Origin of the sequence: Rhodoblastus acidophilus (assembly GCF_009720655.1) — a bacterium.
GTDB classification, from domain to species: Bacteria; Pseudomonadota; Alphaproteobacteria; order Rhizobiales; family Beijerinckiaceae; genus Rhodoblastus; species Rhodoblastus acidophilus_A.
This window is the reverse complement of the sequence record NZ_WNKS01000002.1, coordinates 282727-394236: the sequence shown is the minus strand read 5'-3', so window position 1 is coordinate 394236 and position 111510 is coordinate 282727. Positions and strand designations below refer to the sequence as shown.

General features: G+C 64.3%; 109 protein-coding genes, 2 tRNA genes and 1 other RNA gene (2 of these 112 cut by a window edge). 66 read left to right on the top strand and 46 right to left on the bottom strand.

Annotated features, from left to right (window positions below; all coding sequences use genetic code 11):
• The 3 genes from leuS to holA form a co-directional block, all read left to right on the top strand.
• Positions 1-1503, top strand: the 3' portion of a protein-coding gene (leuS, locus tag GJ654_RS04200; protein WP_155444837.1) for a leucine--tRNA ligase. It extends 1110 nt beyond the left edge of the window; 1503 of the gene's 2613 nt are visible here — the last part of the coding sequence; the start codon falls outside the window, past its left edge; it ends in the stop codon at positions 1501-1503.
• Positions 1504-1591: 88 nt separating this feature from the next.
• On the top strand, positions 1592-2026 hold the full coding sequence (lptE, locus tag GJ654_RS04195) for an LPS assembly lipoprotein LptE (RefSeq protein ID WP_246664578.1): 435 nt from the start codon (positions 1592-1594) through the stop codon (positions 2024-2026).
• A gap of 6 nt (positions 2027-2032) precedes the next feature.
• Positions 2033-3070 (top strand): DNA polymerase III subunit delta, encoded by a 1038-nt coding sequence (gene holA, locus GJ654_RS04190; RefSeq protein WP_155444836.1) that lies wholly within the window; start codon positions 2033-2035, stop codon positions 3068-3070.
• A gap of 6 nt (positions 3071-3076) precedes the next feature.
• On the opposite strand, the gene GJ654_RS04185 is transcribed toward holA, so the two are convergent.
• From GJ654_RS04185 to GJ654_RS04160, 6 genes are all read right to left on the bottom strand, one after another.
• On the bottom strand, positions 3077-3682 hold the full coding sequence (locus tag GJ654_RS04185; protein WP_155444835.1) for an ActR/PrrA/RegA family redox response regulator transcription factor: 606 nt from the start codon (positions 3680-3682) through the stop codon (positions 3077-3079).
• Positions 3683-3760: 78 nt separating this feature from the next.
• On the bottom strand, positions 3761-5107 hold the full coding sequence (locus GJ654_RS04180; protein ID WP_246664577.1) for an ActS/PrrB/RegB family redox-sensitive histidine kinase: 1347 nt from the start codon (positions 5105-5107) through the stop codon (positions 3761-3763).
• A 7-nt stretch (positions 5108-5114) separates the two neighbouring features.
• Complete coding sequence (gene typA / locus GJ654_RS04175) at positions 5115-6926, bottom strand: translational GTPase TypA (protein WP_155444834.1); 1812 nt, start codon at positions 6924-6926, stop codon at positions 5115-5117.
• A 191-nt stretch (positions 6927-7117) separates the two neighbouring features.
• Complete coding sequence (locus tag GJ654_RS04170; protein ID WP_155444833.1) at positions 7118-8416, bottom strand: TAXI family TRAP transporter solute-binding subunit; 1299 nt, start codon at positions 8414-8416, stop codon at positions 7118-7120.
• A gap of 61 nt (positions 8417-8477) precedes the next feature.
• The gene (locus tag GJ654_RS04165) at positions 8478-9710 is read right to left on the bottom strand and encodes an argininosuccinate synthase (protein WP_155444832.1); all 1233 of its coding nucleotides are present in this window, start codon (positions 9708-9710) and stop codon (positions 8478-8480) included.
• A 75-nt stretch (positions 9711-9785) separates the two neighbouring features.
• Positions 9786-12071, bottom strand: a complete 2286-nt coding sequence (locus GJ654_RS04160) for an NADP-dependent malic enzyme (protein WP_155444831.1) — start codon at positions 12069-12071, stop codon at positions 9786-9788.
• 179 nt (positions 12072-12250) lie between these two features.
• Here GJ654_RS04160 and mutS point away from each other — a divergent pair, with 179 nt between their 5' ends.
• Together mutS and GJ654_RS04150 are read left to right on the top strand one after the other, a co-directional pair.
• Positions 12251-15004: a DNA mismatch repair protein MutS gene (gene mutS / locus GJ654_RS04155; protein WP_246664576.1), complete on the top strand. Its 2754-nt coding sequence runs from the start codon at positions 12251-12253 to the stop codon at positions 15002-15004.
• A gap of 68 nt (positions 15005-15072) precedes the next feature.
• Entirely contained in the window at positions 15073-16611 is a 1539-nt protein-coding gene (locus GJ654_RS04150) for a YifB family Mg chelatase-like AAA ATPase (RefSeq protein WP_155444830.1), read from the top strand.
• Between the two features lie 41 nt (positions 16612-16652).
• On the opposite strand, the gene GJ654_RS04145 is transcribed toward GJ654_RS04150, so the two are convergent.
• The 3 genes from GJ654_RS04145 to GJ654_RS04135 form a co-directional block, all read right to left on the bottom strand.
• The gene (locus GJ654_RS04145) at positions 16653-17735 is read right to left on the bottom strand and encodes an alkene reductase (protein WP_155444829.1); all 1083 of its coding nucleotides are present in this window, start codon (positions 17733-17735) and stop codon (positions 16653-16655) included.
• A gap of 97 nt (positions 17736-17832) precedes the next feature.
• Positions 17833-18075 (bottom strand): DUF2312 domain-containing protein, encoded by a 243-nt coding sequence (locus GJ654_RS04140; RefSeq protein WP_155444828.1) that lies wholly within the window; start codon positions 18073-18075, stop codon positions 17833-17835.
• Between the two features lie 231 nt (positions 18076-18306).
• Positions 18307-19110 carry an N-formylglutamate amidohydrolase gene (locus GJ654_RS04135; RefSeq protein ID WP_264586109.1) on the bottom strand — a complete coding sequence of 268 codons (804 nt, stop codon included), beginning with the start codon at positions 19108-19110 and terminating at the stop codon, positions 18307-18309.
• A gap of 122 nt (positions 19111-19232) precedes the next feature.
• On the opposite strand from GJ654_RS04135, the gene GJ654_RS04130 reads away from it, so the two are divergent.
• The 5 genes from GJ654_RS04130 (at position 19233) to GJ654_RS04110 (ending at position 23228) form a co-directional block, all read left to right on the top strand.
• Complete coding sequence (locus GJ654_RS04130; RefSeq protein ID WP_196305429.1) at positions 19233-19664, top strand: DUF1036 domain-containing protein; 432 nt, start codon at positions 19233-19235, stop codon at positions 19662-19664.
• Positions 19665-19674: 10 nt separating this feature from the next.
• The gene (gene pyk, locus GJ654_RS04125) at positions 19675-21111 is read left to right on the top strand and encodes a pyruvate kinase (protein ID WP_155444826.1); all 1437 of its coding nucleotides are present in this window, start codon (positions 19675-19677) and stop codon (positions 21109-21111) included.
• 174 nt (positions 21112-21285) lie between these two features.
• The gene (locus tag GJ654_RS21095) at positions 21286-21501 is read left to right on the top strand and encodes a hypothetical protein (RefSeq protein ID WP_246664575.1); all 216 of its coding nucleotides are present in this window, start codon (positions 21286-21288) and stop codon (positions 21499-21501) included.
• A 108-nt stretch (positions 21502-21609) separates the two neighbouring features.
• Entirely contained in the window at positions 21610-22536 is a 927-nt protein-coding gene (locus GJ654_RS04115) for a polyprenyl synthetase family protein (protein WP_155444825.1), read from the top strand.
• Entirely contained in the window at positions 22533-23228 is a 696-nt protein-coding gene (locus tag GJ654_RS04110; RefSeq protein WP_264586108.1) for a DUF1345 domain-containing protein, read from the top strand. Before GJ654_RS04115 ends, GJ654_RS04110 begins: the two co-directional genes overlap by 4 nt.
• Before the next feature lie 7 nt (positions 23229-23235).
• Here GJ654_RS04110 and GJ654_RS04105 read toward each other — a convergent pair whose 3' ends face one another.
• Entirely contained in the window at positions 23236-24768 is a 1533-nt protein-coding gene (locus GJ654_RS04105) for a hypothetical protein (RefSeq protein ID WP_155444823.1), read from the bottom strand.
• Positions 24769-24830: 62 nt separating this feature from the next.
• On the bottom strand, positions 24831-26063 hold the full coding sequence (locus GJ654_RS04100; RefSeq protein ID WP_210350799.1) for an MFS transporter: 1233 nt from the start codon (positions 26061-26063) through the stop codon (positions 24831-24833).
• 316 nt (positions 26064-26379) lie between these two features.
• Between GJ654_RS04100 and GJ654_RS04095 the strand changes: the two genes are divergently transcribed.
• The 3 genes from GJ654_RS04095 (at position 26380) to GJ654_RS04085 (ending at position 28350) form a co-directional block, all read left to right on the top strand.
• Positions 26380-27135, top strand: a complete 756-nt coding sequence (locus GJ654_RS04095; RefSeq protein WP_155444822.1) for a LuxR family transcriptional regulator — start codon at positions 26380-26382, stop codon at positions 27133-27135.
• 286 nt (positions 27136-27421) lie between these two features.
• On the top strand, positions 27422-28057 hold the full coding sequence (locus GJ654_RS04090) for an acyl-homoserine-lactone synthase (RefSeq protein WP_155444821.1): 636 nt from the start codon (positions 27422-27424) through the stop codon (positions 28055-28057).
• 77 nt (positions 28058-28134) lie between these two features.
• On the top strand, positions 28135-28350 hold the full coding sequence (locus GJ654_RS04085; RefSeq protein ID WP_155444820.1) for a hypothetical protein: 216 nt from the start codon (positions 28135-28137) through the stop codon (positions 28348-28350).
• Between the two features lie 69 nt (positions 28351-28419).
• Here the strand turns inward: GJ654_RS04085 and ispG are convergent, their stop codons facing one another.
• Complete coding sequence (ispG, locus tag GJ654_RS04080) at positions 28420-29718, bottom strand: flavodoxin-dependent (E)-4-hydroxy-3-methylbut-2-enyl-diphosphate synthase (protein ID WP_155444819.1); 1299 nt, start codon at positions 29716-29718, stop codon at positions 28420-28422.
• A gap of 203 nt (positions 29719-29921) precedes the next feature.
• Here ispG and GJ654_RS04075 point away from each other — a divergent pair, with 203 nt between their 5' ends.
• Both GJ654_RS04075 and GJ654_RS04070 read left to right on the top strand, forming a co-directional pair.
• On the top strand, positions 29922-30707 hold the full coding sequence (locus tag GJ654_RS04075; protein WP_155444818.1) for a 3-hydroxybutyrate dehydrogenase: 786 nt from the start codon (positions 29922-29924) through the stop codon (positions 30705-30707).
• Positions 30692-31714: a patatin-like phospholipase family protein gene (locus GJ654_RS04070; protein ID WP_264586107.1), complete on the top strand. Its 1023-nt coding sequence runs from the start codon at positions 30692-30694 to the stop codon at positions 31712-31714. The genes GJ654_RS04075 and GJ654_RS04070 overlap by 16 nt, the downstream gene beginning before the upstream one ends.
• A gap of 9 nt (positions 31715-31723) precedes the next feature.
• Here GJ654_RS04070 and GJ654_RS04065 read toward each other — a convergent pair whose 3' ends face one another.
• Positions 31724-32245: a c-type cytochrome gene (locus tag GJ654_RS04065; protein WP_155444817.1), complete on the bottom strand. Its 522-nt coding sequence runs from the start codon at positions 32243-32245 to the stop codon at positions 31724-31726.
• 168 nt (positions 32246-32413) lie between these two features.
• Between GJ654_RS04065 and GJ654_RS04060 the strand changes: the two genes are divergently transcribed.
• Together GJ654_RS04060 and GJ654_RS04055 are read left to right on the top strand one after the other, a co-directional pair.
• Positions 32414-33157, top strand: coding sequence for a 3-deoxy-manno-octulosonate cytidylyltransferase (locus GJ654_RS04060; protein ID WP_155444816.1), 744 nt, complete (start codon positions 32414-32416; stop codon positions 33155-33157).
• Positions 33154-34008 (top strand): prephenate dehydratase, encoded by an 855-nt coding sequence (locus GJ654_RS04055; protein ID WP_264586106.1) that lies wholly within the window; start codon positions 33154-33156, stop codon positions 34006-34008. The genes GJ654_RS04060 and GJ654_RS04055 overlap by 4 nt, the downstream gene beginning before the upstream one ends.
• Here the strand turns inward: GJ654_RS04055 and GJ654_RS04050 are convergent.
• Together GJ654_RS04050 and queC are read right to left on the bottom strand one after the other, a co-directional pair.
• Positions 34005-34169 carry a hypothetical protein gene (locus tag GJ654_RS04050; RefSeq protein ID WP_155444815.1) on the bottom strand — a complete coding sequence of 55 codons (165 nt, stop codon included), beginning with the start codon at positions 34167-34169 and terminating at the stop codon, positions 34005-34007. The two genes, GJ654_RS04055 and GJ654_RS04050, sit on opposite strands and share 4 nt — an antisense overlap.
• Positions 34170-34212: 43 nt before the next feature.
• Positions 34213-34929: a 7-cyano-7-deazaguanine synthase QueC gene (gene queC, locus GJ654_RS04045; RefSeq protein WP_155444814.1), complete on the bottom strand. Its 717-nt coding sequence runs from the start codon at positions 34927-34929 to the stop codon at positions 34213-34215.
• Positions 34930-35017: 88 nt separating this feature from the next.
• Between queC and GJ654_RS04040 the strand changes: the two genes are divergently transcribed.
• Positions 35018-36148, top strand: coding sequence for an aminodeoxychorismate synthase component I (locus GJ654_RS04040; protein ID WP_155444813.1), 1131 nt, complete (start codon positions 35018-35020; stop codon positions 36146-36148).
• Entirely contained in the window at positions 36103-36759 is a 657-nt protein-coding gene (locus tag GJ654_RS04035) for an aminotransferase class IV (protein WP_155444812.1), read from the top strand. Before GJ654_RS04040 ends, GJ654_RS04035 begins: the two co-directional genes overlap by 46 nt.
• Before the next feature lie 73 nt (positions 36760-36832).
• On the opposite strand, the gene nudC is transcribed toward GJ654_RS04035, so the two are convergent.
• Together nudC and GJ654_RS04025 are read right to left on the bottom strand one after the other, a co-directional pair.
• Positions 36833-37801: an NAD(+) diphosphatase gene (gene nudC / locus GJ654_RS04030; RefSeq protein WP_246664574.1), complete on the bottom strand. Its 969-nt coding sequence runs from the start codon at positions 37799-37801 to the stop codon at positions 36833-36835.
• Positions 37798-38208, bottom strand: a complete 411-nt coding sequence (locus GJ654_RS04025; protein ID WP_155444811.1) for an HIT domain-containing protein — start codon at positions 38206-38208, stop codon at positions 37798-37800. Before GJ654_RS04025 ends, nudC begins: the two co-directional genes overlap by 4 nt.
• 92 nt (positions 38209-38300) lie before the next feature.
• Here GJ654_RS04025 and ffs point away from each other — a divergent pair.
• The 4 genes from ffs to recR all read left to right on the top strand — a co-directional run bounded on the left by ffs (position 38301) and on the right by recR (position 41214).
• An RNA gene (ffs, locus tag GJ654_RS04020) (signal recognition particle sRNA small type) lies at positions 38301-38397 on the top strand.
• Between the two features lie 51 nt (positions 38398-38448).
• Positions 38449-40290, top strand: a complete 1842-nt coding sequence (locus GJ654_RS04015) for a DNA polymerase III subunit gamma/tau (RefSeq protein WP_155444810.1) — start codon at positions 38449-38451, stop codon at positions 40288-40290.
• Positions 40290-40610 (top strand): YbaB/EbfC family nucleoid-associated protein, encoded by a 321-nt coding sequence (locus GJ654_RS04010; protein WP_155444809.1) that lies wholly within the window; start codon positions 40290-40292, stop codon positions 40608-40610. Before GJ654_RS04015 ends, GJ654_RS04010 begins: the two co-directional genes overlap by 1 nt.
• 1 nt (position 40611) lies before the next feature.
• A complete protein-coding gene (recR, locus tag GJ654_RS04005) occupies positions 40612-41214 on the top strand; it encodes a recombination mediator RecR (protein ID WP_155444808.1) in 603 nt (200 codons plus the stop codon).
• A 9-nt stretch (positions 41215-41223) separates the two neighbouring features.
• Here the strand turns inward: recR and GJ654_RS04000 are convergent, their stop codons facing one another.
• A complete protein-coding gene (locus GJ654_RS04000; RefSeq protein WP_155444807.1) occupies positions 41224-43065 on the bottom strand; it encodes a glycosyltransferase family 2 protein in 1842 nt (613 codons plus the stop codon).
• 45 nt (positions 43066-43110) lie between these two features.
• Between GJ654_RS04000 and GJ654_RS03995 the strand changes: the two genes are divergently transcribed.
• Positions 43111-43989, top strand: coding sequence for a transporter substrate-binding domain-containing protein (locus GJ654_RS03995; protein ID WP_155444806.1), 879 nt, complete (start codon positions 43111-43113; stop codon positions 43987-43989).
• 100 nt (positions 43990-44089) lie between these two features.
• On the opposite strand, the gene GJ654_RS03990 is transcribed toward GJ654_RS03995, so the two are convergent.
• Both GJ654_RS03990 and GJ654_RS03985 read right to left on the bottom strand, forming a co-directional pair.
• A complete protein-coding gene (locus GJ654_RS03990; protein WP_155444805.1) occupies positions 44090-44671 on the bottom strand; it encodes an alpha/beta hydrolase in 582 nt (193 codons plus the stop codon).
• Between the two features lie 2 nt (positions 44672-44673).
• Positions 44674-45633: a glutathione S-transferase family protein gene (locus GJ654_RS03985; protein ID WP_155444804.1), complete on the bottom strand. Its 960-nt coding sequence runs from the start codon at positions 45631-45633 to the stop codon at positions 44674-44676.
• 91 nt (positions 45634-45724) lie between these two features.
• Here GJ654_RS03985 and GJ654_RS03980 point away from each other — a divergent pair, with 91 nt between their 5' ends.
• Positions 45725-46717: a MaoC/PaaZ C-terminal domain-containing protein gene (locus tag GJ654_RS03980; protein ID WP_196305428.1), complete on the top strand. Its 993-nt coding sequence runs from the start codon at positions 45725-45727 to the stop codon at positions 46715-46717.
• On the opposite strand, the gene GJ654_RS03975 is transcribed toward GJ654_RS03980, so the two are convergent.
• From GJ654_RS03975 to GJ654_RS20965, 3 genes are all read right to left on the bottom strand, one after another.
• On the bottom strand, positions 46718-47956 hold the full coding sequence (locus tag GJ654_RS03975) for an SGNH/GDSL hydrolase family protein (RefSeq protein WP_155444802.1): 1239 nt from the start codon (positions 47954-47956) through the stop codon (positions 46718-46720).
• A gap of 41 nt (positions 47957-47997) precedes the next feature.
• Positions 47998-48189, bottom strand: a complete 192-nt coding sequence (locus GJ654_RS03970; RefSeq protein WP_155444801.1) for a hypothetical protein — start codon at positions 48187-48189, stop codon at positions 47998-48000.
• An 81-nt stretch (positions 48190-48270) separates the two neighbouring features.
• A complete protein-coding gene (locus GJ654_RS20965; protein ID WP_246664573.1) occupies positions 48271-49941 on the bottom strand; it encodes a DUF882 domain-containing protein in 1671 nt (556 codons plus the stop codon).
• 258 nt (positions 49942-50199) lie between these two features.
• Between GJ654_RS20965 and GJ654_RS03960 the strand changes: the two genes are divergently transcribed.
• On the top strand, positions 50200-51807 hold the full coding sequence (locus GJ654_RS03960; RefSeq protein WP_155444800.1) for a hypothetical protein: 1608 nt from the start codon (positions 50200-50202) through the stop codon (positions 51805-51807).
• 214 nt (positions 51808-52021) lie between these two features.
• Here GJ654_RS03960 and GJ654_RS03955 read toward each other — a convergent pair whose 3' ends face one another.
• Both GJ654_RS03955 and GJ654_RS03950 read right to left on the bottom strand, forming a co-directional pair.
• Complete coding sequence (locus GJ654_RS03955; RefSeq protein ID WP_155444799.1) at positions 52022-53527, bottom strand: L,D-transpeptidase family protein; 1506 nt, start codon at positions 53525-53527, stop codon at positions 52022-52024.
• Between the two features lie 109 nt (positions 53528-53636).
• Positions 53637-55121, bottom strand: coding sequence for a sigma-54-dependent transcriptional regulator (locus GJ654_RS03950; RefSeq protein WP_155444798.1), 1485 nt, complete (start codon positions 55119-55121; stop codon positions 53637-53639).
• A gap of 159 nt (positions 55122-55280) precedes the next feature.
• Here GJ654_RS03950 and GJ654_RS03945 point away from each other — a divergent pair, with 159 nt between their 5' ends.
• From GJ654_RS03945 to GJ654_RS03865, 17 genes are all read left to right on the top strand, one after another.
• Positions 55281-57101 carry a M3 family oligoendopeptidase gene (locus GJ654_RS03945; RefSeq protein ID WP_155444797.1) on the top strand — a complete coding sequence of 607 codons (1821 nt, stop codon included), beginning with the start codon at positions 55281-55283 and terminating at the stop codon, positions 57099-57101.
• Entirely contained in the window at positions 57101-58045 is a 945-nt protein-coding gene (locus GJ654_RS03940; protein ID WP_155444796.1) for an alpha/beta fold hydrolase, read from the top strand. The genes GJ654_RS03945 and GJ654_RS03940 overlap by 1 nt, the downstream gene beginning before the upstream one ends.
• A gap of 12 nt (positions 58046-58057) precedes the next feature.
• Positions 58058-58594 (top strand): YbhB/YbcL family Raf kinase inhibitor-like protein, encoded by a 537-nt coding sequence (locus GJ654_RS03935; RefSeq protein WP_155444795.1) that lies wholly within the window; start codon positions 58058-58060, stop codon positions 58592-58594.
• A gap of 114 nt (positions 58595-58708) precedes the next feature.
• Positions 58709-60061, top strand: a complete 1353-nt coding sequence (locus tag GJ654_RS03930; RefSeq protein WP_155444794.1) for an ABC1 kinase family protein — start codon at positions 58709-58711, stop codon at positions 60059-60061.
• 324 nt (positions 60062-60385) lie between these two features.
• Positions 60386-61519 (top strand): Re/Si-specific NAD(P)(+) transhydrogenase subunit alpha, encoded by a 1134-nt coding sequence (locus GJ654_RS03925; protein WP_155444793.1) that lies wholly within the window; start codon positions 60386-60388, stop codon positions 61517-61519.
• 27 nt (positions 61520-61546) lie between these two features.
• On the top strand, positions 61547-61981 hold the full coding sequence (locus GJ654_RS03920; protein WP_155444792.1) for a proton-translocating transhydrogenase family protein: 435 nt from the start codon (positions 61547-61549) through the stop codon (positions 61979-61981).
• 6 nt (positions 61982-61987) lie between these two features.
• The gene (locus GJ654_RS03915; protein WP_155444791.1) at positions 61988-63388 is read left to right on the top strand and encodes an NAD(P)(+) transhydrogenase (Re/Si-specific) subunit beta; all 1401 of its coding nucleotides are present in this window, start codon (positions 61988-61990) and stop codon (positions 63386-63388) included.
• A gap of 188 nt (positions 63389-63576) precedes the next feature.
• Positions 63577-66561 (top strand): isoleucine--tRNA ligase, encoded by a 2985-nt coding sequence (gene ileS, locus GJ654_RS03910; RefSeq protein ID WP_155444790.1) that lies wholly within the window; start codon positions 63577-63579, stop codon positions 66559-66561.
• Positions 66558-67049 (top strand): signal peptidase II, encoded by a 492-nt coding sequence (gene lspA, locus GJ654_RS03905; protein WP_264586105.1) that lies wholly within the window; start codon positions 66558-66560, stop codon positions 67047-67049. The genes ileS and lspA overlap by 4 nt, the downstream gene beginning before the upstream one ends.
• A gap of 64 nt (positions 67050-67113) precedes the next feature.
• On the top strand, positions 67114-68118 hold the full coding sequence (locus GJ654_RS03900) for a hypothetical protein (protein ID WP_155444789.1): 1005 nt from the start codon (positions 67114-67116) through the stop codon (positions 68116-68118).
• 133 nt (positions 68119-68251) lie between these two features.
• Positions 68252-69583: a M16 family metallopeptidase gene (locus GJ654_RS03895; protein ID WP_155444880.1), complete on the top strand. Its 1332-nt coding sequence runs from the start codon at positions 68252-68254 to the stop codon at positions 69581-69583.
• 11 nt (positions 69584-69594) lie between these two features.
• On the top strand, positions 69595-70875 hold the full coding sequence (locus tag GJ654_RS03890) for a M16 family metallopeptidase (protein ID WP_155444788.1): 1281 nt from the start codon (positions 69595-69597) through the stop codon (positions 70873-70875).
• Between the two features lie 198 nt (positions 70876-71073).
• Positions 71074-72855, top strand: coding sequence for a DNA mismatch repair endonuclease MutL (mutL, locus tag GJ654_RS03885; protein ID WP_155444787.1), 1782 nt, complete (start codon positions 71074-71076; stop codon positions 72853-72855).
• Positions 72856-72865: 10 nt separating this feature from the next.
• On the top strand, positions 72866-73066 hold the full coding sequence (locus GJ654_RS03880; RefSeq protein ID WP_155444786.1) for a SlyX family protein: 201 nt from the start codon (positions 72866-72868) through the stop codon (positions 73064-73066).
• A 68-nt stretch (positions 73067-73134) separates the two neighbouring features.
• A complete protein-coding gene (locus GJ654_RS03875; RefSeq protein ID WP_155444785.1) occupies positions 73135-73833 on the top strand; it encodes a phosphatidylserine decarboxylase in 699 nt (232 codons plus the stop codon).
• A gap of 1 nt (position 73834) precedes the next feature.
• The gene (locus tag GJ654_RS03870; protein WP_155444784.1) at positions 73835-74650 is read left to right on the top strand and encodes a CDP-alcohol phosphatidyltransferase family protein; all 816 of its coding nucleotides are present in this window, start codon (positions 73835-73837) and stop codon (positions 74648-74650) included.
• Positions 74625-75530 (top strand): PhzF family phenazine biosynthesis protein, encoded by a 906-nt coding sequence (locus tag GJ654_RS03865; protein WP_264586103.1) that lies wholly within the window; start codon positions 74625-74627, stop codon positions 75528-75530. Before GJ654_RS03870 ends, GJ654_RS03865 begins: the two co-directional genes overlap by 26 nt.
• Before the next feature lie 136 nt (positions 75531-75666).
• Here GJ654_RS03865 and GJ654_RS03860 read toward each other — a convergent pair whose 3' ends face one another.
• The 4 genes from GJ654_RS03860 to GJ654_RS03845 all read right to left on the bottom strand — a co-directional run bounded on the left by GJ654_RS03860 (position 75667) and on the right by GJ654_RS03845 (position 78828).
• Entirely contained in the window at positions 75667-76125 is a 459-nt protein-coding gene (locus tag GJ654_RS03860; protein ID WP_155444782.1) for a phasin family protein, read from the bottom strand.
• A 97-nt stretch (positions 76126-76222) separates the two neighbouring features.
• Positions 76223-76885 (bottom strand): SOS response-associated peptidase, encoded by a 663-nt coding sequence (locus GJ654_RS03855; protein ID WP_155444781.1) that lies wholly within the window; start codon positions 76883-76885, stop codon positions 76223-76225.
• A 57-nt stretch (positions 76886-76942) separates the two neighbouring features.
• The gene (locus GJ654_RS03850) at positions 76943-77728 is read right to left on the bottom strand and encodes a DUF2189 domain-containing protein (RefSeq protein WP_155444780.1); all 786 of its coding nucleotides are present in this window, start codon (positions 77726-77728) and stop codon (positions 76943-76945) included.
• 98 nt (positions 77729-77826) lie between these two features.
• Entirely contained in the window at positions 77827-78828 is a 1002-nt protein-coding gene (locus GJ654_RS03845) for a hypothetical protein (protein WP_155444779.1), read from the bottom strand.
• A 242-nt stretch (positions 78829-79070) separates the two neighbouring features.
• Between GJ654_RS03845 and GJ654_RS03840 the strand changes: the two genes are divergently transcribed.
• Together GJ654_RS03840 and GJ654_RS03835 are read left to right on the top strand one after the other, a co-directional pair.
• Positions 79071-79400 carry a hypothetical protein gene (locus tag GJ654_RS03840; protein WP_155444778.1) on the top strand — a complete coding sequence of 110 codons (330 nt, stop codon included), beginning with the start codon at positions 79071-79073 and terminating at the stop codon, positions 79398-79400.
• A 76-nt stretch (positions 79401-79476) separates the two neighbouring features.
• A complete protein-coding gene (locus GJ654_RS03835) occupies positions 79477-79785 on the top strand; it encodes a hypothetical protein (protein WP_155444777.1) in 309 nt (102 codons plus the stop codon).
• On the opposite strand, the gene GJ654_RS03830 is transcribed toward GJ654_RS03835, so the two are convergent.
• Positions 79782-80477, bottom strand: a complete 696-nt coding sequence (locus GJ654_RS03830) for a cyclic nucleotide-binding domain-containing protein (protein WP_196305427.1) — start codon at positions 80475-80477, stop codon at positions 79782-79784. The two genes, GJ654_RS03835 and GJ654_RS03830, sit on opposite strands and share 4 nt — an antisense overlap.
• A 159-nt stretch (positions 80478-80636) precedes the next feature.
• Here GJ654_RS03830 and nth point away from each other — a divergent pair, with 159 nt between their 5' ends.
• The 6 genes from nth (at position 80637) to trxA (ending at position 86611) form a co-directional block, all read left to right on the top strand.
• Positions 80637-81317, top strand: a complete 681-nt coding sequence (gene nth, locus GJ654_RS03825) for an endonuclease III (RefSeq protein WP_246664572.1) — start codon at positions 80637-80639, stop codon at positions 81315-81317.
• A gap of 129 nt (positions 81318-81446) precedes the next feature.
• Positions 81447-82139, top strand: a complete 693-nt coding sequence (locus tag GJ654_RS03820; protein WP_155444879.1) for a glutathione S-transferase family protein — start codon at positions 81447-81449, stop codon at positions 82137-82139.
• Positions 82037-83236: a tRNA epoxyqueuosine(34) reductase QueG gene (queG, locus tag GJ654_RS03815; RefSeq protein WP_155444774.1), complete on the top strand. Its 1200-nt coding sequence runs from the start codon at positions 82037-82039 to the stop codon at positions 83234-83236. Before GJ654_RS03820 ends, queG begins: the two co-directional genes overlap by 103 nt.
• A complete protein-coding gene (locus GJ654_RS03810) occupies positions 83233-84084 on the top strand; it encodes an SDR family oxidoreductase (RefSeq protein ID WP_264586102.1) in 852 nt (283 codons plus the stop codon). Before queG ends, GJ654_RS03810 begins: the two co-directional genes overlap by 4 nt.
• A gap of 52 nt (positions 84085-84136) precedes the next feature.
• The gene (locus GJ654_RS03805; protein WP_155444772.1) at positions 84137-86161 is read left to right on the top strand and encodes a YgiQ family radical SAM protein; all 2025 of its coding nucleotides are present in this window, start codon (positions 84137-84139) and stop codon (positions 86159-86161) included.
• Between the two features lie 129 nt (positions 86162-86290).
• Positions 86291-86611 carry a thioredoxin gene (gene trxA / locus GJ654_RS03800; RefSeq protein ID WP_155444771.1) on the top strand — a complete coding sequence of 107 codons (321 nt, stop codon included), beginning with the start codon at positions 86291-86293 and terminating at the stop codon, positions 86609-86611.
• 48 nt (positions 86612-86659) lie between these two features.
• Here trxA and GJ654_RS03795 read toward each other — a convergent pair whose 3' ends face one another.
• The 3 genes from GJ654_RS03795 to GJ654_RS03785 are packed head-to-tail and all read right to left on the bottom strand — an operon-like array spanning position 86660 to position 88306.
• Positions 86660-87409, bottom strand: a complete 750-nt coding sequence (locus GJ654_RS03795; RefSeq protein WP_155444770.1) for an SDR family NAD(P)-dependent oxidoreductase — start codon at positions 87407-87409, stop codon at positions 86660-86662.
• A 31-nt stretch (positions 87410-87440) separates the two neighbouring features.
• A complete protein-coding gene (locus GJ654_RS03790) occupies positions 87441-88085 on the bottom strand; it encodes a methyltransferase family protein (protein ID WP_155444769.1) in 645 nt (214 codons plus the stop codon).
• A 2-nt stretch (positions 88086-88087) separates the two neighbouring features.
• On the bottom strand, positions 88088-88306 hold the full coding sequence (locus tag GJ654_RS03785; protein WP_155444768.1) for an FmdB family zinc ribbon protein: 219 nt from the start codon (positions 88304-88306) through the stop codon (positions 88088-88090).
• Positions 88307-88418: 112 nt separating this feature from the next.
• Between GJ654_RS03785 and GJ654_RS03780 the strand changes: the two genes are divergently transcribed.
• Positions 88419-89114 carry a lysozyme inhibitor LprI family protein gene (locus GJ654_RS03780; RefSeq protein WP_155444767.1) on the top strand — a complete coding sequence of 232 codons (696 nt, stop codon included), beginning with the start codon at positions 88419-88421 and terminating at the stop codon, positions 89112-89114.
• Positions 89115-89117: 3 nt separating this feature from the next.
• Here the strand turns inward: GJ654_RS03780 and GJ654_RS03775 are convergent, their stop codons facing one another.
• Positions 89118-90395 carry an MFS transporter gene (locus GJ654_RS03775; RefSeq protein WP_155444766.1) on the bottom strand — a complete coding sequence of 426 codons (1278 nt, stop codon included), beginning with the start codon at positions 90393-90395 and terminating at the stop codon, positions 89118-89120.
• Positions 90396-90560: 165 nt separating this feature from the next.
• On the opposite strand from GJ654_RS03775, the gene GJ654_RS03770 reads away from it, so the two are divergent.
• On the top strand, positions 90561-91115 hold the full coding sequence (locus tag GJ654_RS03770; RefSeq protein ID WP_155444765.1) for a manganese efflux pump MntP family protein: 555 nt from the start codon (positions 90561-90563) through the stop codon (positions 91113-91115).
• Between the two features lie 20 nt (positions 91116-91135).
• Here GJ654_RS03770 and GJ654_RS03765 read toward each other — a convergent pair.
• A tRNA-Gly gene (locus tag GJ654_RS03765) sits at positions 91136-91210 on the bottom strand.
• 197 nt (positions 91211-91407) lie between these two features.
• Between GJ654_RS03765 and GJ654_RS21660 the strand changes: the two genes are divergently transcribed.
• Together GJ654_RS21660 and GJ654_RS03755 are read left to right on the top strand one after the other, a co-directional pair.
• Positions 91408-91602, top strand: a complete 195-nt coding sequence (locus tag GJ654_RS21660; RefSeq protein WP_155444764.1) for a DUF2158 domain-containing protein — start codon at positions 91408-91410, stop codon at positions 91600-91602.
• Positions 91603-91628: 26 nt separating this feature from the next.
• Positions 91629-91868, top strand: coding sequence for a DUF6953 family protein (locus GJ654_RS03755; RefSeq protein ID WP_155444763.1), 240 nt, complete (start codon positions 91629-91631; stop codon positions 91866-91868).
• A gap of 727 nt (positions 91869-92595) precedes the next feature.
• Here GJ654_RS03755 and GJ654_RS03750 read toward each other — a convergent pair.
• Complete coding sequence (locus GJ654_RS03750; protein WP_264586101.1) at positions 92596-93699, bottom strand: 2'-deoxycytidine 5'-triphosphate deaminase; 1104 nt, start codon at positions 93697-93699, stop codon at positions 92596-92598.
• A gap of 205 nt (positions 93700-93904) precedes the next feature.
• On the opposite strand from GJ654_RS03750, the gene groES reads away from it, so the two are divergent.
• The 3 genes from groES (at position 93905) to GJ654_RS03735 (ending at position 96547) form a co-directional block, all read left to right on the top strand.
• On the top strand, positions 93905-94192 hold the full coding sequence (gene groES / locus GJ654_RS03745; protein ID WP_155444761.1) for a co-chaperone GroES: 288 nt from the start codon (positions 93905-93907) through the stop codon (positions 94190-94192).
• A gap of 88 nt (positions 94193-94280) precedes the next feature.
• Entirely contained in the window at positions 94281-95918 is a 1638-nt protein-coding gene (gene groL / locus GJ654_RS03740) for a chaperonin GroEL (protein ID WP_155444760.1), read from the top strand.
• 251 nt (positions 95919-96169) lie between these two features.
• The gene (locus tag GJ654_RS03735; protein ID WP_155444759.1) at positions 96170-96547 is read left to right on the top strand and encodes an integration host factor subunit alpha; all 378 of its coding nucleotides are present in this window, start codon (positions 96170-96172) and stop codon (positions 96545-96547) included.
• Between the two features lie 9 nt (positions 96548-96556).
• Here GJ654_RS03735 and GJ654_RS03730 read toward each other — a convergent pair whose 3' ends face one another.
• The 7 genes from GJ654_RS03730 to GJ654_RS03700 form a co-directional block, all read right to left on the bottom strand.
• The gene (locus tag GJ654_RS03730; protein WP_155444758.1) at positions 96557-97702 is read right to left on the bottom strand and encodes a glycosyltransferase family 4 protein; all 1146 of its coding nucleotides are present in this window, start codon (positions 97700-97702) and stop codon (positions 96557-96559) included.
• Complete coding sequence (locus GJ654_RS03725) at positions 97650-98888, bottom strand: L,D-transpeptidase family protein (protein WP_155444757.1); 1239 nt, start codon at positions 98886-98888, stop codon at positions 97650-97652. Before GJ654_RS03725 ends, GJ654_RS03730 begins: the two co-directional genes overlap by 53 nt.
• Positions 98889-99043: 155 nt before the next feature.
• Positions 99044-100000, bottom strand: a complete 957-nt coding sequence (locus tag GJ654_RS03720; protein ID WP_155444756.1) for an acetyl-CoA carboxylase carboxyltransferase subunit alpha — start codon at positions 99998-100000, stop codon at positions 99044-99046.
• An 84-nt stretch (positions 100001-100084) separates the two neighbouring features.
• Entirely contained in the window at positions 100085-100447 is a 363-nt protein-coding gene (locus GJ654_RS03715) for a type II toxin-antitoxin system PemK/MazF family toxin (RefSeq protein WP_155444755.1), read from the bottom strand.
• The gene (locus GJ654_RS03710) at positions 100434-100649 is read right to left on the bottom strand and encodes an AbrB/MazE/SpoVT family DNA-binding domain-containing protein (RefSeq protein WP_155444754.1); all 216 of its coding nucleotides are present in this window, start codon (positions 100647-100649) and stop codon (positions 100434-100436) included. The genes GJ654_RS03715 and GJ654_RS03710 overlap by 14 nt, the downstream gene beginning before the upstream one ends.
• 52 nt (positions 100650-100701) lie before the next feature.
• Positions 100702-102288, bottom strand: coding sequence for a phosphoglycerate dehydrogenase (gene serA / locus GJ654_RS03705; RefSeq protein ID WP_155444753.1), 1587 nt, complete (start codon positions 102286-102288; stop codon positions 100702-100704).
• 88 nt (positions 102289-102376) lie between these two features.
• On the bottom strand, positions 102377-103534 hold the full coding sequence (locus GJ654_RS03700) for a phosphoserine transaminase (RefSeq protein ID WP_155444752.1): 1158 nt from the start codon (positions 103532-103534) through the stop codon (positions 102377-102379).
• 206 nt (positions 103535-103740) lie between these two features.
• Here GJ654_RS03700 and GJ654_RS03695 point away from each other — a divergent pair, with 206 nt between their 5' ends.
• Entirely contained in the window at positions 103741-104415 is a 675-nt protein-coding gene (locus tag GJ654_RS03695) for a hypothetical protein (protein WP_155444751.1), read from the top strand.
• Positions 104416-104600: 185 nt separating this feature from the next.
• On the opposite strand, the gene GJ654_RS03690 is transcribed toward GJ654_RS03695, so the two are convergent.
• From GJ654_RS03690 to GJ654_RS03680, 3 genes are all read right to left on the bottom strand, one after another.
• Positions 104601-104687: transfer RNA gene (locus tag GJ654_RS03690), tRNA-Leu, on the bottom strand.
• A 69-nt stretch (positions 104688-104756) separates the two neighbouring features.
• Positions 104757-105176, bottom strand: a complete 420-nt coding sequence (locus GJ654_RS03685) for a hypothetical protein (protein WP_155444750.1) — start codon at positions 105174-105176, stop codon at positions 104757-104759.
• Positions 105177-105272: 96 nt separating this feature from the next.
• On the bottom strand, positions 105273-106040 hold the full coding sequence (locus tag GJ654_RS03680) for an alpha/beta hydrolase (RefSeq protein WP_155444749.1): 768 nt from the start codon (positions 106038-106040) through the stop codon (positions 105273-105275).
• A gap of 62 nt (positions 106041-106102) precedes the next feature.
• Here GJ654_RS03680 and GJ654_RS03675 point away from each other — a divergent pair, with 62 nt between their 5' ends.
• The 7 genes from GJ654_RS03675 to pheS all read left to right on the top strand — a co-directional run.
• Positions 106103-107263, top strand: a complete 1161-nt coding sequence (locus GJ654_RS03675; protein ID WP_155444748.1) for a glycosyl transferase — start codon at positions 106103-106105, stop codon at positions 107261-107263.
• 204 nt (positions 107264-107467) lie between these two features.
• Positions 107468-107995: a translation initiation factor IF-3 gene (infC, locus tag GJ654_RS03670; RefSeq protein ID WP_155444747.1), complete on the top strand. Its 528-nt coding sequence runs from the start codon at positions 107468-107470 to the stop codon at positions 107993-107995.
• Between the two features lie 95 nt (positions 107996-108090).
• On the top strand, positions 108091-109401 hold the full coding sequence (locus tag GJ654_RS03665; protein ID WP_155444746.1) for an MFS transporter: 1311 nt from the start codon (positions 108091-108093) through the stop codon (positions 109399-109401).
• A gap of 3 nt (positions 109402-109404) precedes the next feature.
• Positions 109405-110169 (top strand): alpha/beta fold hydrolase, encoded by a 765-nt coding sequence (locus GJ654_RS03660; protein ID WP_425540369.1) that lies wholly within the window; start codon positions 109405-109407, stop codon positions 110167-110169.
• A gap of 133 nt (positions 110170-110302) precedes the next feature.
• The gene (gene rpmI / locus GJ654_RS03655) at positions 110303-110503 is read left to right on the top strand and encodes a 50S ribosomal protein L35 (RefSeq protein ID WP_155444878.1); all 201 of its coding nucleotides are present in this window, start codon (positions 110303-110305) and stop codon (positions 110501-110503) included.
• Between the two features lie 41 nt (positions 110504-110544).
• Complete coding sequence (rplT, locus tag GJ654_RS03650; RefSeq protein ID WP_155444744.1) at positions 110545-110910, top strand: 50S ribosomal protein L20; 366 nt, start codon at positions 110545-110547, stop codon at positions 110908-110910.
• A 105-nt stretch (positions 110911-111015) separates the two neighbouring features.
• Positions 111016-111510, top strand: the start of a protein-coding gene (gene pheS, locus GJ654_RS03645; protein WP_155444743.1) for a phenylalanine--tRNA ligase subunit alpha. It continues 588 nt past the right edge of the window; only the first 495 of its 1083 coding nucleotides appear in the window; the start codon lies at positions 111016-111018; its stop codon lies off the right edge, out of view.

Here is a 111510-nt window from a genome sequence, read left to right as displayed (position 1 = left end):
CCCAAAACCTTCGCCGTCGATGAAACGGCCTATGATGGCGATGGTCTCCTGGTCAACTCGCGGTTCCTCGACGGCATGACGCCCGCGCAGGCGTTCGAGGAGGTCTTGCGCCGCCTGGAAGGCGAGCGTGTCGAGGGCGCGCCGCGCGCTCAACGAAAAATCAATTTCAAGCTGCGCGACTGGGGCATTTCGCGCCAACGGTACTGGGGCTGCCCGATCCCCATTATTCATTGCGAGTCCTGCGGCATCGTCCCGGCTCCGCGCGAAAGCCTGCCGATCGAACTGCCGCCGGACGTCACCTTCGACCTCCCTGGCAATCCGCTAGACCGCCATGAAACGTGGCGCAACACCACCTGTCCCAAGTGCGGCAAGCCGGCGCTGCGCGAGACCGACACGATGGACACGTTCGTCGATTCGTCCTGGTATTTCGCCCGCTTCACCGATCCCTGGACCGTGGCCGCGCCGACGGACAAGGCCGTGGTCGATCACTGGTTGCCCGTCGACCAATATATCGGCGGCATCGAGCACGCGATCCTTCACCTGCTTTATGCGCGGTTCTTCACCCGCGCCATGCGCGCCACCGGCCATGTCGGCCTGAGCGAGCCTTTCGCGGGCCTGTTCACCCAGGGCATGGTGGTCCACGAGACTTACAAGTCGGCGGACGGGGCCTGGATGTCGCCCAGCGAGATTCGCTTCGAGGCCGACGGTCCGGCGCGGCGCGCCTTCGCCTTGGACGACGGGCGGCCGGTGGACATCGGCTCCATCGAAAAAATGTCGAAGTCGAAGCGCAACACCGTCGACCCCGACGACATCATCGCGACCTATGGCGCCGACACCGCACGCTGGTTCATGCTGTCCGATTCGCCGCCCGACCGCGACGTGATCTGGACCGAGGATGGCGTTCAGGCGGCCGGCAAGTTCGTGCAGAGGCTGTGGCGGCTCGTCGGCGAAATCGCCGATCTTTCCGCCGGCGCGCCTGAGGTCGCGCGGTTCGGCGAGCAGGCGAACCGGATTCGCAAGGCGGCCCACGCCGCTTTGGTCAAGGCGGAGGACGACCTCGCCCGTCTGCGCTTCAACCGCTGCGTCGCGCATATCTATGACCTCGCCAATCAGTTGAACACATTGCTTTCCGGGATCGATGCGCCCGCCGAGGACGATGTGCGCGTCGCGTTCCGCGAGGCCGGAAGAATTCTCGTCCAGTTGTTCGCTCCGATGATGCCGCATCTGGGCGAGGAATGCTGGGCGGAGTTGGGCGGCGAGAAACCGGTGGCGGAAACGCCCTGGCCGGTCGCCGATCGTTCTCTTATCGTCGAGGATATGGTAACGCTTCCGGTGCAGATTAATGGCAAGAAGCGCGCCGAACTGACCATTGCCCGGGATGCCGGGCAGACGGACATCGAAGCCGCCGTCATGGCTTTGGAGGCGATTCAACGCGCCTGCGAGGACCGGACGCCCAGGAAGATCATCGTTGTCCCCCAGAGGATCATCAATGTCGTCGTCTAATCGCGCAACAGCCCGGCAGGGAAGGGTCGCCACAGCGATGGCCCTGGGCTGCGCCCTGCTTGTCGGCGGTTGCGTGCAGCCGCTGTACATGACCGCCGCGCCCGGCGGTGGCGCGGTCGGCGAGGAATTGCAACTGATCAAGGTGGAGCCGATTCCCGATCGTCTCGGCCATTATGTGACCAACGAGCTGATTTCACAGCTCAATGGCACGGGTTCGTCGCCGACGCCGAAATACCGCCTGGTCGTGACTTTGACCGAGCGCATGTCGACGCCGATCATCAATACGTTCACCGGCCAGGCCGAAGCCGCCGCGATCGCCGTTGAAGCGCAGTATAAATTGTTCCCGGTCGCCGGCGGCGGGGACAAGCCGTTGGTGAGCGGCAGCGTCATGGAATCCGTGTCTTACGATCGCACTTCGCAGCGACTGAGCAACGTGCGGGCGGCGCGTGACGCCGAAATCCGCAACGCGAGGACGATCGCCGAGCAAATCCGGACCCGAATCGCGGCCGCCCTGGCGAAATAAGCAGCCATGGTCGCGATTCCGATCGGAGATGCTGACGACTTCCTCGCCAGACCGCTTGGTCGCACGTGCGTCATTTTGCTCTTCGGCCCGGATCGCGGCCTGGTTTCCGAGCGCTCGCAGCAGGCCAGCCGCACCTTTTTGGGCGGCGAAAACGCTCCCGGCCAAAGAATCCAGTTGCTCGGCGACGCGATCGCGTCGGATCCCCTGCTCCTTGTCGATGAAGCCAATTCCATCGACATGTTCCAGAGTTCGAACCGTTGCATTCTGGTCAGCGTCGGCGGCAAGTCGCTTTTGCCCGCTCTGGACATGATTGGCAGGGCGCCTCCGCAGAATTGCCTGATCGTGCTGGAGGCCGGCGAGCTTCGCCGTGACGCGCCGCTGCGCAAATGGGCGGAAACGCAGGATATCGCCGCCGCGATCGAATGCCGGCCCGATGACGCCAGAAGTCTGATGCGCCTGATCGAGAGGGAGTTTGCGGCCGCCGGATGCGCGATCGAGCCCAGCGCGCGCGACGCGCTGCTCGGGGTTCTCGGCGAAGATCGAATCGCCACGCGCAACGAGATCGAAAAGCTGCTGCTGTTCACGAGCGGGCAGGGCATGGTCCATTGCTCTGACGTCGAAGCGATCTGTTACGATCCCAATTTGACTCAGACCGACGCAATCGTGGACGGCGTTTTTTCATCCGACCGCCAAACCTTGCTCGAGCGTCTGCTCAGCGTTTCCCTGTCGGGCGCCGATCCAACCGTCATTCTGATGGCCATGATGAGACACGCCCTGGCCTTGCAGCGTGGCGTGGGCGCCGTGGACGCCGGCGCCAATCCCGGCGACGCGCTGCAGTCCATGTTGCGCAGCACGGGAGGGTTCAATCGCAAAGCCGAGTTCATGCGGCAGATGAAAACTGGCAACGCTCAGGACTTGCTCGGATTGGTCCGAACCCTGCAAAATTTTACCAAGGCGACGCGGGAAAGCCCGACGCTTTCCTCACAGCGCCTGATCCGGCTGCTGATTTCACGCGCAGGCGGTCGGCGCGACGGCTCGCGGTGACCCCGTTTATTTCGGCGCCCGTTTGGCGAGGATGCGCTGCAAGGTGCGACGGTGCATGTTCAGTCTCCGCGCCGTCTCCGAGACATTGCGTTCGCAGAGCTCGAAAATGCGCTGGATATGTTCCCAGCGCACCCGCTCGGCCGACATCGGGTTGGCCGGCGCTTCGCCGGCCGAGTTCGACGTTGATTTCATCAGGGCGGCAAAAATCTCGTCGCCGTCGGTGGGCTTGGCGAGATAGTCGAATGCGCCCAGCTTGACCGCCAGAACCGCCGAGGAAATGTTGCCGTAGCCGGTGAGAATAATGCCGCGCGCGTCCGGACGGCGGGCCTTCAATTCGCTGATGACATCGAGGCCGTTGCCATCGGTCAGGCGCATGTCGATGATGGCGAAGGCGGGCGGGGTCGATTGAACCGCGGTCATGCCTTCCGCAACCGTATCGGCGCAGGTCACGACAAATCCGCGCGCCGTCATCGCCTTGGCCAGACGATTGAGAAACGGCTTGTCGTCATCGACGATCAGAAGCGTCTTGTCTCTTTCGAAGAGAAGCGCCGCCTCGGTGGCCTCGGTTTCCTTTGCGCTTTCCACGGCTTCATCTTTCCCGAACGGAGGCATGCGAGCTGTCACCTTTTGCCTGAAATCGAACGCAGCACGGATATCCGCGAACGACCAAACAAATTGATGTATGTCAAGTTATACACTTGGCTTTTCAAAACGGCTGCGGCTCCAGCTTAACGAAACGCGAGCCCCGCCACTGCTGGCGTTCCAGAAGGAAACCTTTGCGCCGGATCGCTCCAGGAGGGTTTTGGCGATGAAAACGCCCAGACCGAGCCCCGATCTCTCCTTGATATGCCCGCCCCGCTTTGAATTTCGCACGAGATAGGGCTCGCCAAGCTGGTTGAGCAGCTCGATGGGGAAACCAGGCCCATCGTCGGCAATGACGATCTCGACGATTCGGGCATTCCAGTTGGCCGAGATAACCACCGACGAGCGCGCAAAGTCCGTGGCGTTGTCGACGAAATTCCCGATGCCGTAAACCATGGCGGGACTGCAGTCCGACTGGGGTTCGCCGTCGCTTCCTTTCAAGTCGATCTGGATATCGATCGCGCCTTGCCGATAGGGGCTTGCGATCTGTTCAAGCAGCAAACCGAGCTTTGTGCGCGTAAAAGGCTCGTCGTCGTCTTCCGGGAGCGAGGTGAGCTTGCCCAGGATTTCACGACACCGTCGCGCCTCCTGCTCCAGCAAAGCCAGATCCTCCTTGATCTCCGTTGGAGCCGCGGCGCGGTTTAACTCGTGGGTCACGAGCGAGATCGTCGCCAAGGGGGTTCCAAGCTCATGCGCGGCGGCGGCGGCGAGACCGTCCAGCTTGGACAGATGGTTTTCGCGCTCGAGGACAAGTTCGGCCGCGGACAAGGCCTGGCTGAGCACGCGCGATTCGTTGGCGACCCGGGAGACGTAAACGGAAATGAAAAGGCAGGACACGGTGATCGCCGCCCAGAGACCGTCCTGATAGAGTTGCGGGAGCGAAAAACTTTCGCCGGCGCGCCAGGGCAGCGGCTTGTGAACCAGGCACAACAGGGTGACACAAGCCACCGAGACGGAAACCACGCTGATGATGTGATGGAACCGCAGCGACACGGCGGAAATCGTCACCGGCGCCAGGATGAGGATGGCGAAGGGGTTCTCTATGCCGCCGGTGAGATAGAGCACCGCGCAGAGTTGCAGGACGTCGAAGATCAGAAAATAGGTTGCGTTGACTTCCGTGAGCCGCAAATGCCGTGGCGCGAGAATCGTCGCAACGAGATTGACGATCCCGAGGAAGCCGACCAAGGCCAGGCACAAAACAAGGTCGAACGAGAACTCCAGGATGAACGCGGTCGCCAGAACGGTCACGAACTGGCCGGCGACGCCGAACCAGCGCAGCTTGACCAGCGTGTCCATGCGAAGGAGACGCGCATTCTGTCCAAACTGCACGTCGTCGCTGGGCAGGTGCATCCGCGTCGCGCCAAAGTTGAAGGCGCGCAGGATTCTATGAGGCATTTTGCGCTTAGTCCTTGGCGCGCTCCGCGCGCTTGCGGTCGTTGGGGTCCAGAATGCCTTTCCGCAGACGGATGGACTTGGGCGTCACTTCCACCAGTTCATCGTCTTCGATATAGGCGAGCGATCTTTCCAGAGTCATGCGGATCGGCGGCGTCAGCTTGACGGCTTCGTCCTTGCCGGCGGCGCGGATGTTCGTCAGTTTTTTCCCCTTGAGAACGTTGACCTCAAGGTCGTTCTCGCGGGTGTGCTGGCCGATGATCATGCCGGCGTAAACCTTCCAGCCCGGCTCGATCATCATGGGGCCGCGATCCTCGAGGTTCCACATGGCGTAGGCCACGGCCTCGCCTGCGTCGTTGGAGATGAGAACGCCATTGCGCCGCCCCTGGATGTCGCCCTTGTAAGGCGAATAGGCATGGAACAGGCGATTCATGATCGCGGTGCCGCGCGTATCGGTCAAAAGTTCGCCCTGGTAGCCGATCAGGCCGCGCGTCGGCGCGTGGAACACCAGCCGCAAACGATTGCCGCCGGACGGGCGCATCTCGATCATCTCGGCCTTGCGCTCGGACATTTTTTGCACGACGACGCCGGAAAACTCCTCGTCAACGTCGATGACCACTTCCTCGATCGGCTCAAGGCGGTTGCCCTCCTCGTCCTTCTGGAAGACGACGCGCGGGCGGGAAATGCCCAGTTCAAAACCTTCGCGGCGCATGTTCTCGATGAGGATGGCGAGCTGCAATTCGCCGCGACCCGAAACGACGAAGGAGTCGGAGCCAGGGGAATCCTCGACACGCAAGGCCACATTGCCTTCCGCTTCCTTCATCAGGCGGTCGCGGATGACGCGGCTCGTCACCTTGTCGCCCTCGGTGCCGGCCAGCGGCGAGTCGTTGACCAGGAAGGTCATCGACAGGGTCGGAGGATCGATCGGCTGCGCCTGGAGAGGCTCGGTCACCTCAGGCGACACCAAGGTATCCGCGACGTTGAATTTCGGCAGGCCGGCGATGGCGACAATGTCTCCGGCCTCGGCCTCTTCGATCGGCTGGCGCTCGATGCCGCGGAAGGCCAGAATCTTGGACACGCGCCCGGTTTCAATCAGATTGCCCTGGCGATCCAGAACCTTGACCGCCTGGTTGGTCTTGACGACGCCGGAAAAGATGCGGCCGGTGATGATGCGCCCGAGATAGGGATTGGCTTCGATCAGCGTGCCCAGCATGCGCAGCGCGCCGTCCTCCACGGGCGGCGGCGGCACGTGCTGGACGACCAGATCGAACAGCGGCCCCATGCCGTCCTGCGGTCCCGACGGGTCGTCGGCCATCCAGCCGTTCTTGCCGGAGCCATAGAGAATGGGGAAATCCAGTTGCTCGTCGGTGGCGTCGAGGGCGGCGAACAGATCGAAAACTTCGTTGATGACCTCGTTGGCGCGCGCATCGGGCTTGTCGACCTTGTTGATGGCGACGATCGGCTTGAGACCGATCTTGAGCGCCTTGCCGACGACGAACTTGGTCTGCGGCATCGGGCCTTCGGCGGCGTCGACGAGAACGATGGCGCCGTCCACCATCGACAGGATGCGCTCGACTTCGCCGCCAAAATCCGCGTGGCCGGGGGTGTCGACGATGTTGATGCGGGTCTCCTTCCAGACGACCGACGTCGCCTTGGCGAGGATGGTGATGCCGCGCTCCTTTTCGATATCGTTCGAATCCATCACGCGCTCGGCCACGCGCTGGTTTTCGCGGAACGCGCCGGACTGGCGGAGCAATTGATCAACCAATGTGGTCTTGCCATGGTCGACGTGGGCGATGATGGCGATGTTGCGGAGATTCATGGGGGCCTTAGGAGATCGTTCTGCGAAGTTTGTTCGGGTCGAGCCGCGCGTCACGCCGCCGCAGCGGTGTCCTTCTCGCCATTGGGTGACGCGGCGATGACGGATTGCGACGGGAAGCGAGGCGGGAAGTCGCGCCTGCTCTAAACGAAAAACCCGATAATTGCAAAAGCGCGATGCCAGAGCGGAATGTTTTAGGCGCGGACGACCGCGTCCATGACGATCCGGCGGCGGTCCTTGATGGCGAGGCGCGCCTGCTCGACGGCCAGGGTCAAGCCCGCGAGCTGATGTCCGTCCAGTTTGGGTATGCTCCCGCTGGCCAGCGTATGGGTCAGGATTTCGTCGATTTGCAGTTCGAGGAGCCGCAGGGCGTCCAGATCTTCGGCCTCGCGCGCATTCTTGAGAATCTCCAGCGATCGTTCCAGCAAGAGATCGAATTGCTCGTAGCCTTTGACGGTCACGCGGCTGATCAAGGTCGCGCCGACCGAGGCCAGCAGGCTCGCGACCATCGCTCCGATGTAGATGACGTCGCTGTAGCGCTCGAAAAAGCTTTCCTCTTCGTTGTCGATGAAGGCGGCGGCGCCCGGATGCGTCGGCAGCGCCTCGCCCTTGTCGGTGTCAGGCGTTTCCATGGCGTTGGCGACCGGACTCTTGGCGGCTGCGGCGGTGCGATGGGCGAGCATCTGGCGCACCAGTTCGCCAACGACGCTGTTGGCGAGGTCGTTGTCCGCGACAAGGCGCAAAGTGTCGCCAATGGTCTCGATGTTTTCGGCGGGAAGCGACGGCGCTCCTCCGAAAGCGCCTCGCAGGAGCGTCGTGGCCTCGACCCCTCGGTTCTTCTTGGCCATTGCCGCCGCATCGCCGATGGCGAGGAAGGACGGCGCCCCTTCGCGCGACAGGGTCCGAACCACCTGCACCATGTGGGGGGAGTCAAAACGTCCGAAGGCGAGCACCGCGTCGACCTCGTTTCGGGCGAGCAATCCGGCGAGTTCGGTGATGTCGATGGATTTTCGCGGCAGCGTCTGCGGCGGTAGCGCATATTGCTGCTCGAGCGCGTCCAGCAGCGCGCCCGCGCCTTCGCTTGCTGAGTCCAGCGCGACGGAAGCCACGCGCTTGTCCTTCAGTTCCGCGATGCTGGTCAGGCTGGAACCAGGGGGCGCCATGACGACAAGGATTTGGTGTTCGAGGATGAGCGCCGTGGACGCATTCGGCGGCATGTTCGCATCCGAGCGCACCACGGCGAGTTCGGCGCTGCGCTCTTCCATCGCTTTCGCAGCCGCACGCGAATCGGCTGCCGGCATGATGCGGAATCGCACATCTGAATGATCGCGCACAAATTCCTGGTTCAGGGCCACAAGCAGCTTTTGCGACTCGCCGCCTTTCGCGACCGCAACGCGGAAGACTGTCGGCCTCTCGACATAATAGAGGCCGACCACCGTGAGGGCGACCAGCAGCGCGCCGATCGAAACCGCCAGTGAAAGGAAGCGCCGCATCGTCCGTCCTTTCGAAGGCGAAACGCGCAGCGCAAGTTTCAGACGACGGCGCTGAAGAAAATCAGGAGGTCTTCCGGTCCCGCTTCGCCAAGGTCCGCAATCTTAGCGCGTTGAGCTTGATGAAGCCAGCGGCGTCGCGATGGTCATAGGCGACGGCCCCCTCCTCAAAGGTCACCAGTTCCTGGTCGTAGAGCGAATACGGGCTCTCGCGGCCGACCACGTCTGTGTTGCCTTTATAGAGTTTCACCCGGACGCGGCCGGTGACCTTCTCCTGGCTCTTGTCAATCAGGGCCTGCAACATCTCGCGCTCGGGCGAGAACCAGAACCCGTTGTAAATCAGCTCGGCATATTTGGGCATCAGCTCATCCTTGAGATGAGCCGCGCCCCGATCGAGCGTGATCGATTCCATGCCGCGATGGGCGAAATAGAGGATCGTGCCGCCGGGCGTCTCGTACATTCCGCGCGACTTCATGCCGACGAACCGGTTCTCGACCAGATCGAGGCGGCCGATGCCGTTTTCGCGGCCGAGTTCGTTCAGCCGCGTCAGCAGTTGGGCGGGCGACAGCTTTTCGCCGTCGATGCCGACCGCGTCGCCTTTTTCGAACTCGATCCAGATGTAGGTGGGCTTGTCGGGCGCGTCTTCGGGATTAACGGTGCGGGAATAGACGTAATCGGGCGTCTCCTGCGCCGGGTCCTCCAGGACCTTCCCTTCCGACGAGGTGTGCAGAAGGTTGGCGTCGGTGGAGAACGGCGATTCGCCGCGCTTGTCCTTGGCGATCGGAATCTGGTGCTTTTCGGCGAATTCGATCAGGGCGGTGCGCGACGCCAGGTCCCACTCACGCCAGGGCGCGATGACGGTGATGTCGGGTTCGAGCGCGTAATAGGACAGCTCGAAGCGAACCTGGTCGTTGCCCTTGCCGGTCGCGCCGTGGCAGACCGCGTCGGCGCCGACTTTGCGCGCAATCTCAATCTGCCGCTTGGAGATCAACGGACGGGCGATCGACGTGCCGAGCAGGTAGAGGCCCTCGTATTGGGCGTTGGCGCGGAACATCGGGAAGACATAGTCGCGCACGAATTCTTCGCGCAGGTCCTCGATAAAAATGTTTTCCGGCTTGATGCCCAGCAATTCGGCCTTTTTCCGCGCCGGCTCCAGCTCCTCGCCCTGCCCCAGGTCCGCTGTAAACGTCACGACTTCGCAGCCATAGGTGGTCTGCAGCCATTTGAGGATGATGGAGGTATCGAGGCCGCCGGAATAGGCGAGGACGACCTTTTTGATTTCTTTTTGCTTGGACATTTGAGACTCGCGGGAAATTTTGGCGCGAATATAGGCGCGCCGCGGCGCGGCGCAACCGGTGTTGGCGAATTTCGGTCAGACTTCCGCATTGAAGGCGGCAAGCGCCGCCATGTTGACAATATCGGAATCCTTGCCGCCCAATTGCACGATCTGCACGGATTTGTCGAAGCCGACCAGCATCGGCCCGATGACCATCGCGCCGCCCAGCTCCACCAGCATCTTCGTCGCGATCGAAGCGGCGTGGAAGGCCGGCATGATCAGGACGTTCGCCGTATCGGTGAGGCGGCAGAACGGATAGAGCGACATCATTTCCTTGTTCAGCGCCACGTCGGCCGCCATTTCGCCGTCATATTCGAAATCGACGCGGCGCTGGTCGAGGATGCGCACGGCTTCCTTCACGCGCAAGGTGCGGTCGCCCGGCGGATGGCCGAAGGTGGAGAAGGCCAGCATGGCGACCCTGGGCTCATAGCCGAGCCGCCGCGCGAAACCGGCGGCCTCGACGGCGATGTCCGCCAGATCCTGCGCCTCCGGCATTTCGGTTATGGCGGTGTCGGCGAGAATGACCGGCCGTCCCCGCGCCAGCACCAGCGACACGCCGATCAGCCGATGGCCGGGCTTGTGGTCGATGACGCGCGAAACTTCTTCCAGGGTGATGGAGAAATTGCGCGTCACGCCGGTCACCATGGCGTCGGCGTCGCCGGCGGCGACCATCGAAGCCGCGTAATGGTTGCGGTCGTTGTTGATGATGCGCTGGCAGTCGCGGAACAGAAAACCTTTGCGTTGCAGGCGCTCATAGAGCATCTGCGCATAGGCGCCGTTGCGGTGGGAAATGCGGGCGTTGTGAATTTCGATGAGCTTGTCGTCGAGTTCAACGCCGATGCGCTCGGCGACCTCGGCGACCCGCTCCTCGCGACCAACCAGAATGGCCGAGCCGAGCCCCTGGTTGACGTAAGAGGTGGCGGCGCGGATGACCTGCTCCTCCTCGCCTTCGGCGAACACCACCCGCTTGGGATTGCGCTTCACCCGATCGATGATGCCCTGCATGACGCCGGCGACGGGGTCGCGTCGCGCCGACAGCTGCGCGCGATAGGCGCCCATGTCGACGATGGGACGGCGGGCGACCCCCGAATCCATGGCGGCTTGCGCGACAGCCGAGGGCACGATCGAAATCAGCCGGGGGTCGAAAGGCGCGGGAATCAGATATTCGCGGCCAAAGCGCGGACGGGCGCCCTGATAGGCGCGCGCGACATCGTCTGGCACGTCCTCGCGGGCCAGTTGCGCCAGCGCGTTCACGGCCGCGATCTTCATCTCCATATTGATCGTGGAGGCCCGCACATCGAGCGCCCCGCGAAAAATATAGGGAAAGCCGAGGACATTATTGACCTGATTGGGATAATCCGAGCGTCCGGTCGCGACGATGGCGTCGGGGCGAACGGCATGCGCGTCCTCGGGCGTGATTTCCGGATCGGGATTGGCCATGGCGAAAATGATGGGATTGGCCGCCATCGACTTGACCATGTCCTGGGTCAGCGCCCCCTTGGCGGACAGGCCGAAGAAAATGTCGGCGCCATCCAGGGCCTCGGCGAGCGTCCGCTTGTCGGTGGCGACCGCATGGGTGGACTTCCACTGGTTCATGCCCTCGACGCGGCCGCGATAGACGATCCCCTTGGTGTCGCAGAGGGTAACGTTCTCGGGCGCAAAACCCATGGCCTTGATGAGATCGAGACAGGCGATGCCCGCCGCGCCTGCGCCATTGCAGACCAGCTTGGTTTTCTTGATGTCCCGGCCCGTCAGATGGATCGCGTTGATCATGCCCGCGGCCGCGATGATCGCAGTGCCGTGCTGATCGTCGTGGAAGACGGGAATGTCCATCAATTCCCGCAACCGCTCCTCGATGATGAAACATTCCGGGGCCTTGATGTCCTCAAGGTTGATCCCCCCGAAGGTGGGGCCGAGGTAGCGCACGGAATTGATGAATTCCTCGACGTCTTCGGTGCCGACTTCGAGATCGATGGAGTCGACATCCGCAAACCGCTTGAACAGGACCGACTTGCCCTCCATCACGGGCTTTGAGGCGAGCGCGCCGAGGTTGCCCAGGCCGAGAATGGCGGTGCCGTTGGTGATGACCGCGACCAGATTGCCCTTGATCGTGTAGTCGTAGGCGCGCGAGGGATCCTCCGCGATCGCCTTGACCGGCACGGCCACGCCCGGAGAATAGGCCAGCGACAGATCGCGCTGGGTCGCCATGGGCTTGGTGGGCGCAATCTGAAATTTGCCGGGTCGTCCCTTGGAATGGAACTGCAACGCTTCCTGATCGGTGAAGGTTGGGCGCTTGGCGCGACTCGGCTTGGTGTCGGACATTCTTTGATCCTGATGGCTGCGGGGAGCGGGGACCTTAGCCTCGCGAGGCGAAATGACAAGCAGTCCTTTGGACAAGAAGCGCGCGCGCCGAAAATTCATTGGAAAAGCTTATTCCCGAGCCATGAACGGCTGTGCGCGCCGGCGGGCTTTGCTAGTTTCCCCGAAGAAGAGGAACATTCATGTCGAGCGCCAACGAAGCCGCAGATCCGATCGACGACGTCATTGACGGCGGCGAGGCCGCGAAGCCGAAAGCGTCCGGCGCCGACGCGCGCGTCACGCCGATGATGGCGCAATATCTCGACATCAAGCGCGCGCATCCCGATAGCCTGCTGTTCTATCGCATGGGCGATTTCTACGAGCTGTTCTTCGACGATGCGAAGATCGCCTCACAGACCCTTGGCATAGTGCTGACAAAACGCGGAAAGCACCTTGGCGATGATATCCCCATGTGCGGCGTGCCCATCGAGCGGTCGGACGATTACCTGCAAAAGCTGATCGCCTCGGGCCATCGCGTCGCCGTCTGCGAGCAGACCGAGGATCCCGCCGAGGCGCGCAAGAGAGGCGGCAAGTCCGTCGTCAAACGCGACGTCGTGCGACTGGTCACGCCGGGCACATTGACCGAGGAGCGCCTGCTGGAGCCGGGACGCGCCAATCTGCTCGTCGCCCTCGTCCGTCAGATGGAGCGCGACCCAAAATCCCTGTTCGGACTGGCGGCTGTCGACATTTCGACCGGCGCCTTTGATGTTTACGTCACCGAAGCCGGCGCGCTCGGCGCATTGCTGTCGCGACTGGAGCCACGCGAAATCGTCGTCTCCGACGTTCTGCTGCAAGACACGAGCCTCGCCGACCGCCTTGGCGAATGCGGCGCTGCGCTCACGCCCCTGAACGAGCGGGCGTTTTTCGGACGGGCCGCCGAAAAGAGGCTGCTGGACTATTATCGCCTGGGCACGCTCGACGGGCTCGGGACTCTGTCGCGTCTGGAAATCGACGCCGCTGGCCTCTGCCTCGCCTATATCGAAAGGACGCAATTTGCGGCCAGGCCGAGGCTGAACCGGCCGACCCGCGTCGAAACCCGCGCCAATCTGGAAATCGACGCGGCGACGCGCATAAACCTTGAACTGGCGCGCAGCCAATCCGGCCAGCGCCAGGGGAGCTTGTTGTCCGTGTTGGATCGCACGGTCACATCCGGCGGGGCCAGAACCTTGGCCGAATGGCTCGCCGCGCCGCTGCGCGACATCGAAAAGATCGCGCTGCGCCAGGACGCTATCGCCTTCTTCGCCGACGAACCGCTCTCGCGCGCCGACCTGCGGCAGAGATTGCGCGCGGCGCCGGACATGACCCGCGCCCTGGGACGGCTCGCCCTCGATCGCGGCGGCCCTCGCGACATGGCGGCGCTGCGCGATGGCGTGTTCGCCGCGACCAGTTGCGGCGCGCTGCTCGCAACTGGGAATCCGCCGTTTTCGCTCGCCAAGGCGGCGGAGTTTTTGGGCGGGCTCGACACCTCGTTCGCCAACCTGCTCGCGGCTGCGCTGAACGACGAACTGCCCCTCGACCGCCGCAGCGGTGATTTCGTCCGCGCCGGTTTCGATGGCCAGCTCGACGAGACCCGCGCGCTGCGCGACGATGGCCGGCGCGTCATCGCCTCCTTGCAGGGGCGCTATTGCGACGAGACCGAAATCCGCCAACTCAAGATCAAGTACAACAATTTTCTCGGCTATTTCATTGAGGTGAACCAGGCGAACGGGGAGAGGCTTCTCAAGCCTCCTTTCAACGCAACCTTCATCCACCGGCAGACGATGGCGGACGCCATGCGGTTCTCGACGACCGAGTTGTCCCAGCTCGAGAGCCGCATCACCAATGCCGCGAGCGAAGCCCTGGCGATCGAAACCCGCATTTTTGCTGATATCTCGGCAAAAGCGCTCGAAAAGTCTGCGGAACTGGACGCCATTGCGAACGCCCTGGCGGCGCTGGACGTGTTGGCCGCGCTGGCCGAGATCGCGGCCGAAGCCGGATGGGTCCGTCCCCGGGTCGATAACAGCCTGGCTTTCCATATCGAGGCCGGGCGGCATCCGGTGGTCGAGGCCGCCCTGCGGGCCAAAGGCGAGCCTTTTGTCCCAAACGACTGCGACCTCGGCGGGAGTTTAGGCAAGAGCGCCGACAGCGGCGGGAAGCTGGCGGTCGTTACCGGGCCGAACATGGCGGGTAAATCCACATTCCTGCGCCAGAACGCCCTGATCGCCATTCTCGCGCAGATCGGCTCCTTCGTTCCGGCGAAATCCGCCCATATCGGCGTCGTCGACCGGCTGTTTTCCCGCGTCGGCGCTTCCGACGATCTGGCGCGGGGCCGCTCGACCTTCATGGTCGAAATGGTCGAAACCGCTGCAATCCTCAATCAGGCGACCGAGAAATCGCTGGTCATCCTCGACGAAATCGGCCGTGGCACGGCGACCTATGACGGCCTGTCCATCGCCTGGGCGGTCATGGAGCATCTGCACGAGACCAATCGCTCGCGCGCGCTGTTCGCCACGCATTTCCATGAGCTGACGCATCTGCGCCAAAAACTTTCCCGGCTCGTCAATTTGTGCATGCGCGTCTCCGACTGGCGCGGGGATGTGATCTTCCTGCATGAGGTCGCCCAGGGCGCGGCGGATCGCTCCTATGGCGTCCAGGTGGCGAGTCTGGCGGGATTGCCCCCCACCGTCGTAGAGCGCGCCCGGAGCATATTGGCGGAATTGGAAACGACCGACCATCGCCCCACCGTCGAAAGGCTCGTCGCGGATCTGCCGCTGTTCGCCATTCCCCCGCAAAGGCCGGAGCCAGTTCGCCAGGATGCGTTGCGCGACGCGCTGGCCGCCATGGATCCCAATGAAATGACCCCGCGTCAGGCGCTCGACGCCCTTTTTGCCCTGAAGCAAATCGTGCGCGAGGCCTGACGCAAAAATTCGATGTTCCGGGACAACCAGGTGTCGTAAGGTGACGGTTATGCTCGCAGGAGTGTGCCATGGTCGTTCGCGTCGCAACGGTCGCATTCGAGGGGATTGAAGCGCGACCGGTTGATGTCCAGGTCATGATTTCGAACGGAACCGTGGTCTTCAACGTCGTCGGCCTCGGCGACAAGGCCGTGGCTGAATCGCGGGAGCGCGTCCGCTCCGCCCTCGTCGCCTCCGGCCTGTCGCTTCCGGCCAAGCGAATCACCGTCAATCTGGCTCCCGCCGATCTGCCGAAGGAGGGCAGTCATTATGACCTGCCCATCGCCCTGGGGGTGATGGCGGCGATGGGCGCATTGCCCTCCGATGCGCTCGACGGCTTCATGGTGCTCGGAGAATTGGCGCTCGACGGAGCCATCTCGGCCGTTTCAGGCGTTCTGCCGGCGGCCGTCTCCGCCAGCGCGAGGGGATTGGGCCTGATTTGTCCCTCGGAGTGCGGACCTGAGGCGGCGTGGGCTTCCGAAGACATTTCGATTCTCGCGCCGCGCAACCTCATACAGATCGCTAACCACTTTCATGGAACCCAAGTGTTGTCGCGGCCCGTTCCGGCCGTGAAATCCTTGACCGGCCCGCAACCCGACCTTCGCGACATCAAGGGGCAGGAAAGCGCGAAAAGGGCGCTGGAGATCGCCGCCGCGGGCGGACACAACCTGCTGTTCAATGGGCCGCCCGGCGCCGGCAAGAGCATGCTGGCGGCGCGACTTCCATCCATACTGCCGCCGCTGACGCCCAGCGAACTTTTGGAAGTCTCGATGATTCACTCGGTCGCCGGCAATCTCGCGGGCGGACAGCTCACGGATCGTCGGCCGTTTCGCGCGCCTCACCATTCGGCGTCGATGGCCGCTCTTGTCGGCGGCGGTCCGCACGCCAGACCCGGCGAAGCGTCGCTGGCGCATAACGGCGTGCTTTTCCTCGACGAGCTTCCCGAATTTCAGGGACAGGCGCTCGACGCCTTGCGACAACCTCTGGAGAGCGGCGAGATCGCGATCTCGCGGGCCGCTCGCCGCTGCGTGTACCCCGCGCGGTTCCAGTTGATTGCCGCCATGAACCCTTGCCGTTGCGGGCTCGCCAACGAACCTGGTCACCGCTGCCAGAAGGGTTCGCCGCAACGGTGTTCGCAGCTTTATCAGGCCCGGCTCTCCGGGCCATTCCTCGATCGCATCGATCTGCATCTGGAGGTTCCGGCGATCAGCGCTTCGGACTTGATCTTGCCTGCAGCAAGTGAGGGGTCAGACGAAATCGCCGCGCGCGTGGCGGCGGCGAGGGAACTCCAACGCGCTCGATACAAGAGGCTCGGTTTTGAGAACGTGACCTGCAATGCCATGGCCACTGCGGCGATCCTGGAACAAACTGTCAGGCTGGATGACGCCGGGAGCAAGCTTATCCGCGACGCCGCCGACAGGTTGCGGCTTTCCGCGCGTGGGTTCCATCGTGTTCTGAAGCTGGCGAGAACGATTGCGGATTTGCAAGGGTCGGCTGAAGTCTTGCGTCCTCACCTCGGCGAAGCCTTGTCCTATCGACTGTTTGTCGACAGACCCTCAGCCGCTGCCTAGCCGCGCGAACTCGTGAGAGTTCGTGCGGCGAAAACAAGAGATCACTGCCCCAAACGGGGATAGTCGGTGTAGCCGTGGGCGTCGCCGCCATAGAGGGTGGACTTGTCGAGTTCGGCCAGCGCCGCGCCCGTTCGCAGCCGGTCGACGAGATCGGGGTTGGAGATGAAGGGACGGCCGAAGGCGACGAGATCGGCCGCGCCGGTCTCGACGGCGTTGAGGGCCATGTCGCGGTCATAGCCGTTGTTGGCGATATAGGCGCCGCCAAAACTTTTCCGCAGCGCGGCGTAGTCGAAGGGCGCGTAGTCGCGCGGGCCGCCGGTCGCTCCCTCGACGATATGGACGTAGGCGAGCTTGCGCTTGCCAACCTGTTCGACGAGATAGCCGAACAGGGCTTGCGGATTGCTGTCGGCGACATCGTTGGCCGGGCTGACCGGCGAGAAGCGGATGCCGATTTTTTCGGGCGGCAGCGCCGCGAGCATGGCGTCGATGACCTCCAACGTCAGCCGGGCGCGGTTCTCGATGGAGCCGCCGTAGGCGTCGGTGCGCTTGTTGCTGGAATCGCGCTGGAACTGGTCGAGCAGATAGCCGTTCGCGGCGTGGATTTCGACGCCGTCGAATCCGGCGCGCGTCGCGTTCTTGGCCGCCTTGACGTAATCGTTGACGACGCCCTGCAATTCCTCTGTCGCCAAAGCGCGGGGCTCGGAAACGTCTACAAACCCGCTGCCCAAAAAAGTCTTGGTGTTGGCGCGGAGCGTCGAGGGCGCGACCGGCGCGCCGCCATCCGGCTGAAGCGAGACGTGCGAGACGCGGCCGACATGCCAGAGCTGCACGAAAATCGCGCCGCCGGCCTGATGCACCGCGTCGGTCACCAACCGCCAGCCCGCCACTTGCTCGTCGGTGGCGATCCAGGGCGTGTTGATATAGCCCTGACCTTGCTGGGAAATCGGCGAGGCCTCGGTGATCAGCAGGCCCGCGCCGGCCCTCTGGCGGTATTGCTCGGCGATCAGGGCGTTGGCGGCATTGCCCGGCGTCGCCCGGTTGCGGGTCAGCGGCGCCATCACAACGCGATTCTTCAGCGTCAGCGCGCCGAGTTGAAAGGGCTGAAACAATTTGGCGTCAGTCATGGCCATTCCCATATCGAACGAGAAACTTGGCCATGACCTATGCGCGGCTGAGCCCTTCGGCAAGGCGCGAGCCGCAAATCGCGCATTGCGAAATAAATTACTCCGCGCCGAGGGCCGACAGGTAGAGATCCAGAATCTCCTCTTCCTCTCGGCGCTTGTTTTCGTCCTGGCGGCGGATGGAGACGATCTTGCGCATGATCTTGACGTCGTAGCCATTGCCCTTGGCCTCGGCGTAAACATCCTTGATATCGTCGGCGATCGCCTTCTTTTCCTCTTCGAGGCGTTCGATGCGTTCGATAAAGGCTTTGAGATGGCCGCCGTCGAGCGAGGCTGCGCTCATAATGATCGATCCTGGGTCTGGTTGAATTCGGGGTTTTGATGAACCAGAGCGGCGCCGGCGTCAAGGACGCCACGCTTCCGCGGGTTCGCTGTGAGGGTCTGAAAAAAACCCGCGCCACCGGGGGGAGGTGGCGCGGGCGAGCCGGGCGATTGCTGTGACCAAATCGCGTAATTAATCTATAAAAATACTGGACTAAAAGCAACCAATCCAGGGTTGTATCGTCATTCCCTTTTATTCGCGGCCATCGGCGCGAGAGCCAAAGAATTCGAGCCGCTCGGTCTCAGGGCGCGCCAACACGCCAGGCAGCGCCCGCGCGAGGCGCTGCGCCCAGATCTCGCAATCCTCGGGCGTTCCTAATTCGTCCTGGCGGATTTCGATCAGCGCGCCGGGGACGCCGCGCGCGGTCGACAGTTCGTACATGGAATCGTTCTTCAGCGCGCCGTCATAGGGTTCGTTGTCGCCAACCAGAAGACCTTCGCCGCGCAAAGCTTCGATCAGCGGCGCGGCGAGGCGCGGGTCGCGGTCCCACAGCACGCCGCAGGGCCAGGGCCGCGCGCACCCCTTGAAACTGGGAGTGAAACTGTGAACGCCCAGCAGGATGGGGACCTGATTCGCCGCCAGCGCCGCGTCGACCAAGGCGCCGCAGGCGCTTCGATAAGGCCGCCAGAATTTTTCGACCCGCGACGCGATTTCGTCGGCGCCCGCCCTTGCATTGCCGGGAATTACGGCCCCATCCGACATGCGCATGACCAGGGTGGGGTCGTCCTCGCCGCGATTGGGATCAATCAGCAGGCGGGAAAAACCGGCCAGCACGGCGCCGGCGCCGGTGAGCGCCGCCAGGCGCCGCGTCACCTCCGCCGCGCCGATGTCATAGGCGATGTGCCGCTCCAGCTGGTCGCGGGTCAGGCCGAGATCGCCGTAAGCGTGGGGCAAGGCGTTGCTGGCGTGGTCGCAGAACAGGATCAGACGCTGGTCCGGCGCGCCGGCGACCTGCTGGAAAACGTCGACTTCGGAAGGAGAAGGGAGGTCGTGCACCGGAGCCCTTATGGCGAAGGTTGCGGTTCGACGGTCGACGCCCTCCGCGCTAAAGGTTAAAAGAAAAATTGCGTCGTCATAGTCAAGAGCTACAAATGTCGCGACGCCAGAGAACGAGCCGCATGATCATCACAGCCCGCCGCCTGACCGCGGCCTGCGCCGCCCTTGTGTCCGCCTGCCTGCTCTCCGGCGCCGCCCGCGCCGATTTCCGGATGTGCAACAACACCGGCGCAAAGGTCAGCGTGGCGCTGGCCTACACCAACGGGACGGGCTGGGTGTCCGAGGGCTGGTGGAACATCAAGCCCAGCGCCTGCGAGACGCTGCTGCGCGGGCCGCTGGCGGCGGAATTCTACTATGTCTACGCCATCGACGAGCATGGCGGCGAATGGAAGGGCAAGGCCTTCATGTGCACCCGTGACCGCGAATTCCGAATCGACGGCCGCGAGGACTGTTTTGTGCGCGGCTTCGATCGGTCCGGCTTCTTCGAGGTCGACACCGGCAAGGACGCGAAGAACTGGACGGTCCAGCTGACCGATTCCAGCCAGACACGCTGAGGAGAAATTGATGAAGCGCACCCGCCGCTGCAAGATCGTCGCCACGCTCGGACCGGCCTCCAACGACGAGGCCATGATTGAAAACCTGTGGCGGGCCGGCGCCGACCTGTTCCGAATCAACATGAGCCACACCAATCCGGAGGGCATGCGCGAGCGCGTGGCGATGATTCGCGCCGTCGAGGAAAAGGTGGGGCGTCCCATCGGCATTCTGGTCGATCTCCAGGGACCGAAATTGCGGGTCGGCGCCTTCGCCGAGGGCGGCGCCGATCTAGTGAAGGGACAGAATTTCGTGCTCGATTCCGACGAGGCCCACGGCGACGCCACCCGCGTGCGCCTGCCGCATCCGGAAATTCTGGAATGTCTGCAACCCGGCCACAAGATGCTGATCGACGACGGCCGCCTCAGGCTGGCGGTGGTCGAGACGGAGCCGGACCGCGCCGTGACCAAGGTCGAGGTCGGCGGCCGCATCTCCAACCGCAAGGGCGTGAGCCTGCCGGACACGGAAATTCCCGACGCCGCCATGACCGAGAAGGATCAGGTCGACCTTGAAGCCGCCGTCGAGGCGGGGGTGGACTGGATCGCGCTCTCCTTCGTCCAGCGCGCCGAGGATGTGAAGGCGGTCAAGGCCATCGCCGGCGACAAGGCGCTGGTTCTGGCCAAGATCGAGAAGCCTCAGGCCATCGCGCGGCTGGATGAGATCATGCTCGCCGCCGACGGGCTGATGGTGGCGCGCGGCGATCTCGGCGTGGAAGTGCCGCCCGAAAAAGTGCCGGGCCTGCAAAAACGCATCACCCGCGAGGCCCGCAAGCTCGGGCGCCCGGTGATCGTGGCGACGCAGATGCTGGAATCGATGATCACCTCGCCGACGCCGACCCGCGCGGAAGTGTCCGATGTCGCCACCGCCGTATTCGAGGGCGCCGACGCCATCATGCTCTCGGCGGAATCGGCTTCGGGCCAGTATCCCATCGACGCTGTCGCGATGATGAACCGCATCGCCGAGAGCGTGGAAATGGAGCCGGTCTATCGCAGCATCATCAACGCCCAGCGCGCCGCCCCGGAAAAGACCGGCGCCGACGCGGTGGCGAGCGCAGCGCGCGACATGGCGGAGAATCTGGAAATGACGGCGATTGTCGCCTGGACGGCCTCGGGAGCGACGGCGCTGCGCGTCGCCCGCGAACGACCGCGCGCGCCCATCCTGACGCTGACGCCCAATCGCGACACGGCGCGGCGCCTGACCCTGGTCTGGGGCACCGAATCGGCGGTCACGCGGGACGCCCACGACGTCGACGACATGGCCAATCGCGCCTGCAAATTCGCGGTGCGCCGGCATTTCGCCGAGCCTGGCGACCGCATCGTGATCATCGCGGGCGTGCCCTTCGGCACGCCGGGCGCGACCAATATGGTGCGCATCGCCTTCATCGGCGAAGACGGGCTTCGGGCGCAATAGGCGACCGTTTGCGTCGTTCGCGCGTTGTGCTGGCCAAGGGAGCATCCCATGGCCAGACATTCGAAGCGGCAAAAGGAGACGGTCGGGCGCGTCATGCACGAGTTCAAGCACGGCGAACTCGCAACCTCGACCGGCTAGAAGGTCAGGAATCCGAAACAGGCCATCGCCATCGGGTTGCACGAGGCTGGCGCCTCGAACCAGGAATCGCCTGGGAAGAACAGGGAGAACCTGCGAAAGACCAAGGCGAAGGAGGCGCGGGGCGAAACCGCCCAGGCGCGCGCGGAGGAGGACGGAAGCAAGGCGGAGCTTTATGCCGAGGCCAGGCGGCTCGACATTCCCGGGCGCTCCCACATGACCAAGGCTGAACTCACGCGCGCTGTCCGGCGCTGAGCCGCAAGATTTCGAAAGCTCCGCCCAAGACGGCCGTTCCGCGCTTGACCCGACCAAAACCTTGGGGCAAGCCAAGGCTGTGGTTTGAAACAAAGTTTGGGAAGCATCATGTCGGGAGAGGTTTTGCGCGACGCGTTTTCGGCGCGGCTGGTTGCGGTGGCGGACGCCACGGAACAGATGCTCGACCGCCTGCTGTCGCCCCATCTGTTGCCGGGTGAAAAAGATCGCCCGTCCCGGCTGCTCGAAGCCATCCGCTACGGCTCGCTCGGCGGCGGCAAGCGCCTGCGGCCGTTCCTTCTGGTCGAAACCGCGCGCATGCTCGGCGCCGAGGGTGACGGCGTTTTGCGCGCCGCCTGCGCGCTTGAGATGATTCATTGCTATTCGCTGGTCCACGATGACCTTCCGGCAATGGACAATGACGATTTGCGGCGCGGACGCCCCACCTGCCACAAGGCCTTTGACGAGGCCTGCGCCATTCTCGCCGGCGACGCCCTGCTCACCTACGCCTTCGACGTGATCGCCGATACGCCGACTCATCCCGATCCGGCGGTGCGCGCGGATTTGACCGTCATGCTGGCGCGCGCCTCGGGCCTGGGCGGCATGGTTGGGGGACAGGCGCTCGATCTCGAGGCGGAGTCGCGCAAAGAGTCGCACAGCCGCGAATTCGTCATGCTGATGCAATCGATGAAGACCGGGGCGCTTCTGCTCAACGCGGTCGAGGCGGGCGCGCGCATGGGCGGCGCCGATTCGGCGCAGCGGGAGGCCCTGAGCCGTTACGGCGCGGCCCTGGGCGCGGCCTTCCAGGTCGCCGACGACATTTTGGACGCCGAAGGCGACACGGCGGCGCTGGGCAAGCGCGCCGGCAAGGACGCCGACCGCAACAAGGCGACGCTGGTCGCCGTGCTCGGGATCGACGAGGCGCGCAAGCGCCGCGACGCTCTTTCGCGCGAGGCGATTGAAGCGCTGGGCTGTTTCGGCGACAAGGCGGCGATCCTGGCCGAGGCCGCGCGCTTCACCGCTATGCGGAAATCGTGACGGCGGCGCCCGCCCGCCGTTTTCCCAAAATTCTGCGCGTGGCGAGAGCGCGCCCGCGCCTGCTGTTTTCCGTGGCGCTCGGCGTGGCTGTCGGCGTGCTGCTCCCCGGCCACTGGTGGGCGGCGACGCGAGGCCTGATCGGCTGGAACGTCGGCTGTTGGACCTATCTCATCGCCGCGGCGGTGATGATCGTCCGCTCGGAGCACAAGGACATCCACCGTCGCGCCGCGTTGCAGGACGATGGCCGCAATGTCGTGCTGATTCTCACGGCGCTCGCCGCCGCCTGTTCCTACGGCGCCATCTTCGCCCATCTTCTTGCGATCAAGGGCGCTCCGATCGACGCCAAGACCCTTCACATCGCTCTGGCCATATCGACAATCGTCGGCTCTTGGCTGCTGGTGCATCTCGCCTTCGCGCTGCATTACGCCCATGAATTCTATCGCACGGCGCGGGAGGAAGGGCCGGGCAAATGGAGCGGCGGCATCCAATTTCCGGGCGAAGACCGGCCGGACTATCCCGACTTTCTGTATTTTTCCTATGTGATTGGCGTCGCTTGCGCCACCGCCGACGTCAACATCACGGGACGCCCGTTGCGCCGCCTGGCGACGGCGCATTGCATTCTGGCCTTCTTCTACAACAACGCCGTGCTGGCGATGACGATCAACATCGGCGCGGGTTTCGTGGGTGGCTAAAGAGCGCTCAAGACTTCGAGCCTTGCGCCAGAAGGTCGTCCCGCAGCCAAATTTCCACATCTTCGACATCGGTTGCGTGGCTGTAGCCGTCCAGCGCGCGGGCGAGTTCGCTGGTGGCGAGTTCGCGCCGGCGCACGTTGGCGTCTTCCACCAGGATCACGTCCGGCTTGCCTTGCGAAAGATCCTCGGCGAGCCAGGCGCGCTGGCTGTGGATAACATCCTCGATCCGGCGCCTGTGTTCCGGCGTGGTGGAGGCAAGCGTGAGCAGATAGAGGCCGACATCGGTTCCCCAGATGGCGCTGGCGCGCCCGACCCAGCGGCCGTTGACCTGACGGACCATCGGAAAGGCGATGGAGAAGGATTCGACGATGCCGCCGATCGAAGGATGTGCGGGCGCGAGGCGCTCGACGGCTTCTCGCACGCCGGCATGTGGCGTCATCCGCAACAGGTTGAGGTGGATCAGGCCGAACATGGGCGCGAGCGCGATGACCGGTGTCGCGAGGCGACGCAGGAAGAGGGCGGCGGCGTCGGGATTTTGCACCCGGCGCCGGGCGTATTCGACGCCGAAGGCGACAACGACGAGGTGGATGGCGGGCAGGGCGTGATTGTATGACATCTTGCCCTGGATGATGAAGGTGGCGAGGAAGCCAGCGGCGCTTGCCGTGAGCATGAGGACGCGCGGATCGCGGTTGCGCCGGATGAAGTGGGCGAGCAGGCCGAGCGTGACCAGCAGATAGGGGACCATCGGGCGCGTCAGGATCTCCAGGAGCGGATAGCGCCCCGCGAGATAGACGGCGGTGAGTTGCGGCATTTCAAGGGTGAAATAGGCTGGCGTCAGCTTGTAGGTCGCCGCGTAACCGACGGCTGTCGCCAGGGCCGCGCCAAAAATTTCCGGCCCCAGGGCGGGGCGCGCCGAGCGGCGGACAATCATGGCCGCGACGACGGGCAACGCCAGCGGCAAAGCGTAAAAGGGCTTGATGCACACTGCTGCGGCGGCGAGGAGGCCCGCGACAACGGCGACGCCCGTTCCGATGGCGGCGCCGGAGGCCCGGGCGGCGCACAAGGCAAGAAACGGCAGCATGAGCAGCACGGTGAAATGTTCGCGCTGTCCGAAATTGGCGCCCCAGACGATCAGGCTGGCGAACAGCGCAAAATTTCGGATGGCGGCCACGTCGACGTCGGCGTCGAGACGGGCGGCGCGGAGGATGCGCAGCGCGAAGGCCCCGGTGGCGAAAGTCAGAGCCAGGATTTCGACGAAGACAAAACTTTCCGCGCGTAGGCCGGTCCACTTCTGCAAAATGACCGCGGGCATGTAGACAAGCCAGGTCGCGGGCAGGTTCGGATCGGTGATGTCGACGTAAGGCGTCGCGCCTTCATAGACACGTTCGGCGAACAGGATCAGCCAGGAATTGTCGCAGATCTGTTCGCCCATGCCCTGGATGACCGCGGCGAGCGCCACGATCGCCAGCGAGACCAGCGCGCCGGCGCGCGTTCGCACAGGCGCGGCTGACGAAACAGTGGCGGCGGCGATCGAGGCCATGAGCGTTCATCCCGGTTATTGGGCGGAGCGCGGGATTGTCGGCGATTATGCTTAAGAAAGGCTCAAATTGAAGACGTTGGGTCACGTGAAAAGCGCAAAGCCAGGGGGCCCAGCGCGACCACGGCGCCCAAGGAGGCGAAGGCCAGTCCCCAGGCGAAGCCGCTGCTGGCGCCGCCCGCCGCGTCGAGGATGCCGCCGAACGCGATGGGACCACAAAAACCGGCGCTGAAGCCCAGCAGCGAATGCACCGCCATTGTCGCGCCGCGCCGCTGCGGGTGGGCGGCGAGCACCGCGCCGGTGGTCAGGGCGGCCGAATCCAGTTGAATGAAGAAATTGTAGGCCAGCATCAGCGCGGCGACGGCGGGATAGGGCAGGCCGGCGCAGAAACCGATCACCGCCGCGAGCGCGCCGGACGCCAGCATGGCGAAGGCGCAGAGCCGGCGGCGCTCGAAACGCACCGCCAGATCGGCGCCCCAGACGCTCGAGGCCATGGCGATCAGCGTGCCGAGCGTCGCGACGGTGGTCGGCGCGGGGCCGGCGGCCTCGGGATGTTGCAGCAGGACGAAGCCGAGAAAGGCCACCATCCACGAGCGCGCGCCGAACAATTCCCAGACATGCGCCGCATAGCCGAGCACATAGCCCATGGCCGCCCGGTTGCCGAGCACGGCGGAGATGTCGAATGTTTCGGCTCTGGCCTGTGGCGCCTTGCGGACCGCCGGCAGGAGCAAGGCGACGAGGGCGACGGCGGCGCCGGCCGCGAGGGCGGCCGCGAAAAAAGCCGCGCGCCAGCCAAAAACCTCGGCCATGGCGCCCGTCGCCAGAAAGGAGCCGGATGTGCCCAGCGAAAAACTTGCGGTGTAGTAGCTGATCCAGCGCGGTTGCCGCGCCGGCGAGATCCGATCCACCAGCGCCTTGAGTCCGGGCATGTATGTGCCCGCCAGGCCGACGCCACTGAGCAGCCGCCATAACAAGGCGCTCCAGAACCCTTCGGCCGTGAGCGCGAAGCCGAGCATCGACACGGCGGCGCAGGTCGCGCCGAACAGATAGACGCGCTTGGCGTCGATCCGGTCGGTCAGACTTGTGAGCACAGTCACGGCCAGCGCATAGCCGGCGAAGATGGCGCCGGAAATCCAGCCGGCTTGCGTATTGGTCAACCGCCACTCGGCGGTAAAATCCGTCAGCAGGGCGGGAAAGGCGAACACGCCGACCATGGTCAAGACCTCCGCCGCGCACAGGCAGAGCACGACCTTGGAGTCGGCGGAACGATCGGAGTTGTCGAGGACGCTGAAACCCATTGACCCCACGGAATTCTTTCATGAGAAAAGAACGATAGGATGCCACTGGAATCGTTGCAAAGATGGGAACGATCGCCGCCGCAGTTTGAAAAAGTGGTCCCGACAGGCGCCAACGACAACGCAGGCATGCATCAAGTATTTTGATTTGAATGCTTGCCTGTGCAATATTCATGAATTCGTTGGGGGTTGTAAAAGAGTTGCGCATTCTTGCTTGAATGCAGGCCGTGGCGTCAGCGCGGCGCGAGCTGCCCCGAAGTTGCGAGCAAAGCTTTTGATATCGTTTTATTTGGAGGCGAGAGCGTGACGGGAGAGCGGCGTGTCGGAGGAGAGTGTCTTTGATGTCCTGGGCGGACTGGAGCTGGCGCATAGGTTGCCGAACTCGATAGAGGGCATCGCAGCCAGCCTAACGTCGCATGGAATCAAGCACGTCGCTTATCTGGTCCTCAATCTTCCCACCGCCCTCACCAACGACCGTCCTCTGATGGCCATGACCTATCTGGACGATTGGAAGAAACGTTACGCGCAAAAGAACTATGCGGATGTCGATCCGATCCTCAGGGCTGGCCTTTCCGGCATTCTGCCGATCGACTGGGATGATATCGATCGCTCCAATCCGGTGGTGAGGCAGTTTTTCGGCGAAGCGCAGGAATTGGATGTGGGAGCGCGAGGGCTGTCGATTCCCATACGTGGCCGCAATTCAGAGTTTGCCTTGTTCACGGTGACTTCGGACATGAGTGAGCACGACTGGAAGGCGGAGAAGCGCGCGATGATGCGCGAACTCATGCTGCTGTCGTGGCAGTTTCACTCTTCTGTCATCGACGATGTCCTGACTCCGGAACATAACATCTCCTTGAGCCACAGGGAGGCGTCCTGCCTGAGGTTCAAGGCCCTCGGAAAATCGGACCAGGACGTCGCCGACATCTTGGGCATTTCGAAAAGCACGGTCCGGTTTCACATAGAATCGGCGCGTGGTCGTCTGGGCGCCGCCAATGTCATCCAGGCGGTGGCCAAGGCCCTGACGCTCGGCCTGATCAATCTGGCCGTTGAGCCTCCGAGCCTGATCAAGCGCTAGATTCTTGTTTTGACGCATTTTCCTCACGCGAACCGGCATCCACTTCGCTCGAAAATGCGCTAAGCGCCATTTCTGAAAAAACCCGCCAACACTTCGTTCGGAACCGTTCCAGGCTTCCGCGCGGACCGAGCTTGCGCGCAAGCTCGAGCGTCGTCGCACGGCGCGTTTCGTCGCGGCGATCGCGACGCGCAACCGCGCGGTGGAGCGACCTGATATTTATAACAGGTGCAAATATTTTCGTCGCCTGCTTAAATATGGCAACGTAATCTTGAACGTGGAGGTCGCCATGATTGTGTTGATTAGCGGAGAAAACAAATCAAAGCATCCAAATCTCATCGATCAAATGCACAAGTTGCGGAAAGAGATATTTCATGACCAGCTTGGATGGAAGGTAAACGTCTCCGGAGACTGGGAGATCGATCATTATGATGCTTTGCATCCGCTTTACGTGTTGTCGGTGGATGAAGAAAACAACATCCGCGGCGCCCTGCGTCTCCTGCCGACGACGGGATTGAACATGCTCAACGACACGTTCCCCGAACTGCTCCCCGACGGCAAACGCATTGAGAGCCCCCTGATCTGGGAATCGAGCCGCTTCACCATTCCGACGACAGGCGACCGTCGACGGGATTTCGCGCGCATGGGCCAAGCGACCGCGGAACTCGGCCTGGCGATGAACGAGATCGGCAGGGAGGTGGGTCTGACGCATATCGTGACCGTTTACGACGCGGTCATGCATCGGATGCTGAAGATGGCGAATTGCGCCGGCGAGCCGCTGGGAGAGCCGAAGATTATTGGCGGCGTTCTCACCTACGCCGTCATCTATGAAATCGGCGATGAACTCGAGCAAAGGCTCCGCGTCGTGAGCGGAACCCAGTCGGCCATTTTGCCGGACCATTCGGCCTTGATGCTGGTGGCCTGATCGACAGCGACCGTTGCGCCGCAGCATTCTGCGCGGCGCGGCGAACGCTCACAGCTTGAATGATGCAGGTGCACACTGTGACCAACGACCTCAAGGAAGCGATTGAATGCGCCCAGATCGATCTGCACTTTGCCGCTGCAGAGCTCCGGACGAATGGTTTGGTCGATGAACAGGCGGCCCTCCTGCATATGGAGCAAGCCGCCAATGAGCTGATCTTCGCCGTAAGGTCATGGCGCGAGCGCCAAGCCGGACGGCCCGCGTGGGTGCAAGATGTTCAGAAAGGGTTGGAGTGAAAGGATTTCCGAACGATCCGTTCGGAAATCCTGTTCCGTTCGTCCGGAAAATTCGAGGGCGGCCGCGGTTCACTCCGCCGCCGTGTCCGCCGTCTTGCCGCCGAAACGCTGCGCGACGTAATCCGTCACGATCTTCTCGAACTCCCGCGCAATGCCTTCGCCCCGCAGCGTCTTGACCTTCTTGCCGTCGATGAAGATCGGCGCCGCCGGGCTTTCGCCGGTGCCGGGGAGGGAAATGCCGATGTCGGCGTGCTTGGATTCGCCGGGGCCGTTGACGATGCAGCCCATCACCGCGACGTTCAGCGTCTCCACGCCCGGATAGACTTTGCGCCACTGCGGCATGCGCTCGCGAATCATCGCCTGGATGTCGCGCGCCAGCTCCTGGAACACGGTGCTGGTGGTGCGCCCGCATCCCGGGCAGGCCGCGACCAGCGGGACGAAGGTTCGAAAACCCATGGTCTGCAGGATTTCCTGCGCCACCTGCACCTCCAGCGTGCGGTCGCCTCCGGGCTGCGGGGTGAGTGAGACGCGGATCGTGTCGCCAATCCCTTCCTGCAACAGGATGCCGAGCGCGGCGGAGGAGGCGACGATGCCCTTCGAGCCCATGCCGGCTTCCGTCAGCCCGAGATGCAGCGCGTAGTTCGAGCGCGCCGCCACCATGCGATAAACTGAAACTAGGTCCTGCACGTTCGAGACTTTGGCGGAGAGAATGATGCGGTCGCGCTTCAGGCCGATGTCTTCCGCGCGCGCGGCCGACAGCAGCGCCGAGCGGGTCATGGCCTCGCGCATCACCGCGCGGGCGTCCACCGGCTTCGCCGCCCTGGAATTCTCGTCCATCAGTTCGGTGAGCATCTCCTGATCGAGCGAACCCCAGTTGGCGCCGATGCGCACCGCCTTGTCGTGCTTGATCGCCAGTTCGACGATGGAAGCGAACTGCGTGTCCTTCTTTTCCTTGAAACCGACATTGCCGGGGTTGATTCGGTACTTCGCCAAGGCTTCCGCGCAGGCGGGATATTCGGTGAGCAGCTTGTGGCCGATGTAATGGAAATCGCCGACCAGCGGGACATTGACGCCCAGCTTTTCCAGCTTTTCGCGGATGTGCGGCACCGCGGCCGCCGCCTCCTCGCGGTCCACGGTGATGCGCACCAGTTCGGAGCCGGCCTGGGCCAAGGCCGCGACCTGCTGCACGGTCGAGTCCACGTCCGCCGTGTCGGTGTTGGTCATGCTCTGCACGACGATGGGCGCGCCGGCGCCGACACTGACCGCGCCGGCGCCCTCGCCGACGCGCACGCCCACACTTTTGCGCCGGGGCAGCGGTTCGGCGGCGATTTCGGTTTCGCAAAGCGGCGGGAAGTTTTGGTCGGTCATTGCGGCGACGTCCTGTGGGCGAAAATTGGCCTCTCTATAACAGACGTTGGTCAATCAAGGGAATAGAAGGCGCAAGCGCCTTGAAGGCTCGCGCGGTCGCATGCAAGCCGCGCATCGGCGGCTTAGTCCAAGGGCAGGGGTCCAAATGTGCGGCGCACAATCTATATTGAGCGCGTGAATTTTTTGGGATCAGGGAGAGTCTCATGTCGTTCGCAGGCAAGACCGCCGTCGTTACCGGCTCCACTTCGGGCATTGGCCTCGCCATCGCCCGCGCCTTCGCTCGGGAAGGCTGCAACGTCATGATAAACGGTTTCGGCGATGCCGCCGCGATCGAGGCCGAGCGGGCCGGCATCGAGAAGGAATTCGGCGTCAAGGCGGCCTATGACGGCGCCGACATGTCGAAGCCGGCGGAGATCGCCGCCATGATCCAGAACGCGGAAAAGGTTTTTGGAGCCGTCGACATTCTCGTCAACAACGCCGGCATTCAATTCGTGTCGCCGGTCGAAGATTTTCCCACGGAAAAATGGGACCAGATCATCGCCATCAACCTGTCCTCCGCCTTCCACACCATCCACGCCGCCGCGCCCGGTATGAAGGCGCGCAAATGGGGGCGCATCATCAACACGGCTTCCGCCCATTCGCTGGTGGCCTCGCCGTTCAAGTCCGCCTATGTCTCGGCGAAACACGGGATCGCCGGCCTGACGAAAACCGTGGCGCTGGAGCTCGCCACCTTCGGCGTGACGGTCAACTGCATCTCCCCCGGCTACGTCTGGACGCCGCTGGTCGAAAAACAGATTCCCGACACGATGAAGGCGCGCAACCTCAGCAAGGAAGAGGTGATCAACACCGTGCTGCTGTCGGCGCAGCCGACCAAGCAATTCGTCACGGTCGATCAGGTGGCCGCGCTCGCGGTTTTCCTCGCCACGGACGCCGCCTCGCAAATCACCGGCGCGAACATTTCCATGGATGGCGGGTGGACCGCCGCTTGACGGTTCGAAAAACCATCAACCTGGCGCTGCAAGGCGGAGGCGCCCATGGCGCCTTCACTTGGGGCGTGCTCGACGCGCTGCTCGAGGACGGGCGCTTCGACGTCCGTGGCGTCAGCGGAACCAGCGCCGGCGCGATGAACGCCGTCAATTTCGCGGAAGGCTTGCGAAAGGGCGGCGCCGAGGGCGCGCAACGGCAAATGGCCGCGTTCTGGAAGGGGGCGAGCCTCGACGGCGCGCTGCCCGAACCCGGGCGGATGGTGTTCGACGGCATGATGGCCTTTTGGTCGTCGACGCCCGCCGCCATGATGTTGCAAGAGGCCGCGAGCCTGTTCGCGCCGGCCCAACTCAACCCGATGGACATCAACCCGCTGCGCGACATCCTCAAGCGCGCGGTGAATTTCGAGGCCTTGCGCGCCAGCGCCGGCCCAAAGCTGTTCATCGCCGCCACTGCGGTCGAAACCGGCAAGGTGCGCGTGTTTCATCGCGAGGAGCTGACGCTCGACATGGTGATGGCCTCGGCCTGCCTGCCGACGGTGTTCCAGGCGGTCGAAATTGAGGGAGAGCCGTATTGGGACGGCGGCTATATGGGCAATCCCGTCCTGTTCCCGTTTTTCACGGAAACCGATTGCGCCGATATCGTCCTCGTGCAGATCAGTCCCGTCGTGCGCCAGGGCACGCCCGACACCGCCATCGAAATCATGAGCCGCGTCGACGAGATCACTTTCAACGCGCCGCTGCTGCAGGAATTTCGCGCCATTGATTTCGTCCGTCGCCTGATCGCCCAGGGGCGGCTGGACGGAACGCATTACAAGGAGATCCGCGTCCACCTCATCGAGGCGCAGGACGCGCTCAACCGTTTCGGCGCCGCCAGCAAGATGAAGGCGGACTACGATTTTTTTCTGGAATTGCGGGAAATCGGCGCCAACGCGGCGAAAAGATTCATCACCGCGCATTTCGACGATATCGGCGTCAGGCCGACGCTCGATCTTCAGGCGGCCATCAGCTGAAACCGCCGATCAGTTTTTCGCGAGCGGAACGGGCGAGTCCGAAAGGGTGCGCAGATAGGCGATGATGTCGGCGCGCTTGGCGGGGTCGGGCTCGCCGGGGAATTGCATCCGCGTGTCGGAAACGACAGCCTTCGGGTTGGTGATCCATTTGTCGATCTCGGCGAAAGTCCAGCTGCCGCTCTGGCCCTTCATGCCGCCGGAATAGGCGAAGCCCGGAAACGCGTGCTTGGGACGTCCGACGACGCCATAGAGGTTGGGACCGAACTTGGCGCCGCCGATGCGTTCAAAGCTGTGGCAGGCGCCGCAGACCTGCGCCAGTTCCTTGCCGCGCGCCGGATCGGCCTTGGCGAGCAGATCGTCCACGGTCTCGACCTTGGCCCCTTGCGTCGTCGCTGGGACCGGGAAGGAAAAGCCGGCGATCTTGGGTCTGATCGGCGAAACCAGCACATCTCCGATCAAGCTGAGAACGACTCCCAGCAACAGGGCGCAAACGAAGCCGAATCCGGCTTTTGCCAGATCATTGTAAGTCATGTCGTCCTCCCGGGCGGGCGCCTTCGGCGCCACATTTTCTTTAGGCTCTCTCATGTTTGCACGGCAGCGCCGCTCTGGCCAAGCGGGCGGCTCGACAAATGCTTTACGTAAGCAATCGCCGCAAGCTCCAGCCTTTACAAGCGAACCAAAATCCCTGAAACGAGGGGCATGCCGCACCCTGCCCTCATCGTCATTCCCGCCCGGCTCGCCTCGACCCGATTGCCCGACAAGCCGCTGGCGGACATCTGCGGCGCGCCGATGATCGTTCAGGTCTTTCGCCGCGCGGTGGAGGCGGAAATCGGCCCCGTTCTGGTGGCGGCCGACGGCGAGGAGATCGCCCGCGTCGTGCGCGCCGCCGGCGGCGAGGCCGTCGTCACCGATCCGGATCTGCCCTCCGGCTCCGACCGGATCGCCGCGGCGCTGCGCCTTTACGATCCCGACGGACAATACGGCGTCATCGTCAATCTCCAGGGCGACCTGCCGACGATCGATCCGGCGAGCGTGCGCGCCTCCCTGGCGCCGCTCGCCGATGCGAAGGTCGACATCGCCACGCTCGCGGCGCGGATTCTTCGCGAGGAGGAGCGGACCGACGCCAATGTGGTGAAGCTGGTTGGCGCGCCGCTCGGTCCGACGCGCCAGCGCGCGCTCTATTTCACCCGCGCCACCGCGCCTTGGGGCGAGGGCGATCTCTTCCATCACATCGGGCTTTACGCCTATCGACGCGCCGCGCTGGAAAAATTCGTCGCGCTGCCGCCTTCCGCTTTGGAAAAGCGGGAGAAACTGGAGCAATTGCGGGCGTTGGAGGCGGGCATGCGCATTGACGTGGAAATCGTCGACGCCGTTCCGCTAGGCGTGGACGCTCCGCACGACCTGGAGCGGGCGCGCGCAATCTTGAAGGATTTTTCGAAGTGAGCAGCAAGATCATCGCCTACCAGGGCGAGCCCGGCGCCAATTCCCACATGGCCTGCGCGGATGTCTATCCTGGCTGGGAAACCCTGCCCTGCGCCAGTTTCGAGGACGCCTTCGCCGCCATCAGCGAGGGACGCGCCGCCCTCGGCATGATCCCGATCGAGAATTCGCTGGCCGGCCGCGTCGCCGACATCCACCATTTCCTGCCCGGGTCGGATCTGCACATCATCGGCGAATATTTCTTGCCGATCCATTTCCACCTGCTCGCGGTCAAGGGCGCCGGGATCGAGGATCTGCGCAGCGTCTATAGCCATGTCCACGCGCTGGGCCAGTGCCGGAAAATCATCCGCCAGCACAATCTCAAGCCGGTGATCACCGGCGACACCGCCGGCTCGGCGCGCGAGGTGGCCGAATGGGGCGACAAAACGCGCGCCTCGCTCGCGCCCCTGATGGCGGCGGAGATTTATGGGCTCGACGTGCTCGCGCGCTTCGTCGAGGACGAGGACCATAACACCACGCGCTTCGTCATTCTGTCGCGCGAGGCCCGCAGACCGCCACCCGGCGCCGGACCGACGCTGACGACCTTCATTTTCCGCGTGCGCAACGTTCCGGCGGCGCTCTACAAGGCGCTCGGCGCCTTCGCCACCAACAATGTCAATATGACCAAGCTGGAAAGCTACATGGTCAATGGCGAATTCGCCGCGACGCAGTTTCTGGTCGATGTCGAGGGTCATCCCGAGGACGCCAATCTGGGCCGTGCGCTGGAGGAATTGCAGTTCTTCAGCGAGGAGGTCCGTATTCTCGGGACCTATCCGGCGCACCCGTTTCGACTGCGGATGGGCGAGCGGGCCTAAACCTTTTTCTCTGGGAAGGCGTGTAGCGTATCGCGGAAGGTGACGGCATCGGCGAAGTCGAGGCACATTGCGGCGACAATAGAAAAGGCCATCATCGACATGGGGATTGGATTTGCCTTGAGCAAATCCAAGTACTGGCTTGCGTTGGACTGAGGTGACATGACGTTGACTCCACAGGGGAAACGTCATGGGATCATCTGGGTTTCAAGACAACTTTTGGCGATTTTGCGCAAATGCGCGGGTTCGCCACTTTTCGTAGCCCTGCGCCCGCAGCGTGCAGGCCGGACATTGGCCGCAGCCGTAGCCCCAGGCGCGCCTCTCGCCGCGTTCGCCGAGATAGCAGGTGTGGCTGTGCTCGATCAGGGCGTTGATAAGGCTCTCGCCACCCAGCTTTTCCGCGAGCGCCCAGGTTTGCGCCTTGTCGAGCCACATCAGCGGCGTTTCCAGGACGAAGCGGCTTTCCATGCCGATGTTCAGCGCCACCTGCATGGCCTTGATCGCATCGTCGCGGCAGTCGGGATAGCCGGAGAAGTCGGTCTCGCACATGCCGCCGACGATGTGGGTCAGGCCGCGCCGGTAGGCGAGCGCCGCCGCGAAGGTCAAGAAGATCAGGTTGCGGCCGGGCACGAATGTGTTGGGAAGACCTCTTTCGGTCAATTCGATCTTCTTGTCGCCGGTCAGCGCGGTATCGGAAATGGCGCCGAGCGCCCCGAGGTCGAGCGTGTGGTCCGGTCCGAGCCGCCCCGCCCAGTGCGGCTTGATTTCGCGCAATTCCGCGCGCAGCACCTGGCGCTGCTCCAGTTCGACCCGGTGGCGCTGGCCATAGTCGAAGCCGAGCGTCTCCACGCGTTCGAAACGCTCCAGCGCCCAGGCGAGGCATGTGGTCGAATCCTGTCCGCCCGAAAACAGCACGAGGGCCATGAAAAATCTCCTTGGACCTTGGCTACACCCGACCGCAGCCGCTTCGCCAGCCTTTTTTTGCCGCCCGTTCCGCGTTAAGGCCATTGGCATGGCGAACGCGCGCGAACCCTTCTGCCTGATCGAGGACCGCTCACGCGGAACGCTGCATTTCGCCGCGCCGCGCCGAATCGTCACCGCCTATCATGCGGAAGAGGTTGCGCCCGCGCTCGCGCTCCTGCAGCAGGCCGCGCGCGAAAATTTTTGGGCGGCTGGCCATGTCGCGTACGAATGTGGTCTTGCGCTGGAGCCGCGGCTGCTCCCACTTCTCGGCCCGCGGAAGACCCCGCTGCTGCAATTCGGCATTTTTGAAGCGCCTTCCGCACCGCCCGCCGTCTCCGTCGCGCCGGCGCCAGAAATCGCGGATGTGCGCCCGCTCTGGCGCTTCGAGGACTACCGGCGGCGCTTTGACGCCTGTCGAGCCTATATCGAAGCAGGCGACGTCTACCAAATCAACCTGACCTTTCCGTTGTCAGGATGTTTCGCGGGCGACCCGCGCGACCTTTACCGCGCGCTGCGGCTGCGCCAGCCCGTCGAAATTGGCGGCATCGTCGCGCTGGGCGACGAGACCATCCTGTCGCTGTCGCCGGAAAAGTTCTTTTCGACCGAGCGACAGCGCATTTTTACGCGTCCGATGAAGGGCACGGCGCCGCGTGGGAAAACCTGGGATGACGACCGCGCGCTGGTGGCGCGCCTGGCGGCGGACGAGAAGAATCGCGCGGAAAACCTGATGATCGTCGATCTCTTGCGCAATGATCTCAGCAGGTTGTCAGAGGTCGGCTCTGTTCAAGTCACTGATCTCTACACAGTCGAAACCTTTCCCACGCTCCACCAGATGACCTCCGGGGTGCAAGCCGTTCTCCGGACTGACCTGAGTTTCTTGGATATTTTCGCCGGACTGTTTCCCTGCGGCTCCGTCACCGGCGCGCCAAAAATCCGCGCGATGGAGATCATCGCCGAACAGGAGGCGTTTTCGCGGGGGGCTTACTGCGGGGCGATGGGGGTGATCGCGCCGGGCGGCGACATGCGCTTCAATGTCGCCATACGCACGCTCACGCTCGGCGCCGACGGTGCGCTCACCTGCCCGGTGGGCTCGGCGATCGTCGCGGATTCGCGGGCGGAAGAGGAATACGAGGAATGTCTGCTGAAGGCCCGCTTCCTGGCGCCGACGATTTCGGCCTGATCGAAACTATTTTGTGGACGCGCGACGGCGGCTATTGGCTGGTCGAGGGCCATCGCGCGCGCCTCAAAAACTCGGCGCGCGCGCTCGGCTTCGCCTTTTCATATGAGGCCTATGACATAGTACTGGCAGAGGCCTGTGTTTTTCCGGAGGCGGATCGCCTGCGCGTTCGGTTGGAACTGCGCCGTGACGGCAAAATCGGCTGGAGCGCCGCGCCGTTCGTCCCCGAGCCGGCAAAAATCTGGCGCGTGGCGGTGGCGGGAACTCGGCTTGACTCGGCGAATCCCCTGCTGCGGCACAAGACCACGCGGCGCGCGACCTACGAGGACGCGCTCGCCGCGGCCCAGGCCGCCGACCCGCGCGTGGATGAAGTCATCTTCCTCAACGAGCGCGACGAGGTTTGCGAGGGCGCGCGAACAAGCCTGTTTTTGCAGCACGAACGCGGCTTGCTGACGCCGCCGCTCGACTGCGGCCTGCTCGCGGGCGTGCTGCGCGCCGACCTCCTGGCGCGCGGCGAGGCGCGGGAACACCGGCTGCGCCTCGACGACCTGCGCTCGGGTTTTTCGCTCGGTAACGCCCTTCGCGGGCCGTTTCGCGCACGTCTGTTGTTCTAATCCCCGGGGCCGGCCACTCACGCCGCTGGGCGCGGCCGAGGACGATTTCCGAACTGATCGTTCGGAAATCGTATTAGGCGGTTGCGAGCCAGTGTTCGAGCAACCCTCGGGCGATAGCGATCGGATGAGGGGCCTTGCGTTCGTGAGGATGCGAGCCCGCCACCATGGCGCGGACCTCTTCGCGCGAAAACCAGCGGCAGTCCTCCAACTCCTGCGCATCCATCACAATGTCGCGCGAAAAAGCCTCGGCGCGGCAGCCGATCATCAGCGATGCCGGAAAGGGCCAGGGCTGCGAGGCCAAAACCTCGACCGCGCCCAGGCGCACGCCCGACTCCTCGAGAATTTCGCGCCGCGCCGCTTCTTCGAGGGTCTCGCCGCATTCGACGAAGCCGGCGAGGCAGGAATACATGCCCGGCGGAAATTGCTTTTGACGTCCCATCAGGCAGCTGTCCCCGTGCGTCACCAGCACGATCACCACCGGATCGGTGCGCGGAAAATGTTGTGCGCCACAGTTTTCGCAATCGCGCCGCCAGCCGGCCTGCGTCGAAACCGTTTTCCCGCCGCAGCGGGCGCAGAAACGGTGGTTTGCATGCCAGTGCAGCACGGTCTTGGCCTGGGCGAGGATGGCGATCTCGTCACGGGTCAGCGCGTTTTCGACCGCAAGCGCGCGCAGATCGCGGACGTGCAGGTCCGGACGTCCGGCGATCGCGGATTCGTGGTGGTCCACAAAAGCGTCCGCCGCGCCGGACGTCTTGTGCGCCAGCGTCGAGTCGGCCAGCAGCAGCCCATAAACCGGGCCTTCGTCGTCGCGTCCCAGCAGAACCGGCGCTTCGGCAGCGGGCAGGGCGCGGAGGTCGTCGAGCGCGTGAAGCGCGGCAAAACCGTCGCCGTTGGCGCGCAGCACCGGCATGGCCCCGACGAAAGCCGCCACCCGCGCGCCGGCATTTTCCAGCAGCGCGGTCAGCGCGGCCGCGTCGTCGCGCTTTTCCGACAGCCTGTCGAGCGGGTTGCCGGAAAAAACCATCAGGTCGAAGGGCGTCAAGGGACTTCCGGGGTCAGCGCGCGCCGCAGCCTGTCCAGCAGGGGCTGCGGATCGTCGTAGGGCTCGGCGACGCCGGCGCCCCAGACTGGACCCGGCCAGGCGGCGTCTGTTTCGGAACGTCCGACCACATGGACATGCAATTGCCGCACAACGTTGCCCAGCGCGCCGATGTTGATTTTTTTTGCCCCGGTCAGCAGTTTCAGGCGGTCGGCCGCCAGCGCCGCCTCTTCAAACAGGGCGCGGCGCTCCGAGGGGGTCAGGTCCGTGATTTCGACCAGTCCGGCCCGGCGCGGGACCAGGATCAGCCAGGGAAACCGGCTGTCGTTCATCAGCAGAACCCGGCACAGGGCCATGTCGCCGAGCGGAACCGTGTCGGCTTCAAGGCGCGGGTCGAGGGCGAAGGTCATATGGGCTCCGTTCCGGGTGCGCCAGCTTGGCGCCCCCGGCGACGGCGCGCAACCCTCTTGCACAAAACGCCTCGATGGTCCAAATAAGCGGCGGGAGGTTGGCGGTGGACGTTCCACTCGCCAACCGGGTCAGGTCCGGAAGGAAGCAGCCCTAACGAGACCGGGCGGGTCTCTGTCCAACCTCCCACTTAAAATTTGCGCGCCTGACGACCGCTGGCGCCCTGATTCGGCGGTTTGGAGATGGACGAGTCCGCGCAAAATCCTGACAGCGAGACCGGTTTGTTCCCCACGCCGCAGGAGCGGCGGCCTGCGGGCGCCTATCGCGTGCTGGCGCGAAAATACCGGCCGTCGCGTTTCGAGGACCTGATCGGCCAGGAGCCGATGGTTCGCACGCTGAAAAACGCTTTCGACCTCGACCGCATCCATCAGGCTTACATGCTCACCGGCGTGCGCGGCGTCGGCAAGACGACGACGGCGCGTATTCTCGCCCGCGCATTCAATTATCAGCTTCCCGCCCGCGACGGGCGCCCTGCCGTGGATCGCCCGACCATCCACATGAACGAGCTTGGCGTTCACTGCCAGGCGATCATGGAGTCGCGTCATGTCGACGTGATCGAAATGGACGCGGCCTCGCACACCTCGATCGATGACATCCGCGAGATCGTCGACAGTTCGCGCTACCAGCCGGCGATGGCGCGCTACAAGGTCTATATTATCGACGAAGTGCACATGCTGTCGAAGAGCGCCTTCAACGGGCTGCTGAAGACGCTTGAGGAGCCGCCGCCGCACGTCAAATTCCTGTTTGCCACCACCGAAATCGACAAGGTGCCGGTGACCGTGCGCTCGCGCTGTATGCGTTTCGATCTGCGCCGCGTCGAGGCCGAGGTGATGCTGCGCCATCTCGGCGCGATCTGTGACAAGGAAAAGGTCGAGATCAACCATGAGGCGCTGCTGCTAATTGCCCGGGCGTCTGAAGGCTCGGTTCGCGACGCGCTGTCGCTGCTCGATCAGGCCATCGCCCACGGCGCCGGCGCGCCGATCGAGGCGGAGACGCTGCGCGCCATGCTGGGCCTGGCCGACCGCAGCCGCATCATAGCCTTGTTCGAGGCGGTCATGCGCGGCGACGTCGCCGAGGCGCTCGACAATTTGAAGGAGCAGTACGATTTCGGCGCGGATCCCGCGAAGATCCTCACCGATCTTGCCGAATTCGTCCATTTCGTCACCTGCATGAAGGTGTCGGCCAAGACGGCGCAAGTCGCCTCCGGGCAGTTCGAGCGCGAAAAGGGAGCGGAGCTGGCGGAAAAACTCGCCATGTCCGTGCTGTCGCGCTCCTGGCAGATCCTGCTCAAGGGCATCGAGGAGGTGAAGGATTCGCCGCGACCCTTGGCTGCGGCCGATATGGTTTTGGTGCGTCTCGCCTATGCCGCCGACCTGCCGTCGCCGGAAGAGGTTTTGAAGCAACTCGCCGCGTCCGAGCCGGGCAGCGGCGGGCCGCGTCGCACGCCGTCGGGGCCTTCCGGCGGGGCGAGCGCCGCCCTGCGCCAGAGCGCACCGCGACTGGCTTCCGCGCAACCTGCCCCGGCGCCCCAGCCCGCGCCCTCGATGCAAGCGGCGCCCGCCGTCCAACTGCAAAATTTTGCCGAACTCGTCGCGCTCGCCGGCGAAAAACGCGACATTCAGACCAAGACGGCGTTGGAACGCGACGTGCGGCTGGTCCGTTTTGAGCAGGGGCGGCTGGAATTCGCGCTGGCGCAGGGCGCCTCGCCCGCGCTTCCGGTGCAGCTTTCCAAAAAATTGCAGGACTGGACCGGGGAGCGCTGGCTGGTCGCGTTGTCCCACGCACCGGGCGCACCGACGCTGAAGGAGCAGGCCGAGGCGCGCGAAACGCAAAAACGGATTGGCGTGCAGGCGCATCCGCTGGTGCGCGCCGCGCTCGACAATTTTCCCGGCGCGGTGATCGTCGCGGTGCGCGGGGGCGACGATACGCCTGTGGACAGCAAGGCCGAGCCGCTCTACGAGGGCGCGGAAGTTCGCGGCGATGACATTACCTACGCCGACGAGGCGCAAGAAGAGGACCTGTGATGGACATTATGGGCATGATGAAAAAGGCCAGCGCGATGCAGGCCAAGATGGCCGAAATGCAGGCCGAGCTGGAGAACGTCACGGTTGACGGCGCCGCTGGCGGCGGTCTGGTGAACGTGGTGATCACCGCCAAGGGCGTGGTCAAGAGCGTCAGCATCGACCCGTCGCTGCTCAAGGCGGAAGAGAAGGAAATTGTCGAAGATTTGATTGTCGCCGCGCTGGGCGAAGCGCGCGGCAAGGCGGAAGCCCTGCTGGAAGAAAAGATGAAGGCCGTGACCGCCGGCATCGGCCTTCCCTCCGGGTTCAAACTGCCGTTCTGACATGGCGAGCGTAGCCGGGCCGGAAATCGAACGGCTCATCCAGTTGCTGGCCCGGCTGCCCGGACTTGGACCGCGTTCGGCGCGCCGCGCCGCGCTGCATTTGATCCGCAAGCGCGAGGAATTGTTGGGGCCGCTCGGCGAGGCCATGCGGGTGGCGCGCGAGCGCATCGTCACTTGCTCCATCTGCGGCAATATCGACACGAGCAACCCCTGTTCACTGTGCGCCGACGCTCGCCGCGACGACGCGACGCTGGTCGTGGTCGAAACGGTCGGCGATCTCTGGGCGCTGGAGCGCGCGCAGGTGTTGAACGCGCGCTATCACGTTTTGGGAGGCGCGCTGTCGCCGCTCGATGGCGTCGGCCCCGACGACCTCAACATCGGCGCGCTGGTTTCGCGTGTGGCTGCGGGTGGGGTCAGAGAAGTCATTCTGGCGGTCAACGCCACCGTCGATGGCCAGACCACGGCACATTACATCACCGAGCTTTTATCCCCTTATGAGGTGAAGTGCACCCGCCTCGCCCATGGCGTTCCGGTGGGCGGCGAGCTGGACTATCTCGACGAGGGCACGCTTGCTGCGGCGCTGAAGAGCCGGACGGATTTGTAATAGGCCCGGTCAATAAGGCGCGGGGCAGGGGCGATCGATCTCCTTCGGCCGGGGCGCGTGGTCCGTTTTCGTCCACACGAAAGGATGTCGCGTCCATTCCAGCAGCGCTCGCCAGGCGGCGAACGACACCAGCAGCAGATAAATCGGCGACAGGATCAGCAGCGGCGAAACCTTCAGTTTTCGCCGGCGCATGCCGATCACATTGGGCAGGATGAAGGCCAGCACGCCGAAGAAAGCGACGGACAGGCTGAAGCCCGACACGATGATCGCTTGCATGTCCCTGGGGTTGAGCAGGTCGCCGAACAGCAGGTCGTGACCGAGGCGGAGGCTGTACAAGGGGCCGAACAGAGGCCCGGCGAGCAGACTCGCCATGGCGCAGACAGCCGCGAACGCAGGCAGAAAACCCATTCTGCGAATTTGCGCGCGCGGCGTGCGCAAGAAGACTGCAAGGGTCTGCATCCAGCCTTTCATCCAACGCGAGCGCTGGCCGAGCCAGGCGGACAAGGTCACCGGCGCGTCCTCGTAGGTGGCGGCGTCGATGGCGTGAACCTCGTAGCCGAAGCGGGCGAACCGCAGCCCGAGATCGGCGTCCTCCGTGACGTTCCAGGCGTCCCAGCCGATCATCCGCCGCAGCAGCGCGGTGCGGAAATGGTTCGAGGTGCCGCCGAGCGGCATGGGCAAGCCCAGCTCGCCGAGACCGGGATTGATGACGTCGAACAGCGCTGCGTAGGAGATGGAAAAGAAGTAGGCGAGCCAGCTCTCGTGGCCGTTGTCGATGGCGATGCGCGCTTGCAGGCAGGCGACATTTGGCGGCGAAACGGCGAAGCGCTCCGCCGCGATGCGCAACTGAAGCGGTTCAGGACGATCCTCGGCGTCGAAGATCGTCAGCAATTCCCCGCGCGCCAGCGGCAGCGCCACGTTGAGCGCGCGCGGTTTTGTCCGTGGGGCGCCGGCGGGGGCGACGACGACCTCCATATAGGGCGCAAGTCCGGCCTGATGAAGCGCCGCAAAGGTCTCGGCATCGTCCTCCTCGATGACGAACTTGATGTCCAGCTTGGCGGCGGGATAGTCGAGCGCGCGCAAGGCGGCGACGAATTGTGCGGCGACGGCGGCCTCGCGGCGCATGGGCGCGATGATCGTGTAGGTGGGCAGTTCGGCGTCGCGCAGGGGGCGCGTCTGCGGCGCCGACGGGTCCGGGGACGAGGCGACCGTGGCGCACAGCCGCACATAAATGCCGCCATAAAACAGCGAGGACAGGATCAGCGAGACGATGTCGAACACGTTGCGCCAGACCGCCATCACGCCCGCGATCAGGCCGATGCAGACGATGATGAAGAAGAAATTGCTCCAGCGCAGTTGCGGCGCGCAAGCCGACAGCCGCGGTTCCGCCCGCGACAGGGCGTATGCGGCGTCATCCGCCAGCGCCCGCCGTCCGGCCTCGCGCACCAGAGCGGAAAATTTTTTGGGCGGACATATGGCGATGCGGCGGCGCACGGCGCCGGACATCGCCAAGAGTTCGGCGACCTGACGGCCGCGCGGCGACAGCACCCAGTCAAAAGCTTCGCGGCTTGGATCGGCGCGGGCGACGCTCGCCCGCAGCGCCGCCCGATAGTCGAAGCCGGGCGCGAGGGTCGCGTGGCCTTCGAGGCAGGGGCAGTTCAGCCGCCGCGCAAGCGCGCGGTAGTAAAAATCTTCAGTGACCAGACCTTCCGCGATCAGGAGTTCATCGGCGCCCACGCCCTGGTACCGCGCGCGCCGCGCCGCCCAGCACAGCATGTCGAGATCGACTCCGGCTTCCGCGAGAAAGCCAATCTCCGTCGGCAGCGAATTTCTCGTCTCGGGCGCCTGCAAGGGCCGTCGCCTGTGGTAAGAGTTCGGGGACAAGAGAGAGCTGAAATGGCCGTTGAGCTCCAATACCCATTTATCCCGGACTTCCTGCAGCAGGCCAAGCGCGCGATTGCCACGGCTTTGATAATTAATGTTTTTCTCGCTTCAGGTTGTATTCTTGGTCCGGCGCGCGCGGAAGGCGTGTTCCTGCCGGCTTTTTCCGATCCGCATCGCCGCGCGGAACCGCCGGCCCAGGGCAAACAGTCGCTGCGCTTCCTCACCAGCGATGATTATCCGCCGTTCGCCTTCGTCGATCCCGAGGGGGCGCTCGCCGGCTTCAACGTTGAAGTGGCCAGGGCGATTTGCGAGCAATTGCAGGCAAGTTGCACCATACAGCCGCGCCACTGGGAGACTCTTCTCGACGCGCTGGACGCCAAGGAGGGCGACGCGCTGATCGCGTCGATCAAGCCCGCCGCCGCCGAGGGGCGGGCGATTTTCACCGAACCCTACTATTTTACGCCGGCGCGCTTTGTCGCCGTGGCGGACTCCCAGGCCCTCGACGTGCGGCCCGAAGGTCTTGCCGACAAGAAAATCGGCGTCGAGGCGGGCGGCGCGCACGAAGCGTTCCTGCGCCGGTTTTTCCCGCGCGCGGTTGTGATTCCCTTCGACTCGCGTGAAAAAATGATGCGCGCGGTGCTGGAGAAGCAGGTCGACGCCGGTTTTGGCGACGCCATTTCACTCAGCCAGTGGATGAACGAAACGCCGGGCTGCGCCTTCGTCGGCGGCGCTTGGCTGGAGCCCGCCTATTTTGGCGAAGGCGTCGGCGTCGCCGTGCGCCCCGACGACCAGGAGACGCGGGGAAAGCTGAACTGGGCGCTGCAAAAGTTGGATGAATCCGGAAAGCTCGCGGAGCTTTATCTCAAATATTTCCCGGTCAGTATTTACTAATAGCATTTTCAAGCGAAGTGGATGCCGGTTCGCGTGAAGAAAATGCGTTGAAGCAGAGAACTAGAGCCCGCGTGGTGAACGGGAGTTCGCCACGCGGGCTCTAGGCGACGAGAAGGCGCTCGCCGAAAAATGACGCCGCCAGCCGCATGCCCTCGGGCGTGATGCAATGATCGACGCCGGGCAGCACATGGCTTCGCACGTCCAGCCCCAAGGCGCGCAAGCTCTCTGCCGCCGCCACGCCCTCGGCCGCGGGAATCACCGAATCCTCAGCTCCGTGGACGATCAGGACCGGCGCCTGCGCCGGCGTGAACGGCGGCGGCGAGGCGAGCCGGGTGGAAAAGCCGGCGACCGCGACCAAAGGCCATTGTCCCGTGAGCAGGGCGTCGATAGCCATCATCCCGCCTTGCGAAAATCCGCACAGGGCGACCCGGTCGCGGCTGGCGACGAGCGGCCGAACCACAGCGTCGAAGGCGGTTCGCGCTTCGACGATCCGGCGCTGCCGGTTTTCCGGGGTGATGTTGTCGAGGCTGAACCACTGGAAGCCCAGCGAGGTCGCGAACGGCGCGTCGGGCGCGACCACGTCAACGCCCGGCAAATGTTCAGCCAGGAAGTCTCGGAGCGGGTCGAGGTTCGCGCCGTCGGCGTGCACACCGTGCAGCAGGATGACCAGGGGGCGCGGCATTTTTACAGATCCAGGGTGGAGAGGTCGGGGCCTCGGGGAACGATGCCGTTCGGGTTCAGCGCCTTGATTGAATAATAGCCACGCTTGATGTGGTCGATGCTGACGGTCTCGCGCGTCCCGGGAATATCAAGCACGCACTTCAGCCAGGCGCTCAGGGCGGGGTAGTCTGCGAGACGCCGCTTGTTGCATTTGAACAGGCCATGATAGGCGGCGTCGAAGCGGATCAGGGTGACAAACAGGCGGATATCGGTTTCGATCAGGCTTGGGCCGAACAGGAAGGGGCCGCCGCCCGCAACGCGCGCCTCCAGCGCGTCGAGCATAGCGAAAACCTCTTCAAAAGCGTCGTCATAGGCCTGCTGCGTCGTGGCGAAGCCGGCGCGGTAGACCCCATTGTTGAGGCGCGGGTAAATCTCGTCGTTGAGCGCGTCGATTTCTTCGCGCAGGGGCGCGGGATAGAGGTCGAGGGCATCGCTCGCCAGGGCGCCGAAGCCGGTGTTCAGCATTCGCAGAATGTCGGCGGATTCATTGTTGACGATGGTCTGGCGCTGCTTGTCCCACAGCACCGGCACGGTGGCCCGTCCCGTGATGTGCGGATCAGCGCGGGTGTAGATTTCGTGCAGATAGGTCGCGCCGTTGATCGTGTCCCTGGTCGCGCCGGGATCATCGCCGAATCTCCACCCCTGGTCCGTCAGCGCCGGCTCGACGATCGATACGGTGAGGACCACGTCGAGGCCCTTCAGCTTGCGCGCCATCAGGGTCCGCGACGCCCAGGGGCAGATCAACGCCGCATAAAGGTGATATCGCCCCGCCTCGGCCTTGAATCCGCCTTCGCCCGTCGGGCCGGGCGCGCCGTCGGGCGTCACCCAGTTGCGAAAGGTGGAGGTTTGGCGCACAAAACCGCCTTTGCCGTCGGTCGCCTGCCCGGGCCGCCAGTTTTCCGACCATTTGCCGTCGACGAGCATTGTTCTTCTCCCTTTGCGCAAAAGCTGTTTGCGCCGGCGGTCCTTGTCAATCCCGCTCCGCGCCGGCAGGATGGGAAAGAAGGACGCGGACATGAGCCTGATCCATTATGACGATTTTGCGCCGGGGGAAACGCGGACCTATGGCGCCTACGGCTTCACCGAGGAAGCCATCATCGCCTTCGCGGCGGAATATGACGCGCAGACGTTTCATATGGACGCCGAACTGGCGAAGCACACGCTGCTCGGCGGCCTCGCGGCCTCGGGCTGGCACACCTGTTCCGCCCTGATGCGCATGATGGTGGACGATTGGCTGGGCGGCAGCGCCTGTCTCGCCGGAATCGGCATCGAGGATAACCGCTGGCTCGCCCCGGTGCGGCCCGGCGACGTGCTGACGGCGCAGACGCGGACTCTCGAAAAAACCGATCTGCGTTCGCGGCCTGACGCCGGCATCGTCAAATTCGAGACGATCCTGCGCAACCAGAACGGCGTCGAGGTGATGCGTCAGACTGGCTCCACCCTGTTCGCCCGGCGTGAGCGCCTCACGAAACTTCCGGCGGAGTCGCCGCCCCGCCAAGCGCCGCCTCCTCCTACTCCTCCGCCGCCGCCGCGCATTGACGACCGCCTCGCCGCGCTGCCGGACGATTATGCGCGCGCAAAGGTCGGGGCCTATGCCGATCTCGGCGAAAAATTGTTTTCGGCCGCGTATATCAGGGCTTACGCCCAGGAGTTCGATCCTTTCCCCTTCCATCTCGATGAGGCTGCGGGGAAAAACCATGTGCTCGGCGCCATGTCGGCGGCGGGCCTGCAAACCGCCTGCTGCTGGATGCGCCAATTCATCGCGCTGCGCCGGGAGGCGGCGGGCGGCGAAGTGCCAAGCCGCGCGTCGCCTGGATTCGCCAATATGGTCTGGCGCAAGCCGGTGCTGGTCGGCGACCGCATCCGCTTCTCCACCCAGGTGATCGCGAAGCGTCCGATCTCGAAACCGGGGCTGGGTCTGGTCCAGAGCCTCAACTCGGCCGTCAACCAGCGCGGCGAGCTGGTGATGGATTTCACCGCGGCGGTGATCACCCCACTCGCCTCCTGATCATTTTGGCGGCGCGGGGGCGTCCTTGGCGGGCCAGGAGAAGTCGTCGGCGCGGCCGGCTTTCGCCGGGGCGCCTGGAGCGCGGACGGCGTTCGCCGGCGGCGGCAGGCTGGCGAGAGATCCGCCCGGAGAAAGCGCCTGGTCGTTCAAGGGCAGAACCTTGCCGACGAGGGTCGGGACGGGCGGCGGCTGGGGCGCGGCGACCGCCGGTTCCGTTTCGCTGGGCGCGGCGGGCTGAGCCGGCGCATCCGGCGAAACGGCGGCGGGCTGTTCCGGCTGCGCGGGCGGCGTCGCCTGAAGCGTCGCCAAAACTCTTTTAATCTCGGGCTCGACGAAATAGGCGGCCTTGCGGGCGCCGGCGGGGCTGAAATGCACGCCGTCGGCGCTGCGCAACCGGACGACGGCGCCATTCACATCTGGACCCGACGCCTTGTAGACGGAGTTGACGTCCGAAAAAGCTTCCCAGAGATCGACGTAGTGGGCGCCGGCGGCGGTCGCGTTCTGTCTGGCGATGTCGTTGAAGATCAGCGCCGCCTTGGACAAGGCGGCATTGCGCATGATCGGCAGGCCGACCCAGACCAGCGGCACATTTTTGTCGCGGAAGAATGCGGAGATTTCCTCGATGCGTCGGGCGTAGGCCTCGTTGAATTCCTTCGACAAGGGCTCCAGCGCGCGTCCCGCGTCCTGACGTAGCGGCTGATTGTCGTTGATGCCGATCTGCATCACGGCGACATCGACGCGCTGCGGCCCTTCGAGCAGCGCCTGCGCCCCCTTGCGCCAGTCATAAAAATCGTCGCGCACCAGACCGCTGTCATCCTGCGCCTTGTTGAGGATGGCGACGCGCCGATCCGCGGAAAAAGCGTCCTCGAGACCTCTGCCGAGGATCGCCGCCTCGGAATCGCCGATCACCGCGACGACAAAACTGCCCACCTGCTGTTGCGACGCCGGGTCTCCCGCTTGCGGAACGACCGCGTCGGCGGCGCCCTGCGCCTCGGGCGGACGCGCGGGGTTTTCCTTGACGATGCGGCGCTCGCGCGGGTGCGGCGCGGTTCTGGCCTTAGGACGGATTTGAGGCGGGCGGGCCACACGCGGGCGATAGCGCTGCGCGTTGGACGGACGTCCGCCGAAAATCGTGCCGAAGAAATCGGATATCGCGTCCTGCGCCTCCGCCGGGCCGGCGACGGAGAGGGCGCAGACGAGCGCAAGCAGACGGCGGCGGCGGGACAGGAAGCGCAGCATGCGCTTCTTATAGCCTTTTTCCCGGGATGAGGCGAGACTCTTCAGCGCGCGGCCGTCGGCGCCGGCGCGGCATGGCTGCTTCGGGCGCCGAGCGCCACGAAGGCGACGGAGCCGCCGAGCAGGACCAGCAGGATGAGGCGAAGGAGGGGCGCCAGCCGGCAAGCCGCGGGATCTGTGCGGCGCAAGCTGCGAACGTAAGCGAATTCGCGGCTGTCGATGGGAGCAAGGATCATGGCGCCTCGCGAAGTCAGTCGAACGAGGCGGCAGAATGAGGCGCAAAGGTTAATGTCGCGTTAACCATGCTATTGCGCGCCTCAGTCCTGCGTCCGGCTGAAAGTCCGGTGATCCAGCGTATCGGGCCTGGCGCCGAAACGGGCGGGCGCGCCGGCGACGGGGGCGGCGACCAGCGGGTCGACCTTGGCCGCCGCCCGCAGCGCGGGCGCGGCGGCTGCGCCGCCGCCGCGGGCTGTCGGCGCCAGCATGGGCGTGAGCGCGGCGCGGTCCACGCGCGCCGGCGCCATTGGAGACGCCCGGTCCGCGCGCGTCTGTTCGGCCTTGGCCGCCGCGGCCGGCCGGAGCGCCTGGAGGGAGGGGCGGGGCGGCGGCAGAGGCGCGGCGGCGCTGTCCTGCGGGCGCGATTGCGTGGCGTAGGCGAGCGGCGCGCTGGCGTCGCCGGGGCGCGCTGTCCTGGTGGCGCCGCCGCCACCATGGGTGATGACCGCCGGCAATGCGGCGAGGTCAATGGGCCGGGGCGGAGGGGTGGGCGCATCGGCGACAAGGTCTTCCAGCGCGGCGGGACGCCTGGGCGGAAGCGGAGCGTTGTCCAGCGGATGCGGCTGATCGTCGTTCCCGGCGTTGGCCTCCTCCTCGATCGGCTGAGGCTTGGCTGGCTCGGGTCGGGCGTCCGGCGCGGTTTGTTCGAGCCTCGCCGGCTGGACGGGGGCGGGCGGGGGCGCGGCGGCCGGGGCCGGCGCGGGGCTGACCTCCGGTGGCGCGCCCATAAAAGTTTCTCCGCGCGGCAGATTGGTCTCGGCCTTGGCCATGATGCGGCGTTGCGGTTCGAGCTGCGCGCCCTCCTCGTCCTCGCCGCCGTCGGCGACTTGTCGGCGCGCGTTGCGCCCGGCGACGCGGGTCGGCTTGACGGACGCGACTTGCCTCGCCTCCTCCTCGTCGTCGCCGCCGAACAGGGCGGCGAAGAAGCCGCGCAGCCCGCCTGAACTCTGCGCTTCGGCGACCGAAATGGCCTCGCCGCCGCGCGCCAAAATGTCCGCGCGGGCCTCCTCGTAGCCCGGCAGCAGCTTGCCGTTGCTTGGGATATGCACCGTCTTGCCGTCCGGAAACAATTGCGCGAGCTGCTCGTAGGTCATGCGCGGCCAGTGGCGCACGCCGCCGACGTCGAGATGCACGAAGGGGGTGCCGGCATTGGGATAATAGCCGACGCCGCCGCGCTGCATGCGCATGCCAACCTCACGAATCCGCGCCATGGACAGGCCGGGGATGGTCGTGTCCATCGCCTTGCCCAGCATGTGCTGCGAATTCTTGGCCACGGCGCGCGAGCGCTGGCGCAGCATGGCGTTGGTCGACGGGCAGCGATAGGCCGAGACCACCACGATGGGGTCCTCGGGGCCCATACGGTCGGCCGAGCGATAGGCCTCCCACAGCACGTCGAACAATTTGGGGTCCATCTGGGTCGGTTCGTCGTTGCGCCAGTCGCGCAGGAACCAGTTCAGCTTCTCCAGCGTCGCGGCGTCGTAATGTCCGTTGACCCGGAAAGTCGCGGCGAGGCTTTCCTTGCTGTGGGAATGATAAAGAAAGAGCGTGCGGGTGTCGCCATTGGCGGCGGCGGATTCGAGCGCGTTGGGCGCAAGCGTGGCGAAAGCGGCGAGCAGCGCCGCGACGGTCTTGGCGCGACCGCGCCGGAAAATCTTGTCGGCCTGTGTGGCGTGCGCTCGAAAAAAAGCGGTCTTGAGGTTCGCCAAGATCAATCGCTCTCCATCGGCTCGCCTGGCGCGCATTTGCATCGGCTCAGGTTTACGAACCATTGACGATATTCGTTAACGCTTAGTTTCCGAGGCAACGCTTACACCAGCTGGCGCAGAAAAGCCACGCCCAAGACGTTTGGTGGCGTTTGCGCCGAATACCCGTCCGCGCGGCGCCGTAGCGTCATTTTGACGCGGGCCGCGCCATCCCTCTAAAGTCGTTTCCTCTCCCACGGGCTGACCCGCCCGAATCAAGGATCGCCGATGATCAGCTTCCGCTCGCCTCCGTTCGTCAGCCTCGCCCTGCTGGTCGCCGCGCCCACGCTGGCCCTGGCCGCGGACATCTCCCTCGACAACGTCTCCCTGCCGACGGACGAGCGCGGCAAGATCATGTTCAAGCACATCGACCTCGTCGACGCCAACATCACCACCGAGGAGGCGAACAAGCTGTTTTCCGGGGCCTTGTCCCGCGACGCCGTCGCCGACCTCCTCGGCAAGCTCAAGGCCGCGCGCATCGCTGTCAATGAAGTGTCGGTGACCTCGGATAAGCCGGGATCGGTCGTGTTTCGCGACCTGAAGGGCGAGGGGATCGATCAGGGCGTGATCGCGCATCTGTCGCTGGGCGGCGTCGACGCGGACTTCCCCGGCGACACCGGCGGCGCGATCACGCTGAAGAGCCAGAAGATTTCCATTGATGGCGTGCAGATCCAGAATCTCGCCGACGCGATCAAGACTGGCCAGGCGTCGGCGGCGCGGGCGCGGATCAGCCGCGCGGCCTGGGGCGGTTTCGACCTCAGCGCGCCGGACAAGGACACGCCGGCGGGGGCCGACGGCGGCAACCTCATCCGGATCCATCTGAACTCGGCCGAGGCCGAACAGAGCTACGAGGGCGATGCGCCCGCCAAATCGTCCTTCGTCGCCAACGGTTTCTCGGTCGCCATGCCCAGGGCGTCCCAGGCCGGCGCGACGCTGACCGCGCTCGGCTTCGACAAGATCGAAGCCACGATGAAGTTTGCCGGCGCTTACCAGGCGGCGAACAAGACCTTTGTGCTCGACGACTATTCCATCGACTTCGCCAAGCTCGGCTCGATTGGCGTGAGCGCGAAGCTGGGCGGCGTCGAAAAATCCGCCTTCGGCGGCGACGCAGCCGCGACATCGGCGGCGATCCAGGCCTCCGAGGTTCAGTCGGTCCAGTTGAAAATGGTCAACGCCGGCGCACTCGAAAAGGCGGTGGCGCTGACGGCGCTTTCGAAAAGCCAGACGCCGGACGCGGTCAAGGCCGACTGGAGCATGATCGCGGCGCAGGGGCCCATGCTGGCGCCGAATATTCCAGCGGCCGCGACTCTGTCGCAGGGACTGCTCAAGTTCATCGCCAACGGCAAGAGCCTGACCCTGGCGCTCAACGCCAAGTCGCCGGCGCCCAAACTCTCGGAATTGCGCGGGATCAACGATCCCGCGCAGGTGGTCGCCCGCTTCGACGTGGCGGCTGCGGCGGACGGTTCGGCGCCGCCGCTCGTGTCGCCAATGGCCGCGCCGCCCGCGCAAATCGCCGAGCCCGCTCCTGCGCAAAAACTCACGGGTCTGGCCGCCTGGAGCGCGCTCGTCGGCAACACCATTTCGGGCAAGGATTCAGACGGCCTGCCGCTGAGCGAATTTTACGCCCCCAACGGCGTCGTGAAACAGCTCGACGATGATGAAACCGCGACCGGCAAGTGGATCCTGCGCGGCGAAAACGTCTGCTTCATCTTTCCCGATGAGAAGGAGGAGTCCTGCTACAAGGTCGAAGTCGCCGGGGACATCGCCACCTTCATCGACGAGGACGGCGACGGCAAGCGCTATAAGATTCTCAAGGGCAACGCGAAGAATCTGTGAGCAAAGCCGGGGCCGGCGCCGCTGGCCCCGCGATGCCGGCAAATCCGTGGACCGCCCACGCCCTTCGAGACGCCTGCCGCGCAGGCTCCTCAGGGTGAGGGCTACAGGTAAAGACCCCACTCATGGTGAGGCGGCGCTGAAAGCGACGCCTCGAACCATGGCCCATGGGAACGGAAATTTGCTTGCGGGCTCAGCTTGTCGCGCCCGGCTGTCTTCAGCCGCCGACGCCCAGCCGCTTCTTCACTTCCGACGCATAGCCGTAAACGTCCTCGAAGGCGTGAAGCTGACCGTAATCGTCGACCGTCCTGGTGAAATAGCCGATATGGACCGGCAGCGGCGTCGGCAGGTTTATGCGCCGCTCGCTCTTGCCGTACATTTTTTCTATCCGCTGCTCGGTCCAGCCGTTTTCGGGGCCGAGGATGGCGACGGCCCAGTCCAAGGGCTGGTCGACGCGCATGCAGCCGTGGCTATAGGCGCGTTTCGCCTGGGCGAAAAGATGCCGCGACGGCGTGTCGTGCATGTAGACCGAATAGCGGTTCGGGAAAATGAATTTCAGCCGTCCCAGCGCGTTGCGCTCGCCGGGCGGCTGCCGTGCGAACATCATGCCGTGCTCGTAGACCACGTCGAAACCGGACTGGGCGCGACCGCCCCATTCGTTGCGGATGATGCTCTGCGGCACGTACCAGGCGGGATTGACGACCAGATATTCCATCGCGTCGGAAAACAACGGGGTCGGCGTGTTCGGCTTGCCGACGACGATCCTGTGGGTCGCCGCCAACCGCTCGCCGCGATAGAGGCGCGCGGTGAATTCGGGCACGTTGACCATGATCCGGTCGGTCCCGAGCTCCCTGGGCATCCAGCGCCACATTTCCATGTTCGCCAGAAGATCGGCTTCCTGCGCCGCCTTGGTCATGGCGGCGGCGATGGGCGCGCGCGCGTCGCTGGCGCGTCGCTTCGAGCCTGCGGACTCGCGGGCGGCGAGGACAACCGGGCCTTCGCGCAAGCTCGCAAGCTTTTCGCGCAGGGCGCGATAGTCTGGATGCGGGGGATTGTAGGATCCCAGTTTCGCGTCCGCGTCCGCCGCGCCCGCCGTTTCCTCCAGCGCTTTCGCGGCGGGAACGACCGCCGGCTGGCGGCCGATCAGCTTGCTGATGCGCATCGGCTCGATCCGGCCGCCGCTGGCCTGGAAAGCATAGGCCGCGACCGCCTGGGCCAGCGCGACTTCGCCGGTGGCGAGCGCGGAATCCGGCCCCGCGTCGAGCGAGAAGACGCGCCAGGCGCGCAGGTCGAGCCCGTCCTCGGGGGCCTTTTGCAGCCGGTCGAACGCGCTGCGCGCCTGCATCGTCCAACCGCCGGCGCCGAAGAAAATGGGCGCGTCGCCATGTTCGGCGTAAAAGGCGTCGACGGCGCGCAGCACCACCTGCTGATCGGCCGACATCGGCTGCGCCGCCGCGCGCGTCAGCGCCGCGCGGATCGCGGAATTGACGGCGGGCTTTTGCGGCCCAGCGATTTCCGACGCGGTTTCAGGCTTGACGTCTTCGGTCTTGACGTCTTCGGTCCTTGCGCTTTCGGGTTTGTCCGGTGGGGCGGCGACGTCGGAGGCCGCCGTCTGGCCGCGAACGGCGCCGCTGGCCGAAACGACCAGGGACAAAGCGAGAAATGCGGCCTTGCCGAGGGCTCCCGCCCTGGCGCGCGCCGAGACATCGACAGGCGAATTCATCTGTGAACCCCATGTCTGCCGCGCGGCGACTTGACCGGGGCGGACATGCCCCTATCAAGAGCCGATCGCGGGCCAAATGCAAGGCGCGTCGGCGGCGCGCACGCATTTTTTACGCGGCGTCGGCGCCGCCGCCACTATTTTCCTCTGCGAGTCCGTAATCCTTCAACTTCCGGTACAGAGTCGAGCGTCCGATCCCGAGCTTGCGGGCCATTGCCGACATCTGCCCACGGTAATGCGTGAGGGCGAAGCGGATCACTTCCTCTTCCAGCGCGTCGAGCTTGCGCACGTCGCCGTTCTCGTCGAGCAGGCGCAGCACATTGGGATCGCGCACTTCGACGCGGACGATCTCGCGCTGGCTTGGAGCCATCCCGACAGGCGCAGGCGCCGGCGGCACGCGCACGTCAAATCCTTCGACATGGGCGGCGATCTGCGGAAACTCGGCCACGGTGAGTTCGTCGCCGTCGGAAAGCACGACGGCGCGGAACAGGGCGTTTTCGAGCTGCCGGACATTGCCCGGCCAGTCATAGGTCGAAAGCAGTGCAAGGGTTTCGGCGGTGAGGCCGCGCAGGCGCTTGCCTTCCTCCGCCGCGAAGCGCGCGAGGAACCGGCGGGCGAGGTCGGGCACGTCGGCGCGGCGGTTGCGCAGCGGCGGGATGGAAATCGGGAAGACATTCAGCCGGTAATAGAGATCCTCGCGGAATTCGCCTCTTTTCACCTGCTCGATCAGGTTCTTGTTGGTGGCGGAGATCAGCCGCACATCGACGCGCACGCTCTTGCGCGCCCCCACGGGGTCGATCTCGCCTTCCTGCAGGGCGCGCAAAAGCTTGACCTGCGCGTCGAGCGGCAATTCCCCGACCTCGTCGAGGAAAATCGTGCCGCCATTGGCCTCGACGAATTTTCCCGTGTGTTTTTCGGTGGCGCCGGTAAACGCCCCTTTCTCGTGGCCGAACAGGATAGATTCGACCAGATTGTGCGGCAGCGCCCCGCAATTGACGGTGACGAAGGGCTTGCCTTTCCGGTCCGAGCCGCCCTGGATGGCGCGCGCCATCAATTCCTTGCCGACGCCCGATTCGCCTTCGATCAGGACCGGAATGTTCGACTTGGCGGCGCGCTCGCCCAGCCGCACCGCGCGCATCATGTCTTCCGAGCGCGTAAAAATGTCCTTGAACGTCAGCGCGCCCGACGCCTTGCGGCCGATGCGGCGAATCTCGTCCTCCAGCGCGTCGAAGCGCAGGGCGTTCTTGATCGAAATTTGCAGGCGCTCGGCGCCGACCGGTTTGACGACGAAATCGAGCGCGCCGGCGCGCATGGCCGAAATCACGGTCTCGATGGAGCCATGCGCCGTCTGCACGATCACCGGCGTGGTGATCCCGCGATCGCGCATGCGTCCGAGCACGCCCATGCCGTCGAGATCGGGCATCACCAGGTCGAGAATCAGCAAATCGACCGGAGTCTTGTCGCCCGTCTGCAACCGTTCGAGCGCCTGCTCGCCGCCCTCCACCGATTCGATGTCATAGCCGAAACGGCGCACCATCGCTTCGAGCAGGCGGCGCTGAACCGGATCATCGTCGGCGATCAGAACGGTCGATGTCATGTGTCTCTTTCGGGCGAGGCCGGCGGGCCTTCTTCATTCCGCACATGCTGCGACATTACGGTAAATGCGATGTTAATGGCGCGAAGGCGGTTGATCCGCGCGCCAAACACGCCAATATGTCACCAGCCGCCCCTCTCGGAGCCTCGCGCGTTTTCGCCCATGACCATTTACGATTCCTTTCCTGAATCGCCCGCAAGCGCGGGCGCCGAAAAGCTCGACGACCTGCCGGTCTGGCGTCTCGACGACCTTTACCCCGGCCTGGACTCAGTCGAATTCGCCGCCGATCTCGCCAGGACGGCGCAGGAGTGCCGCGCCTTCGCCGAAACCTACCGGGGCAAGCTGGCTGGGCTGCTCGCCGAGGGTGGCGCTGGGCTCTTCGAGGCGATCAAGGTCTATGAGGGGATCGACGACCTCATCACCCGCATCATGTCCTACGCGGGTCTGGTCTATGCCGAGAACACGCTCGATCCGGTTCGGGCGAAATTTTATGGCGACGCCCAGGAGAAGATCACCGCCGCCTCGACGGATTTGCTGTTTTTCCAGCTCGAACTCAATCGCCTCGATGACGCGGCGCTGACGGCGGCGGTGGCGCAAGAGCCGCTCGACCACTTTCGACCTTGGCTCGAGGATTTAAGGCGCGAGAAGCCCTATCAGCTTGAAGACCGTATCGAACAGCTGTTCCACGAAAAGTCGGTCACCGGCCACGCCGCCTGGAACCGTCTGTTCGACGAGACCATCGCCGGCCTGCGTTTTCTCGTCGATGGCAAGGATCTGACGCTCGAACCGGCGTTGAACCTGCTTCAGGACCGCGATCCCGCGCTGCGCGAGGCGGCGGCCAAGGCGATTGGCGCGACGCTGAAGGAGAAGCTGGGGCTCTTCACCCTCATTTCCAACGTGCTCGCCAAGGACAAGGCGATTTCCGACCAGTGGCGAGGTTTCGCCGATGTCGCGGAGTCCCGGCACCTGTCCAATCGCGTCGAGGGCGACGTGGTCAACGCCATGGTGAGCGCCGTGCGCGCCGCCTATCCCCGCCTGTCGCACCGCTATTACAAGCTGAAGGCGAGCTGGTTCGGCAAGGGCAGCCTGATGTACTGGGACCGCAACGCGCCCCTGCCGGACGCGCCGCAGACCAGCTACAGCTGGACCCAGGCCCGCGACGCCGTGCTCACCGCCTATGCCGGTTTTTCGCCTGACATGGCCGGGATCGCGCAACGGTTTTTCGACGGCTCGTGGATCGACGCGCCGGTTCGGCCCGGAAAGGCGCCCGGCGCCTTCGCCCACCCGACCAGCCCGAGCGTCCACCCCTATGTGCTGCTCAACTATCAGGGCAAGCCGCGTGACGTGATGACTCTTGCCCATGAGCTGGGCCATGGCGTGCATCAGGTGCTCGCGGCGCCCCAGGGGCCGCTGATGGCGCCGACGCCGCTGACGCTTGCGGAAACCGCCTCCGTCTTCGGCGAGATGCTCACCTTCCGCGCGCTGCTGGCGGAGGCCAAGGACCCTGCGGAGCGCCGGGTGCTCCTGGCGTCCAAAGTCGAGGACATGCTCAACACCGTGGTGCGGCAGATCGCCTTCTACAGCTTTGAGCGCAAGCTGCATGAGGAGCGCAGGAACGGCGAGCTGACGGCGGAGCAGATTTGCGAACTCTGGATGAGCGTGCAGGGCGAAAGCCTGGGGCCAGCCATCGAATTCGGTCCTGGCTATGAGACCTATTGGGCCTATATTCCGCACTTCATCCATTCGCCCTTCTATGTCTATGCCTATGCCTTCGGCGACTGCCTGGTGAATTCGCTTTACGGCGTCTACCAGCGGGCAGAGCCGGGTTTTGTCGAAAAGTACTTCGCGCTGCTGTCGGCCGGCGGCTCGAAGCATTACAGCGAATTGCTGGCGCCTTTTGGCCTGGACGCGCGCGATCCGGCGTTCTGGGCGATCGGCCTGTCGATGATCGAGGGCATGATTGACGAGCTGGAACAGCTTTGATGTTGGCTCTGCTCTGGCTGGTCGTGCTGTGGATGGCGGCGGTTTTCGCGTCGCTGGTGGCGTTCAACCTGCTGCTGGCGCGGCTGGTCGAACGCTGGGTCCCGCCCATCGGCCAGTTCGTCGAGGTCGAGGGGGTGCGGCTCCACTACACGGACACGGGCGAAAAACCGGGGCAGGACGGGCCGCCGTTGTTTTTTGTCCATGGCTGGCTCGGGCAGTTGAACCATTTTTCCTTTGCCTTGGCGACGTTCTTTCCGGAGCGACGCGTCGTTCTGGTTGACCGCCCAGGATGCGGCTATTCGCAGGCCGCGCGCAACCCGACCATCGCGGAGAACGCGGCCATTCTCTCCGCCTTCATGGACAAGGTCGGCCTGGAAAAACCGCTGGTGGTCGGCCATTCGCTGGGCGGCGCCATCGCGCTGGCGCTTTCGCTCGATTACGCCGGGAAAATCGCCGGCCTCGCCCTGATCGCGCCCTTCACCCAATTCCTGTCGGCTTCCGCCTTCTACAAGATCATGGCGGAGCAGGGGCGGGTTTCGCGCTGGATTTCCGCCTGGCTGCTGGGGCCGCTGCTTTCCGTGTTGCGCTCGGCTTCGCCTGTTCATCCGGGGTTTGCGCCGGAATCCGTGCCGCGCGATTTCTGGAAAGGCGCGGGCGGCGCGCTTCCCTTCCGAGCAAAAACACTGTTGGCGGGGGCGCTGGAGGTGCCGGCGCAACAGCGGGAGCTCGACGCCATGGCGGCGCGCTACGGTTCTATTTCGAGCCCTGTCAGCATTCTGTTTGGCGCGGGCGACCGTTTGCTCGACCCCAAGGCGCAGGGCGAGGCGTTTTGCGCTCTCGCGCCGACCGCGGAACTCAAGGTGATCGAGGGCGGCCACGGCCTGCCCATGACCCGGCCGAAAGACTGCGAAACCTTTATCCGCGCGGCCTTGGCGCGTTCGTGAATGGAGACGGCAATGGCTTTGAAAACCGGGATTTTCGCTGGCGTCCTGTTGCTCGCGGGCGTGGGGAGCGCCGCCGCTCTCGAGTTGAAAAGCTCGGATATTGCGCCCGGCGCGACCATCGCGGACAAATTCGTGTTCAAGGGGTTTGGTTGCGAGGGCGGCAATGTCTCGCCCGCGCTGGAGTGGAGCGGGGCGCCGGAGGGGACGAAGAGTTTTGCCTTGCTCGTCCATGACCCCGATGCGCCGACGGGCGGCGCCGGTTTCTGGCACTGGGTCGTCACCGACATTCCCGCCGATGTGTCTTCGCTGAAGCAGGGCGCGGCCGTTCCCGCTGGCGCGAAGGAAATTGCGACCGATTTCGGCGCGCCCGGCTATGGCGGCCCCTGTCCGCCCAAGGGCGACAAGCCGCACCATTATAATTTCACGATTTATGCCCTCAAGGTGGCCAAGCTCGATCTGCCGCCCAACGCGACGGCGTCGCTGACGGGGTTCATGGTCAACGCCAACGCGCTGGGCAAGGCGACACTGACGGGAACATATGGCCGGTGAAGGCCTCGGCTCAGCTTTCCTGACGACATCGAGGCCAGCGCCCCAGCCCCTCATCCCCCGCCTTCTCCCCGCACGCGGGGAGAAGGAGCCAGTGCTCGCCCTTCACGGAAATCCATGACCGACGACGAAGCCAACCGTTTTGGCGCCCGCGCCGCCCGCTACGCCGCCGTCGGCGCGCAGGCCGGGGGACTCGCCGCCCGCATGCTGTCGGGGCGTCTGTTGGGACGCGAGTCCGATCCGCGGAAACTCGCGGTGGCGCTCGGCGGGCTCAAGGGGCCGCTGATGAAGGCGGCGCAATTTTTGGCGACCATCCCCGAAATTTTGCCCGACGACTACGCCGAGGCGCTCGCCGAGTTGCAGAGCGAGGCGCCGCCGATGGGGGCTGCTTTTGTCTCCCGGCGCATGGCGACCGAACTCGGTCCGGATTGGCGCAAACGGTTCGAAAAATTCGAGATGAAGCCGACATTTGCCGCTTCCCTGGGGCAGGTTCATCGCGCCACCACGCTCGACGGCGTGGACGTCGCCTGCAAATTGCAATACCCCGACATGGCCTCGACGGTGGAGGCGGACCTCTCCCAGCTCGATTTCGCCCTCGGCCTGCAACGGCGGATGAACGGCTCGGTCGACGCCAGCGACGCCTTTGTCGAACTGGCGGCGCGGCTGCGCGAGGAGCTGGACTATCGCCGCGAGGCGAGCAACGCCAAGCTTTACAGCGTGATGTTCGCCGGGTGCGACGACATTCGCGTTCCCGCTGTCCATGACGAACTCTCCACCGGGCGGCTGCTGACCCTGGGCTGGCTCGACGGCGAAAGGCTGCTGAGCTTCAAGGACAAGGCCGATTTGGCGCAGCGCAACGCCGTGGCGAAGGCGATTTTCATGGCGTGGTGGCTGCCTTATGCGCGCTTCGGCGTCATCCACGGCGATCCCCACCTCGGCAACTATACGGTTTTCGGGGGTGGCGCCGGCATCAACCTGCTTGATTACGGCTGCATCCGGGTGTTCCCACCCGGCGTGGTCGGCGCGGTCATTCAGCTCTATCGCGGCCTTCGCGCCGGCGACCGTGACGCCATAGCGGACGCTTACGAGGGGTGGGGGTTCCAAAATCTCAACGCGGACTTGATCGACGCGCTGACGGTTTGGGCGCGTTTCCTGCTTGGCCCGCTGCTGGAGGATCGCGAGCGCGCCGTCGCCGACGAGGGGCCGGTCGGCGGCTATGGCCGCGCCGAGGCGCGGGAGGTGCGCGCGCGCCTGCGGCAATTTGGCCCAGTGCGCCTGCCGCGCGAATTCGTCTTCATGCATCGCGCCGCCCTGGGCTTGAGCGGCGCCTTCCTGCATCTTCGCGCGCGGGTGAATTTTCATCTTCTGTTCGAGGAGGCGCTCGCGGATTTCTCGGTCGAATCCGTCTCGGCGCGACAGCGGGACCTGCTGGCGCAGGTCGGCTGGACCCCTTCCGACGCGCCTTCGTAAGTCCAAAGTGGGGCGCTGCGGGCGCATCCGCGCCTTTGCCAATTACAAAAAGTTCTATATCAATTTCCGAGACCTTATGGCAGTGGCGTCAAGTCGCGGCCTTCGGGAGAACGCGCCGGAAAGGCGCCCGCGACATAAAAGTCTTGCGAGAGGAGAGGACAATGACGGCGCAACCCAAGTCTATCGATCCCACGGATCGGAAGACGACGGCGCTCGTCCATTTCCATTCCGACGCCACTCACACGCACTAACCCCACCGTCCCTGCCCGGCAGCGGGCGGAATTGTCCAGACCCGCAGTCCAGCGGGCCCAATCGGAGTTATTCATGCGTATTGCCGTTCCCGCCGAAACCCGCGACCGTGAGGCGCGCGTCGCGGCGACCCCCGACACAGTCAAGAAATATATCGCCCTCGGGGCGGAGGTGGTGGTGCAGAAGGGCGCCGGCGCGGGCGCCGGCATCACCGACGCCGATTTCGAAAAAGCCGGCGCGACCATCGCGCCCAACGCCCAGGCGACCGTCGCCAAGGCGGATGTCGTGCTCGCCGTGCGCCGTCCGGAGCCGCAGACCCTGTCCGGCGTCAATGCCGACGCGGTGGTGCTGGCGGTGATGGACCCCTATGGCCAGGAGCGGCTGATCAAGGCTCTGGCCGGAGCCGGCGTGCGCGCCTTCGCCATGGAGCTGATGCCGCGCATCACCCGCGCGCAATCGATGGACGTGTTGTCGTCGCAGGCCAATCTCGCCGGCTATCGCGCGGTGATCGAGGGCGCCGACGAATTTCATCGCGTGCTGCCGATGATGATGACCGCCGCCGGCACCGTGCCCGCCGCCAAGATTTTCGTGATGGGCGTCGGCGTCGCCGGCTTGCAGGCCATTGCGACCGCCAAGCGCCTCGGCGCGGTGGTGACGGCGACCGACGTGCGTCCGGCCACCAAGGAGCAGGTGGAGTCGCTCGGCGGCAAATTCCTGGCCGTCGAGGACGAGGAGTTCAAGCAGGCGCAGACGGCGGGCGGCTACGCCAAGGAAATGTCCAAGGAATATCAAGCGAAGCAGGCCGAACTGGTCGCCTCGCACATCGCCAAGCAGGACATTGTCATCACGACCGCGCTGATCCCCGGCCGCCCTGCGCCGAAACTGGTGTCCTCCGCCATGGTCGCCTCCATGCGCCCCGGCTCGGTGATCGTCGACATCGCGGCGGAGCGCGGCGGCAATTGCGAGCTGACCAAGCCCGGCGAAATTTTTGTCAGCCCCAACGGCGTCAAAGTCATCGGCTCGCTGAACCTCGCCAGCCATCTCGCGGCGACGGCGTCCGCCCTCTATGCGAAAAATCTGCTCACCTTCCTCGAAACCATGATCGACAAGGAGAGCAAATCCATTGTCGTCAACGAGGAAGACGAATTGATCAAGGCGACCCTGCTCACCAAGGGCGGCGCCGTCATCCATCCGAATTTCCAGGGCTAATCGCCCCTTTTTTCTGGAGAAGCCTTCATGGCCAGTGACCCCCAAGCCGCAGTGGACCGCGCGCAATCCGCCGCCCAGGCGCTGCGCAGCGCCGCCGACGCCGCCCAAAGCTATGCCGACCAGATGGCCGCGACCGCGCATGCCGTCAGCGGCGGCGCCATCGACCCCTTCATCTTCCGCCTCGCCATTTTCGTTCTCGCCGTGTTCGTCGGCTATTACGTGGTGTGGTCGGTGACCCCGGCGCTGCACACGCCGCTGATGTCGGTGACCAACGCCATTTCCTCGGTGATCGTGGTCGGCGCGCTGCTCGCGGTCGGCGTCGAACTCGTGGACACCCCGGAATCCGGCTCCGGCTGGGCGCGCGGCTTCGGTTTTGTCGCGCTGATCCTCGCCTCCGTGAACATATTCGGCGGCTTCCTCGTCACCCAGCGCATGCTGGCCATGTACAAGAAGAAGGGCTGATCTCAGATGGCCAATCTCGCAGCCCTTCTTTATCTCGTTTCCGGCGTGCTGTTCATTCTCGCCCTGCGCGGCCTGTCGCATCCGACGACGTCGCAGCAAGGCAACCGCTTTGGCATGATCGGCATGGGCATCGCCATTGTCACGACGCTGGCCCTGCGCCCGCCGTCGAGCTTTGGCAGCTTTGTCCTGTTGGTGCTGGGCATCGGCATTGGCGGCGCCTTCGGCGCCGCGCTGGCCAAGCGGGTCGAAATGACCAAGATGCCGCAGCTCGTCGCCTTCTTCCACTCGCTGGTCGGTCTCGCGGCCGTGCTGGTGGCGGCCTCGGCCTTGTTCGCGCCCGACGCGTTCGGCATCGGCATTCCCGGCGACATTCACGCCGCCAGCCTGATCGAAATGTCGCTCGGCGCGGCCATCGGCGCCATCACGTTTACGGGCTCGGTGATCGCGTTCTTGAAGCTTGACGGCCGCATGGCCGGCAAGCCGATCATGCTGCCGCAACGCCACACCATCAACGTCGGCTTGGGCATAGCGCTGGCCGCGTCCATCCTGCTGTTCTTCACGACCGGCAGCGTCACTTTGTTCTGGCTGATCGTGCTGATCTCGCTGGCGCTGGGCGTGCTGCTGATCATCCCGATCGGCGGCGCGGACATGCCTGTCGTCGTCTCCATGCTCAACTCCTATTCGGGTTGGGCGGCGGCCGGCATCGGCTTTACGCTGGGCAACATGGCGTTGATCATCACCGGCGCTCTCGTCGGCTCCTCCGGCGCCATTCTGTCCTACATCATGTGCAAGGGCATGAACCGCAGCTTCATCTCGGTGATCCTCGGCGGCTTCGGCGGCGAGGATGCGGTGGCGGCCAGCGGCGTGACGGAAACCCGCCCGGTCAAGCAAGGCTCGGCCGACGACGCGGCTTACATCCTGCAGAACTCGTCAAAAGTCATCATCGTGCCGGGCTATGGCATGGCGGTGGCCCAGGCGCAGCACGCGCTGCGCGAAATGGCGGACATGCTCAAGGAAGAGGGCGTCGAGGTCAAATACGCCATCCATCCTGTGGCGGGCCGCATGCCCGGCCACATGAACGTGCTGCTGGCGGAAGCCAACGTTCCCTATGACGAAGTGTTCGAATTGGAGGACATCAATTCCGAGTTCGCGCAGGCGGACGTGGCTTTTGTCATCGGCGCCAACGACGTGACCAATCCCGCCGCCAAGACCGACAAGGCCTCGCCGATCTATGGCATGCCGATCCTCGACGTCGAAAAGGCCAAGACGGTGATGTTCATCAAGCGCGGCATGTCCTCGGGCTATGCCGGCGTGGAGAACGAACTGTTCTTCAAGGACAACACCATGATGCTGTTCGGCGACGCGAAAAAGGTGGTCGAGAGCGTTGTGAAGGCCATGGCGCACTGAGCTCATTCAGCTTGACAAAATTCGGCCGCCGCTCTTACCAGCGGCGGCTTTTTTCGTTACAAGGCCGCCATGTCCTTCCCTGTCCTGCACAATCGGCGAATTATCGGCCCGGTCCGCGCCTGACTTAAGTCTTTCGCGCGCGCCGGGGATTTGCCTGACCGATAATTTTCTCGCCGCGAGACGCTCAAATGACCGAAAAGACCGGCCCCGACTATTCCGCCACGCTCTATCTGCCCAAAACCGATTTTCCCATGCGCGCCGGCTTGCCTAAAAAGGAGCCGGAGTTGCTGGCGCATTGGGAGCAGACCAGCCTCACCGCCAAACTGCGCGAGGCTGGGGCCGAAAAGCCGAAATTCGTGCTGCATGACGGCCCGCCCTACGCGAATGGCAACATCCACATCGGGCACGCGCTCAACAAGATTCTGAAAGACATCGTCGTGCGCTCGCAGCGCATGAGCGGCAAGGACGCGAACTATGTTCCGGGCTGGGATTGCCATGGCCTGCCGATCGAATGGAAGATCGAGGAGCAATATCGGGCGAAGGGCCGCAACAAGGACGAAGTGCCGGTGGTGGAATTCCGCCAGGAGTGCCGCGCCTTCGCGCAAAACTGGCTGAACGTGCAGCGTGAGGAGTTCAAGCGGCTCGGCGTCGCCGGCGAGTGGGACGGGCGTTACGCCACCATGGATTACGCCGCCGAGAGCATCATCGCCGCCGAAATTTTAAAGTTCGCGGCCAACGGCCTGCTCTATCGCGGCTCCAAGCCGGTGATGTGGTCGGTGGTCGAAAAGACCGCGCTCGCCGAAGCGGAAGTGGAATACGAGGACCACACCTCGGACTGGGTGTTTGTCGCCTTCCCGGTGCGCGGGTCGTCGGCGCGTGTCGTGATCTGGACCACCACGCCCTGGACGCTTCCCGGCAACCGCGCCATCTCCTATTCGCACAAGATCGCCTACGGGCTTTATCGCGTGATCGCGGCGCCGGACGGCAATTGGGCCAAGGCGGGCGACGAATTCATCCTTGCGGAAAAACTCGCCGAAGAAGTTTTCAAGGCCGCCAAGGTCGAAACATTCGAGAAAATCCGCGAAGTTCCCGCCAGCGAACTCGGCGGACTCACCTGTGACCATCCGCTCAAGGATTTGGGCTACACGTTCGGCGTCCCCCTGCTCGACGGCGACCATGTCACCGACGACGCCGGCGCCGGTTTTGTCCACACCGCGCCGGGCCATGGCCGCGAAGATTTTGATATCTGGATGGCGTCGAGCCGCCTGCTGCATGAGCGCGGGATCGACAGCCGCATCCCCTACACCGTGGACGCCGACGGGTTTTACACCGACGAAGTTCCGGGTTTTGAGGGCGCGCGCGTCATTGATGACAAGGGGAACAAGGGCGACGCCAACGCCCGCGTCATGGACGCCCTGATCGCGGCCGGCGCGCTGCTGGCGCGCGGACGGCTGAAGCACTCTTATCCGCACAGCTGGCGGTCCAAAAAGCCGGTCATCTTCCGCAACACGCCGCAATGGTTCATTGCGATGGACAAGCCGTTCAAATTGCCCGGGGGCTCTGGATTGCTTCGCTCCGCTCGCAATGACGGTGGAGAGGCGGCGGCGTCGAACGGCGCCACCTTGCGCGACATCGCCTTGCAGGAAATTTCTCGCACAAAATGGATTCCCGCTGCCGGCGAGAACCGTATCACCGGCATGATCGCCAATCGTCCGGATTGGGTGGTGTCGCGCCAGCGCGCCTGGGGCGTGCCGATTGCCGTGTTCGTGAAGAAGGGCGGCCACGACATTCTGGTCGACGAGAAGGTCAACGCTCGCATCGTCGCGGCTTTTGCCGAAGAGGGCGCCGACGCGTGGTACAAGGACGGCGCGGCGGAACGTTTTCTGCAACCGGAATGCGATCCCGCCGACTACGAAAAAATCGATGACGTCCTCGATGTCTGGTTTGACTCCGGCTCGACCCACGCCTTCACGCTGGAAGACGCCAAACATTTTCCGACCTTGGCGGGGATCAAGCGGCGCCATGACGGCGGGCCGGACGAGGTCATGTATCTCGAAGGCTCCGACCAGCATCGCGGCTGGTTCCACTCCAGCCTGCTCGAAAGCTGCGGCACACGCGGCCGCGCGCCCTATGATTCCGTCCTGACCCACGGTTTCGTGCTGGACGAGAAGGGCCGCAAGATGTCGAAGTCGCTGGGCAATGTCGTCGCCCCGCAGACGGTGATCAAGGACGCGGGCGCCGACATTTTGCGGCTTTGGGTGGCGGCTTCGGACTATTCCGACGACCTGCGCATCGGCAAGGAAATCCTTTCCACCTTCTCCGAAACGTACAGAAAACTGCGCAACACCATCAGGTGGATGCTGGGCGCGCTCGCCCATTTCGACGCGAGCCAGGCCGTGGCGCGTGAAAAAATGCCGGAGCTCGAGCGCTACATGCTGCACCGGCTTGCAGAAGTGGACGCGCAGGTCCGCGAGGCCTATGCCGCTTTCGACTACAAGAAGGTGATGGCGACGCTGACCGCCTTCATGACCGGCGACCTCTCCGCCTTCTATTTCGACATCCGCAAGGACGGGCTTTATTGCGACCCGCCGTCGAGCCTCACGCGAAAAGCGGCGCTGACCACCATCGATATTCTGTGTGATGCGCTGCTCAAATGGCTCGCGCCGATCCTGTGCTTTACGGCGGAAGAGGCGTGGCTTGCCTTCCGACCCGCCGACGGCTCGGTCCATCTCGCGGAGTTCCCGAAGGGGCTTGAGGCCGGCCGGGACGAGGCGCTGGCCGCTAAATGGCGGGCGGTGCGCCGCATCCGCGCCGTGGTCACCGGGGCGCTGGAGATCGAGCGCGCCAACAAGACCATCGGCGCCTCGCTCGAAGCCGATCCGCAGGTCTATATCGACGAGGAAGCCTTGCGCGCGGCGCTGGAGGGCGTGGACTTCGCCGATGTTTGCATCACCTCCAACATCGAGGTGATCGCCGGGGCGGCTCCGGAGGGCGCGTTCACCCTTCCCGAAACGCCCGGCGTCGGCGTGGTCAGCCGGCGCGCGGTCGGGCGCAAGTGCGCGCGGTCCTGGCGGATTTCGCCTCTGGTCGGCGCCGATCCCGATTTTCCCGACGTGACCCCGCGCGACGCCCAGGCTCTGCGCGAGCTGCGCGCGGCGGGCGTCTTCGCGTGAAACGCCGCGTTGCCGGCTTTGCCCTGGCGGCGGCGGTTCTTGCCGCCGACCAGGCGTCGAAATCCTGGGCGATCGGCCTGCTCGACACGTCGGACGCCCCGCGCATCGAGCTGACCCCGTTCCTCGCCCTGACCATGAGCTGGAATCGCGGCGTCGCCTATACGATGCTGCATTCCGACTCCGATCTTGGCCGCTATGCGCTGGTCGCGCTCGCGCTGGTGGCGTCACTGGTGCTGGGCGTGCTGCTGTGGCGCGCGAAAAGCGGGCTTTCCGTCGCCGCCTTTGGCTGCCTGATCGGCGGCGCGCTCGGCAATGCGCTGGATCGGCTGACCCATGGCGCCGTCGCTGACTTCCTCTATTTCCACACGCCGTTCTGGGCGGGGCCGCTCGCGAATTACGTCTTCAATTTCGCCGATGTCGCGATATTTGCCGGCGCCGTGCTGCTGATATATGAGTCGCTGACGACAAAGGCGCCGGTTGCGTCTTGACCTTGCCTGCCGCGAATTCGCCAAGAAGCAGCAGTATAGGCGCAGGAGTTTTGAGGATAGCCGAATGGCCAGAAGCAACAGAATCGCCCTGATGGCCGCGCCGCTTTGCGCGGCCGCGTTGCTGGCCGCGCCTGCGCGGGCGGGAGACTCGCTGTTTGACGGCGCTGGCGCCGCTCCCGCCGTCGAGGCTGCGGCCAAGCCGGTCGTCAAGAAAAAGCCTGTGGCCAAGCACAAGCCGGCGAAGCCGGTCGAGGCAGCCACGGTCCAGCCGGCGCCCGAACCCGCGCCCGTTGTTCAGGAGCAGCCGCCGGAGCCGCAAAGCGCTTTCGGCCAGCAAATGCCCCGGCAATCCCTCATCAACCGTTTCACGAACCCGGCCGCCGCGACCGCGGAACCCGGCTCATCCGGCGGTCAGGCCGGGCAGGGCGGCAAGGCGGCGGCGCCCGTCGAGCCGGAGGAAGAAACCCTCCCGAACGGCATGCCGAAAAAATTCCTGCTCAACCGCATGTTCAATTCCAGCGCGCTCGAACCGGGGCGCCAACCGGATCCGCGCAGTTTTATGGCGCAGGCGCCCGCCCCTGCCGGGGAGCCGTCCTTGTTCGACCGCGCCGCGGGGGCGCTGGGGTTTGGCGACAAGGAAGAGAAGCCCGCCGCCAATTTGCCGCCCGTCAATGTGACCGCGCCCGCGCCCGCCAAACCCGATCGCAAGCCGAAGGAGGCCAAGCCGGCGTCGACGTCCACGGCTGCACCCGCCCCGGCTCCCGCCGCGTTGACCCCGCCTCCGGCCGCCGCGCCCTCGCCGCCCGGCTGGCTTGACCGCGCGCTGGGGGGCGGCGACGAGACCACGCCCGACTATTCCGAGCGGCCCAAACTCGCCGTTCCGCAGAATCGCGACGCGCTGCCGGATCCGCGCCCGGCGGAGGAGCGCCGCGTGCAACGCCCCGCCAACGCCGAGACGCTGACGCGCCCGCCGGCGGGCTATACGGAAAAGGTGCAGGGCGCCGACGGCAAGGTTTCCGGCTTCACCGACCAGGACGAAGGTAAAAAAGGTTTCTTCAACTGGTTCTGATGCTTTCCGCGCGGAACGCGAGCGAGGCAACAATTTTGCAAGCCGGGGCTGTCGCTCCGGCTTTCGCCGCCTATATTGGCGGAACGCCCTTTTCGCTTATCCCAGGATTTCGCCCGTGATCGTCAGCCCGCCCATGCCTCCTTGCCCCCATGAAGCGCCAGCGGAAGGCCAAGGGGGCGCAGACGGGACGCACGCCGGGCCGATCGTCAATCATTTCAAGCTCGACAACGGCCTGGACGTTGTGGTGATCCCGGACCATCGCGCGCCCGTGGTCACGCACATGGTCTGGTATCGCAACGGTTCGGCCGACGATCCCCGGGGCAAGAGCGGCATCGCCCATTTCCTCGAACATTTGATGTTCAAGGGCACCCACAAGCACGGTCCCGGCGAATTCTCCCATCTCGTCGCCGAACTCGGCGGCCAGGAAAACGCCTTCACCTCCTACGATTTCACGGCTTACTTCCAGCGCATCGCCCGCGAGCATCTCGGCGTGATGATGGAATATGAAGCCGACCGCATGACCAACCTCACCCTGTCGGACGAGGTGGTGCTGCCCGAGCGCGACGTGGTGATGGAAGAGCGGCGCATGCGCACGGAGGCCGATCCCAGCGCGCAACTCGACGAAGCCCTCAACGCCGCCCTGTTCACCCATCACGCCTATGGCGTGCCGATCATTGGCTGGGGCCACGAGATCGAGACTTTGGACCGACACGACGCGCTCGACTATTATCGCCGGTTCTACACCCCCGAGAACGCCATTCTCGTCGTGTCAGGCGACGTCGAGCCGGAGGAAGTGGAAAAGCTGGCGCGCGTGACTTATGGCAAGATTCCCGCGCGTGGAAAACCGCCGCGCCGCGATCGGCCGCGCGAGCCCGAGCCGCGCGCCGAGCGGACCGTTAAGCTCGCCGACGAAAAGGTGGAGCAGCCGAGCCTTGAGCGCATCTATCTCGCGCCGTCGCAGCAGACCGCCGGGCCCGGCGAGGCCGAGGCGCTTGAAGTTCTGTCGCATTATCTTGGCGGCGGGCCGACCAGCCTGATCTATCGCCGGCTCGTTTTGGAGCGGAAGCTCGCGGTGTCGGCGGGCGCCTATTATTACGCCTCCGCGCTCGACGACAGCCGTTTCTACGTCTACGCCGTTCCCGCCGATGATGTGTCGCTGGAGACGCTTGAGGCGGGCATTGATGACGTGCTCGCCGAATTTTTCCGCGACGGCATTTCCTCCGAGGATTTGAACCGGTCGGTCACGCGGCTGATCGCCGATTGCATCTATGCGCAGGACAGCCAGATGGCGCTCGCCCGCTGGTTCGGCGCCTCGCTGGCCATTGGCGGCACGGTGGAGAACGTTTTGGGGTGGAGCCGCCGCGTCGAGGCGGTGACGCGGGAGGATGTCGCCGCCGCGACCAAGTGGCTGGACCGCAAGCGGGCCGTGACCGGCTATCTGCTCAAAGACGAACAAGCCGCTTGAGGATCGCCGCAATGAACGCCCCCGCCAAAATTTCGCGCGCCGCGCGCGTCCAGAAAATCGTCACGCCCGGCGGCATTTCGGCCTGGCTCGTCGAGGACTATGCGGTTCCTCTGGTCGCGATGGACTTTTCCTTCGAGGGCGGCGCGGCGCAGGACCCGCAGGGCAAGTCCGGCGTCGCCTCCATTCTCGCCGGCATGCTCGACGAGGGCGCTGGCGACCTCGATTCGGAAGCCTTTCAGCGCGCGCTCGACGATCACGCGATCCGCCTGCATTTTTCGGCCGATCGCGACGAATTCACCGGCCATTTGCAGACGCTGACGCGCAATCTCGACAAGGCCTTTGAATTGGCGACGGTGGCGCTGAACGCGCCGCGCTTTGACGCCGACCCGCTGGAGCGCGTGCGCGGCCAGATCAACGCCGTGTTGAAGCGCGAGTCCAAGGACCCCGATTCCATGGCGGCGCAGGCGTGGCGGCGCGCCGCCTGGCCGAATCATCCCTATGCGCGCTCGCCGCGCGGCGAAATCGGCGAGGTGGACGCGGTCGGACGCGACGACCTCGTGGCGCAGCACAAGAACCTCTTGGCGCGCGACGTGCTGAAGGTGGCTGTTGTCGGCGCGATCGATGCAGCCACGCTTTCGGTGAAGCTCGACGCCCTGTTCGCGGGTCTCCCGCCGCGCGCGAAGAAAACGCCCGTGCCGCGGGCTGAGATATCGGGGCTCGGCCGGCGCGTGCTGGTCGATCTCGACGTGCCCCAGGCCAACATCCGTTTCGGTCGTCCGGGGCTGACCCGCCACGATCCCGACTACATGGCCGCGACGGTGCTCAACCACATCTGGGGCGGCGGCTCCTTCACCTCGCGGCTGTGGCAGGAGGTGCGCGAAAAGCGCGGGCTGACCTATTCCGTCTATTCCATGCTGTCGACGCCGAAAGCGTCGTCAGGCCTGATCGGCGCCACTTCGACCAAGAACGCGCGCGCCGCCGAATCCCTCGCCGTCATCGCCGAGGAGGCGGAGCGCATGGCTTCGGAAGGCCCGACCGAAAAAGAGCTGGAAAAGGCGAAGAAATATCTGGTGGGCTCCTACGCGCTGCGCTTCGACACCTCGACCAAGATCGCCGGCCACCTGCTGCAATTGCAGCAGGAGGGTTTTGGGCCGGATTATCTCGACCGGCGCAACGCCGAGATCGAGGCGGTGACGTTGGAGGACACGCGGCGCGTGGCCAAGCGGCTGTTGGGCGACGGACGGTTTTTGGTTGCGGTGGTCGGGCGGCCGGATGGGGTCAGCGCGAGCTGATTTTGCGCAAACCACGACGTCATGCCCGGACTCGTCCCGGGCATCCACGCCAGGCAGCAAGCGAAGTTCGGCGGCAGCTCGCATTACGGCGCCGCGTGGATGGCCGGGACAAGCCCGGCCATGACGACATAAGGCGTCGCTCTTCCGGAATGTTCGCGTGATCGAAGACTCAAAAATTTCCCCCGCGGCTGCGATCACATGACCATCCGCCGTCTCGACTCCATTCTCGCGGACCGCATCGCCGCCGGCGAGGTGGTGGAGCGGCCGGCCGCCGCCGTGAAGGAGCTCGTCGAGAACGCCCTGGACGCCGGGGCTTCGCGCATCGATGTCACCATCGAGAACGGCGGCCAGAGCCTGATCCGCGTCGTGGACGACGGCGCCGGCATGGACGAGGCGGACCTGCGGCTCTGCGTCGAGCGGCACGCGACTTCGAAAATTCCCGATGGCGATCTCACCAATATCGCCACCCTCGGTTTTCGCGGCGAGGCGCTGCCCTCCATCGGCTCGGTGGCGCGGCTGGAGATCCAGACCCGCCAAAAAAATGCGCCACAGGGCGCGCGCATTGAGGTCGAGTTCGGCGCGGTCGGCGAGGTCAGGCCCGCCGCCTTGCCGCCCGGCGCGCGCGTGGACGTGCGCGACCTCTTCGCCGCCACCCCGGCGCGTCTCAAATTTTTGAAGAGCGCCCGCGCCGAGGCGCAGGCGGTGGCCGATGTCGTCAAGCGCCTCGCCATGGCCAATCACGGCGTGCGTTTTTCGCTCGGCGGCGACGGTCTCGCCGGATTCGACTATCAGGCCTGCCCGGACGGCTTTGATGGCCTCTTGACCCGTCTCACCCAGGTTTTGGGACGCGAGTTCCGCGAAAACGCGCTTCAGGTCGACGCCGTCAGGGAGCATCTCCGTCTCTGGGGTTTTGCCGGGCTGCCGACCTGGCACCGCGCCAATGCTGCGGCGCAATATGTGTTCGTCAATGGCCGTCCCGTGCGCGACAAGCTTTTTGCCGGCGCCATCCGCGCCGCCTATATGGATTTTCTCGGCGCCGACCGGCATCCGACGCTCGCGCTGTTCCTCGACTGCCCGCCCCGGCAGGTGGATGTCAATGTCCACCCGGCCAAGGCGGAGGTGCGCTTCGCCGACTCCGGCCTTGTGCGCGGTTTTGTCATCGGCGCGCTGAAGGAGGCGCTGGCTTCCGCGCTGCACCGGGCGACGCCCTCGCTTTCGCCACGTGCGCTCGATCAGTTCGCACAAACGCGCAGCGCCGCGCCGCAGAATTGGGACTGGCGCGCCTCGCCCGCCGCCCCGGCCCAGCCGATGCAGCAGGCGCCTATCTTCGGCTTCGAGGAATCGTCGCCCGCCGCCGATACGAGGCCGCATCTCGCGCCGGCGCCTGAGGAAAGCGTGGAAGCCCCGCTCGGCGCGGCGCGGGCGCAGATTCATGAAACCTATATCGTCGCCCAGACCCGCGACGGGCTGGTGCTGGTCGACCAGCACGCCGCCCACGAGCGCCTCGTCTACGAAAAACTGAAAAAACAGCGCGCGGAAGCCGGCGTGGCCCGACAAGCGCTTCTCTCTCCCCACATCGTCGATCTCGACTCCGGCGACGCCGCGCGCCTCGTCGAAGCCGAGCCGCTGCTCGCCTCGCTCGGATTGGCGATCGAGCCCTTTGGTCCTGGCGCGGTTGCTGTGCACGAAACCCCGGCGGAGCTCAAGATCGGCGCGCTGGACGCCCTGATTCGCGACCTCGCATGCTCGCTCGCCGAAGAGGGCGCCGCCGCGCCGCTGGAAAAAAAGCTCGACCATGTGCTGGCGACCATGGCATGCCATCATTCGGTGCGCGCCGGCCGCCGGCTCACGCCGGAGGAAATGAACGCCCTGTTGCGCGACATGGAGCGCACGCCGGGCGCCGGCCAGTGCAACCATGGCCGCCCGACCTATGTCGAATTAAAACTCTCGGACATCGAAAAGCTGTTCGGCCGCAAGTGAAGGAAACCAAATGCCGCCGGACGAGGCGCGACTCGAGGCTCTCGAATCCCTCTATGCGCATCAGGAGCGCGCCATTCAGGAACTGAGCGACCTCGTCGCCGGCCAATGGGCGCGCATCGACGGGCTGACCCGCGAGGTCCTGCGCCTGCGCGATGAACTGCAAACCGTCAGCGAGCGCGCGGCGCCCGATCGGCCGCCGCCGCATTACTGAGACCCGCACGTGACTTTGCCGCGATTTGGCGCCAAAACAGCGCCGGACTTTCTTATGAGGATTCCTCCATGTCCATGATCGAGTCGATCCGCAAGCAGGTTGCGCCCATCCATCCGGAAGGCCGCAATTTCATCATCCTGTTCGCCATTGCGGCTGTCGTGCTTCACTACATCTGGTCGCCGCTCGGCTGGATCGGCGGGATCGCCACCGTGTGGTGCGCCTATTTCTTCCGCGATCCGCGCCGCGTCACGCCAGTGCGCGACGGCCTGGTGGTGTCGCCGGCCGACGGCTATGTCTGCTCGATCGGTCAGTTCGCGCCGCCGCCGGAACTCGGCCTCGGGCCCGAGCCGATGCAGCGCGTCAGCGTGTTCATGAGCGTGTTCGACTGCCATGTGAACCGCGCGCCGGTCACCGGCCGCATCACGCGCATCGCCTACAAGCCCGGCGCCTTTCTTAACGCCGACCTCGACAAGGCCAGCGAGGACAACGAGCGCAACGGCATGCTGATCGACGCGCCGCAGGGCACGTTCGGCGTGGTGCAGATCGCCGGCCTGATCGCCCGCCGCATCCTCAGCTTTGTCCATGAGGGCCAGAGCCTGGGCGTCGGCGAACGTTTTGGCCTGATTCGCTTCGGCTCGCGCGTCGACGTCTACATGCCGCAGGGCGCGCGCCTGTCGGTCGGCCTCGGCTCCAAATGCATCGCCGGCGAGACGGTTCTGGCTGATTACAGCCCGAATGCCGAGGAACGCCCCTACAAGGTCGGGTGAAATGGACGAACAGACACATCCCGCGCGCGCCCGGATCCAGTTGCGCGGCCTGCGCGGGCTGCCGCTGCGTTTCGTCGTGCCCAATGTGGTCACGCTGCTCGCCCTGTGCGCCGGCCTGACCGCGATCAAGCTTGCCGCCGACAAGCATTTTGAAAGCGCGGTGCTCGCCATCGTCGTCGCCGCCGTGCTCGACGGCATCGACGGCCGCATCGCGCGCGCGCTCAAAGGCTCGAGCCGCTTCGGCGCGGAGCTGGATTCGCTTGCCGATTTCATCGATTTCGGCGTGGCGCCGGGCTTGGTCCTCTATTTCTGGTCTCTGCATGAACTGGGGACGCTCGGCTGGGTCGCCGTGCTGTTTTTCGCCATCGCCGCCGCGTTGCGCCTCGCCCGTTTCAACGTCATGATCGACGATCCCGACCGGCCCCAATGGATGGCCAAGTTTTTCACGGGCATGCCGGCGCCAGCCGGCGCCATCGTCGTGCTGCTGCCGCTCTATCTGCATCTGGTCTTCAATCTGACGGTCTCCACCGGCCTGATCGTGCTGGAGGCGGTTTATGTGCTGGGCGTGGCGCTGCTGATGGCGAGCCGCATCCCGCATTATTCGGGAAAAAGCCTGGGACGGGTGCCGCGCGAGGAATTCATCTTCGTGCTGTTCGTGGCGGCGGCCGCCCTGGTGCTGCTGGCCTTCTTCCCCATGCAGATGCTGATCGTGCTCAGCCTGCTTTACATGAGCATGATCCCGGCCTCCGTGCGCGCCTACAACACGCTTGCGGCGCAGGACGCGAAAGCCCGTGAAGCTTCCGTACCGCCGGCTTGACGTTTTCACCGAGCGACCGCTGGCGGGAAACCCGCTGGCGGTCGTGCTCGACGCCGACGGTCTGGACAGCGCGCGGATGCAGGCCATCGCGCGCGAGTTCAACCTGTCCGAAACCGTTTTCGTCCTGAGGGCGCGCGATCCCGTCAACACCGCGCGTCTGCGTATTTTTACGCCCGCCGTCGAGCTGCCATTCGCAGGCCATCCGACCATCGGCGCCGCCGTTCTCATCGCCTTCGAGCGGGCGCGCGACATGCTGGGCCAGACGCCGATCCGGCTGGTTCTGGAAGAGGAAATCGGGCCGGTCGTCTGCGAGGTCGCGCGCGTAAAAGGGGCGCTGCGGGCGCAATTTGTCGTGCCGCGCCTGCCCGAGGTTTTTGCGGAGACGCTCGATGTCTCCCGCCTCGCCGCCGCGCTCGGGTTGTTGGCGGATGACATCGGTTTTGACGCCCACCAGCCGGTGATCGCCAGCGCCGGCCTGCCCTTCGCCTTCATTCCCGTCGCCAGTCGGGCGGTCTTGAACCGCGCGCAGCTCGATCTCGCGGCGCTGACAGCCGCGCTGCCGATGGAGCGCCCGGCCGCCTGCCTTTACACACGAGAAACCGAGGACGTCGCCAATCACGTGCAGGCGCGCGTGTTCGTCTCTGGCCTGGGCGCACACGAAGACCCGGCCACTGGCTCGGCCGCCGCGGCCTTCGCCGCTGTCGCGGCGAAATTCGAACATCCGGAGGATGGCGACCACACGCTTCAAATCGAGCAAGGGTTCGCGATGAAACGCCCAAGCCTGCTTACCGTGTCCATGCGCGTCGAGGAGCGGACGCTGACCCAGGTCGCCGTTGGCGGCGCCAGCGTGATCGTGGGGGAAGGATTTTTGCGCCTTTGACGAAAAGGCCGTCGGCTCGCTCCGACGACTCTTCTCGCCACGCCAGATTCAGAGCGTTTTCGAGCGAAGTGGATGCCGGTTCGCGTGAAAAAAACGCGTAGAAACAAAAAACTAGAGCCCGTTCGGTGAACGGGCTCTAGCCGCGATCACCGCCCCGCATCGCCGATTGCGCGGCATCGCCGGTCTCGTCGTTGGCTTGGGCGGCCTTCTCGCCCATCCTGTGCGTCATTTCGGAGGCGCGCTCGGCGCCCTCCTGGCCGGCCTGGGCCATGGTCGATGCGAATTCCCGCGCGGATTCCGCGAGTTCCTGCGGCGTCGAAATCGCGAGTTCCGCGATCTTGCGGTAATGGTTGGTGGTGGCCTCGTAGGACTCCTTCAGCAGTTCGGACTGGATGGTCGTGACCTCCTGAAGCGATTGTGCGTAGCGCAGGCGCTCGGCCGCTTTCGCCCCGGCGCCGAGCTGCGCCTCGGACAATTTGGCGAATTCGCCGACGATGGCCTGCGCCTTGCGGCTGACGCTCGACACGCCGCCGAACAAGGTCCGGAAGCCGGAAATCGCAGTCTGTTCGATCGGGTGTTGCTGGGGTGACGCCATGGTCGATCCTTCCCTGGTTTCCGCCCGGGGGGCGTGGCCCTGTAACGGCTGGGGGCGGCGATGGGTTCCGACCGGGGAATCGCCGGCATTTTCTGCGTCAAACGGCAGCTTGCAGGTCCGCGCCCTCGGCGCTGGCGCGGTTGATTCGGGGCGATATGGCGTGAAACGCGATTTGATCGTCCGCCGCCGGCCGCAGCAGCCGCAAAGGCGGCGCGACGGTTTCGTCGGGGTTGAGCCATGCGTCGAAATCTTCCGGCTCGAGGAGGACTGGCATGCGGTCGTGGAGGGCTGAGGTCGCGCCATTGGCGCAGGTGGTGATGATGCAGGCGGTGTCGATCTCGCCGCCGGACGGATCCAGAAAAGTCTCCCAGAGTCCGGCGAAGGCCAGCAGGCCGCCCCCGGCGCGGCGCAGCAGGAACGGGGTTTTGGGGCCGGAGAGATTGGCGCGCCACTCGTACCAGGCGTCGGCGGGGATCAGGCAGCGCCGCCGCCGCAGCGCCGCGCGAAAGCTGGGCTTTTCGACGAGCGTTTCCGCCCGGGCGTTGATCAGCAATGGGAATTTTTTGACGTCCTTGACAAAGCCCGGCAGAAAACCCCAGCGCGCCAGCATGAAATGGCGGTTTTCGCCCCGCGAAATCACCAGCGGTATCGGTTGCGTCGGCGCGATATTGTAGCGCGGCGGGAAATTGGGCTGTTCAACGTAGCGAAAAAAGGCCCTCACCGCCTCGGGCGGTGAGGTGATGGCGAAACGTCCACACATGTCGGCTCCGGCGTCCCGAGGAATGGCGTCGGATTATGCCAGCAAATGGCGCAAAACCTACCGCTTGATCACGGCGCGATAGGCGTGCCAGGCGGCGTGGCCGGCGAGCGGCAGGGTCACGGCGAGCCCGACATAGAAGAACGCCATGCCGGCGAAGGTCAGGCCGGCGAGGAGGGCCGCCAAAAGCGCCATCGGACCAGGATTGGCGGCGACGGCGGCCACGCTGGTCAGAACGGCTTCACTGAGGCCGACCTGCTTGTCGAGCATGAGTTGCAGGGCGAAGGCGCCGCCCATGAACACGACGCCAGCAAAAAACGCACCCAGCAAAATGAAAAGGATCAGGAATTGCGTCCCTCCGCTCGTGTTGAAAGTCGCGGCCAAGAGGCTGCCAAGGTTAGGGCCGGTCGGCGGGAACATAAGCGCGAAAAGCAGCATCGCCATTCGAATCCAAACCAGAAACACCGCGAGCAGCAAAGCGGCCAGGCCGAGCACCGCCGGCGCATCCGTTCTCCAGGCGTCGAGCGCGCGGAACAGCGAGGGTTTTCGTCCCTGTTCGAGGTCGCGGCTGATGGCCTGGAACCCGACCGTGACGGCCGGGCCGAGCAGCAGAAAACCGCAGGACAGCGGCGCCAAAAGGTAGAGTGCGGCGGTGTCCCACACAAGGCTGGCGATCACCAGTCCGGTGACGGCGAACAGCAGGCCGTAGCCGATGCTGGCGACGGGGGCCGCCGCCAAATCCTTGAAACCCTTCTCGAACCAGGGTTGGACGTCGGCGAGTTCAACGTGGTTGATGCGATCCGCGTAGAGCCAGCGCGGCGGCTGGCCTCGCATGAGGGTGGGCATGGGCGCCTCCGGTTTGGCGCGCAATCCGGCGCCCCAAAGCAAAATGCGGTCAGCCGCCAGGAGTTCCCCTCAAACGCAAATGTGATGGCCTCGGAGCTTCACCTGTTCACGGTCACGGACTCGAAACTGCTTCTGTGACGGACGATGACGAAGCTGGCGACCGGGCTATTGGCCTTGTAGAGGCCGACCAGGGTAAAGGTTTGCCAGTCCGCCATGCTCGCGGGGCCGGGCTTGGCCGCGCCGATGCGAAGCAGATCGGCCTCCGGCTCTCCCGAGATGGTGAAGAAATTCTCCTGAGCATCATAGCCAAGGGGTTGCGGCGCGATTTTCGAAACGCCGCCAAACAGGGGAAGGGTCCGATCGTCGTTGGCGAATTTCGGCGTCGGCGCGGGGCCGAAGGCGGGGTCGCGCAGTTCGGCGCCGCCGGTGCGCCATGCGCGCGCCCAGATGGCCGCTTTTGGCCCGAGTGCGCAAAGGTCCGGCTTGGCGCAAAAGGACTCGGCGGGGACGTAATCCATCTTGTAGCGAATCGTGATCGAGCAGGTCATGCCGAGCATGTCGTTATTTTGCCCGGTGATCCTAAAATTCTCGGTCTCGTCGACGCCGTCGTCCATTTCGACGAAATAGGCGCTTCCCTCGAATTCGGTCAGCGCCATGACGGCATGGCCGCAGCGGTCGAAGGGATCGTTGGGCGCGGGAACCTCCAGGGCGTGCTTCTGGCCGGAGGCCAGACTGAACAGATGGGGGGTGTGGCACTGCGCCGTTCCGGACACGCCATCAATCAGAACGAGCCCCTGGTCGCCGCCGGCGCGGGCGATCCGCACGACGGAATTGCTCAATTGCTTGCGGTCGGCCTCGCTCAGCGGAAATTCAGCGAGCATTTCGGCCGTCGCGGGCGTCCCGGAATCCATTTTTGCGGGGGAACCGGCGAAGGCGGCTCGAATCGAAAGGCCGGGGCCGCCCGGCTGAGGGGCTTTGGCGGACAGCAGGCGCAATTTCTCCGAGACTTTTCGGGCGATCGTGGCGCACATGATCGGCGACGCGTCGGCGACGGCCGTCGCGATCAAAAAAGCGAAACAACTGGCTAGCATGCGTCGCATCGGTCTCTCCATTGCAGGCCTCGCTCCAGCCTCAAGTGTTACGGTCGGATGCAAGGAAAATCGAGTCCTCGGAAGCGTTTTCAAGCGAAGTGGAAGCCCGTTCGCGTGAAGAAAACGCGTTGAAAAATGTGCGTTTTCAAGCGAAGCGGATGCCGCGTCGCGTGAAGAAAACGCGGTAGAACAAAAAGATAGATCGGGTTCGGCGGACGCGAGTCCACTGGACATGGTCTAAGGAGCGCGTCATGTTGCTTCGCTTGGGTCTGCTTCTGTCATCCGGTTGGTTGATGGCATATCTGTGGGGCGCGGCCGACGCGCAATTTTCCGGAACGGTTTTCGCGCGAAACCCCTCCGCGGCGGTTTTGGCCCAGGCTTATTCCCCGCCGAGCTATTCTCCGCCGGTCTACTCGCCGCCGAGCTATTCTCCGCCGGTCTACTCGCCGCCGAGCTATTCTCCGCCGGCCTATTCCCCGCCTCCCGTGGTGATCCCCCCGCCGCCGCCGGTCCAACAGCCGGTCTGGGAGGCGCCGACCTATTATCCCTCGCGGAACTACCCGACCACCTATTACCGCTAAACGCTTTTGCTTGCGGCGCAAGGCCGGAGCAAGGTTTTTGGCGCAATGTGGCATGGCCAGCCTTGGGGGCCGCGCCATGGACATGCTGAGTCGCATTGATGCTCACACCCGCGTAGCAGCCGTCTCGCGGTCGGACGAGGCCCATGGGGAGGTTTCCCGCGAATTCGCCGCCCTGATCGTCGGCGAGGAGGCCGCGCGACGGCGCCACCGCTCGTCCACGGGCGACGACTCAGGCGCCGGTTTCGCCGCGCCGCCCCGGGACCCGCCGCATGAACCGGCCGAATCCATTATCGAGTCCGAGTCGGTTGCGGACGCCGGCGATCTTCTCCCCGAAGACGCGCATGACCCGCAGGAATTGCGCGCCATGCTGGCCGCCCGGCCCTAGCTTGCCGCCTCCAGGCGCTTTTCCGCGCCGGCCAGATCTTCGAGCGCCGGCAGATCGCGGATGGTCACCTGGGCGCCGTCGACGCGCACGCCGAATTTGGCGAGCGCCGCGAAGGAGCGCGACAGCACTTCCGGCGCCATGCCCAATCGCGCGGCCAGAATTTTCTTCTCGAAGGGGATGACAAGCCGGCGAGTGCCGCCGGTCTCGCGGTCGCGCTGAACCAGCCAGTTGGCGAGCCGCTCCAGGCTGGTGCGCAGTTTCTGGTTCTTCAGCTCCTGGGCCATCTGGCTGTAGCTGCGCGCGATCTCCCGCGTGAAGGCGGCGGCGAAGCCCCCGTCCTCCTCCAGCGCATGGCGCACCGATTTCGAGGGCACCATCAGGATGCGCGACGCCTCCAGCGTGCGTGCGGATTGCGGATAGGGTTGATCCAGGACCACGGAGGCGTCGATCACGCCGTCATTGGGACCCAGGACCACGACCGTGGTCTCTCGGTCGCGCCAGCTCGCGTAGAGCTCGACCGCCCCGCCCAGCACAACGTAAAGGAAATCTGCCCGCTCGCCTTCGCGAGTCAGTTGCGTGTGGGCGGGAAACCGCTGCAGGAATGCGCCCTGTAGCAGATACTCCGCCGTTTCCGGCCGGCAGGCCGCGAGAAACGAACACTGGGCGGCCTCCGCCCGCTCTTCCATACGCATGGAAATCTCTGGCGCCCTTTCGAAGGTCAAAACGACATCACCAATATCAAGCCGTGGTTTGATCAACATTGCTTTCAGTCAAAGTCTCCCGGCCAGGGCGCCGATATGTTGTGCAAAACTGTGGCTTGTTCCCTTGCGCCCGATCGCCTAATTCGGCTCATGGTCAGACTCGCCAAACCGCGCGCGGAAAGCGCATCCGTCGGGGACGCCCGAATCCGCGAGATTTTTTCGCGATTGGCGGCGCGCAATCCGCATCCCCGCGGCGAACTGGACTTTTCAAATTCCTTCACGCTGCTGGTGGCCGTGGTCCTGTCGGCGCAGGCGACCGACGCCGGGGTCAACCGCGCGACCAAAAACCTGTTCGCCGTCGCCGACACGCCGGAAAAAATGGTCGCCCTCGGCGAAGAGGCGGTGCAGGACAAGATCAAGACCATCGGCCTGTTCCGCGCCAAGGCGAAGAACGTTGTCGAACTGTCGCGCCAGTTGATCGCGCGCTTCGACAGCCAGGTGCCGAAAACCCTGGAGGAGCTGCAAAGCCTGCCGGGAGTTGGACGCAAGACCGCCAACGTCGTGCTGAACATCGCCTTCGGCGAAAAAACCATCGCCGTGGACACCCATCTGTTCCGGGTCTCCAACCGCATACCGCTCGCCAAGGGCAAGACGCCCGAAGAGGTGGAAAAGGGCTTGCTCGCGATCGTGCCGGACGAATTCCTTCAGCACGCCCACCACTGGCTGATCTTGCACGGGCGCTACATCTGCAAGGCGCGCAAGCCCGACTGCCCCGTCTGTCCCATCGCCGATCTCTGCCTCTGGCCGGAAAAGACCATCTTGCCGATTTGACACATCCTGTGCGACGACGGATTCGGACTTAACGAAGCCTTAAGGCTTTCGCTCAAACTTGAACGATTGTTCACCCGCGCCGGGGCTTCCATGGATGCGGCGCGCCACGAAACGTCCTACAAGACTGGTATGGTTCAGCTCTATCATCATCCGCTCTGTCCGCTTTCGCGTTTCATTCGTCTTGCGCTCGGCGAATATGGCGTGGAGGCTGAACTGATCGAGGAACGGGTCCACGAACGCCGGCGCGAGTTCCTGATGCTCGATCCCGCCGGACAAACCCCCGTCCTGGTGACGGACGAGGGCGACGTTGTTCCCGGCGCCGGCGTCATCGCCGAATGGCTGGACGAAATTTTTGGGGACGCGCTGGGGGCGCACCGGCTGCTGCCGGCCTCGACGCGCGAGCGCGTGGAAACCCGCCGCCTGATCAACTGGTTTAATGACAAATTTTACGGCGAAGTCTCCAACTGGCTGGTGACGGAAAAGGTTTTTAAGCGTTTCATGGCCACCGAAATCGGCAGCGGCGCGCCCGACATGGACGTGGTGCGCGCGGCGCGCGTCAATGTGCGGCATCACCTGCGCTACATTTCCTGGCTGGCGCAGAACCGGAATTGGCTCGGCGGCGACCGCATGACCTACGCCGACCTCGCCGCCGCCGCCCATCTGTCGAGCGTCGACTATCTCGGCGACGTGCCCTGGGACGAGGAAGAGCCCGCAAAACTATGGTACCAGCGCCTGAAGAGCCGACCGAGTTTTCGCCCGCTGCTGGCGGATCGGGCGCCGGGGGTGGCCGTCAATCCGATCTACGCGGAAGTGGATTTTTAGATTTTCTGCGCCGGGAGGCGCACAAACTCGGCTTCGACGCCTGCCGGGTGACGCGGCCTGACGTCCTTGCCTTCGCCCCCGCCGTTTTGGACGCTTTTGTCGCCGAGGGACGCCATGGCGATATGGACTGGCTGGCGGAAAGACGCGACTGGCGCGCCGATCCGCGAAAACTCTGGCCTGAGGTCCGCAGCATCGTCATGCTCGGCATGAACTATGGGCCGGATTTTTCGGCCGTTCCGGCGCAGGCCGGCAATATCTCCGTCTATGCCCGCAATCGGGATTACCACGATGTGGTCAAGGGCAAGCTCAAGCTTTTGGCCGGCGCGCTGCTTTCTTTCGCGCGCGCGCAAACTGGCGTGGCCGGCGACGTCAAGGTTTTCGTCGACACCGCGCCGGTGATGGAAAAACCGCTCGCTGCCGCCGCCGGGATCGGCTGGCAGGGGCGTCACACCAATCTGGTGTCGCGCGAATTCGGCTCCTGGCTGTTTCTCGGCAGCATTTTTACAACCCTCGACCTGCCTCCGGACGCCCCGGAGGTGGACCATTGTGGCTCCTGCCGCGCCTGCGTAAGCGCGTGCCCGACCGGGGCGCTCGACGGCGGCAAGATCGATGCGCGGCTGTGCGTGTCCTATCTCACCATCGAGACCAAGGCGCAAATTCCCCAAAATTTGCGGGAAAAAATCGGCAATCGCGTCTATGGCTGCGACGATTGCCTCGCCGCCTGCCCCTGGAACAAATTTGCCCAAACCGCGCGCGAGGCCAAATTTTTGGCGCGCGCCGATCTGGTTGCGCCGCCGCTCAAGGAACTGGCGGCGCTGGACGAGGCGGCGTTCCGCCAAAAGTTTTCGGGCAATCCGGTGAAGCGCATCGGCCATGCGCGTTTTCTTCGAAATATGCTGCTCGCCATCGGCAATTCCGGCGATCCCTCGCTGGCGCCGTTCGCGGAAGCGCGGCTTGGGCACGAGTCGCCGCTGGTGCGCGGCATGGCGGTCTGGGCTTTGGCGCGCTTGCTGCCGCGCGACGAATTTGCGACTTTTGCTGCGCGAAATCATAACGAGCCGGACCCCGACGTCCGGGCTGAATGGGGGATGGGGTGAAACTGCTGATTTTTGGCCTTGGCTACACGGCGGGTTTTTACGCGGCCGAGGCGTCTCACGTTTTTGAGCAGGTGACCGCCACCAAGCGCGCGCCCGAAGTTTTGGCGGAAGGGCGGTTTCGCCTGCTGCCGTTCGATGGGGCCTCGGACAAAATCGATCCGCGCGTGCTCGACGCCCTGGGCGAGGCCGACGCCGTGCTGGTCAGCGCCGGTCCCGACACCGCCGGCGACCCCGTTCTGCGCCGTCTCGCCGAACAAATCGCCGCCGCGCCGAAATTGAAGACAATCGTCTATCTCTCGACCATCGGCGTGTACGGCGACCACGGGGGCGCCTGGATCGACGAGACCTCGGAGCTTCGCCCCTCCAACGACCGCACCCGCTGGCGGGTGGCGGTGGAACGGGACTGGCTCGCGCTGGGCGAGCGGGCGCAAAAACAGGTTTATGTGCTGCGCCTCTCCGGCATTTACGGGCCGGGCCGCAGCGTGATCGAAAAGCTGCGCGATGGGACGGCGAAGCGGCTGATCAAGCCGGGCCAGGTTTTTAACCGCATCCACGTCGCCGACATCGCCCAGGCGATCAACGCCTGTTTTGCCGGCTCCGCGCCATCAGGGGTTTATAATGTCACCGACGACGAGCCGGCCCCGCCGCAGGATGTGGTGACCTATGCGGCCGAATTGTTGGGGGTGACGCCGCCGCCGGAACAGCCGTTTGAGGCGACCCAGCTCACTCCGATGGCGCGGAGTTTTTATGGGGAGAACAAGCGCACATCCAATAAGAAAATGCGCGAGGTTCTTGGCATCACGCCAAAGTTCCCGACCTATCGTGAGGGCATCGGCGGTTTGGCGTAAGCCCCCAACGGCGCGATTGACGCCCTGACCCGAAAGCGCGACAAACCGTCTCATGGCATCCATCGCGCAAGAAGCGGCCAAGCCGCTGTTCTCCTATCGCAAATATTGGGCGCACCGCTTTGGCGTCGCCCCCTTCCTGCCCATGTCTCGCGCGGAAATGGACGCGCTGGGGTGGGATTCCTGCGACGTCATCCTCGTCACGGGTGACGCCTATATCGACCATCCCAGTTTTGGCATGGCCATCGTCGGCCGCGTTCTGGAAGCGCAAGGTTTTCGGGTCGGCATGATTTCGCAGCCCGACTGGAGCAGCGCCGACGCCTTCAAAATTTTAGGCAAACCAAACCTGTTCTGGGGCGTGACCGCCGGCAACATGGATTCCATGGTCAACCGCTACACGTCCGACAAAAAAATCCGGCGCGACGACCATTACACGGCGGGCGGGGAGGGCGGCAAAAGGCCGGATCGCTCCGTCGTCGTCTATGCCCAGCGCTGCCGCGAGGCGTTTCCCAAAACCCCCATTGTCATTGGCGGCATCGAGGCGTCTTTGCGCCGCATCGCCCATTACGATTACTGGTCCGACAAGGTGCGCCGCTCCATCCTGATGGACGCCAAGGCGGACTTGCTCCTGTTCGGCAATGCCGAGCGCGCCCTGGTCGAGGTCGCGCACCGCATCGCCAAAAAAGGGCTCGATCAGGATTTTGGCGACATTCGCGGCCTCGGGTTTTTGCGCTCCGCCCCGCCAGAAGGCTGGACGGAGGCGCCGGCCGACGATCTCGATGGCGACGAGGGGGTTCACGTCAAGGGCGAAAAAGTGGTGGTGCGCCTGCCCTCGTTCGAGTTCGTCAGCGCCGACCCGGAGGCCTATGCGCGCACCTCGCGCGTGTTGCACCGCGAAAGCAATCCCGGCAATGCGCGGCCGCTGATCCAGAAACATGGCGATCGGGAGGTTTGGCTGACGCCGCCGCCCATTCCCCTGACCACGCCGGAGATGGACGCGGTTTACGGCCTGCCTTTTGCCCGCGCCCCGCACCCGGCCTATGAGGGCCGCAAGATTCCGGCCTGGGAGATGATCCGCCATTCCGTGACGATTATGCGCGGGTGCTTTGGGGGGTGCTCGTTCTGCTCGATCACCGAGCACGAGGGGCGCATCATCCAGAACCGCTCGGAAGAGTCGATTCTGCGCGAGATCGAGGACATCAGGGACAAGGGGGAAGGGTTTACCGGCATTATTTCCGATGTCGGCGGACCCACGGCCAACATGTATCGCGTGGCGTGCAACGACAAGACGGCCGAGAGCCTGTGCCGGCGCCTGTCCTGCGTCTATCCCGACATCTGCAAGAACCTCAACACCAGCCATGACGCGCTGATCCAGCTCTATCGCAAGGCGCGCGAGGTCAAGGGCGTCAAAAAGGTGATGGTGGCCTCGGGCGTGCGCTACGACCTCGCCGTCAAGAGCCCTGAATATGTGAAGGAACTGGTCACCCACCACGTCGGCGGCTACTTGAAGATTGCGCCGGAGCATACCGAAAAAGGTCCGCTTTCGAAAATGATGAAGCCGGGCATTGGCGCCTATGACCGCTTCAAAGAGCTGTTCGACCGGGCCGCGCGCGAGGCGCGCAAAGAGTATTTTCTCATTCCGTATTTCATCGCGGCGCATCCCGGCACCAGCGACAAGGACATGATGCAGCTGGCCCTCTGGCTGAAACGCAACAAGTACCGCGCCGATCAGGTCCAGACGTTTCTGCCCGCGCCCATGGCGATTTCGACCGCCATGTATCATTCCGGCTTCAATCCGCTGAAACCGGTGCGGCGCGGCATTTCCGAGCGGGTGGAGTCGATCAAGGGGTTGCGGCAGCGCCGGCTGCACAAGGCGTTCCTGCGCTATCACGACCCCGAGAACTGGCCGATGCTGCGAGATGCGCTGCGCAACATGGGCCGCGCCGACCTGATCGGTCCGGGGAAGCACCAGCTGGTGCCGAACTGGCAGCCGGCGGGGACCGGCGGAAAAGATGGCGGTCCGCCCAGGGGTCGAGGCTACGCCAAGCCGCGAAAATTCCTGACCAAAGGCGTGTTCTAACGAAATTTCGTCAATGCGTGGAAACCCTTCCGGGCCAAGCCGCGCCTTGACGCCACCCCCGGCCACTCCTACTTTCCTTGCAACCGGACGCGTTCAAGATTCGCGCCTTCTCCCCCCAGCGAGGTTCCCATGTCGACTGTGAAAGTCACCGACGCCACCTTTGAATCGGACGTTCTGCAATCCGCGGAGCCGGTGGTGGTGGATTTCTGGGCGGAGTGGTGCGGTCCCTGCAAGATGATCGGGCCGTCGCTGGAAGACCTCGCCAAGGAATATGCCGGCAAGGTCAAGATCGCCAAGGTCAATGTCGACGAGAACCCCGGAATCGCTGGCAAACTGGGCATCCGCTCGATTCCGACGCTGATGATGTTCAAAGACGGCAAGCTCGCGTCGCAAAAGGTCGGCGCCGCGCCGAAGGGCGAACTCGCCAAATGGATCAGCGCCGGGCTCTGATTGGTTTTTTGTGAAAAGGGCCGCTCTGCGTTTGCGAGCGGCCCTTTTTTATTTGCGCTTCACCGCGAAACCGCCGCCGGCCTGGCAGGTCGGCATCAGCTCCATGTGATTGATGTTGACGTGCGGGGGCAGGGCGACGAGCCAGGCCACGACCTCGGCGATATCGTCCGGCGTCAGCGACTGCGTGCCCTCGTACACCGCCGCGGCCTTGTCCTTGTCGCCGTTGAAGCGCACCAGCGAAAATTCCGAGCCGTCGGCCATGCCCGGCTCGATGTCGGTGACGCGGACATTGTAGCCGACGAGATCGGTGCGCAGGTGTTGGGTGAACTGGCGCACGAAGGCTTTTGTGCCGCCGTAGGCATGGCCGCCGGCATAGGCGTAATTGGCGGCGACCGAACCCATGTTGACAATCAGCCCGTCATTGCGCGCCACCATCTGTGGCAGGATCGCCCGGGTCATGTGCGCGAGCCCCGTGACATTGGTGGCGATCATCTGGTCCCATTGCTTGAGATCGGCCTCCCAGCCCGGGGCCAGTCCGAGCGCCAGGCCGGCATTGTTCACGAGAACGTCGATCTGGCGCCAGTCTTCCGGGAGCGCGGACGGGAAAGCGGCGATGGCCGCCGTGTCCATCATGTCGAGGCGGCGAGCCAGAAAGTTCGGTCCCAGCTCGGCCGCCAGTTTTTCAAGCCGCTCGACGCGGCGTCCCGTGCCGATGACGCGATGGCCGTCGCGGATCGACCGCCGCGCGATGGCCTCGCCGAAACCGGACGTCGCGCCGGTGACCAACAGGGTTTTCATGAGACTATCCTGAGTTTGAGGAGAACGTTTCTCACCAGAGGCCGGGGATCATCCGCCATGTCCGCGCGCGAAAAGCGTCATAATCGGCGCCGAATTGCGAAGCGAGCAGGTTTTCCTCGGCTTTGATGCGTCCGACCAGAGGAATGAGCAGCAGCCCGACCAGCACAACGCCAATGCCGGAGCGAAAGGCCAGCGCCCAGCCCAGCGAACTGACGAGCAGGCCGAGGTAGGAGGGGTGGCGGATTACGGAGTAAACGCCTGTCGTTTGCAGCCTGTGGTTCGGCTGGATGGCGACCAGACCGCTGAACCTATGCCCAAGGACCGCGACCGGCCACAGCCGCAAGACGCCGCCCAGCGCGAACAGGGTGACGCCCAACCATCGCAGGCCGTCGCCGCCGAACGTTGAAATGCCGTGGGCGTCGTCGAAGGCCGGCGTGACCGCTATGGCGAGGCCGAGGACTGCGAAGACCGGCAGCACCCAGCGATTTTCGCGGTCCTCGCGCGCGCCGGGGCTCAGATTGCCGCCGACGAACAGGGCGGCGACGGTCAGCGCGACATAGACCAGCGCGAGACCGGCAAGCGCCGGAACGGTGGCGAAGGCTTCAGCGCCTCGCGCGTAAACGACCGCCGCGCCATTGAGCGCCCCACCAAGCAGGATGGAGAGCGCCCGGCCCATGTTCACCCCATCATGGCGGGACAGCCGGCGCAGCCGCCGCCGGAGCCGGGCGAGCACATCGGCGGCGCATCTTCGCCGCCCTTGGCCGGCGACGCGATCAGCGACAATTGCTGTTCAAGCTCGACCGCGCCGCAGGACGGGCATTCCGGCGTTTCACCTGATCGCACCAATGTCTGAAATGTCGAACCGCACTTCTTGCATTCGTAGCCGTAGATCGGCATGGGGCCCCCGCGATGGCTAGAGATTGACAACGAGATAGCAGCGCTTGCGCGGATTTCAACCGACTTTGACCGCGACGCGACTCACGGCATAGTTCGAGCGGAGGTTTTTTTCATGCGCAAGGGGCTGTTTCCGGTCATGGCGTTGCCGTTGCTCACGCTTGCCGCCCAGGCCCAAGCGCCGTCCTTCGATTGCGCTCGGGCGCAAAAACCGTTTGAGATCGCCATCTGTCAGACGCCTGACCTTGCGGAAGCTGACCGGCTGATTTCGAAAGCCTTCAACAAACTGCCTCCGGGCGATCCGCAGCGGCGCTGGGTGCGGACCAACAATATTTTTCGCGAGGATTGCGGCTCCGATCCCGTCTGCATCCTCGACATCCAGACGCGCGCGCTGGACAGCCTCGCCAACGGCCCCGACAATTACAAGTCCGTGGACCGCCTCAAGGCGCGGGTCGACGAAATGGAGAAACAAAAACTCGGCCGTAAGTGGCGCGCGGACCTGCCAACAACAGTCGGCGAATGTCGCAACACCGAAATTGTCGACATTGCAGGTCGCTTCGGCGAGGACATCAAGACGGCGACAAGCGGCTCGTCGGTGAATTTTCGCAACGGCGGCTCGCAGGTATCCTACGACCGGGAGCGCGCGCTGGTGCGCTCGCACGTCGGCGACAAGGTGCGCATGTGTCTCACTTTCATCCCCCGGGACTGCCCGCCCGGCGACGAACGCGGCAAGACTTATAAGGTGGAAAATCTGCGCACCGGGGAGACGTGGGAATTGCCGGACGCTCAGCACATGTGCGGCGGAGCTTAAGACTCAGGCTTTTATGGGCGCGCGCACCAAAAACAGGTAGCTGAGCGCGCCGAGGAAGGCGAAACCGGCGCCCACCAGCAACGCCGGCGCAAAACCATGCGTCTGCGCGATGAAACCGGTGATGATCGGGGCCAGCGCGCCGCCCAGAAAACCTCCAAAATTTTGCAGCGAGCCGAGCGACGCCACGCGGTTCGGCGGCGCCACCGCCGTCGCCAGCGCCCAGGAGCAGGCGGAGGCCGCATTGGCGAGGAAGATGACGACGGAAATGCAAAAGACGGCGAAGGCGTTGCTTTCGGCAAGCGCCGCCGGGACGGTAAAAGCGGCCATGCCGAACATGGCGAGGGCGACGGCGCGTCGCCGCCCCAGCACCGGCGAGGCGGACCGCTGGCTGATTTGGTCCGACAGCCAGCCCGCGACGAGGCAGCCGACAAAGCCGCAGAAGAAGGGGATGGACGCCATGAGGCCGCTGGAGGCGAGGCTCATGTGGCGTTCGTTGACGAGGTAGGCCGGCAGCCAGGTGAGATAAACCCAGTTGAGATAGACGCTGCCGAAGAAGCCCAGCATCATTCCCCAGGTGGCGCGGTGTGAAAAAAGAGCGGCCCAGGCGGCGAAGGTGACCGTTTCGGTCTCGCGCTTGGCGCCGTCTTCGGCCAGATAGGCGCGCTCCTCCTCGGTGAGCGGCAGGTCGGCGGGGTCGCGATAGAGCGCGAACCACAGCGCGGCCGCGAAAAAGCCGGCGAGGCCGGTGAGGATGAACAGCCAGCGCCAATCCAGCACGAGCAGCGCCTGGGTGAGGATGAGCGGCGCCAGGGCGCTGCCCAGCGGCGAGGCCGCGTTGAACACCCCCGTTGGCGCGCCTCGTTGCGCCGGCGGATACCAGTTGCTCACCACCCGCGCGGCCGAGGGAAACTGCGGCGCCTCGCCGATTCCGAGCAGGATTCGGGCGACGACGAATTGGAAAAAGTTCTGGACGAAGCCGGCGGCGCCCTGGGCGATGGACCATGCGATCAGGCCAAAGCCCAGCAGGCGCCGCGCGCCGAGGCGGTCCGCCAGCGCGCCGGCGGGAAGCTGGGCCAAGGCATAGCTCCAGGAAAAGGCGGAGAGCAGCAGCCCCATTTGGCCGAGGCTCAACCCCATGTCTTTGACGATGCTGGTGTTGGCGACGGCGAGCGTGGCGCGGTCGACGTAATTGATCGCGCCGGAAAGGACGAGCAGGGACAGGGACAGAAACTGGATGCGCCGGATGCGCGGCGGGGCCGGTGAACCGCTGGTCGTCGTCATGACCTTCTTGACCTATCGTTGGCGACGGCCGGTTTGCGTCGGCGCGGCGGCCAAGATATACGACATCGGCATTGGGATTGGCGACGTTTCCGCAGACTGCGTCATCGAGAACATGGGCCGGCGCGCTCTGGCGGCGTCAATGCGCGACGCGGAAAAGAGACACGCATGTTGCAGACCCTGATCCTCGCCTTCAGCCTCTCCACCGACGCCTTCGCGGCGTCGGTCGCCAAAGGCGCGCGCTTTCCCACCATGGGTTTCGCCCGCATCGTCGCCATCGCCTTCAGTTTCGGGCTGCTGGAGGCTTGCGCGCCGCTGGTGGGCTATCTGCTTGGGATGCAGTTCGCGGGAGCCATCGAAGCGTTCGACCACTGGATCGCCTTCACGATCCTCGGCTTTCTCGGCGGCCGCATGATCTGGATGAGTTTCGAGGAAAACGCCGATGAGATTGACGCGACCATGCCGACCGTGGCCGCTGTTTTCGCGACGGCGCTGGGAACCAGCGTGGACGCCACGGCGGTCGGCGTCAGCCTCGCTCTGTTCAGCGACAACATTCCCTTGACGCTCGTGACGATTGGCGCGGTGACGCTGACGATGACCCTTATCGGACTTCGTCTTGGCGGAATCATCGGAGAGCGCACCGGCAAATGGGCCGAGCGGATCGGCGGCGTCGGCCTTTTCGCCATTGGGACGAAAATTCTGGTTTCACATCTGATGGCCTGAGCCGTCTGCGCTGGAAAGACTGGAGCGGGCGATGGGAATCGAACCCACGACATACAGCTTGGGAAGCTGTCGTTCTACCACTGAACTACGCCCGCGTTCCTTTTGAAAACAAACACTTATCAAAAATCCTGTCGGGATTTTTGGCACGGCTTGGCACGATAATTTTAACAGCTAACGCCGCTGTCTGTTTCCATGGCACATAGATAACGAATGATGTGCATAGCTGCAACTGGCTCGTTGTCGAATGGCAGAGTTTACGGTATGTTCCGTTCGTCAATTTGGAGAATAAAAAATGGCCAACGCGAAATTTAAGGTTGGGCAGGTCGTTCGGTTAAAGTCGGGCAGTCCAGACATGACTGTTTCTATAATTGATTCTGATACATACGTGTGGTGTCAGTGGTTCGGAGGTAGGAAGCTTGAGAGAGGCCGCTTCGATGTCGATACACTTATCCTGTCGGACGAAGCGGACGAAAAGGTAAAGAAGTGACGTCTTACTCTGATGCCGATGTCGCTATGTGGATGGTCGAGGAGCTTCAACGCAAGAATCACCTCTATCAAGAAGAAGCCGCGTGGGACATTCAAAGAAAGTTCGGAAAGCCATTTGTTTATGACAACGCAAATGGAAACCCCGCGATCTCACGCGGGGTTCTCAACGAGTTCAACAAGCTCACGCCGGATGTCGTATGGTCGCGCGGAGAGCGGTTTTGGCGTGAGCGGATTCCCAGTGACAAACCTGGTCGTCAGCAAGACTAAATTTTATTTTTAGAGACTATACGTTCTATCGCAAGCACCATTTCGGCTCGAAGAGTCGGATTCTGCCGGATCACGTCAACTGCACGCTCCACGGTTCCTTCAAGTTTTCCTACCATCGATTTAGCGATTTTGTGTCTAAACTCCTCATCAACTGGGCTTGGAATTTCTTATCGTTCGTTACAAACTTGAGAGGAGCCCGAAGGAATTTCTCCAATTCACCTCGTTCCTCGTTAATAATGTTTTCTACAAGTTTATCTACAGCGACGCTACGTATAGCGTTGTACGACCTTATCTCTAAGCACGCCAATTACGGCCTCTCTAATATCATTTCCACTGACAATAAAATCTTCATTCATAATGATGTTTTCGCTCGTACGTGCGCCCGCTAGCCGCAAGGCGCACACACGAACGGGCTAGCTGATATGATTTCATTGAATCACAATTGAGCAATCGCGCAAGCGTGCTATGTGGATGGCGGATTGTGGCACGCAGTTTGGCACGGAAATCATGTGTGCTGTAGTGAGTTGCTATGTGTAACTATAAGCGATCAATCCATTGTGGAATAACTAAAATTCGTCGCAGTTGAAACGCTATGAGTAGCCATGAATTGCTTGGAATAAAACTTGGGAAGCTGTCGTTCTACCACTGAACTACGCCCGCTCACGCCAATCACCCTGCAGGGGCGATTGGCTGACTTCTCGATTTGTAACCCGCCGCGCTCCCGCCTTCAACCGGCGCTGCGAAAATGTTTGGAGAGTTTCAGCCCCTGCGCCTGATAATTCGACCCCAACCCTGAGCCATAGAGGTCGCGCGGCGTCTCCGCCATTTTCTCATAGACCAGCCAGCCCACCGCCTGCCCGTCCTCCAGGATGAACGGCACGTCATGCGAGCGCACCTCCAGCACCGCGCGGGCGCCGGCGCCGCCGGCCTCCTCCGCGCCAAAGCCGGGGTCAAAAAAGCCGGCGTAATGGACGCGGAACTCGCCGACGAGCGGATCGAAGGGCGTCATTTCCGCCGCATGGTCCGGGGGCACGCGCACCGCCTCCTTGGACGCCAAAATGTAGAATTCGCCCGGGTCCAAAACCAGTTCGCCGCCCCCGCGCGAAAATATCGGCTCCCAGAAATCGGCGGCGTCGCAGGAGGCCGGCTTGTCCACGTCGATCAGGCCGGTGTGGCGCTTGGCGCGATAGCCGATCAGGCCGCCCTCGAAGCCGGAAAGATCGATGGAGACGGGAATGCCGCCGTCAAAAACCGGGTTGGTGTTGGACACCAGTTTTTCGCGGGCGTGCAGCGCGGCGTGGCCGGCGCCGTCGAGTTTGGTGTTGCCGCGCCGGAAACGGATTTGCGACAGGCGCGAACCCTCGCGCGCCAGGATCGGAAACGTGCGCGGCGAAATCTCCGCGAACAGTGGCCCGTGATAGCCGGCTTCAATGGTGTCGAAGGCGCGGGCGCGGTCGGCGATCACCCGCGTAAAAACGTCGATGCGGCCGGTCGAGCTCTTTGGATTGGCGGCTGCCGAAATATCTTTCGGCAGCGCAAGGCTTTCCGAAAGTTCCGCCAGATAGACGCAATTCGTTTCCAGCACGGCGCCGGCGCTCAGGTCGATTTCGTGCAGGGCGTGGCGCTTGATGGCCTCGTCGAGGCTTCGCCCGCCGGGCAGGAACGAGGCGCGCATGCGAAACGCGCGGCGACCCAACCGCAGGTCGAGGCTCGCCGGCTGAATCTGGCCGGGCGCCAACGGTTTCGACAGGATCGCGCCATTTTGCGCCAGCGCCGCAATCTGGTGGGCCGCGAAAATGCCCTGTTTGTCCTCTTTCGGCTCGGCGGCCACGGTTTGCTCCCTCGCTTTGATTAACTCATGCGAGAAAAGCTCCAGCGTGTCAAAAAAAGCGCCGCGCCTCAGCCTTGACTCGCCAAGGGCCGGTCCCTATCTACCCCACAGCTTGTTAGCACTCGTCTGGAATGAGTGATAACAAGCTTTCCCATTCACCCCGGCCGCGAGCCGGCGGATCGCAACCAAAGATAAGGACATAAACATGGCCTTCCGTCCCCTCCACGACCGCGTCGTCGTCAAGCGCCTCGAAGGCGAAGAAAAGACCAAAGGCGGCATCATCATCCCCGATACCGCCAAGGAAAAGCCGCAGGAAGGCGAAGTGGTCGCCGTCGGCCCCGGCGCGCGTGACGAATCCGGCAAGCTTGCCCCCCTCGACGTCAAGGCGGGCGACCGCGTGCTGTTCGGCAAGTGGTCGGGCACCGAAGTCAAGATCGACGGTCAGGACCTCCTGATCATGAAGGAATCCGACATCCTCGGCGTGGTCGGCTGAAATCGCTCTTGATTTCAGCCCGGCTGAAATCGCTTACGATTTGAGCCCGGCTCATCCGTCCCCTTAAGAATTCCTATCGGAGCTAAACATGGCTGCTAAAGAAGTCCGCTTCTCCACCGACGCCCGCGACCGCTTGCTGCGCGGCGTCGATATCCTCGCCAATGCGGTGAAGGTCACGCTCGGCCCGAAGGGCCGTAACGTCGTCATCGAAAAGTCCTTCGGCGCCCCGCGCATCACCAAGGATGGCGTGACCGTCGCCAAGGAAATCGAACTGTCCGACAAGTTCGAGAACCTCGGCGCCCAGATGGTCCGCGAAGTCGCCTCCAAGCAGAACGACATCGCCGGCGACGGCACCACCACCGCCACCGTCCTCGCGGCGGCCATCGTCAAGGAAGGCGCCAAGGCTGTTGCCGCCGGCCTCAACCCGATGGATCTGAAGCGCGGCGTTGACCTTGCGGTCGAGGCGATTGTCGCCGACCTCAAGAAGAACTCCAAGAAGGTCACCTCCAACGACGAAATCGCCCAGGTCGGCACCATTTCCGCCAACGGCGACACGTTTATCGGCCAGGAAATCGCCAAGGCGATGCAGAAGGTCGGCAACGAGGGCGTGATCACGGTAGAAGAGGCCAAGAGCCTGGAGACCGAGACCGATATCGTCGAGGGCATGCAGTTCGACCGTGGCTATCTCTCCCCCTATTTCGTGACCAACGCCGAAAAGATGGTCGCGGAACTGGAAGACCCTTACATCCTCATCCACGAGAAGAAGCTCTCCACCCTGCAGCCGCTGCTGCCGGTGCTCGAAGCCGTCGTGCAGACCGGCAAGCCGCTGCTCATCGTCGCCGAAGACGTCGAGGGTGAAGCCCTTGCGACTCTCGTCGTCAACAAGCTGCGTGGCGGCCTGAAGATCGCCGCTGTCAAGGCTCCGGGTTTCGGCGACCGCCGCAAGGCCATGCTGGAAGACATCGCCATCCTGACCGCCGGCACGGTGATCTCGGAAGACGTCGGCATCAAGCTCGAGAACGTCACCCTCGCCCTGCTCGGCCGCGCCAAGAAGGTGCGTCTCGACAAGGAGAACACCACGATCGTCGACGGCCACGGCGAGAAGAAGGACATCGAGGGCCGCATCGCCCAGATCAAGGCGCAGATCGAGGAGACCACCTCGGACTACGACCGTGAGAAGCTCCAGGAGCGACTGGCCAAGCTCGCGGGCGGTGTCGCCATCATCCGCGTCGGCGGCGCGACCGAGGTCGAGGTGAAGGAAAAGAAGGACCGCGTGGAAGACGCGCTGAACGCCACCCGCGCTGCGGTGGAAGAAGGCGTGCTGCCGGGCGGCGGCGTGGCGCTGCTGCGCGCCATCAAGGCGCTGGACGCCGTGAAGGTCGCCAATTCCGACCAGAAGACCGGAGTGGACATCGTCCGCAAGGCCATCCAGGCTCCGGCCCGCCAGATCGTCGACAATGCCGGCGCGGACGGCGCGGTGGTCGTCGGCAAGCTGCTCGAGTCCAATGAATACGCCTTCGGCTATGACGCACAGACCGGCGAATATGCCGATCTGGTCAAGCACGGCATCATCGACCCGACCAAGGTTGTGCGCACCGCGATCCAGGACGCCGCTTCGATCGCCGGCCTGCTGATCACCACCGAGGCCACGATCGTCGAGGCCCCGAAGAAGGACGCCGGTCCGGCCATGCCTCCGGGCGGCGGCATGGGCGGCATGGATTTCTGATCCATCGTTCACATCTTTACGATCGGAAGGCCGCCCCTCCGGGCGGCCTTTTTTCTTTGGACACTTGAAATCTCTGTTCTTTGCGGACAATCTTATGCTTTAGCAGAGGGTGAGCTTGACATTGGTCATATAACACACATGACCAACGCCACTTTCGCGCGGGGCGTGAGCGGAATAACGAACAGAATTGTTAGGCGCTTCGCAAACGACAACCGGAAGGGACGCCGTCACCGTCCAGGCCGGAGGGGAATATGGATCAGCAATATCATTCCAAGAAACTCGCTGGCTCTCTGGACTCCGTCGGCGCAGCGCCGGCGCAGGAGCCCAGAACCATCACGCGCGTCGAACTGCTCGACGCCGTCTACAACGCCTGTCCGACGCTGTCTCGCGCGGAGGCTCGCCAGCTTTTCGAAATGACGCTCGAGGAAATCGTCGGCGCCCTGGTGCAAAACGATCCGGTCAAGATTCGCGCCTTCGGCGCGTTCACCCTTCGCTCCAAGCGCGAGCGCGTCGGACGCAACCCGCGCACCGGCGTTGAGGCCAAGATTACGGCGCGTCGCGTGCTCACCTTCAAGCCCTCGCCGACGCTGATCGCCAGGATCAATGGCGACGCGCTCGTCGAGGAATGAACGCGTTCGTCACACGCGGGACAGGCTGACGCCCAGGATTTTTTCGTAAAAGGCCTGGATGCTGGCGGCTTCGCGCGCGATGTCGTGCTGCGCCAGGGCCTTTTCGCGGCCCAGCGCTCCCATTTGGGACGCACGCTCGGGATCGGCGAGCAGGGGCTCGAGAGCTGCGGACAGGGCGTCGACGTCGCCGGGCGGAATTAAAAAACCCGTTTCGCCCTCGGCCACCAGCTGCGCCGCCGCGCCCGTGCGGGTGGCGACCACGGCGGTTCCGCAGGCCATGGCTTCCAGCGGGGTCAAGCCAAAGCCTTCCCAGCGCATCGGCGCGACGTAAACCGAGACGAGCGCGAACCAGAACGGCATTTTTTCGCGGGGCTGCTCGCCGAGAAACAGGATGCGCTGCTCCAGTCCGGCCTGCGCGATCTTTTCCTTCAGGCCTGCGACGAAATCGGCATTGTCGGGAGTGACGAGGCCCGTGAGCAGCAGCGTCGCATCGGGATATTTTGGCAGCAGGCGCAGGGCGGCATCGATCAGGACGTCGGTGCCTTTTTGCGCGCGAATGCGGCCGAAGGCGCCGACGCCGAATTTTCCGGGCAGGCCGGATTGGCCCCATTCCGCGGTGCGGTCGGCGAGCGGCTGAAACCGGCGCACATCCACGCCGTGATGGATCACCACGCAGGGAACTTCGAGATAAGACGCCGAAGCTTCGGACGTCGCGATCACCCCGTCGATCCGCCGCAGCATCCAGCGCGTGAACCGGCTCTGCCGACGCTGCCCCGCCCAGGTGAAGACGATCTTCCAGGGCTGGCGCAGCACATGCTTCAGCAGCAGGCCGACGATCATCTCGTTGTTGCGGCGCGCGTGAAAAATGCGGTGGCTTCCACGCGGAGGCCGCGACCAGCCGTACAAAAACATCTGGCGGAACGGAATTTGCGGCGTTTCCGCGGGCAGATGCGCGCCGACGCACGCCACCCGGCCCTGGCGCGCGGCGTAGGGCGCAAGCGCCAGAATCGTCGAGGTCACGCCGGAATAGCGCCAGTGCAGATTGGGCGTGACCGCCAGCAGTTGACGCAGATCGGACGTGTCCGCCAGCGGCGACAAGGGGTCAGCGGTCGTCAGGGCGAGGCTCGACGCGGGCGATTTTCTTCGTTTCGACATGCGGCTTGGCGGGCGCGGTTGCGACCGGTTTCGCCGGAGGTTTGGGCGCTGCCGCGATCTTGGCGGCGGGGGGCTGCGCCTTGGCCTGCGCAACGACGGGCTGGCTCTGGGCCGGTTGGGCCTGCGGCTGGTCTTGCGCCATCTTCGTCGCGACGGCGGACGGAGCGGTTCGGGTCTTCGCCCCCTGGCCGCCATCGAGCGCCACTTCCACCGGCGGCGTCAGGGCGTCGGCGCGGCCGACTTCGTGCTCGGTGATATTGGCGAAGACCGGATGCTGCGCGCCGTCCTTGTAGACCAGGCGCACCGGCCGTTCGCCCTGTTTCACCAGCGCCGCGACTTGCGCCTCGTCGTTGCGTTCGCGCTGCGCCACCTGCGCCTCGACCTCAGGCTCGGTCGCCGCCAACGCGGGGCAGGGGGCCGCGGGGTCGAGCGGCTGGCCGGCGGTGGATTTGACGCCATACACATAATGGCCGCCGCAGACGCCGACGCTCACTTCGCGATGCGTGGCCTCGAAATGATCCACACCCTTCTTGAGCTCCTTCCAGAAGGGCATGTTGGGGTCGAGCCGGAATTTGGCAAGATTGGTCGGGTTCAGATGGAAGGGCAGAGCCTGCATCTGGATGGCGCGCTGTCCGCCGGCAAAACTTTCGCGCGCCATGGCGTAGATTTCGGCGATCTGCCGGTCGGTCATTGAGAAACAGCCGGCCGACGAGCAGACGCCGTGGACCATGACCGCGCCGCCGGTTGCGCCATGGGCGCGGTCGTAGGCGTTGGGGTAGCCGACATTGAACGACAGGTAATAGGCCGAATTCGGGTTCATCTGCGCCGGGGTGATCGTGTAGAAACCCTCGGGCGACTGCCGGTCGCCTTCGCGGCGCTTCGGGCCAAGCTGGCCCGACCAGCGGCAGATCGGAAACGTTTTTAAATGGACGTAGCTGCCGTCCGGACGCATCTTCCAGACTTCGAGCTCGGATTCTTTCTTGTACGCGCGGATCAGCATGGGCGAATGGGGGTTAACCCCCTTTTCCGCCATCAAGGCCACGGTTTCGCTGGAGAGCGCCTGCATGGAGCGGTCCGTGCCGACGGTGTTGCAGCCCGAGAGGGCGCCGAGCAGTCCGACGCCGAGCAAAGCCGACGTGTGCGAAAAGACGCCGTCGGGCCGACGGAAAAATCTTTTATCGCTCATGTTCCGATCCATCCTCGCGCGCGACGCCTGTGCGTCACAGCGGGTTTACCGCCATTAAGCTTACACCATCCTTACCATGACGGCGCGCAATTCGACGCCATGGTTAAAAACGCCTTAAGCCAAACAAAAAGGGTAAAGGCGCTTTGCGGCGGGAATCAGACCTTGTTGCGGCCCATCCCCAGGAACTTCTCCTGACGGAAGGCGCGCACGGCCTCGGGCGAAAATTCGGCGAAACGCGCGAGGGCGCTGGCGACGGCGTCGCCGACCGATTTGATCGTCGCCTCGGGATCGCGGTGCGCGCCGCCGACCGGTTCGGCGACGATGCCGTCGATGATGCCGAATTTCATAAGGTCCTGCGCGGTGATCTTCATGCTGGTCGCCGCGTCCTGGGCGCGGCTCGAATCGCGCCACAAGATGGAGGCCGAGGCTTCCGGCGACGCCACCGTATAAATCGAATGCTCCAGCATCAGGACGACGTTGCACGCGGCGATGCCAAGCGCGCCGCCCGACCCGCCTTCGCCGATCACGGTGGCGACATTGGGCGTGCCCTGCACCAGCGCGGCTTCGGTGGCGCGGGCGATGGCTTCGGCCTGGCCGCGCTCTTCCGCCTCAATGCCGGGGAAGGCGCCGGCGGTGTCGACGAAGGAGATGACGGGAAGGCCGAAGCGGTCGGCCAGCTCCATGACGCGCACGGCCTTGCGATAACCCTCGGGCTTGACCATGCCGAAATTGTGCTTGAGCCGCGACGCCGTATCAAAACCCTTTTCCTGGCCGATCACCGCGACCGACTGGCCGCGGAATCGTCCGAGGCCACACAAAATAGCTTCGTCCTCGGCGAATTTGCGGTCGCCGGCGAGCGGCGTGAAATCCTCGATCAGCCCGGCGATGTAATCGACGCAATGCGGGCGCTGTGGGTGCCGCGCGACCTGCGTCTTCTGCCAGGGGGTCAGCGCCGCGTAGAGGTCGGCCAGCGCCTTGGCCGCCTTGGCCTCGAGCTTGGCGAGCTCCTCGCCGATGTTCGGCGAGTCCTTCTTCTCCGACAGGGCGCGCAGGTCTTCGACGCGCGCTTCGAGTTCGGCGACGGGTTTTTCAAAATCGAGGTAGGAAGCCATATTGCCTTTAGCCTTGCGGAAGACCGGTAACGCTGGCGTCGCCGCCGGAAAGCGCGCGGAACCTGTCGATTTCCGCGCGGGAAGTCAAGTGAGAGGCTCTGGCTTTGCGTCGCCGATGAGGCGGCGCAGCGCGGCCATCACCGCCTCCGCGACAGCGGGGGGCGCTTTGCCCAATCGTTCCGCATGGCGCGAGTCGATTGTGGCGATCTTGCAGGGCCTGACCACCGAAGGCGCGGGCAGGCCAGAAGAGGCGAACGTCTCGCCGAAGGCGATATCTCCGGCCCAGCGGCGGTTTTCCGCGCTGGTGATCATGGCGACCCACAAAAGCGCGCCGCCTTCGCCGATGGCCCCGTCCGATACGACCAGCGCAGGCCGAAACTGCCGCGTCGCGCGGTCCGTGTAAGGAAAGGGCACGCGGACGACATCGCCCTGCTCAAAGCTTGGCATAGGCTTTCCGGTCCGCGTCGCCGTCCCACTCGTGAAAGGCGCCGAACGGGTCTTCGGCGGTTTCCACGCGCGCCTTGGTCAGGATGACGCGACCGTCCTCGATCGCATAAGCGAGTTCGTCGCCTTCTCGCAAGCCGAGCGCGTTGCGCACGGCCTGGGGAATGGTGGTTTGCGCCTTGGCGGTGAGCTTGCTGGTGATCATGGCCCCTCCTCCGTCAAATGTAAGGAATTTCCTTACCACCAGCAAGGCGGCTTCAGAATTTTAGCGCACGCGTCTGCTTCACGCCGGGCAGGGCGGAAATGCCGGCGAACACTTTTTCCGGCACGTCGCCATCCACCGCGACCAGCGCGATGGCCGATCCGCCCTCGGCGTCGCGGCCGAGCGCGAAGGTGGCGATGTTGACGCCGGCGTCGCCCAACAGGCTGGCGAAGCGGCCGATGAAGCCTGGCTTGTCGGCGTTGGAAACATAGATCATCGACGGAGCGAATTCGGCCTCCGCGCGAATGCCGGCGATTTCGACCACGCGCGGCTTGCCGTCGTTGAACACGGCGCCGGACAGGGTGACGCCGCCGTTTTCGCTCTCGACCTTGATGCTGACGAGCGAATCATAATCGCCCTCGGCGGCGCGCACGGTTTCGTCGATGACGATGCCGCGTTCGCGCGCAACGGCCGGGGCCGAAACCACGTTCACGTCCGACAGCATCGGGCGCAGGAAGCCGGCGAGCGCCGAAGCGGTCAGCGCCTTGGTTTTCAAATCGCCGACATGCCCCTCATAGGTGATGGTCAGCTTTTTCACGCCCGTGTCGGTCAGTTGGCCGGCGAACGAGCCGAGCTTTTCGGCCAGCGCGATGAACGGCTTCAGCTTGGGCGCCTCTTCCGCCGTGATCGACGGGAAGTTGATCGCGTTGCTGATGGCGCCGCGCGTCAAATAATCCGCCATCTGCTCCGCCACCTGCAAGGCGACGTTTTCCTGCGCCTCGTTGGTGGAGGCGCCCAGATGCGGCGTACAAATCATGTTGGGATGGCCGAACAGCACGTTGGTCGTCGCCGGCTCCTCGACGAACACGTCAAAGGCCGCGCCAGCGACATGGCCGCTGTCGAGCGCGGCGCGCAGCGCCGCCTCGTCGACCAGTCCGCCGCGCGCGCAATTGATGATGCGCACGCCCTTCTTGGTCTTGGCGAGGTTTTCGGCGGACAAAATGTTTTTCGTCTGCGGCGTCATCGGCGTGTGCAGCGTGATGACGTCGGCGCGCGAAAGGAGCTCAGGGAGTTCGACTTTTTCGACGCCGATGTTTTTCGCCCGCTCCGCCGACAGGAAGGGATCGAAGGCGATCACCCGCATTTTCAGGCCGAGCGCGCGGTCGGCGACGATCGCGCCGATATTGCCGCAGCCAATCACGCCTAGCACCTTGCCGGTGATCTCGACGCCCATGAAGCGGTTCTTCTCCCACTTGCCGGCCTGGGTCGAGGCGTCGGCGGCGGGGATTTCGCGGGCGAGCGCCAGCATCAGCGAAATGGCGTGCTCGGCGGTGGTGATGGAATTGCCGAACGGCGTGTTCATCACGATGATGCCGCGCGCGGTGGCGGCGGGAATGTCGACATTGTCGACGCCGATGCCGGCGCGGCCGATCACCTTCAGGTTCTTGGCGTTCGCCAGAATGGCGGGCGTGACCTTTGTCGCCGAGCGGATCGCCAGGCCGTCATAATCGCCGATGATCGCGGCGAGCTTTTCCTTGTCCTTGCCGAGCGCCGGCTGGAAATCGACCTCGACGCCGCGCTCCTTGAAAATGGCAAGCGCGGCGGGAGAGAGGGCGTCAGAAATCAGAACGCGAGGGGCCATGGGTTATGTCCTCATTGGGTTCATGCCAAAAAGCCCCGCTCTGGGGGAATAGTCCAAAGCGGGGCTTTTGATTGTCCTTGAAAAATCCTCAGGCCAGTTCGGCTTTGGCGGTCACAAAAGCCCAGTCGAGCCATTGCGTGAGCACGGCGACGTCGGCCGCTTCGACCGTCGCGCCGCACCAGATGCGCAGGCCGGGAGGAGCGTCGCGATAGGCGCCGATGTCGTAGGCCGCCTTTTCCTTCTCCAGCAGCGAGGCCAGCTTTTTGGCGAAGGCCGCCTGGGCGTCGGCGGGAAGGGCGGCGATCGCCGGGTCTTTCACCTTCAGGCACACGGAGGTGTTGGAGGCGATCGCCGCATCCTTGGCGAGGAAGGCCGCCCAGTCGCTTTTCGCCACCCAGTCGGCGAGGACTTTGGTGCTGGCGTCGGCGCGGGCGACGAGGCCGTCGAGGCCGCCCAGGCTTTTCGCCCAGTTCAGCGCGTCGATATAGTCCTCGACGCAGAGCATCGACGGCGTGTTGATGGTTTCGCCCTCGAAAATGCCTTCGATCAGCTTGCCGCCCTTGGTCATGCGGAAGATTTTGGGCATCGGCCAGGCGGGCGTGTAGGATTCGAGGCGCTCGACCGCGCGGGGCGACAGGATGAGCACGCCGTGGCCGCCTTCGCCGCCCAGCGCCTTCTGCCAGGAGAAGGTGACGACATCCAGCTTCGGCCAGTCGAGGCGCTGCGCGAAGGCGGCGGAGGTCGAATCGGCGATGGTCAGGCCTTTGCGGTCGGCCGGAATCCAGTCGCCGCTGGGCACGCGCACGCCGGAGGTCGTGCCGTTCCAGGTGAAGATCACGTCATTGTCGAAATTCACCGAGGCGAGGTCGGGGAGTTCGCCATAGGGGGCTTTTAGGACGCGCGTGTCCTTCAGTTTCAACTGCTTGACGATGTCGGTGACCCAACCTTCGCCAAAGCTTTCCCAGGCGAGCGCGTCCATGGGGCGCGGGCCGAGCAGCGACCACATGGCCATTTCGACCGCGCCGGTGTCGGAGGCGGGCACGATGCCGATGCGATAGTCGGCGGGAACCTGCAAAACTTCGCGGGTGAGGTCGATGGCGAGCTTCAGTTTCGCCTTGCCGACCTTGGCGCGGTGGGAGCGGCCGAGCGGCGCATCCTTGAGCGCCTCGAACGACCATCCCGGGCGCTTCGCGCACGGACCGGAAGAAAAGTTGGGGTTTTTCGGCAGAGCGGCGGGTTTTGACATGAGCCATCCTCACAGATGGGCGCCTCGCGTTGGGGCGAGATGTCCCGCCGCCGCGATTACGCTTGTGTCATGAGGGGGTCAAGCGAGACCAAAGGACGCAGCTTTCCGCCCGCGCCCAGGGTGACCCGACATCACTGACTTTTCGTCCCTTCACGACTCAGTAGTGACCGCGTAGCCTTAAGCTATCTGGTTTTCAGGAGAGAGCCGTGGACGTTGAAAAGGGTCTTCGTGCCGAACTCATTGCGGCGCTGTCTATTGGATTCGACTGTTGGGAGCACGTTCCAGTGAGACATGTCGTCTTTACGGACCACGTTCTCGTCGCGGACGTCGTCGCCATACCTCACGACCAAGATTTCTCTGGCCTCACGTTTGCTTTTGAGGTGAAAAACCCAACTGTCAAGAAGGTCCGTGAACCACCCTATTGGACGAGGGCAATACATCAGGCCGCCGACTATGTGTACGCAACGCCAGAAGCCGGCAGCGGAATCGAGCAGTTGGCCGGCCGACGTATCAGCTGTGCGTTCATTTTCCCGACAAATGTTCTTGCGAATCCCGATATCCGCACATGTGGGTACGACGAGGTGTCTGACTACAATCGCATTCAAGGCGCCTTTGAAGTGGCCGTTCACTCAAAAGTTGGGAAAGCTCGTTGGGAAAAGGCTGGTCGGGTGGAAAAGGGTCGGCTTGACCTTTGGCTTGGAAATGATGTTTGGCGATCCGATGTGGGCTTTCGAACCCACGCGCCCGGCATCTTGCGAGGCAAGCGAGCTCTTGGATCAAGACAAGTTGACATCTTGGGCGAGCTTGACGGGATCGATGTTCAAGCAGTCAGAAAATCCGGAATATTGACGAACGATCCGCCATTGCCCGATGTGCTCTGATATGTTTGCGCCGTGCACCGGCGAGCCAGCCATTGAAAAATTGGCTTCGCATCAATAGCACGCGCCATTGCAGCGTGCTTGCAGGGGCGGCTAATCACCATTAGACCGCCTGTTTATGCTACAGGAAGTTCTGCAAATTTTTAACTTGGGTTTGAGCATCAACATCCATTGATAAGGAAGGATGTTGGTGCCCAGGAGAGGACTCGAACCTCCACGTCCTTGCGAACGCCAGCACCTGAAGCTGGTGCGTCTACCAATTCCGCCACCTGGGCCCGGGGCGTCTTCTATGGGGGCGGCGGGCGCCTGTCAACACCAGGTGTCACAGTTTGTTGAAGAAAATGTCAGGCCGCCCGTTTAAAGGCCGGCGCCGCCTGGGAAACTGGCGCGGTGCTCGACTTCAGGCGCAACAGAATGGCGAGCAGTTCCTGGTTGTTCCGCATGGCCTCTTCGGGCATGCGCCTGAAACGGCGCAGCGAAAGATCGAGCACTTCCGCCGCGACATAGCGGTTGGCGGCGCCGCAGACGTCAAAACCCAGCTTCAGCCCGGCGGCTTTCTGGTCGAGACTCATGGCGTCCGTGCGCGCGGCGTCGAAATCGCCCGTGACGAGCGAGGTCCAGAGCTTGAAATGAAGCTGGCTGAGTAGGTTGAAGGCCGCTGAGCGCGCAGCAACATGCTGGGCGTAGAATTCTCGAAGGCAATCGTTCACAACGGGAAGAGACCACTCAAGAATCGATTCACGCAATTGACTTTGGCCAAACATGCCATTCCTCGCAGCGCCTGAGCCGCACGCCCGGCGGCGACGCCAGACCGCGCCTCCGCCTTCGACGAGAACACCACCTTAACCTTAAGGAACACTTTATCGCGCCACAGGCGTTTGCGTCAGCGCCCCGCGCAGGAGATCGAGATCCTGCGGGCGGGAGAGCCGGTGGTCGCCGTCGCGAATCAGGGTGAGGGTCGCCGGATCGGCGGCGAGATGCTCCAGCAGTTTCAGGGCGTGGCGCCACGGCACGGCGTCGTCCCGCATCCCCTGAAGAATGCGGACAGGACACCATGTGCGCAGCTCGCCGCCCAACACCGACTGGCGGCGGCCGTCTTCGAAAAATTTTTGGGTGAAGACATTTTGGTCGTCGCGCCACACCCCGTCGCGCGCCAGCGTCGCGCGCACCGTTTCGGGGAGGCTCGGCCAGACCAGCTCTTCCGAGAAATCGGGCGCCGGGGCGATCAGGACCAGGCTGGCGAGCCGATCCGTCTCGCCCAGTTTCGCCAGCGCGCGCGCCAGCAGCAGCGCGATCCAGCCGCCCATGGACGAGCCGATCACGACTTGCGGCCCCTCGGTCAAGGCGCGAAAGATTTTTGTCGCCTGCTCCGCCCACAGGCCAATGGTCCCGTTTTCAAAGGCGCCTTCGGATTCGCCATGGCCCGAATAGTCGAAACGAAGGCAGGGGCGGTCCTGCTCGGCGGCGAAAGCATCGACGAAAGTGGCCTTGGAGCCGCGCATGTCCGAGCGGTAGCCGCCCAGCCAGAACAGGCCGGGGCCGCGCAAACCGGCGCGCGAGAGATAGGCGAGGCGCGGCTCTCCGGGCGACGTGGTGAAAAATTGCGGCGCCATATGGTTTTGGGGCATTTGGTTGCGGTCCTGCGGCCAGCTATGGTCTTGCTGATTCGTGATTTAGCCGGGGAGGCGTCATGACGCCATGGGGCGAAGAGCATATCGCCGACCATCAATGCCTGTTCGGACGCACCATCTTGCAATTGATTCCCGCGCTCGACCCCGGGCCGGACGCGTTCGCCTGCATTGAAACCGCGGCCGCGCTGGACGAGGTGGGGGCGCGCGCCCTGGTCGCCGGGGGCGAGGGGCCGCTGGTCAGCGAATTGCAGGCGCGCGGCGGCGTGTTCCTACCGTTCGATCTCGCCGCGCGCAATCCGCTCACCGCCTCGATGAACCGCAGCCGTTTGGCGATTCTGGCGGAGCGGGAAGGGGTTGAACTGATCCATTTGCGCGGGGAGGCCGGTTTTGCCGCGGCGCTGCATGCGGCGCATCGCCTGCGCATTCCTCTGGTCGCCGAGGATTTTGGTTCGGCCGCCTTGGACGCCGACACGATCATCGTCCACAGCCGGCAGGCTTTGGAGGCCGCCGAGGCCGAATGGCCGCATCTCGCCCAACGATTCGTCCGGGGCCTGCGCGGCGTCGACCTGCGCGCCGGCCTGTCGCAGCCCATCGATCCCGCGCGGGTGAAGAAACTGCGCGACGGTTGGGGGGTGCGCCCCCACGAACGCCTGGTCGTCGGGCTCGACCTGCCGCCGGATCGCCAGAAATTTTTCTTGCTGGCGGCGGCGCAACTGGCGAAGCGCAATTTTTTCGAAAACGAGGCGCAGGAGGTCCGTTTCGTCTGGCGCGACGCGGAAGGCGCCGATCTGACCTCAGGTCCGTTCGAGGCCGAGGCCCGGCAACTCGGGCTCGACCGTCACGTGCTGCGCGTGGCCGGCGGCGATCCCGCCGCCGCCTGCCTCGCCAGCGCCCTTGTGGCGACGCCGGCCGCCGACGCGCGCCTGAGCGTCGAGGCCCAGGCGCTGGGCGCCCCCACGGCGGTGTTGCAGAGCGCGGCGGACCAATATGTCGAGACCGTTCTGGCTCCGCCGCAAGTCGATTCGGCCAAGCGCACGGGTTGGATCGTCGCCCCGGATCAGCCCTCCGCCTTCGCCCGCGCCGCGGAGGAGGCGCTGCGGCTCGGCGCGTCGGCGCGCGAAAAGCTTGCCTTGCGCGGGGCCGAGCATGCGCGCGCCTTTTCCGCCGAGCGCATGAGCGCGCTGACGCTTTCGACCTACGCGCGCCACTTTCGCGTGTAACAATTTAATCATGATCCAGGTCAAAATCGCTTCAGCTCCAGCAAAAGCGCGTTGACTTTGACAGGAATCGCCACAATGTAACTCGGTTCAGTCCTCGCGATTTCGGTCGCGGGGGGTTTCGCCGTAGCTGGCGATCCCGCCGCGCGGCCGGTCCATGCCGGGGCTGACCCGTCAATTCAAGGAGAACACGCCATTCGCCGTCCTATGAAAGCCCCCCCGGTTCCGCAAAAGGAGGGACCCCGCACCAACCGGGAAATTCGAGTTCGCGAAGTCCAGCTGATCGATTCGGAGGGCCAGAACCGTGGCGTCCTCGAAACGCTCGCGGCTCTGCAACTCGCCGAGGAAGAGGGCCTCGATCTCGTCGAGATCGTCCCCAACGCCAACCCTCCGGTGTGCAAGATCCTCGATTACGGCAAATATCGTTTCAACGAGCAGAAGAAGGCCGCTGAAGCCCGCAAGAAGCAAAAAGTGGTCGAAATCAAGGAAATCAAGCTGCGTCCCGGCATTGACGACCATGATTACGAAACCAAGATGAAGGCCGTGAAACGCTTCTTCGAGGAAGGCGACAAGGTCAAGTTCGTGCTGCGCTTCCGCGGTCGCGAAATGGCCCACCAGGACCTCGGCTTCAAGGTGCTGGAGCGCGTGAAGGCCGAGACCCTCGGCATCGCCAAGATCGAACTGGAGCCCTCGCTCGATGGCCGCCAGATGATCATGGTGCTCGCGCCCAAATAACTTCGGCGCCGCGCATAAAATAAATAAGAATTGCCTAAGGCGTTCGCTTTCTCCCATTCTTCCCGCTCGAACGCGTGTCGGGCGGGAGGACGGGAATGGCCGGAGCCGAAAAAATCGATCCCTTGCGCCTCAAGGCGATCGTGGTCGGTTCGCTCGGCAATCTCGTCGAATATTACGATTTTTATGTCTATGCGGCCTTTTCGCTCTATTTCGCGCCGGCCTTCTTCCCCAAATCCGACGAAATCGCGCAAATGCTGTTTTCGGCCGGCATTTTCGCGCTGGGCTTTTTCATGCGGCCGATCGGCGGCTGGCTGTTCGGCCTGATCGGCGACCGCTACGGCCGCCGGCGTTCGCTGATGCTCTCGGTGCTGATGATGTGCGGCGGTTCGCTGCTGATCGCGCTCACCCCCACTTATGCGCAGATTGGCGTGCTCGCGCCGGCGGCGCTGATGTTCGCCCGGTTGATCCAGGGCCTGAGCCTCGGCGGCGAATATGGCGCCAGCGCCACCTATGTCGCTGAAATGGGAGAGAGCTCGCGGCGCGGGTTCTATTGCAGTTTTCTGTACGTGACCCTGATCGGCGGGCAGCTTGGGGCGCTCTCGGTTCTGCTGGTCCTGCAAAACCTTGTCCTCACGCCGGAGGACTTGCGCGCCTGGGGCTGGCGCATCCCGTTTTTCATCGGCGCGGGCCTGGCTCTTTTCACGCTGTGGATGCGGCGCGACCTGGAAGAGACTCAGGCTTTCAAGAACGCCAGGGCGAAGGGGACGGGCGGCGGCTTGCGGGCGCTGTGGGCGCACCGGCGCGAGGCGCTGATCGTGGTGGGCCTCACCATGGGCGGCACGCTCGCCTTCTATGTCTACACCATCTACATGCAGAAATTTCTGAAGCTCACCGTAGGGCTCTCCGACAAGGAGAGCACTTGGGTCAGCGCCGGCGCGCTGGTGTTCGCGCTGTTGATCCAGCCGCTCTATGGCGCTCTGTCCGACCGCATCGGCCGCCGTCCAGTGCTGCTGGCCTTTGGGATTATGGGAACGCTCGGCACCGTGCCGCTGCTTTCGGTCTTGTCCCGCGCCCACGGCCCCTGGGAGGCGTTTTTCCTCGTTGCGCTCGGCTGGATCATGACCGCGCCCTACACCTCGATCAATGCGGTGGTGAAGGCGGAGCTGTTCCCCGCGAGCTTGCGCGCCACCGGCGTCGGCCTGCCCTATGCGGTGGCGGTGTCGCTTTTCGGCGGCACGGCGGAATATGTGGCGCTGTGGTTCAAGTCGGTGGGGCTTGAAAGCGGCTTTTATTATTACGCCAGCGCGGTGATTTTTTGCTCGCTGCTGGTCTATTTCTTCCTGCCCGACACGAAGAAGACCTCTATGCTGGATCGGGAAGATGCGGACAACGCGCTATTGGAATAGATGGTGGAAGAATTTTTTGTCTCGACGCCGCAGGGGCGGCTGTTTGCCCGACATTGGCCTGCGGACGGCCGGTCGGCGCCGATCATCCTGTTTCATGACTCGCTGGGGTCGGTGGACTTGTGGCGCGACTTTCCGGCGCTTCTGTCGGAAGCGACGGGGCGGGCTGTCCTCGCCTACGATCGTCTGGGCTTTGGACGGTCCGACCCGCGCCGGGGCAGGCTGCCGCCGACCTTCGTCGCCGACGAAGCGCTCAATCTTCCCTATCTCTGCGGGAAATTCGCGGCGGACAGTGTCGTTCTGTTCGGTCACAGCGTCGGCGGCGGCATGGCGCTGTCGGCGGCCGCGCAATTTCCCTCTGTAACGGCGGCCGTCGTCACAGAGGCTGCGCAGGCTTTTGTTGAGGACCGCATTCTTGACGGCATTCGCGCGGCCAAGGCGGATTTCGAAAAACCCGGGCAGTTTGAACGGCTGCGCCGCTACCATGGCGACAACGCGCAATGGGTGCTCGACGCCTGGACCGAAGCCTGGCATTCGGAAGCGTTTGCAGGTTGGACGCTCGACGATGCGTTGCGTCGCGTGACCTGCCCGATCCTGGCGATCCACGGTGAACACGACGAGTATGGATCGGAGGCGCACCCGCGACGCATCGGCGAGCTTCCGGCGAATGGACAGAGCTTGATTCTGCGGGATTGCGGTCACATTCCCCATCGTGAAAAACCGGAGGAGGTTTTGGACGCGGTGAGGGATTTTCTGCGAGACATCGCGTAGGCGCTTGCCAAACGCCCGCGTTTCCCCCTATAAGCCCCGCTCTAATCCGCCCGGCCAGTAAAGGGCTGCCGTGGCGGGTTTTTTGGCTCGTTTCCGAGACCATGGCCGCAAGGCCTCAACAAGTGAGAGCGAAATGCCCAAGCTGAAGACCAAATCCGGCGCGAAAAAGCGCTTCAAGATCACCGGCACCGGCAAGGTGGTCTATGCCCAGCGCGGCAAGCGCCATGGCATGATCAAGCGGACCAAGAAGCAGATCCGCAATCTGCGCGGCACGAACATCCTCTTCAAGACCGACGGGGATAACGTGAAGAAGTTCTTTCTGCCCAACGGCTGATCCCAGCCCGTCCGTAACCAAGTTCAATCTGGAGATCATCCATGGCTCGCGTCAAACGCGGCGTCACCTCGCACGCCAAGCACAAGAAAGTTTTCAAGGCCGCCAAGGGCTTTTATGGCCGCCGCAAGAACACCATCCGCGCCGCCAAGGCCGCCGTCGACCGCTCGATGCAATATGCGACGCGCGACCGCCGCGCCAAGAAGCGCACCATGCGCTCCCTGTGGATTCAGCGCCTCAACGCCGCCGTGCGTGAGTTCGGCCTGACCTACAGCCGCTTCATCGACGGCCTCGCCAAGGCCGGCGTCGAGGTGGACCGCAAGGTTCTCTCCGAACTCGCCATTTCCGAGCCGACGGCTTTCGCCGCCATCGTGGAAAAGGCCAAGGCCGCGCTGCCCGCCGCCGCCTGATTTTCGGTCACGCGATTTGAAGAAGCCCGCTGCGACCCGGCGGGCTTTTTTGCTTTCCAGCGTTCTTTCCGCGTGGCATTACGCGCTGCAACGCAAGGTTTTCACATGTCCGATCTGCAAGAACTCGAAGCTGCAACCCTCGCCGCCGTAGACGCCGCCGCCGACGAGGCCGCGCTGGAAAACGTCCGCGTCGCCGCGCTCGGAAAAAAGGGGTCCATTTCCGCCCTGCTCGCCACGCTCGGCAAAATGTCGCCGGAGGAGCGCAAGACCGAAGGGGCGAAAATCAACGCCCTGAAGGACAAGGTCGGCGAGGCGCTTTCTTCGCGCAAGGCCATGCTCAAGGACGTTGCGCTTAAAGCCCGGCTGGCGAGCGAAACGCTCGACGTGACCCTGCCGACCCGCGCTGGCGCGCTGGAGAGCGGTCGCATCCACCCGATTTCGCAGGTCATGGACGAACTGACCGCGATTTTCAGCGACATGGGCTTTTCCATCGCCGAAGGCCCGGATGTCGAAAGCGACGACTATAATTTCACCAAGCTGAATTTTCCGCCCGGACATCCGGCGCGCGAAATGCACGACACGTTTTTCTTCAACCGCAAG

Bases quoted from the DNA above. Each gene is read 5' to 3' on its own strand.
- GJ654_RS03845 (WP_155444779.1), bottom strand. From the start codon at position 78,828: ATGCGACGCATGCTAGCCAGTTGTTTCGCTTTTTTGATCGCGACGGCC.
- GJ654_RS03850 (WP_155444780.1), bottom strand. From the start codon at position 77,728: ATGCCCACCCTCATGCGAGGCCAGCCGCCGCGCTGGCTCTACGCGGAT.
- GJ654_RS04115 (WP_155444825.1), top strand. From the start codon at position 21,610: ATGTCGGGAGAGGTTTTGCGCGACGCGTTTTCGGCGCGGCTGGTTGCG.
- GJ654_RS03915 (WP_155444791.1), top strand. From the start codon at position 61,988: ATGGCCAATCTCGCAGCCCTTCTTTATCTCGTTTCCGGCGTGCTGTTC.
- GJ654_RS04035 (WP_155444812.1), top strand. From the start codon at position 36,103: ATGTCTGCTGAAGGCCCGCTTCCTGGCGCCGACGATTTCGGCCTGATC.
- mutS (WP_246664576.1), top strand. From the start codon at position 12,251: ATGTCGAGCGCCAACGAAGCCGCAGATCCGATCGACGACGTCATTGAC.
- GJ654_RS03935 (WP_155444795.1), top strand. From the start codon at position 58,058: ATGGCTTTGAAAACCGGGATTTTCGCTGGCGTCCTGTTGCTCGCGGGC.
- GJ654_RS04160 (WP_155444831.1), bottom strand. From the start codon at position 12,071: ATGTCCGACACCAAGCCGAGTCGCGCCAAGCGCCCAACCTTCACCGAT.
- rpmI (WP_155444878.1), top strand. From the start codon at position 110,303: ATGCCCAAGCTGAAGACCAAATCCGGCGCGAAAAAGCGCTTCAAGATC.
- GJ654_RS03855 (WP_155444781.1), bottom strand. From the start codon at position 76,885: ATGTGTGGACGTTTCGCCATCACCTCACCGCCCGAGGCGGTGAGGGCC.
- nth (WP_246664572.1), top strand. From the start codon at position 80,637: ATGGTCAGACTCGCCAAACCGCGCGCGGAAAGCGCATCCGTCGGGGAC.
- GJ654_RS03990 (WP_155444805.1), bottom strand. From the start codon at position 44,671: ATGCCGCGCCCCCTGGTCATCCTGCTGCACGGTGTGCACGCCGACGGC.
- GJ654_RS03985 (WP_155444804.1), bottom strand. From the start codon at position 45,633: ATGCTCGTCGACGGCAAATGGTCGGAAAACTGGCGGCCCGGGCAGGCG.
- GJ654_RS03675 (WP_155444748.1), top strand. From the start codon at position 106,103: ATGACGCCATGGGGCGAAGAGCATATCGCCGACCATCAATGCCTGTTC.
- GJ654_RS04015 (WP_155444810.1), top strand. From the start codon at position 38,449: ATGGACGAGTCCGCGCAAAATCCTGACAGCGAGACCGGTTTGTTCCCC.
- GJ654_RS03920 (WP_155444792.1), top strand. From the start codon at position 61,547: ATGGCCAGTGACCCCCAAGCCGCAGTGGACCGCGCGCAATCCGCCGCC.
- GJ654_RS03840 (WP_155444778.1), top strand. From the start codon at position 79,071: ATGTTGCTTCGCTTGGGTCTGCTTCTGTCATCCGGTTGGTTGATGGCA.
- GJ654_RS03790 (WP_155444769.1), bottom strand. From the start codon at position 88,085: ATGGGCCGGGCGCTCTCCATCCTGCTTGGTGGGGCGCTCAATGGCGCG.
- GJ654_RS03980 (WP_196305428.1), top strand. From the start codon at position 45,725: ATGAGCCTGATCCATTATGACGATTTTGCGCCGGGGGAAACGCGGACC.
- pyk (WP_155444826.1), top strand. From the start codon at position 19,675: ATGAAGCGCACCCGCCGCTGCAAGATCGTCGCCACGCTCGGACCGGCC.
- holA (WP_155444836.1), top strand. From the start codon at position 2,033: ATGGTCGCGATTCCGATCGGAGATGCTGACGACTTCCTCGCCAGACCG.
- GJ654_RS04040 (WP_155444813.1), top strand. From the start codon at position 35,018: ATGGCGAACGCGCGCGAACCCTTCTGCCTGATCGAGGACCGCTCACGC.
- GJ654_RS03715 (WP_155444755.1), bottom strand. From the start codon at position 100,447: ATGCCAAGCTTTGAGCAGGGCGATGTCGTCCGCGTGCCCTTTCCTTAC.
- GJ654_RS04180 (WP_246664577.1), bottom strand. From the start codon at position 5,107: ATGCCTCATAGAATCCTGCGCGCCTTCAACTTTGGCGCGACGCGGATG.
- GJ654_RS03685 (WP_155444750.1), bottom strand. From the start codon at position 105,176: ATGTTTGGCCAAAGTCAATTGCGTGAATCGATTCTTGAGTGGTCTCTT.
- ileS (WP_155444790.1), top strand. From the start codon at position 63,577: ATGACCGAAAAGACCGGCCCCGACTATTCCGCCACGCTCTATCTGCCC.
- GJ654_RS04050 (WP_155444815.1), bottom strand. From the start codon at position 34,169: ATGTCACCTCAGTCCAACGCAAGCCAGTACTTGGATTTGCTCAAGGCA.
- GJ654_RS03925 (WP_155444793.1), top strand. From the start codon at position 60,386: ATGCGTATTGCCGTTCCCGCCGAAACCCGCGACCGTGAGGCGCGCGTC.
- trxA (WP_155444771.1), top strand. From the start codon at position 86,291: ATGTCGACTGTGAAAGTCACCGACGCCACCTTTGAATCGGACGTTCTG.
- GJ654_RS04025 (WP_155444811.1), bottom strand. From the start codon at position 38,208: ATGACCTTCGCCCTCGACCCGCGCCTTGAAGCCGACACGGTTCCGCTC.
- groL (WP_155444760.1), top strand. From the start codon at position 94,281: ATGGCTGCTAAAGAAGTCCGCTTCTCCACCGACGCCCGCGACCGCTTG.
- GJ654_RS03875 (WP_155444785.1), top strand. From the start codon at position 73,135: ATGTCCATGATCGAGTCGATCCGCAAGCAGGTTGCGCCCATCCATCCG.
- queG (WP_155444774.1), top strand. From the start codon at position 82,037: ATGGTACCAGCGCCTGAAGAGCCGACCGAGTTTTCGCCCGCTGCTGGC.
- GJ654_RS03895 (WP_155444880.1), top strand. From the start codon at position 68,252: ATGCCTCCTTGCCCCCATGAAGCGCCAGCGGAAGGCCAAGGGGGCGCA.
- GJ654_RS04060 (WP_155444816.1), top strand. From the start codon at position 32,414: ATGCCGCACCCTGCCCTCATCGTCATTCCCGCCCGGCTCGCCTCGACC.
- GJ654_RS04170 (WP_155444833.1), bottom strand. From the start codon at position 8,416: ATGCGGCGCTTCCTTTCACTGGCGGTTTCGATCGGCGCGCTGCTGGTC.
- lptE (WP_246664578.1), top strand. From the start codon at position 1,592: ATGACCGCCGCGCCCGGCGGTGGCGCGGTCGGCGAGGAATTGCAACTG.
- GJ654_RS03720 (WP_155444756.1), bottom strand. From the start codon at position 100,000: ATGGCTTCCTACCTCGATTTTGAAAAACCCGTCGCCGAACTCGAAGCG.
- GJ654_RS03975 (WP_155444802.1), bottom strand. From the start codon at position 47,956: ATGCTGCGCTTCCTGTCCCGCCGCCGCCGTCTGCTTGCGCTCGTCTGC.
- GJ654_RS03880 (WP_155444786.1), top strand. From the start codon at position 72,866: ATGCCGCCGGACGAGGCGCGACTCGAGGCTCTCGAATCCCTCTATGCG.
- GJ654_RS03860 (WP_155444782.1), bottom strand. From the start codon at position 76,125: ATGGCGTCACCCCAGCAACACCCGATCGAACAGACTGCGATTTCCGGC.
- GJ654_RS03725 (WP_155444757.1), bottom strand. From the start codon at position 98,888: ATGAGCGATAAAAGATTTTTCCGTCGGCCCGACGGCGTCTTTTCGCAC.
- GJ654_RS03835 (WP_155444777.1), top strand. From the start codon at position 79,477: ATGGACATGCTGAGTCGCATTGATGCTCACACCCGCGTAGCAGCCGTC.
- serA (WP_155444753.1), bottom strand. From the start codon at position 102,288: ATGGCCCCTCGCGTTCTGATTTCTGACGCCCTCTCTCCCGCCGCGCTT.
- GJ654_RS03995 (WP_155444806.1), top strand. From the start codon at position 43,111: ATGGCCGTTGAGCTCCAATACCCATTTATCCCGGACTTCCTGCAGCAG.
- ispG (WP_155444819.1), bottom strand. From the start codon at position 29,718: ATGACCGACCAAAACTTCCCGCCGCTTTGCGAAACCGAAATCGCCGCC.
- GJ654_RS03820 (WP_155444879.1), top strand. From the start codon at position 81,447: ATGGTTCAGCTCTATCATCATCCGCTCTGTCCGCTTTCGCGTTTCATT.
- infC (WP_155444747.1), top strand. From the start codon at position 107,468: ATGAAAGCCCCCCCGGTTCCGCAAAAGGAGGGACCCCGCACCAACCGG.
- GJ654_RS03780 (WP_155444767.1), top strand. From the start codon at position 88,419: ATGCGCAAGGGGCTGTTTCCGGTCATGGCGTTGCCGTTGCTCACGCTT.
- GJ654_RS04010 (WP_155444809.1), top strand. From the start codon at position 40,290: ATGGACATTATGGGCATGATGAAAAAGGCCAGCGCGATGCAGGCCAAG.
- GJ654_RS03710 (WP_155444754.1), bottom strand. From the start codon at position 100,649: ATGATCACCAGCAAGCTCACCGCCAAGGCGCAAACCACCATTCCCCAG.
- GJ654_RS03950 (WP_155444798.1), bottom strand. From the start codon at position 55,121: ATGACATCGACCGTTCTGATCGCCGACGATGATCCGGTTCAGCGCCGC.
- GJ654_RS03830 (WP_196305427.1), bottom strand. From the start codon at position 80,477: ATGCGTATGGAAGAGCGGGCGGAGGCCGCCCAGTGTTCGTTTCTCGCG.
- GJ654_RS03680 (WP_155444749.1), bottom strand. From the start codon at position 106,040: ATGCCCCAAAACCATATGGCGCCGCAATTTTTCACCACGTCGCCCGGA.
- GJ654_RS03945 (WP_155444797.1), top strand. From the start codon at position 55,281: ATGACCATTTACGATTCCTTTCCTGAATCGCCCGCAAGCGCGGGCGCC.
- GJ654_RS03970 (WP_155444801.1), bottom strand. From the start codon at position 48,189: ATGATCCTTGCTCCCATCGACAGCCGCGAATTCGCTTACGTTCGCAGC.
- GJ654_RS03870 (WP_155444784.1), top strand. From the start codon at position 73,835: ATGGACGAACAGACACATCCCGCGCGCGCCCGGATCCAGTTGCGCGGC.
- GJ654_RS03730 (WP_155444758.1), bottom strand. From the start codon at position 97,702: ATGTCGAAACGAAGAAAATCGCCCGCGTCGAGCCTCGCCCTGACGACC.
- GJ654_RS03900 (WP_155444789.1), top strand. From the start codon at position 67,114: ATGGCCAGAAGCAACAGAATCGCCCTGATGGCCGCGCCGCTTTGCGCG.
- GJ654_RS04150 (WP_155444830.1), top strand. From the start codon at position 15,073: ATGGTCGTTCGCGTCGCAACGGTCGCATTCGAGGGGATTGAAGCGCGA.
- GJ654_RS03960 (WP_155444800.1), top strand. From the start codon at position 50,200: ATGATCAGCTTCCGCTCGCCTCCGTTCGTCAGCCTCGCCCTGCTGGTC.
- GJ654_RS04090 (WP_155444821.1), top strand. From the start codon at position 27,422: ATGATTGTGTTGATTAGCGGAGAAAACAAATCAAAGCATCCAAATCTC.
- GJ654_RS04140 (WP_155444828.1), bottom strand. From the start codon at position 18,075: ATGAGCGCAGCCTCGCTCGACGGCGGCCATCTCAAAGCCTTTATCGAA.
- GJ654_RS03930 (WP_155444794.1), top strand. From the start codon at position 58,709: ATGACCGACGACGAAGCCAACCGTTTTGGCGCCCGCGCCGCCCGCTAC.
- queC (WP_155444814.1), bottom strand. From the start codon at position 34,929: ATGGCCCTCGTGCTGTTTTCGGGCGGACAGGATTCGACCACATGCCTC.
- GJ654_RS03955 (WP_155444799.1), bottom strand. From the start codon at position 53,527: ATGAATTCGCCTGTCGATGTCTCGGCGCGCGCCAGGGCGGGAGCCCTC.
- GJ654_RS04185 (WP_155444835.1), bottom strand. From the start codon at position 3,682: ATGCCTCCGTTCGGGAAAGATGAAGCCGTGGAAAGCGCAAAGGAAACC.
- GJ654_RS03940 (WP_155444796.1), top strand. From the start codon at position 57,101: ATGTTGGCTCTGCTCTGGCTGGTCGTGCTGTGGATGGCGGCGGTTTTC.
- GJ654_RS04165 (WP_155444832.1), bottom strand. From the start codon at position 9,710: ATGTCCAAGCAAAAAGAAATCAAAAAGGTCGTCCTCGCCTATTCCGGC.
- GJ654_RS04075 (WP_155444818.1), top strand. From the start codon at position 29,922: ATGTCGTTCGCAGGCAAGACCGCCGTCGTTACCGGCTCCACTTCGGGC.
- GJ654_RS04130 (WP_196305429.1), top strand. From the start codon at position 19,233: ATGATCATCACAGCCCGCCGCCTGACCGCGGCCTGCGCCGCCCTTGTG.
- groES (WP_155444761.1), top strand. From the start codon at position 93,905: ATGGCCTTCCGTCCCCTCCACGACCGCGTCGTCGTCAAGCGCCTCGAA.
- GJ654_RS03890 (WP_155444788.1), top strand. From the start codon at position 69,595: ATGAACGCCCCCGCCAAAATTTCGCGCGCCGCGCGCGTCCAGAAAATC.
- GJ654_RS03665 (WP_155444746.1), top strand. From the start codon at position 108,091: ATGGCCGGAGCCGAAAAAATCGATCCCTTGCGCCTCAAGGCGATCGTG.
- GJ654_RS04145 (WP_155444829.1), bottom strand. From the start codon at position 17,735: ATGACTGACGCCAAATTGTTTCAGCCCTTTCAACTCGGCGCGCTGACG.
- GJ654_RS04065 (WP_155444817.1), bottom strand. From the start codon at position 32,245: ATGACTTACAATGATCTGGCAAAAGCCGGATTCGGCTTCGTTTGCGCC.
- GJ654_RS04100 (WP_210350799.1), bottom strand. From the start codon at position 26,063: ATGGGTTTCAGCGTCCTCGACAACTCCGATCGTTCCGCCGACTCCAAG.
- mutL (WP_155444787.1), top strand. From the start codon at position 71,074: ATGACCATCCGCCGTCTCGACTCCATTCTCGCGGACCGCATCGCCGCC.
- GJ654_RS03785 (WP_155444768.1), bottom strand. From the start codon at position 88,306: ATGCCGATCTACGGCTACGAATGCAAGAAGTGCGGTTCGACATTTCAG.
- GJ654_RS21660 (WP_155444764.1), top strand. From the start codon at position 91,408: ATGGCCAACGCGAAATTTAAGGTTGGGCAGGTCGTTCGGTTAAAGTCG.
- GJ654_RS04105 (WP_155444823.1), bottom strand. From the start codon at position 24,768: ATGGCCTCGATCGCCGCCGCCACTGTTTCGTCAGCCGCGCCTGTGCGA.
- GJ654_RS03795 (WP_155444770.1), bottom strand. From the start codon at position 87,409: ATGAAAACCCTGTTGGTCACCGGCGCGACGTCCGGTTTCGGCGAGGCC.
- GJ654_RS03700 (WP_155444752.1), bottom strand. From the start codon at position 103,534: ATGTCAAAACCCGCCGCTCTGCCGAAAAACCCCAACTTTTCTTCCGGT.
- recR (WP_155444808.1), top strand. From the start codon at position 40,612: ATGGCGAGCGTAGCCGGGCCGGAAATCGAACGGCTCATCCAGTTGCTG.
- GJ654_RS03770 (WP_155444765.1), top strand. From the start codon at position 90,561: ATGTTGCAGACCCTGATCCTCGCCTTCAGCCTCTCCACCGACGCCTTC.
- GJ654_RS03775 (WP_155444766.1), bottom strand. From the start codon at position 90,395: ATGACGACGACCAGCGGTTCACCGGCCCCGCCGCGCATCCGGCGCATC.
- GJ654_RS03735 (WP_155444759.1), top strand. From the start codon at position 96,170: ATGGATCAGCAATATCATTCCAAGAAACTCGCTGGCTCTCTGGACTCC.
- GJ654_RS03805 (WP_155444772.1), top strand. From the start codon at position 84,137: ATGGCATCCATCGCGCAAGAAGCGGCCAAGCCGCTGTTCTCCTATCGC.
- rplT (WP_155444744.1), top strand. From the start codon at position 110,545: ATGGCTCGCGTCAAACGCGGCGTCACCTCGCACGCCAAGCACAAGAAA.
- GJ654_RS03755 (WP_155444763.1), top strand. From the start codon at position 91,629: ATGTGGATGGTCGAGGAGCTTCAACGCAAGAATCACCTCTATCAAGAA.
- typA (WP_155444834.1), bottom strand. From the start codon at position 6,926: ATGAATCTCCGCAACATCGCCATCATCGCCCACGTCGACCATGGCAAG.